The sequence below is a fragment of the Cohnella sp. OV330 genome (assembly GCF_900112065.1).
In the GTDB taxonomy this organism is placed as follows: domain Bacteria; phylum Bacillota; class Bacilli; order Paenibacillales; family Paenibacillaceae; genus Cohnella.
In genome coordinates, this window is the sequence record NZ_FOKE01000001.1 from 209,478 (window position 1) to 324,820 (window position 115,343).

Sequence of the window (115,343 nt, forward strand, 5' to 3'; positions counted from 1 at the left end):
GCCAATCCATGGCGCGAACCGGGCAATCCCCTTCACTACGAGAGGCGACGTGCCAATCCATGGCGCGAACCGGGCAATCCCCTTCACTACAACAAGCGATGGGCGGACGTCTCCCGTCATAAGCAAAAACGGGACGAAGCAAATATCGCTTCGTCCCGTTTGCAATAGCCGATCCTCTCGCGGATGCGCTTATGGCGTCGGCGTGCCGCCGTTGGCGTTCAGCGTCTCGCCGCTTACGTAGCTGGATTCCTGGCTCGCCAGGAATACGTACGCCGGCGCCATCTCCGCCGGCTGGCCCGGACGGCCGAGCGGCGTCGTCTCGCCGAACTTCGCCAGCTTCTCCGTCGGCTGGCCGCCGGCGACCTGGAGCGGCGTCCAGACCGGCCCCGGCGCGACGACGTTGACGCGGATGCCCTTGCTCGCGACCTGCTGGGCCAGCGCCTTGCTGAACACGTTGATCGCGCCCTTCGTCGTCGCGTAGTCGAGCAGGATCGGCGCGGGCTTGTACGCCTGAATGGACGACGTATTGATGATCGTGCTGCCCGGCTTCATATGCTTGATCGCCGCCTTGCACAGCCAGAACAAGCCGTATACGTTCGTCTTGAACGTCGCGTCGAACTGCTCCGTCGTCAGGTCGGCGATGTCCGGCACGAACTGCTGCATGCCCGCCACATTCGCCAGGATGTCGAGGCCGCCGAGCTTGTCGACAGCGGTCTGCACCAACTGTTCGCAGTAAGCCTCGTCCTTCTGGTCGCCAGGCAACGCAATGGCCGTACTCCCGGCCTCTTCCACCAGCCTGACGACCTGCTGCGCGTCCGCTTCCTCCTCCGGCAAATACGAGAGCACGACGTCGGCGCCCTCTCTCGCGAAGGCGATCGCCACAGCGCGGCCGATGCCACTGTCCGCCCCCGTGACGATCGCCTTGCGGCCGGCGAGCCTTCCCGTGCCGCGGTACGTCCGTTCGCCGCAGTCGGGAATCGGTGTCATCTCGACTTGGAGACCGGGCGGCTCCTGCGTCTGTTGATACTCCGGTCCCGCCTTCGGATACTGCTTCGTCGGATCTTGCATCGCGTATTGGTCGGCCATCGAAAAATCCCTCCATTAAGCGTTTCGCGAATTTTTAACTGATAGGCTCAAACTCCTTTCTATATAACCTTCCTCGCCTTCCTTTAAACGAAAATGCCGTCCCAGTCGATCTCGATCGTCCGGCCGGCAGCCATCGATACGTCCGCTCGGAAGCCCGCCACGTGCCCGACGATCGAATGCGCCAGCGAGGTCGAATAGCCGGCGTCCGGATCGCCCCGGACGACCCGCAGGAAATCCTCGACGAGCCGGTGATCGCCGCCCCCGTGCATCTCGCCGGACACCTCGATCGCGACCTTGCGTTCCGCGTATACGCCGCCTTCCGTCCACGGATCGGGATGCCGGACGACGAACGAGCCCTCCTCCAGCTCGCCGTAGATCTCTCCTTTAGTCCCCGTAATATGCACGGTCCTGCAGGCTTTGGAGGTCGCCCCGACAAGGCTGTGCGCCGCCGTGCTCCCGTCCTCGAATTCGAACTGGACGACCTGATGGTCCACGATGTCGTTGTCGCAGCGCCATACGCAGCGGCCGAAGCGATTGTCTCCCGCCAGGCTCGCCAGCTTCTCCTCGTCGCTCGGCCGCACGCCGTCCAAGTAACCCGGCCATACGTACACTGGCCATAATCCCCGATCCACGTAGAGCGTCTTGGCGGAGTAAGGGCAGCGCTCTTCGATCGGGCAATCAACAACGCATCGGGTGCCCGCTCCCTCTGGCGCGCGGTCCTCGCGGAACTGCGAGAGCCGGCCGAAGCTGCTGACGCGGACCGGCTTGATCCCCGTCTTAAACCAAGAGATCAGATCCAGATCGTGACAGCACTTGGCCATGAGAAACGAAGACCCGTCCCTCTCCAGGCTCGCGAACTTGCCCCGCACGAAGGCGGTCGCCATATGGTGATAATCGACGTTTTCCTCCGTCTGGATATGAATGACGTCGCCGATCTCTCCGGTCTGGATGATCCCGTTCAGTGCCTGATAAAAAGGCGCGTAGCGCAGCACGTGGCAGATCATGACCTTGCGGCCAAACGTCTCGGCGGCGCGATAGAGCTCGAGCACCTCGGCCTCCGAGATGCCGACCGGCTTTTCGAGCAGCACGTCGTAGCCCTTGCGGAGCAGCGGCAGCGTCGTCCGCATGTGGAGCGCGTCCAGCGTTCCGTTGATGACGGCGTCGGCCAGCTTCGGACGGGACACGAACGCGTCGATGTCCGCGAAGCACCGGTCCGCGGGTAAATCGTACAGACTGGCCGTATGCGCCCGCCGGACCGGATTGGGCTCTACGACGCCGACGACCCGCATCGCGTCCGGATGCTTCAACGAATAAGCGGCATAGTTCATCGCGCGGCTGCCCGCGCCGACGATGACAACTGTGACAGGCTCGCCCCGCGCGCCAGTCGTGTCGGAAGTTCCGTTCACTTGGATTCACTCCTTGGCAAAATGACGGCGCAGGACGAATCGTCCTGCGCCGCGTTCGTATTAACCGATATGCGCCTTGATCGCCGCGTTCACCGATTCTCTCAATCCCAGCAGCCACGCGGCGTCGCGAGGATACGCGCTGAACGTCAGCGGCTCTTCAAGCCCGTCTTCGATCATCGCCAGCAAGCGATCGCGGCCGACGAAGCCTTCGAGCAGCTGGAGCGCGCGCAGGTCCTGAAGGGCTTCGTAGAACACCTCCATGCGGATCGATTCGACCGGCGTGCCGTCCGCTCCCGGATAGACGAGGAACGCGTCGCCGGAAGGAAACGTGCAGCCGGCATCTGTCACGCGGTACGGATCGATCGCCTCGATCGAATATTGCGCATTCCAGAAGTTGTAGCCCCAGTGCAGGAACCCGGCGATCCGGAACTTGTACAGCTGGATGCCGATCACGCGGTTGCGGGCCGAAGGCATGTTGAAGAACCGGTTGGACACCTGCTTGTATTGCGCGCAGCAGTAGTAGGTCCACAGCTCCGGAACCCCACGCTCCAGGAAGGGTCCGATATGATCGTTGGACGGTATCGGCCGCCGCACGAGACCCTGCTCGTAATAAGCATAGTCCGTAAGCGCGTCGATGATCGGCAGCTCCCCGAGGTGCGCCTGCATCAGCTCGCTCGCGCTTCGGTACCAGGGCATATGCCCTTCCAGCGGTTCGTCGGAGATGTGGAAGTAGCTGCGATCCATGAGTCCGCGCCGGCGAAGGAAGACGACCAGACATGGCAGGAACGCGCCGAGGAACGCTCTGTACGCCTCGCCTGCCGAATCGGTGTCCCAACCGAAAATCCGCCGGTACGTCCCGTTGTCGTCGGCCAAGATCTTGGGCGCGTGCTTCGCGCCCCATTGCGTGAACAAATGCGAAAATTCAAAGTAGCGGATGCCGACCCGGTCGCACATGGCAATCCAGCGCTCCAGGCGTTCGAACCCGAAGACGTAGCACGCTCCGTCCTTCGTCACGTCCACCAGCTGGACCGTCGGCCGCTCGCCGCCGACCGCGGTGTCGAGCGGAGGCGTGAACAGCGGCGTCAGCACCATGTTCATGCCATGATGCACGGCCGTATCCAGGTAGCGCTCGATCAGCGTCCAGTGCGCATCGCTGAACACTTCCACGCCGTAGTAGGTAGCCAGACAATCGCCATGGAACCATTCGGTATGGATAAGCGTCTGCGGCGGCAGCTCCGCGTCCACGATTTCCAGCTCGAAGCGTTCCTCCCCAAGCGGTTCTCCGTCCTCGCCCGCGAACCGGACGACGACGGGATGAATGCCCGCAGGAGTATCGGCATCGGTCGTTACCGTGACCCACACCGACCGCCACTGATGGCGAAAACCGGTCACGCCTTTTTCGTCCTTGATCGGGTACAGCGGATCGGGATACAGACCCGGCGTCGCCCGAAGGATGTTGTCGTCGTGGTCGTACTGGCTGGGCAGCTCCGCCGGCGACAATCCCACGGATCTTAGGGAGACTCGGTCTCCGAACGGGGATTCCGCGCTGACGGCGATCTGCTTGGTCAGCCTCGGCGCGCGGTAAGCGACCTGAAAGGCGTAGGTCTCTCCTTTGAGCGCCGAGCCGCGCAAGTAAGGGACGGCGCGAAGCGGTTCGTCCGCGAAGACCTTCTCCAGTGAATGCAAACACCGAGTTTCGAATAGCGCGTCGGGGTGGGTCATGGGATTGCTCCTTCTTATATCGAAGCTATGGGATTCTTAAGCTATTGTACGTAGAGCGATATGCATTAGTCCTTGCCCGACTGGTCATGGGGAACAGAGAGCGTCGCCGTTCCCACTGTGCTGTTGCCCGCCTTGTCCGTCGCAGTGTAAGTGACCGTATACACCCGGCCTTTCTCCGCGCGCACTTGGAACGACCGGGCGTCCGTGCCGACCTCCGCGATAATGTCATTGCCGGCGCTCGCCGGCGCATTGCTCGCGATCGACGTCAGAACGACCGAATCCAGGCCCGATCCTTCGTCGGCCGCGGTCACAGCGGCGTTGACCGTGACCATCTTGTGGTTCGGCGGCCAGACGGACGACTTGTCAAGCTGGATGGCCAGCGTCGGATTCGTCGTGTCCGGCGGCGGCGCGTCGCCTTCGATCTGGACGTTCAAGCTCGAGATGACCGCCTTGACCGGGAGCTTGCCCGCGCCCGAGTACATGCCGATGCCCGCCAGGAAGTCGCCGCCCTGGAACTCGACGGTCGTGCTGCCGATCGACACCCAAGCGTTGTCTTTCAGGTAGAATCCTTCAACGTTGTTGCCCGTCTTCACCAGCTTCATCTGGAACGGCGCGGCGATGCTCTTGCCTTGGAAGTCGAGCAGCAGGCCGGTTTGCGAGCCCCAGTACTTCTGCTCGGCTACGGGCTTCTGCGCGTCCAGGATGCTCTCCTCGTTGCGGAATACGTAGCGCAGCACCTTGCCGGTGCCGTCCGTGCGGAAGTGCACGTGCTTGGAATCGGCGGTATCCTGCGCCCGGAACATCAAGCCGACCGAAGCCGGATCTCCGGCCCCGAGCGAATCGATCGTCGCCGTCAGCGTGACCGTCGCATTCGGATCGTTGACATGGACGGGCTTGCTGAAGTAAATGAAGTCGTCGCTCGCGTTCCAGACGTTGTCGCCTTGGCCGATCAAGTTATAGGTCGTGCCGGACACCGTGGCGAAGCCTCGGCTGTGGGCCCCATAGGTACGCACCGACCAGTCGCCGACCGGCGCCAGCGGGCCGTTCGGGAACACCGTGACGACCGCCGACGCTGCCTTCGTAATGCCGTCCTTAACCGCGATCGCTTCGACCGTGACCTGTCCCGGCGCCAGCGCCGTGAAGGACGCGTTGCCCCCGGTCACGCCGTCGATGCGTAGGACGCCGCTATCGCTGGACGTGAATTGCACGTCCGCCGTCGAGAGATCCGCAGCCTGGTCGTTCTGCTGCTTGCCGACGAGCGGGATCGTGCCCGTGTCGCCCGCCGTGAAGATCGGATTCGGCAGATTGACGCTGACTTCCTTCAGCAGCGTGTCGCTCACGCCGGAGTCGAACGGCGTGGTCTCGAACAGTCCGAGATCGTCGGCGTAGGAAATGCCGGTCGTGGCGTTGCTCTTGTAGATCCGCACGCGCGCGCTCGTAATATCCGGTCCTGTATGGAATGGCACTTCAATGCGCGTGTACTTTTCCGCTTTCGTCGAGATGTCCTTGTCGGCTCCGCCGTATTGGGTCACGCCGACGATGATCGTTTCTCCCGGTTCGTTGTAGACCCAAGCGACGAACTTATAGTCCGTGTTCGGCTTGAGGCCGTTGACCTTCTGCTCGACGCCGCCGCCCTTGCCGAGCTTCAGCCGCGATTGGTAGCCTCTGTTTTTCCAGACCTCGGTACCCGTTGCGTTCGGCACTTGTTCGAGCGACGTCGTCGTCGTCGACCATGGGAGCCAGTTGTCCAGCGTGCCGAAGCCCCCGTTCTTGATCAGGTTCATATAAGGGGTCGCGATTTGCGTGTACGACGGGTTCGGCGGATTGTCGAAGTTCGGCCCCACCGTCCAGTCGGTACCGCCGTATTCGTATGCGCCCGCGTCGGGCGCCGCGCCGACGTAGTCGTCCGTGATGCCCTCAATGACGGCGCCCGTGTTGATCGCCGTGGAGCCGGCGCCGAGACGGAAGTTGCCGTTCGCCGCATCGACGAAGTTCACGCCGCTGGCCGAAACCGTGTTGAACCCGTTGGCCGTATCCGCGGTGAGCCCTACTTTGTTGGTAAAGATGTTGTTGTAAACCCGCGAGCCGTACAGCTCCTGGTCGTAAGGCGCGGAGCCCCAATACCCGACGCTGCTCACGTCGTTGTTCACGACGGTATTGTTGTAGATGAGACGGTAGTTGCCCGGCGTGTTGAGCTGGATGCCGACGTTGTTGTTGTAAATGACGTTGTGGTGGGCGACGACATTGGCGGCGTAATTGTCGAAGTACAAGCCTACGCTCATGTCCGTGCCCTTGCTGTCGTGAATCAGGTTGTGGTGAATCTCGCTGTTGCCCATGTCCGCGCCCCAGCTGTAGATCAGCGCGCCGTCGCGGGACAGCCACATGCCGTCGTGGATGTCGTTGTATTGAATCTCCGCGCTGCCCCTGTTCCAGTAGAGGATGTAGCGTCCGGAATTATACATATCGTTGTGGCTGATCAGGTTCTGGGAGCCCGTCGACAGTTTGACGACCGGATCGTAGGCCGCGAAGTAGCTGCCGTCGTGAATGGAATTGTTCACGATGCGGTTGTTGCTGCCGTCGATGTTGATCAGCGTACCGGTCGAGTAAGCGATCGTGCTGTTCTTGATTTCGTTATTGCTGCCGCTTATATTGATGCCGCCCGTAAGCTGGTGGGCGACGGACGTGCCGTGCGATTCGGTCGAGAAATACAAATACTCGGCCGTGATGCCGTCGAGCACGTTATAGCTCGCGCCGCCGTCCATCGGGATGCTGCCGGCGAAGGTCTGCAGCCCTTCCAGATGGATATAGGAGCGCCCGCTCAGATCGAACGTCTTGAGGCGCTGCTTGATCTCGACGTTCTCCGGCTGTCCGCCGTCCGGCGCCCACAGATAGACCTTGCGCGCAGCCGAGTCGACGTACCATTCGCGCGGCGCGTCCAGCTCGCTGCGTACGCCCGACAGATAGAAGGTGGATCCGAGCTCCGGCCACATGTAGTCGAAGTTTTGGATGATCGTCGGGTAAGTAAGCGTATGCGTCGCCGCGTCAAAGCCGGTGATCTTGGTGGATACCGGGTTATACGCGTCGCCGCCCCGGATCCACATCGTCGCGCCGACCCAGTAATCGTTGGCCTGCGTCAGTTGATTACTCGACAGCGTCGTTGCCGAGCCGCCCGTCGCGATGCCTACGTGCGCCTTCAACTCGGGCAGCGTATAGTCGTCGATATTGGGCCATCTCGCTTCCCACAGCGGCGTGACGCTTCCTTCATCCCGTATGAAGAGCTGGTTCTGGTCGCCCAGGCTGTTCATGCCCGCGGGCAGGTCGGCGACATAGATATGCCCCGAATCCAGCGTCCAGCCGCCGATCGGCTCGGCGCCGCTGACGACGACGGTGGCGCCAGGCTCCGCCGCGTACGTAATCGGCAGTCCCGACGTGCCGCTCTCGGCCGGTCTGACCGTCTCGCGGTAGGTGCCGGAATCGATCAGGCACGTATCGCCCGCATGCATCACCGCCGCGCACTTGCCGATCGTCTGGAAGGGTGTCGCGGAAGAACCGTCCGCCGCGTCGCTGCCCGTCTTCGAGACGTGATACGTGATCGTAGCCGCCTGCGCGCCGGGAGCAGGCACGAGCCCGATAGCCAATAGTGCAATCATAAATGCCGCCATGCTGGAAACAAGCTTTGATTTCTGTTTCTTGTACAAGAACCATACCTCCTCTTGTCAGATGGCGGATCGGTAGAATCCGCACCTCATACAGTAGCAGGACAGGAAAGAAAAAAAAGTGCAAAATCTGCACTTTTCCCCCTTGTCGCGCTCAACGATATGGATTTTAGTGAAACTTGTTCTATAAGCCCATCGATTTTTTGATGCGGTAATCCTTCGGCGTCGTGCCGAAGCGTTTTTTGAACAACTTGAAGAAGTAGCTGTGCGAGCTGAACCCGACTTTCTCGGAAATCTCGTTGACTTGCCAGTTGTTTTTTTCGAGCAGGATCACCGCGTTTTGCAGGCGGACTTCGTTGATGTAGTCGGCCACCGATACGGTTTCGTACTTTTTGAAGATCCGGCCCACGTAAGCCGGCGACATCTTGAGCAGATCCGAGATCTCCTGGAGGCTGAGATTCGCGTTGGCGTAGTTCGCTTGAATGACGTCTTTGATCGTATCGACGATGACCTGGACCTTGTTCTCGACGACGGCCTTGTGATCGACGAAGATCGCGTCCAGAATCTGGACGAACGCCTCGAAAATCTCGTCGAGCGTTTCCTTTTCGAATACGAGACCGTCGATGGAGCGCAAGTCCAGCGTTAGCGGCGATACCTTGTTCTGGTTGATCTCGCGGATCGTCTGCTTGATGATGATGCCCACGTGTACGACCGACTGGATGACCGCGTCCGAGCTCATGCCGGAGATGACGCCCCGAATCCGGTCCAGCTCCTGATGGACTTGCTCTTGCCGGCCAGACTTAATCCCCTCGATCAGCTTGCGTTCGAGCTCGGGCGGGATCTGCGCGTCGTGGTTGTCCTGCTTTTCCCGAACGATCTCGGGCGTGATCACCGCGTTCGCGCCGACGTTCATCCGGTACTGCAAATAATCGAGCGTTCGTTCGTAGGAATAGGTCAGCTCGCCGTACGACGGGACGAGATCGCTAAGCGCCACCGTGAACGTGATGTGGTAGAGATCGTTTACGATCGTTTGCGCTTTGCGCATCGACGCCGAGATTCGCTCGTACGTATCCTCGTCCGGCTTCCCGATGTCGAACAGCAGCACGAAGTGCTCCTCCCGAAGATCCACCGCGTCCACGGGGAGAACCTCGGAGACGACCTCCTGCACGATGTTGGAGACGGCGAACTGCAGCAGCTTCAGATCCAATCCCCGGGTTTCTTTGAGCTTCTTGTAGTCGTCTACCTTAATGACGCCGAGCACGAACGGCCACTCCAGATCCGTCTTGAGGTACCCTCGTTCGCGGAACGACCGCAGCTCTTCCGCCGTAATCGCCGTGCTGTCGGTCACGAGCTTGCGCAAGTGATAAGAGCAGATAATATTTTCGTTGCCGGCTTGCCTGGACTGCTCCGAGGCGAGCTTGTCGACCAGCCGGTCGTAGATATCCGTGACATAGCTGAATTCGTCCTTGCCCTGCGGACGGTCCGCCGCCACGCCGGACACGCGTTCGGTCTGCTTCAGCAGCACGTTGACCGGATTGTAAAGCTTGTTGGAGACGAACAGGGAAGCGAGCAGCGCCAGGAAAAAGGAGATCGCGGCCACGGTGATGAACACCTTTTTAAGCTGCTCGATCTGCGCCAGCACGCCCGTATAGGGCTCGATGTCCACGATGACCCAGTCCGTCGACGCGTTCGCCATATAGTTCACGATCTGCTTCTGACCGTCCAGTTTGTAAGTGAATTGGGACACCGCCTGGTTCGAGGCGTCGATTCTTCTGTAGATCTCTTCCTTGAGCTCGGAGAGCCCTTCGTCCGCCGGCGCGACGGGACTGTAGATCTCTTTGTTCTGGTCCATGATAAAAATACGGTTGGAGGGATCGTCGGACCTCGCGTTCATCAGCTCGAGCTTCTGGAACAGCCATTCCGGCTTGATATTAATAATGAGAGCGCTGTCAGTCTTGTTGTAAGTTTCGACCGAGTCGTACATGTAGAGCGAGAAAATCTCCTGCGAATTCTGCGGACGTTCGGTGTTGGGCGCGTAAGCGATCGGCATGAGCTGCATCTTGTAAATGGGCTTGGTGCCGGCCAGGTAGCTCTTCGTAATGTCCATGAGATTGCTTTTGGGGCTTGATATCGAATCGTCGCCGCTCGTAAAGTAGGTATCCCGCTTGCTGTTGTAAAAAACGATAGAATGGACGAACGAGTTGTAGGCGATCGTCTTGTTGAGCTTGTTGATCCGCAGCGTATCTTCGAAGCGGTCCAGCTCCCGGCTGAACAGCAGCTGCGCCATATCGTTATCGTAGTAAAGGGAGATCGCGAAGTTTTTGACCGTCTCGTTCATATAGGAAATGTTGTAGTTGATCTGGGAGAGCACCTTCTCGTTGGCTTCCCGCTGTGAATCGAGGCTGATCTTTCTCGAGTACATGTACGCGGACAGCAAAGAAGCAAGCATGGATGCGACGATCAAGAGATTGATCGAGAGCATGATGCGCATCAGGTATTTGCGTTCTCTGTATTTTCGCAGGTAGTGTGTCATGGCTGATCCCCTCCATCTCTACCTTAACAGGAATACAAACGAAGAGAAAAGTGCAAAATCCGCACTTTTCTCCATTCCGGACAGTCCAAAAAGCTTCATTTTACAGCGATTGAAAAGATTGCTATTTCAGATTGCACTGCAAATCGTAATAGGCGCTCCGATCGAGCGCGCCGCCGCTGCGCGCGTAAAATTCCGCGTCGAGCCGGAACATGCCGGACGCCGCTTCGATCCATGCGCCCTCCGGCCTTGGATGGCGGCGCTTCATCGCGCCCCAGTCCCGATAGTTCTGTCCGCCGTTGGATTCGATCAGCCCCATGGACAGACCGGGCAGCGGCGCGAGGCGCGCGGCCAGATTTTTGTTCCAATCGACCATGACGGGGCTGGCCGTCAGATCCGCGCAGAAGCAAGGGATGCCGTAAGCGGCTGCCGTCCGGGCGATCCGCAGGCTCATGCTCATCGTCTTGGCGACGGGCTTGAGCGCGAATGCCCCGTAGCCCATTTGGATGCGCGCGATCGCATCCCCTTCGTCGTGCACGCTCTCGTCGCCCGCCACCCGGACCGGCACGTCGGCTACGCTCGCGTGGACATGCTCGAGGAAGGGCTCCTCGACCACCAAGATACAGTCCAGCGCGCCCATCCGCTCCGCCGCCTCGATCAGCCGCCGCAGCGGCTCCAGGCCGCCGTAGCGTCCGTTGATGTCCAGGTAATAAACGATCCTCCCGCTCTCGGTATGCGGACAGTCGCGGCGGTCCGCGATCCGGTGGATCTCCTCGAGCCGCCTGATATCCCATGCGAGCATCTTGTCCGGATCTCCGTCGCCGTCCGGGTCGGATCCGAGCTTGATCTTCAGGACGAAGTAGCCTTCGTCCAGCAGCGCCTCGACGTCCGCCGCCGTCATGCCGTAGGAGACGACCGGCGTGCAGGCCAGACGGTCGTGACGGGCCGTCAGGGCGGACCGATAGACCTCGGGGATCAGCTCGTAAAAGGAGGCGTCGGGATGCCGCTGGGCGAGCAAGGCCCAGGCCGCATGGTCCACGGGCACGAGCGCGTTCAGCGCGAAGGTCGCGCGGAGCGGGCTTGCGACCCAGGCTCTATCGCCGTATGCGCGCGCCTGACCGAGCAAACCGTCCAGCAGGTCGAGCGGCGTTTCGAAGGTAGCGCCCTCCGCCGCCTCCAGCGCGTGCGCGGTGATCGACTGCATGAAAGCATTGCCCCGTTCATGGCCCCATCTCGCATGCACGTCCGGGTCGGACCACAGCACGCTCTGGACGCCCAGTCCGGTCGCCCTGTTGCCGATCTCATCCGCCAGACAGACGACGGACTGCCACAGCTCGTCGACGTACCCGCCCTTGAAGCCGAACGGCGCCGCGAGCGGCTCGCGTATCGCGCTCAGACTCGTCTTCTTGATCGTGATCATCGCGCTTGCCCTCTCGCTTTCATGCGATATTGAACGGCGAACGCCGCCCCGTCGTATCCCGGCTCGGACGAGACCGCCGCTTCGTCGAGGGCGACCGTCCGCCCGCCCTCCAGCAAGGAGCGTCTGGCAGCCAACGCCGCGAGCTCCGCTTCGAGCAGCTCGCCCAATGGCGGAAAGGGTGGAACGTTCGTGCTTTCGCCCGCCAGATAGGGCAGCGCGGCCGCGAGGAAGGATCGGTATAGTCTGTCCGCATCGACTTGGAGATGCCGGACTTCGCGCTCCGAGACGATCGTCGCGTAGAAGGGCTGGTAACCGGCGGTCACGCCGACGCTGAGGAATGCCCTGCGGCCGTCATGCCAGACGAGCTCGATCTGATGCTGGATGTGCACGCCTGCCGACCTGACGCTCGCAATGCCCGGTCCCATGATCGCGAGCAGCAGGCCGTACGCGTGGATCCCGTAGTTAAAGTCGTCGACCGAACAGCCGGCCAGCGCGGTCACGACTCGGTCCTCGGGCGCATGCGACCGGCGCCAGGCCTCGGCTTCCTCGCAAAAGCGCAGCGCCGAGCCGCCCGCGATCCGAACGCCGCCGCGCGACCACTCGAGCAGCTGCCGGATGTCGCGCGCGCTGCCCGCCATCGGCTTGTCGATCAGGATCGCCTTGCCCGCTTCGGCGAACGGACGCGCCCGCTCGACATGCAGGTCCCAATTCACGTTGTGGATGATGGCTGCGTCCACCAGCGCCGGCATCTCCGACAGCCGGTCGCAGACGACCGGGATGCCGTGCTTCTCGGCGAACGCGCCGGCCGCGCCCTCATCCTGCACCGTGCCGCCGTCGTATACGGCCGTCACTTCATGTCCCATCTCCTGCAGGATCGGCACCCAGGCTTTCGGGTGGGACGTATCCAGATCGACGATTCCGATTTTCAAAGCGCATGCCTCCTCTGCTTGCCGCTGCCCAGCGTCTTCCTCATCGTCACGGCTCCATCCGTCCGGGCGCATGCCTGGACCGATCCGCCCGCCCGAAGTAGTCGTCGAGCAGTTCCAATTCGAACTCCGCCACGATATCGTCCGTCGTGAAACGCTCCGATTCGCTCGTCAGCAGCACGCACCCGAGGTAGCCGGGATCGTGGATGACGACCTCGGGACCGTACTTGCGCTTGATGTCCGGGAACTTGGCGCCGTTCTCGTCGATATGAAGCACGGCGTAATCGAGATTGACGCGGGTCGTAATAAAAGAATAGTAGTTCGTGCTGCTGGCAGCGATCTCCCCGAGCGGCGTCACGATCGTGCAGGGCGCCCCCGCGACCGCTCCCGCGAAGTAGGATCGGCAAGCGTAGGCCCAGTAGCCCTGCATAAGCCCGCCGTGATACATCGAAGGGAAGACGATCAGGTCGGGCTTCTGTGCAGCATAACGCCGCAGCAGCTCTTCGAAGTTCAGGTCGTAGCAGATCGCGGCCGCCACCCGGCCGAAGTCGCATTCGAAAACGGGCGCCTCCCGGCCGTATAAAATGTTCGTAACCTCATATTCGTCGGGTACCAGATGGTTTTTATGATAGGCGCCCATCACCCGGCCCGCGCGATCGATCAGCTGCATGGCGTTGCGCCACGAGCCGTCCGCGGCCTCGATATGCGCCGGATAGGCGATGTAGCAGCCTTGCCGCTTCGCGACGTCCGCGAAGAAGTCGCGGATCCGGTCCTTGCGCGCGCGATAATACGACAGACGCCGATCGAGCGGGAAGCTCAAAGGATCCGGGCGATCGCAGGCTTCCGGCAGGACGATCAGGTCCGGCCGGTCCGGAAGCACCCGGTCGAGCTGTGCCTGCCAATGGGCGATCATGCGCGCGATCGCCTCTTCGTTCGAGACGTCGGCCGGCATGGCGAGCGGCCGGGGACCCAGACAACTGATGGTAACGTAATTCGCCACTTTGCGTTCCGCCCCTTTCTCGTTAAGCCAGCAGGTGCAGCTGATCGGCCCGCACTTCGCCTTCGAGCGGTTCACCGTCCATGAACGCCTCCGCGTCCAGAACGACAGCCTGCGCAAGCCGCTGCAGCCCGTTGTTGACGGCGCCCGCGATATGCGGCGTGAGCACCACGTTCGGCAGTCCGCGGAAGGGATGGTCCGCGCGCGGCGGTTCGGGCTCGGTCACGTCCAAGCAGGCGAAAAACCGGCCCTTGCGCAGCTCCTCGGCCAGCGCCTCTTCGTCGATGACCGAACCGCGGGCCGTATTGATGATCACGCAGTCGTCCTTCATCAGCGCCAGCCGCTCCCGGTTGAACATATGAAAAGTCTCGGGCAGCGAGGGCAGATGGATCGAGATGACGTCGCTCTGCGCGAGCAGCTCGCCGAGCTCCGCCTTGCGCGCGCCCATCTCCTTCGCCCTTGCCTCGCTGACGAACGGATCGTACAGCGCGATGTCCACGTCGAACTGTCGCAGCAGCTTGATATAGTGCGAGCCCGCCTTTCCCGCGCCGACGACGCCTACCGTCACGTTGTACACCTCGCGAACGTTCGCCCCGTCGCCCCAGCCGCCATCCCGCGTCTCGCGGACGAGCCGCCACATATCCTTCAGCGACACGATCGTGAACCCGAGCGCCGTCTCCGCCACGCCCTTGCCCAGCGCCGCCGTTGCATTGGATACCCGGATGCCGCGCTCCCACAGCTCGGGCGTGACGATCGGCTTCACGGTGCCCGCGGCGTGCAGCACCAGCCGCAGATTCGGGGCGGCGTCCAGCACCCGCGCGGTCAGCGGGCCGCAGCCCCAGGACGTGATCGCGATATCGGCGTCTCTAATGATCGCCTCAAGCTGCGCCTCGGACGGGTCGCCCGCCGTCTCGTTGACGACCACGTCGCCCAGCTTCCGGAGCCGGTCGAGATGCTGCTTCTTGAACACTTTCTCCCGCTGTTCCTTGCCTTGCAGCAGCGCGATTTTCATCCTTGTCGCCTCCCTTACCGCGCAGAAAATAGACGGGGACGAGCCCCAGTCTATTTTCGCGTCGGCTTGCTATTCGAATGCTTCGTTTATCCGATCAAGACTTGCCGTTCGCCGCCAGCCATTCGTTCAGCTGCTTTTGCTTCTCGGCGCGTATCTTTTCGGCTCCCGCCTTCTTCAACTTCTCTTCGTAGATCGGCAGGTACTTCGCCGGATCGAGCGTACCGCTGCCCAGCGATGCGGCATATTCGCCGTTCACCGCGTTGACGTTGGCAATCTCCGTCTTGACCGCCTCGCCGTTGAAGACGAAGCCGTTATACTTGGATACGCGCGCCTCGTTGTTCATCTTGATCGTCTGCTCGATCTTGTCGGCCGGAGAGCCTTCGGGCAGATATTCGTTGGTGATGTTGCCGAAGATCCAGTCCGTGTTCGTGAAATAGCCCGCGTTTTGGTCGATCTTGATAAAGTTGCCCGTCGTCTTCGTGTAGTGCTTGCCTTCGATGCCGTAGACGAGCGTGTTGTACAGCTCCTTGTCGGTGTTGACGAGCTCGAGGAACATCATCGCGCGCTCCGGATTTGGGGACGTGCGGCTGATCGCGTTCATCGTACTGGCCGCGCCCGTGAAGACGGGCTCGCCGAGCGGCACGAGCACGACGTCGTTGCCGCCGTCCGCGGCCTTGTACTCGACCTCGGAGCCCGGCTTGCCCGTCCAGTCGAACCAGACTGCCGTCGTTCCTTTGTTGTAAACGTCAGCGGCGGACTTGAGCGTCGCGGCATCCTGGTTAATATAGCCCTTCGTATACCAGGAGTGCGCGAGGGAGTAATTGGCCCTCATCTCATCCGTCACGTCGGGAAGGACGGTGTTCGTCGAATCGGTATAGTAGACCGGCACTTTAGTGTCGATGCCGTACAGCAGCGCCGTGTAGAAGCCCTTCCACGTGCCGAACGGCGTAATGCCCGGCTCGCCTTCCTTGATCTGCTTCAGGAACGGCTCGAGGTCCTCCATCTTCTTGATCGTGCTGGTATCGAGGTTGTACTTGTCGATGAACCGCTTCTGAATGACGACGCTCGCGCGCTGCGCGGAGAATTGGAAGTTCGGGACCGCATAGATCTTGCCTTGAAGCGTGGCGTCGTCCCAGAACTTCTTATCCAGCGAATCGTACAGCTTCTGCCCGCTCGTCTTCAGCAGATCGTCGAGCGGCAGGAACGCGCCCTTCAACTGATTCTGATCGAACTTGAACGCCCAGCTGGACGTCCAGATGATATCCATCTTCTCGCCGGCGGCGGTCATCGTGTTCATCTTCTGCTCGTAGGTGCCGAAGTCGATCGGATTCAGCTTGACCGTCGCGTTGATCTTTTCCTTCGTGATCTTGTTGACCGCGTCGTTCACCAGCTGAAGATCGGCATTCGCCGCGTTTTGCGGATAATACCAGGTCAGTTCGACGGGAGGCAGCTCGCTGCTGGCCGAAGGAGACGCGCTGGAAGCCGATGGAGACGCGCTGGCGGAAGCCGACGCCGACGCGCTGGCGCTGCCCGACGGAGAAGCGCTTGCAGAAGCGTTTTCGTTATTGTTGTTGCCGTTGCCGCAGCCGGCCGCCGTGAGCGCCATGCCTAGCGAGATGGAAGCGAGGAGCGTGGTCCGGAAACTGAATTTGCCGATGTTTGTTTTATGCAAACTAAACCCTCCCAAGGATTGGATAAAATTCCCGCCAAATGCTATGCAGTATGCCTCGCCGTTCGCCCCGACTTGCCCATGCCTGTCGCGGGCTTTTGGCGAGCCGCTCCCATCGTTCGTCTCTCTATGCGCGGAGAAAATAGACGGGGACGAGCCCCGTTCTATTTTCCGCGCGTTCTTCGATCCGCTAGGCGGCGCTTACTTCTTGCCGTTTGCGGCGAGCCACTCGTTCAGCTGCTTTTGCTTCTCGGCGCGGATCGTTTCGACGCCGGCCTTCTTCAGCTTTTCCTCGTAAATCGGCAGATACTTCGCCGGATCGAGCGTGCCGGTGCCGAGAGAAGCGCCGTATTCTTCCTTGACCGCGTTCACGTTGGCGATCTCCGTCTTGACCGGCTCGGTGTTGAAGACGAAGCCCGTGTACGGCGATACGTATGCTTCATCGTTGACTTTGATCGTTTGCGCGATCTTATCGGCCGGAGCGCCTTCGGGCAGATACTCGTTGGTGATATTACCGAAGATCCAGTCCGTGTTCGTGAAGTAGCCAGCGTCCTGGTTGATCTTGATATAGTCGCCCGTCGTCTTCTCGTAATGCTTGCCTTCGATGCCGTACACGAGCGTGTTGTACAGCTCCTTGTCGGTGTTGACGAGCTCGAGGAACATCATCGCGCGCTCCGGATTTTTGGACGTGCGGCTGATGGCGTTCATCGTGCTGGCTGCGCCAGTGAACGTGGACTGCGCCAGCGGCGCGAGCACGACGTCGTAGCCGCCGTCGGAGACCTTGAACTCGACCTCGGAGCCCGGCTTGCCCGTCACGTCGAACCAGACGGCCGTCGTTCCTTTGTTGTAGGCGTCGGCTGCCGACTTCAGCGTCGCGGCATCCTCCATGATGTACCCCTTCGTGTACCAGGAGTGCGCGAGCTCGTAGCTATGCTTCAGTTCGTCCGTCACGTCCGGCAGTACGGTGTGCGTCGTATCGTCTCTGTAGACTTCGACTTTGTTGTCGATGTTGTACATCAGGCCCGAATAAAAGCCCTTGGTCGTGCCGAACGGCGTGATGCCGGGCTCGCCGTCCTTGATTTGCTTCAGGAACGGCTCGATATCGTCGATCTTCTTGATCGTGCTGAGGTCGAGTTTGTATTTGTCCACGAACCGCTTCTGAAGGACGAGCGACGGACGGCTGGCCGACACTTGGAAGTTCGGCACGGCGTAGATCTTGCCGTCCCGCTTGGCGTCGTCCCAGAACTTCGCCTGCATCGAATCGAACAGCTTTTGTCCGTGCGTCTTTAGAAGATCGTCGAGCGGAAGGAATACGCCCTTCTGCTGGTTCGTATCGAACTTGAACAGCCAGTTGGAGGTCCAGATGATATCGATCTTTTCGCTGGCCGCCGTCGTCGTGTTCATCTTCTGCTCGTAGGTCCCGAAGTCGATCGGCATGAGCTTGACCGTCGCATTGATCTTTTCCTTGGTGATCTTGTTGACCGCGTCGTTCACGAGCTGAAGATCGGGATTCGCCGCGTTTTGCGGATAATACCAGGTCAGCTCGACGGGCGGCAGTTCGCTGCTGGCCGACGGAGACGCGCTGCTTGAAGCCGCGGCCGATGCCGTGGAGCTGGCGCTGCCGGACGGGGCTGCGCTTGGCGAAGCATTCGTATTATTGTTGTTGGAATTGCCGCAGCCCGCAGCCGTGAGCGCAGCCGCCAGCGAGATTGAAGTGAGAAGCGTAGTGCGGAATTTGAATTTGACGTTGTTTGTTTTTTTCAACATGAACCCTCCCGAGAAAAGTTGGATGATGCCTATCGATAGATTAAAGGCCGCCGCGCAACCGTACCGCCTTCACCGCCTTTCCCAGCGCCTTCAATGGGATTTCCCGATATTCGGTCGCGCTTAACCCTTGATCGCGCCTACGGTCAAGCCTTTGACGAAGAAGCGCTGGAAGAACGGGAAGACGAGCAGCATCGGACCCGCGGACATGATGGCGATCGCGAACTTGGCCGCGGTCTTCGGGAAGTTCGCCAGATTGAAGTTGGACATGACGAGCGCGAATTCGGGCCGCGAGGTAATAAAGTCGAGCGAGTTCATCGTCCGCACCAGCAGCAGCTGCAGCGGCACCAGCCGCTCGTTGTCGATGAACAGCAGCGCGTTGAACCATTCGTTCCAATAGTTGAACATGATGAACAATCCGAGCGTCGCGAGCGACGGTTTGGACAGCGGCAGGATCAGCTGCACGAAAATTCGCCACTCCCTCGCGCCTTCCACCTTGGCGGATTCGATGATCTCGAACGGAATTTTGGACATGAAGCCTTTCATGATCAGCACGTAGAATGGGCTCAGCATCCCCGGCACGATCAGCGCCCAGATCGTATCCTTCAAGTGCAGATATTGCGTGACCAGAATGTAGAACGGGACGAGCCCGCCGCCGAACAGCATCGTGAAGAAAACGTAGAAGGAGGTCGGCCGCACGAGGCCGTAATCTCTTCTCGACAGCGTATAGCCCATGCTTGACGTCAGGATCAGGCTAAGCACTGTGCCGACGACGGCGACGAAGATCGTCACGCCGTAAGCGCGCAGGATCGCATCCGGCGACTTGAAGAAGTATTCGTAAGCGGCAAAGGAGAATTTGTCCGGAATCATCCGGTACCCATGATGCAGGATCGAGTTTTCGTCCGTCAGCGATACGATGATGACGAGCGCTAACGGCACGAGCATGCTAAGCGTGATCAGGATAAAGATGAGATGAATGATCAGCGTCGACCACTTGAAGGAAGATTTTTTGGCGGCGGTGGAATCGGCGATCGTTGTCTTCGCGGGCAAGGACTTGGTGGGCACAGAATTGGCAGGCATAGTACTGTCCTCCTTAAAACAAGGAATTTTCTTCGTTGATTTTGCGAACCGTGTAGTTGGCGAGCACGACGAGGACGAGTCCGACGACGGACTGATAGAGGCCGACGGCGGAAGCCATGCTAACGTCCCCAAGCTCGCTGAGCGCCCGATAAATATAGGTGTCGATAATGTCCGTCGTCGCGTACGTCATGCCGTTATTGTTCGGGATGAAGTAGTGTAGGCCGAAGTCGCCGCGGAACATGTTACCGACGCTCATGATGAGCAGAATGATGATGAGCGGCGTCAATTGAGGGAGCGTGACGTTGGTAATCATCTGCCAGCGCTTGGCGCCGTCGATCTTGGCCGCTTCATACAGCTCCGCGTCGATGCCGAGGATGCCGGCGAAGTACACGAGCGCCGAGAAGCCGATCGCTTTCCACAGATGGACCGCATTGAGAATGTAGGGCCAGACGCTGGCTTTGAAGTACCATTGGACCCGATCAAGCCCGAGCCCCTCCAGCCAGCCGTTCAGGAAGCCGTTCTGATGATCGAGAAACGCCATCGTGATATAGCTGACGACGACCCACGACAGGAAGAAAGGCAGAATCATCGCCGTCTGGTAAATCTTCAGCCACTTCTTGGCGACTTCGTGGAGCAATATGGCCACCGCGAGCGAGAATACGGTCGTCATGAACATGTAGCCCAAGTTGTACAGCACCGTGTTCCGCGTGATCCGATAGGCGTTTTCGCTCTCGAACAGAAACTTGAAGTTTTTGAAACCGACCCATTCGCTACCCAGAATGCCCTTGTCGTACACGTAATTTTTAAATGCGATAATTACGCCGAACATCGGGACATACGACATGATGAAAATGTAGATGATCGCGGGAAGCGAGAAAATAAACAATTCGCCGTTCCTGCTCACAAACTTTAAAAACTTGCCGCGTTTCATCGGCCGGCGTCCTCCTTGCTGCTTGGATTTGCGTCTTGCGACGAGCTCTGACCTGACGATATCGCTGTTTTGGGGCGTAGAAAAGTGAAGAAATCGTACTTTCCTCTCCGGTCGAGTGCGCGATTTGTTTTTTACTGCCCGATTGCGCGCGCGGCCCTGAAAAACGAAAAAAGCCGCGAATCGGACGGGAGAAATCCCATCGTTCGCGGCTGCGGCGTCGTGCATGCGGGGCTATAGTAACGATGTGGTACATTGATATTCGGCCGGAAACTGAGGCTTGGGCGGGCATAGCGGAAGTTTGTTCCGCTATCGCGCCAAAGCGCCGCGGTTTGGCAGTATTAGCAGAAGTTTGTTCCGCTATCGCACCACAAATGCGCGGGTTGGGAAGGGTTAGCGGAAGTTTATTCCGCTATTGGCCCAGCTACTCCTTGCCCCGCGCCTTCAGCCATGCGTCCAGCTGCTTCTGCTTCTCCTGAACGATCACGCCGGCTCCCGCCTTCGCAAGCTTGTCTTCATACTCCGCCAGGAAGCGGGCCGGGTCGATCGTGCCCGTGGCGAGGGCGGCATAATACTCGTCGTTGACGGCACGGACGTTCGCGATCTCCGTCTTGACCGGATCCGCATTGAACTCGAATCCTTCGAAGGCGGAGACGGCTGCCTCCTCGTTCGCCTTGACCGTCTGCTCGATCTTGTCCGGCGGGGAGCCCTCCGGCAAATATTCGCCGCGGATGTCGCCGAACACCCAATCCGTATTCGTAAAATAGCCGCCGTCCGGATTCACTTTAATGAAGTTGCCGGTCGTTTTCGTATAATGCTTGCCTTCGATGCCGTACACGAGCAGGTTGTACAGCGCCTTGTCCGCGTTCACGAGATTCAGCAGCATGACCGCCCGATCCGGATGCGAAGACGTCCGGCCGATCGCGTTCATCGAGCTGCCAGCGCCGACGAAGGCCGACCCGACCAGCGGCACCAGCTGCACGTCGTAGCCCCCGTCCGCCGCTTTGTACTCGACCTCGGAGCCCGGCTTGCCCGTGATATCGAACCATACCGCCGTGTTTCCTTTATTGTAGGCTTCCGCAGCATCCTTGAGCGTAGCGGCGTCTTCATTAATGTAGCCCTTCATATACCAGTCATGCATCATCGCAAAATTGGTCCGCATCTCCGGCGTCACGTCCGGGAGCACGGTCGGCGTCGGATCGTTCCGGTAGACGGGCACGATCCAATCGATGCCGTAAAGCAGGTTCGTATAAAAGCCTTTGGTCGTGCCGAAGGGGACGATATCCGGCTCTCCTTCCTTGATCTGCTCCAGGAAGGGCTCGATATCTTCGATCCGTTTGATCTTGAAGACGTCCAGCCTGTATTTATCGATGAATCGCTTCTGAATGACGAGGCTCGGACGCATGGCGGAGATCTGATAGTTCGGGATCGCGTATTGCTTTCCGCCCAGCTTGCCGCCGTTCCAGTATTTCTCGTCCATGGACGCGAGCAATTGCCCACCATATTGGCCAAGCAGCTCGTCGATCGGCTGGAATACGCCCTTTTTCGCATTGGTCGTCCATTGAAACAGCCAATTCGAGGTCCAAATGATGTCCATCTGCTCGCCGGAAGCGACGATCGTATTCAGCTTTTGCTCATAATTGGCGAAGTCGATCGGGCGCAGGTCGACGGTAGCGTTCAGCTTCGTCCGCGTAATTTCATTTACCGCATCGTTCACGAGCCGTTGGTCGAGATTGGACTGGTACTGCGGATAATACCAGATGAGGTTGACGGGATCGAGCCCGGTCGCCGAAGCGCCCGCCGCCTCTCCCCTTCCGCCGCCTCCGGCGCATCCGCCAAGGCATGCAGCGCACATCGCGCAAACGGCCAACACCCACGCCAGCCGGCGCCAAATATCCCGTTCAATCGCATTGTCCACGTTCAACCGCCCCTTCGCCGCCGATCTTCGGATTCTGTATGTCGCGATCGTTCACTTATGTATCAATATAGCAATTCGATCGTCCCCTTGAACATACAAAAGTGCAATATCGCGTGCTTCAAAGATTCGAGTCCTCTGCTAAGCTAGCTTCATACGACCCGGTCTCGTTTGCGGGATCAACGCGTCTTGACGAGGAGGATTCACATGATATTCGAATGGCCTTCCCTGCGTAAGGCAACCGTCACCGCCGTATGCGCCGATCGCAGCCTGCAAGGCGATTTCCAGTTATCGGAAGCGGACGACAATCCGACGTTCCGAATGGATCGGCTCGTCGTATCGCTGTCGCCCGGCGACGGCACCGACGCGCAGACGGTATCGGTTCGCAACGAAGGCTCGGAACCGGTATCGCTCCGTGAGATCCGGCTGGAGTGGTCCGCCTCCCGGCTCGGCAACCGGCTGGACGCGCGGGATTATGTACAACTCCATCATACCCGCGATTTCTCCGGCACATCCGGCGTCCGTCCGGTCCATCGGCCCGTGGCTTGGTCGCCCGCTGACGAGCCCTCTAGCATGGTGAGCGTATTCAGCCACCGCCGCACGGGCGCTTGCATCTTGCTAGGCGCGCTGCCGCCCTACGGCGATTGCTATGTCGATATCGCCATCCTGCATGCGCAGCCCCATCGCGACGGCGCATTCGGGCTTGGCTTTCACCTCCGCTCGCCGCGAACGATCGGCCCGGGGGAGCGCGTCGAGCTTGCGCATCTGCTCGTGCTGCAGGGAGACGACGGCAACGCGCTGCTGTCCGAATATGCGGATCTGATCCGGCAGCGCCTCGCCGCGATACAGTTCGTGCCGCCCGCCGCGCGGATCAACGGCTGGAACAGCTGGGACTACTATTCCGGCGCCGTACGGTCCGAGGACGTGCTGGCCAACGCGGCTGCGGCGAACGCGCTCTTCGGCGATACCTTGCGGTACGTCGTCATCGACGAAGGGTACGAGTGCCAGTGGGGCATCTGGGACGCCGGCTGGAAGTTTCCGCAGGGGCTCGAGACCCTCTGCGCGCAGATCCGCGCCGAAGGCTGCGAGCCCGGCATCTGGACGGCGCCGCTCATGGTCAGTGTCTACACGCCGCTGTACCGCGATCATCCCGACTGGTTCGTCGGCGACGAGAAAGGCAATCCCTTCGTAGAAAATGCGGGCTACGGAAGCATGGTCCAGCTGGATATCACGCACCCCGACGTCGAGGCGCACATCCGCGATACGTTCATTCGGCTTCGAGCCGCCGGGTTCTCGTATTTCAAATGCGACTTCGCGCAGCTGCTGCTCGGCGCCTCGACCTTCCATGACCCGCGGATGTCGCATGCCGGCATGATCCGCCGGTTATTCGAGGTCATCCGGGAGGCCATCGGGGCCGACGCTTATCTGCTCGCCTGCGGCGCGCCCTACGAATCGGTCATCGGCATCGCGGACGCGCACCGCACGACGGGCGACGTCCACAATTATTGGAGCCATATCCGCCACAACATCCGTTCGATGCTGGCTAGGTGGTGGATGCAGGGTGCGATCGGCAATACGGATCCGGACACCGTCAACGTGCGCTGCCCCGAGACGACGGACGACCGCCAGCTCAACCGCCGACTGGCGCTCAATCCTTGGGGGCTGAACGGCGGTTGGGCGGCGGGCAGAGAGATGAACCTGGAGGAAGCCAGGACGCTGCTCCTTTCCTGCTATGCGAGCGGGGGCGACCTGCTCGTCGGGGATTCGATCGTCAAGCTGAAAAGCGCCGGCACCGATATGCTCGCCCACTTGCTGCGGCAGCCTCCCGTTCGGCGCGGCGTTCCGCTCAACCTATTCGAGCCGGACGGCGACGAGCTGCCGATCGTCGCGGCCGAGACGGGCGATCCGGATATCCGGCTGCTCGTGCTGTTCAACCTCGGCGACGATTACCGGACGCAGCGGATCCCCGGGGACTTTCTGGCGTCTAACCTCTCGTGGGCCTCTTTCTGGAGCGGCGAAGCCGAGCCGGCTCCGCGCGACGGAGAGGTATCGCTCATGCCGAGAAGCGCGGTCGCCTGGTGGGTCGCCCGAAGCCGCACAACGTGAATGTCCCCCCCTGCTCGAAAATGCGCGAAGGCGCATACGCCGTCCGCTAAATCGCGGACAGCGTATGCGTCATCTTCGTCATTGCCGTTTTATTTGTTGTGCGGTACCGTGACGGTCTTCGTCACCGCCGTCCGGTTGCCGGCTTTGTCGGTGACCGTATATGTGACGCTGTATACGCGTCCGTCGCCGCTGCCGGCCCTCGATGCGCGAAGCCGAAAGGCGGTGTCGGCCGTACCCGTGCGGGCTTCGATGTCGCCCTGTCCGAGCTGCTCGTCGCTCGTGACCGAGGTGAGGACGACCGACGCGACGCCCGAACCGCTATCGGACGGCGTCAGCTTCGCGCGGACGTCGACCATCTTGTTGTTCGGCGGCCATACGGACGCCGGGTCCAGCTCGACGCCGAGCTCGGGAGCCTTCAGGTCGATATGCAGCAGGACGGTCTGGAAATCCTCGCTATTGCCCGCCGCGTCCACGCTCCGATAGTCGACCTTGTAGACGCCGTCGCCGAAGGCCGGAATGGCACCGCCATAGACGGTCCAGTCCCCGTCGTTAATACGGTACTCCGTCCGCTCGACGCCGGAGTCGTCGTCCGTGGCGTCGAGGTTCAGCGTGACCGGTTCGTTGAACCACTCCGTTTCTCCGCCGTACGTCGTCGCTGTCGCCGACAGCTTCGCTTTGCTGACCGGCGCCGTCGCGTCGGTCGCCACGTAAGAGAGCGCGTCGTTCGTGTTGTACAGGACGAACTTGTCGAACGTGTACTTGCCCGTGAACCGCTGCGCGGTAAACCGGAACAGGTCGAAGCCTTTGGCGACGTTGTTCGGATCCATGAACGGAATGTTCGTCACACGGTAAACGCCCGTCGAAGCGTCCAGCGAGCCGCCCGCGGCGATCGATCCGCCGTAGGTTTTGAGCGAATCGGCCTGCACGGTCAGCGCGTAGGTCTTGGCCGTGAAGTTGAAGTCGAAGCGGAGCGATACCCACTCGTCGGCCGGCTGCTTGTATACGTTGTAGTCCGTCAGGCGGACGAACGTCGGCGTTCCGTTTACCAGCTTCTGATAGCCGAGCCCGCCGTCGGAAAATCCGACGAACTCGCCGAAGATCTTGCCGTTGCCGGCCAGGTCGATCAGGTAGTGGCCCACGTCGCTGTCGATCTTGGAAAACTTCGTGCGCGTCTCCAGCGTGACCAATCCGCCGATGCTGCCCGTCGTGCGCTGCATGATCGGCGACGAAGCGTAGGCGTCCGTAGACGGATCGTAATTGTCGACCGCCTGCAGTCCTTTGCCGCCGAGATCGCTCAGCGCCACGGCTTGCACCGAAGTGCCGCCCGTCTTGGTGTAGGTCCAGCCGGCGCCGTCCGACGCTTCGCCGGTCGGCCAGGCGTCGAACGAGTCGTATACCATCTTGCCTGTTGCCGGCAGCGTCATGGTCAGCGTCGGTCCGTCGGCGGACTCGCCGCCTGCCGCGTTTTTCGCCTGTACGCGGAACGTATAGGTCGCGCCCGGCGTCAGATCCGCCACGTCAAGCGTCGTGCTCGTCGCGGTACCCGCCGGCGCGGCGGCCGACGAGCCTTCCGACTTGTAAACCGTATAGGATGCGACCTGCTGACCGGCACCGGCCGTCGCGGGATCCCACGTCAGACGAACCGCGTTCGTGAACGTCAGGTCCGCGCGAAGCGCAGCGGTCGCGTCCCAGGTCGGCGCGCCCGCCAGCGTCATGGACAGGCTGCGCGATTCAGGCGACGTCTTGTCGCTCTGATCGACGGCCCGGATCGCGAACGTATACGCGGCGCCGAGCGTCAGTCCCGTGAGCGTCGCGGTATTCGCGCTCGCCGGCACCGTCGTCTTGAGCGTGCCGTTCTGGTAGATCGCGTAGCTCTTCACCGCCGGATCGCTCGAAGCGTCCCAGGCAAGCGTCGCCGACGTGTTCGTCTGGGACGCCAGCCGCAGCTTCGGCGCCGGGAGACTCTGCGAGATCGCCGCCGTCGGATAGACGGCCAGGTAGTCGAACGTATACTTGCCCGTGTAGCGCTGCGCCGAGAAGCGGAACATCTCGAAGCCCTTGAGCGTCGCGCTCGTGTCGAGGAACGGAATGCCGACGACGCGGTACGTTCCGGTCGCGCGGTCGAGCTGGCCGCCCGCGACGAGCGTGCCTCCGTAATTTTTCAATCCGTCTTCCTGAACGGTCAGGTCGTAAGTCTTGGCGTCGAAGTCGATGTCGTAGCGGATCGTCATCCATTGATCCTTCGGCTGCTGGTAGCCCTCCGTCAGACGGATATTCGTGTTGACGCCGTTCACGAGCTTCTGGAAGCCGATGCCGCCGTCCGAGAACCCGACGAAGCCGGCGAAAACTTTGCCGTTGCCGCTCAGGTCGATCAGATAATTGCCGACGTCATGGTCCACCTTGGAGAACATCGTCCGCGTCTCGACGGTCAGCTTGCCGCCGGTATTGGCGATGACCCTCCGGATGACCGGCGACGAAGCGTATTGGTCCGAAGACGGGAAGTAGTTGTCGAGCGCGACCAAGCCGTTGCCGCCGTCCGGCAGGCTGGCGACCGATACGGACGTGCCGCCTGTCTTCGTGTAGGACCAGCCGCTGGCATCCGCGACTTCGCCCGTCGTCCAATTGTCGAACGTATCGTACACCGGAAGCGTGACGGACGACGGCAGCGTCGCGGTCACGTCGGGACCGTCGGTCGTGGCGTTGTTCTGATTGTCTTTCGCCTCGACCTTGAACGTAAACGTGCCGCCCGCTTGCAGTCTCATCACGTCGAAGGTCGTGCTCTTCGTCGTGCCGACCGGGAGTAGCGTCGTGCCGTTCACGCGATAGATTTGGTATTCGCTGACCTTCCCTGCGTTATCTACGGCCGGCTCCCAGGACAGCCTGACCATCTGGCTCGACAGGAATCGGGTATGCACGGCCGCGTCCGCGCCCCATACCGGCGGCGTCGTATCCACCGTCTGGATGACGACCGGCGCCGAGCCCGGCGCTCTGTAAGAACGGTTGCCGCTCGTATCGACGGCCGTCACGCGGAAAGCGTACGACACGCCGGAGGACAGACCCGTGATCGTGGCCGTGTTCGTGCCGAACGGCACGGTCAGCTTTTTGACGCCGTCCATCTCGATCTCGTATTCCTTAACGGCTACGTTATCCGTGGACGGATCCCAGCCGATCGTGATCTGGCCGTCCGCCTGAGTCACTTCGTGTAGATTGGCCGGCGCGGAAGGACGAATCTCGTCGCTGCCGACTTTGATGAGACCGATCCAGTCCAGGTTCATCCCGCCGAGCGAATGGTACATCGTCAGGTCGACGACGCCGGCGGACAGATGAACGCCCGTCTTGACCCGAAGTCCGCGCCACTGTTCAGGCGTCGAGCCGAAGCTCTCGGTCTTCGGAATCTTGAAATACTTGATGTCGTCGCCGAGCTTCACGTACCGGATCGAATTCGTATCCGCGGTCGTTACGTCCCAGCCCGCTACATACTTCACGACCAGGTCGTAATTGCCTTCCTCCGGCACGTTCAGCTTCCACTTGAGCGACACGCCGAACTGATCCCAGTTGCTCACGCCCTTGCCGTTCGAGAGGAACGAGCGCGTGTCGTAAATGGTCGGCTGCTTGGTGCCGTTCCATTGCGTGAACGATTCGGCTTCCTGCCATTCGATGCCGAGCGTCTGCCGCGCCTGCTCCGGATCCTGGTACTGTTCCGTCTGCAGCGGCGCGCCCGACCCGAGATTTTTCAGCTTCAGCACGCCCGTGGCGCCCTTCAGCAGGATCGAAGCGTTCGCGTCGATGAGGCCGCTCGCGATCTTGCCGTACTTCTGGAACGAAAAGCCTGCCGGCGCTTCGAGCACTTCATAGAAGCCCTGCGCGTTGGATAGCTGCCCCCAAGCGACGCTGTCGCCGTTCACGTCGCGGTACGCCTGCAGCGTGACCGAACCGGCGACGCCGTCGATCTCGGTTTGCAGCGTGACCGGCGCGAGCGCGCCCGGCATCGGAGCGGCGTTCAGCTTGAACGCGCGCTGTCCCTTTTCCACGTGCATCGTCAGCTTGTCGCCCGCGAACGTCCATTGGACCCCGCGGTTGTTCATGCCGTCGGCGACGGTGCCGCCGGAAGGAATGGCGTTGCCGGTGTCGGCGTCGCGCACCGCAGTCAGTCCCGTCGCGGCCAGCGTGACCTGAACGTCCGCTTGCGCGGACACGGACAATTGGTCGCCGCCGTAAGAGACCGTCGCCGGCGAATCGCTATCGATGATCGCGACGCCGTTCTTGACGAGCTTGGTGCCGACGACGAGCAGCGCCGTATCTCCCTTGACCGCGGCGGCCGCGCCGTCGAACTGCACGCCGTCCGCGCCGGTGTCGATCAGGCCGCTGTCGGTTTTGCGGACGTAGACCGTCGTGCCGTCTTCGAACGCGAGCTTTACATAGTTCGCGTACTCGGTCGGCGTGACGTTCGCGGGCGCTTCGCCGCGCTTGTACGGCGCCAGCGTCGCGATCATCTTGGCTTGGTTCTCGCGAGGGGTGACGAAGGCCGCGTGAATCTGCGACTTGCCCGCGAAGTTCCCCGTCGGCGGATAGGCGACGCCGTCAAGGCCGAGGTACTGCGTCTCATAGGTCATACGGTAGCTCTGGGCCTCCGCGCCGTAGAACTGGACCTTCAGGTTGGCGTCGCCCTTGGCGATCGTCGCGCCCTTGCCGGTCTGGTCGAGGACCAGATTGTCGTCGGCATGCAGGTTCCATTCGAACTCGGAGCCGCCGTCCTTGGTCGTCGCCAGGTCGTCGACCACGACGTAGACGGACGGACGCACGTAGATAATATGGCGTACCGCCTTGGACAATCCGCCTTGGTATGCCGCGGTCGCGTCGCCGCTCGTCGCGTCGAAGTCCGGGCTCGTCACGAAGCCTAGCACTTTGCCGTCCGCATTGATATTGTCGTTGGCCTGACCCTTGCGGCCGTCGAACGTAATCGCGTTGGCGGAGAAGGTCTGCCTCGTGAAATTGGAATGATGCTTGCTTCCGTAGAAATCGTAGTAACCGGCCTTGACGGCCAGAGACTCGCCGAATGCGTTAACCACAAAGGAATTCTGGTCCGACATCGTATGGTTGTACGTGCCGTACGGGCTCGACCGGAAGTACAGCGACGTGCGGTCGGTCTCGTACAGCTCCGAATGCATGGCGACGGCGCCCGTATCCGGGAACCAGATCCCCTTCGGCAGGTCGACAGGCGGCTGGCTGCCTACGTCGTCGGCCCGGTAGAAATAGTCCGTCAGGCCGGTCGACTTGGCGCCGATCGCCTCGGCTTCCCACTTCAGCCGGGAATCGTCGTAAATATCGGCCATCCGCGTCAGCAGGCTGACGCTAGGCGCGCCCGGCGTGTATTGCGAGTCGTCCCCGAACACGCCGATCGGGCTGCCGTGCGGGAACATGTACAGCGGGTACAAACCCTCGTTGCGCGAGAAGGCTTTGTCGTACACATTGATCGCGCCCGAGCTCAGCAGGACGTCCATAAGCTCTTTGTTCGAGCCGGACGACCATTGCCAGTACCCGGTACCTTGCGACCAGGAGCCGTCCTCGCCGCCCCACGGCGGCAGCACGTTAATGAACAGCGGCACGGACAGCCGGTACCATTCGGCGGCTTCCGGCATGTCGTTCAGCATCGCGGTCGCGATCAGCCCGATGTAGCCGACGATCGTCCATCCGTGAGAGTCATAGGGGAACTTATAGAACCCTTGATTGCTCAGGTAGTTCTGGACCAGCGTGTTCGTACGCGCCTTGACCATGTCGCGAACCGTACTCTTGTCGCTCTCCGACAGCAAATCGTAGAGCCAGTCGTACGCGATCGCCGAACGATAGGCGATGGAGCGGTGCACCTGGTCGTGGATCCGGTAGCTCGTCGCGCCGTTCGGATTCCAGGACGCGAGATTTAGCAGCAGCGTCTTGGCACGGTTGCCGTACGTGGCGTTGCCCGTCACCAGGTAGAGGAACGCTGCGTTCTGCATATCGTTCAGGGCGTCTTCCGCAGTCTTCTTGAGCGCCTGTTGAGCGGCGACGTAAGCGTCGCTGTTCGTCGGCACCTCGTTGTTCATGTAGGGGAAGGTCGGGTCGGCCGGCAGCGGTTTGTTCGCGCTGGCGTTGTAAGCGGCGACCGTCTGATCGAACACCGTCTTGGAATTGCCCGACAGCCGCAGGTTGCGGAAGGCGGTTAGCTCGGCCGGCGTCGTCCATACGCGCGGATGCGCCGTGGAAACTTTGCCCATGAGCGTGTCGACCGCAGGCACGGCGAACGGCACGTTGTCCGCGTCGATCCGGAACTTGCGCGCCGTGCTCCAGTCGGACCAGGCGCCGCTCGTCTGGTGGTAGCGGACGCGCCAGTACCAGGTGCCGGCATCGAAGGTCACGGGGAAGTTGTAGTAGTTGAACTGGATCGCGTCGTTCTCGTGCGCGACCGTCGCGAAGGACGAATCGCGGCTGACCTGGAGATCGTACTTGTCCGCGCCGGTCACGAACGGCCAGCTGAAATCGGGCGGGTTCTGCGTGGTGACGAGGGAATCCGTCGGCCTAAACGGCATGTTCGTGCCGCCCAGCACGTTCGCGGGCCAACCGGAGTCGGCAGCCGCGGCCTGCGGCGTCGAACTTGCGGGCCACAGATTCAACAAGCCAAGCAGCATCGTCAAAGCCAATACAATTGCGGTTTGCTTTTTCAACTTCCCGTACATCGTCACTACACTTCATCCCTTTCGATCTCGATTTTTTCGATCCCGCTTTCGATTCCAATTCCTGTAAGCGTTTACGTTATTGCACTGCCGAAAGGACGGCTCTTCGCAAAGAGCCGCCGCCGTTATTGAACGCTAACGGATGCTATCAAATCCCGAATCGGTATCGCCTTGCGCGAAAGCCTTGACTGCTCGGCCGCGAACGCCATCATATGGCTCTGCACCGAGACGTCGGCCGAAGATAGGCTGGCTCCGTCTCCCTCCCCTCGCACGAGCCGCGTGAAGTCGCGCATGATGCCTAGGTCCCCGCCGCCGTGATTCAGCCCGGTGGACGCCAGATCGATCGTCTCCACGCGTCCCGTTTTAAAGTCGGAAATCTCTATGGTGTTTTTAGCCATGTGTGCGCGCAGTTGTCCCCGGGTCCCCATAATCTTGAGCGTGCGGCCCCCGTCCGTGGTGAAGGCGGTCATCGTAAAAGTCGCCGTGATGCCGTTCGCGAACTCCATCGCGACCACTTGGTGGTCGACGACGTCGTTGTCGCAGCGGTAGACGCATCTGCCGTAGGGGCCGGTGCGCAGCGCCTCGAGCACCCCTTCCGTGCTCGTATCGTGGCTGATCGCGCCGCGAAGAATCCGCTCCGAGACTTTATCCTCATTGTTCAGGTAGATATCGGGCGCGTAGTACGGGCATACGTCGCTGACCGGGCAGCCGTCCAGACAGCGGTACGGCGCGCCCGGCGGCGCGTTTTCTTCGGTAAAATGCCGCAGGCCGCCGAAGGACGACAGCGTGTCGCAGTCCGCGCCGGCCAGCCAGACCAGAATGTCGAGATCGTGGCAGCTTTTGGCGAGGATCATCGGATTGGACTCGTCGGCTCTGCGCCAGTTGCCTCTGACGAAGCTGTGCGCCTGATGCCAGTAGCCGACGTTTTCGATCAGGTCGATCGTAACCGGATCGCCGATCCGCCCTTCGTCCAGCAACCGTTTGACGGTCGAAAAGAAAGGCGTGTAGCGGAGGACGTGGCAGATGGCGAACACCCGGTCCGTGCGCTCGGCGTACTGGCCTAGCCGAGCGCACTCGCCCGGATCGTTCGACATCGGCTTTTCGAGCAATACGTGGTAGCCGAGCTCGAGCGCCTTGACGGCGGGTTCGTAGTGCATCCGGTCTTGCGTGCAGATGAGGACCGCGTCCGCGACGGGAGGCCCGGCGAGCAGCGCCTCCCAGCTGTCGAACCGCATGGACGGATCGATGCCGTGCTGGTCGGCGAACGCCTCGCGCCGGATCGGGTCGGGCTCCGCCACCGCGGTAATCCGCAGCTCGCCGGGCTCATCAAGCGCGTACTGCGCGTACTCTCTGCCTCTTCCTCCGGCGCCGATGACGGCTGCCGTTACGGTTTTCATGATGTCGGGCTCCTTTAGACGCCAGGATCAGCCTTTGACGGAGCCGATGAGGGCGCCTTGCTCAAAGTGCTTCTGAATGAACGGATAAATGATCAGGACAGGCAAACAGCCGAGCAGGATAATGGCGTACTTCAGCGATTCGAGGATGACCTTGTGCCCGGACGCCGTCGTTGCCTCAAGCACGTCGCCCGCCTGGCCGACGACGACCAGATTGCGGATGACGAGCTGCAGCGGATACAGATTCGGATCGCGAATCAGCAGCAGCGCTCCCTGGAAGTTGTTCCAGATCTCGACGGTGTAGAACATGCCGATCGTCAGCAGCACCGGCTTGGACAGCGGCATCACGATGCGCGTGAGCACCGTGAAGTCCGACAAGCCGTCGATGCGTCCCGACTCCTCGACCTCGACGGGCATCCCTGAGAAAAACGTGCGCATGACGATGAGGTTGTACGTATTGATCGCATTGGGCAGCACGACCGCCCAGATCGTATCCATGAGTCCGTAGGCTCGCATCACAAGATAGAACGGGATCATGCCCCCGAAAAACATGATCGTGAATACGATGTACAGCATGATCGGCTTGTAGAAGACGAGGCCCCGGCGGGAAAGCGCATAGGCGGCCATGATCGTCAAGGCCATCGAAATGAAGACGCCCAGGATGACATAGCCGATCGAATTGCGGTAGCCGATCCACAGCCGATTGTCTTCGAATACGGCTCTTAGGGCGTCGAACTGTAGGCCCTTGGGGTAAAAGCTGATCTCGTTGCGTACGACATATTCCGGCGAGCTGATCGCGACGGAAGCCATGTGCAAGAACGGGAACAGCATGGCGATCGCGACGAACAGCAGCAACAAAAAGTTGACGACGTCGAATGCGCCGACTCTTCCTTTTCTCACCATAGACTGGTCTCCCCCACTTTGCGGCTTGCGACATTCGTTAAGTAGATGAGCGCCATGGTAACGAGACCCAAGGACAAATTAATCGCCGTCGCATAGCTCATGCCGCCGCCGAGAATGCCGATCCGGTAGACGTAGGTCGAGATGATGTCCGCGGTGTCCATATTGCCGGCATTTCCAAGCAGGAACGCCTTGTCGAAAGGAATATTGAGAATGCCTCCGATACTTAGGATGAACATGATGACAATCGCCGGGATAATGCCGGGGATCGTCACGTGGAGCGTCTGCTTCCAACGGTTGGCGCCGTCCATCCGGGCCGCTTCGTACAGCTGGGGATCGATGGCCGCCAGCGCGGCGAGGAAGATGATCGTGCCGTAGCCGGTCATCTGCCAGATGTCCGACGCGATATAGATCGTCCGGAACCATTCGGGCCGCTGCAGGAAGTTGATCGGCTCGAAGCCGAGGGACTGGATGGCTTTGTTGATCCACCCGGTGCTCGGGGACAGCAGCATGATCATGATGCTGGACAAGACGACGCTGGAGAGGAAAAACGGCAAATAACTGACGGACTGCACGAAACGCCTGAACTTTTTCAAGCGCATCTCGTAGAACAAAATCGCCAGCGCGATCGGCGCAGGGAAGGCGAAGATAAACTTATATAAACCCAATAAGAGCGTGTTGCGGACAATGAGCCAGGCGTCGGGGTTGCTGAAAAACATCCGGTAATGCTTGAGCCCGACCCATGGGCTGTGCCAGACGCCCTTGAACAGGTTGTAGTCCATGAAGGAGACCACGATCCCGAACATCGGGACGTAGTGGAACAAGAGATAATAAAGCAGCGCGGGGAACAGCAGCAGCAAATAAATCTTGTCGCGCTTGATGCGGTGAAAAACGGATTGCTTCATGGCGTTGCTCCTTTCCGGAAAAGCACGAAGCCGTGCACTGCTTGTCAACGCACGGCTCCGCTGCTTGCTTTCGTTACTTACTTCGTATTCGCGAGCTGACGATCGAGCGCCGTCTGGTACGTCGTGCGGACTTTCTCGAGGTCATGCTTGCCGAGCTCCTTGATAAAGGCGTCCCACTCGCTCATCGGCCGGTCGCCGTTGATGAACTTCGTGACTTCGCCCGTCCAGAACTTCCACAGCTGGTCGTTCGCCGTCGAGAGCGTCGCCGCTTCGTCGGATGTCAGGTTCGGACGGCTGTAGGCGACGGGGAACCGGTACTTCGGCGCCTCGACGTAAGCGTATTGCTCTTCCGGCTTGACCAGCGAGAGCCAGGCGTTGAAGTCGAACCAGCCGTAAGTTGCGGCGGTCTGGATACCGGAGATCACGCGCAGGTCGTTCGCTTCTTTGTAGTTGTCGTTGAACTTGCGCTTGCCGTCGACGGTCGTGTACGTCTCGCCTTCCTTGCCCCAGCTCTGGATGTCCTTGCCCTTCTCGGAGAAGATGTAGTCCAGGTAGCGGTAGGCCGCGTCCTTGTTCTTGGACGTAGAGGCGACTGCCAGGCCGTAGCCCTCTTGGCCGCCCTTCGGCAGGTAAGGCTTGTCGCCGGAACCGATCGGAGGCGCCATGAACTGCAGGTGGCCGTCGGTCAGCTGGCTGTTCATGATTTCGATCTGGCCGATGAATTGGACGGTGACGAACGCCTTGTTGGTCGACATAAACTGCGTCCAGGCCTTGTAGTCCATCGTCAGCCAGTCCGGCGGAATGAGCTTTTCCTTCACGAACTTGTTCAGCCACTCGACCATCGTCTTGGCGTTCGGGTCTTCGAGACCGAACTTCATCTTGGTCGGATCGGCCGGATCCTGATAGAACTCCGGATAGATATCGAAGGAAGGACCGAACGTATCGAGCGTGCTCAGGCCGTGGCGGAACAGGAACGGATAGCTGTCGGGATAGATCTCCTTGAGCTTCTTGGCCACCGTGTACAGTTCATCCCACGTCTTCGGAACCTCGAGATTGTTCTTCTTAAAGATGTCGTCGCGGTAAAACCAGACCATCTGGCTGCCTTCGCCCGCGCCGTCGTTAATGATGCTGAAGATCTCGCCGTTCGGCGACACCACGCGGGACATGACGTCCGGATGGCTGTCGAGGAACGCCTTGACGTTGGGCATCTGGTCCATATGCTTGGACAGGTCCTCGAAGGCGCCTTGGGAACCGAACTTCTGAACGTCGTTCGGGAATACGGACAGCACGTCGGGCATGTCGCCCGAAGAGACTGCCAGCGCCAGCGATTCCGGGCCGGTCGCGAGCACTTGCTCGACGTCGATGTTGGTCTCTTCCTTGACCCACTTCCATACGCCCCAGTCCGGCTTTGGCGGCCATGCCGTGTTGTTTTCCGTAAAGATACGAATCTTGGCCGGCTCCGGCAGCGCAGTCGACGCGCTCGCCGATGCGCTCTGCGTGGCGCTTGCGGTCTGGCCCGCGTCTGCCGAGCCCGAGGAGCTCGCGGCCGGCTCATTATTATTATTGTTGCTGCTGCAACCGCTCACGGTCAGCGCGACCGCCGCCGCGGCCGCCCATGTCCATTTCAACGATTTCATTCCGACACCCCGTCCTTTTCGAATGTAGTCTTATGGCTGCCTTGCGATTAGGTTGCCTTGCGCGTTATGCTCGCCATTCCGTTCGGCTTCGGCATCGCCCCGGCCGTCCTTCGGCTTGCTCTCATCGTAGGCGGTCCGGGCCCGCCCGGTAAATAATCGGTTGTCTTTAAAAATTGTACTTTTTTCGAGGCGCATTAAAAAAGTATTAACTTTCCGTAAAACAGGCAAAAAACAAGCGCTAAACAAGCAAAAACGGCGGCAGGACGGGCCTCTCCCCGTTCCCTGCCGCCGCCGGCTTCATTCCTCCGGAGCGCCTTGCATGCTCTTCCGGTAATCGCTGGGCCGAAGACCCGTGTACTTCTTGAACATCCGGTTGAACGAGGCGATGTTGCGATAGCCGACGGCCTCCGCCACTTCCTGGATCTTGGCGCGGCCGTTTACGAGCATGGCCGCCGCCTGCGCGATGCGCGTCTCGTTCACGTACTCGACGAAGTTTTTGCCGGTCTTCTCCTTGAAGTAGGTCGACAGGTAGCCGCTGCTGAGGTTCAGCTTTTCCGCGAGCGCGTCCAGATAAATTTCCTCCGACAGATGCTCGTTGACGTAATTCATGACGAACGTGGTCACCGTATCCTTGCGGTCCTTCTTGCCCTCGATCTCCTCCGCCGTCCGCCTGACCCATTCGAGCAGCAGTCGCTCGAGCGCCTCGATCGTGACGCAGCCCTCGATGCGCTGCTCCGCGTTTTCCAGGATGGCGTCCGCGGCGGGCGTGCCAAGCTGGTCGGCGGCGACGCTGCGGATTCGTTCCGTCACGGACTCGGCAAAGCCGAGCCAGGCGGCCGCCGTCAGCTCCCGGTCGCGCTGCTTCGCGAAGAAGCGCTCCATCAGCCGCTCCAGCACTTCGCCATGGCCTTCTCTCAGATTCGCCCTGAACTCGGCCTCCTCTTCCTGGGAGAAGGCGATTCCCGTCTCCCGGCTTGAAGAAGACGTCACGATCTGCGTCTCGTCTACGAGACCGCGATCGTCGATCCGCTCCCGCACTTCCTTGTAGGCGGCGCTGATCTGATCGGACCGATCGTAGATCGAAGTGACCGCGATCGTGATCGTGCCGCTGTCCCTGTCCTGGTCGAACACCGACTTCATCTCCCGCAGCAGCTCCTGCAGCGTCTCCAGCCGGTCGATGAACACCAGGCTCAGAATCTGGTTGTATTCCACCTGGTTCGTCAGCGCGTCCGGGAATACCCGGTTGAGCTTGTCCTCGATGAATACCTTCATATAATACAGCCAGCTGCTGAAGGTTCCGTCGTCCCAGCTCGCGCCCTTTTTCTCGACGACCTGGAACATGACGAATACGAAAGGCTTGCCCGTGAACTCCAGCTTCGCGGCGTCCCTGCCGCTCCCGCCCCGGATGTCCTTCAGCAGATGAATGAACGCCCATTGCCGCATCAGCTTGTTCTTGTCCTGAAGTTGGTTGCTGATCAGGTCGAACTCCTTGATGCTCGATCGGTACGGCGCCGCTTCGTTCGTCCCCCTGATCGAAGCGACCAGCTGCTTGAACGGATTGTTGATGCGAGCGGCCATCAGGAGCGAGATGACGATGCTGAACAACACGACCGCGACGACCAGCACGACGAGCGTCAGGTTCAGGCGAGTCTGCGAGGCCATCTGCGCGACGGGCAGCCGGTGCATGTAGGTCATGCCGCTCGCGCCCGTTCTGTAAAAATGATACCGGTTGTCCAGCACGAACGACTCTCCGCTCCGCGCTTTAAGCGCATCGAGCGCAGGGAAGCCGCTCGTCTGCGACCTTTCGAACAACGTCTCTCCCGCCGTGCCGTAAATGATGAAGTCGTCGTTGAGCGATTGGTGGAACGCCTCGTACATCTTGCTCGCGTCGAGGAACACCGCCATATAGAAGTCCTTGTTGTCCGAACGCTTGAAGATCATCGGGATGTAGTCGCCGACGACCTCCTTTCTGCCGGTGAAGAGATGCGAGTTAAAGCGGTCCGCCGGAAAAATATGATTCGTGTACGGTTCCTCGAACTGCTTGTCCCAGAACGACTTGGGATATTTCTCGCCCGCCATGAACACGTCGAACAGATTGTCGGGCGTCGTGCTCGCCGATTTGTCGATGACGAACTGATGCGACTTGGAATAAAACACGATGTCGGCGATATACAGGTTCGCGTTGGACACCTGGGACAGAATATCCGTGATAATGGTGCCGAAGTCCGAGTATTTCGGTTCCCGCTGCAGCTTTTGCACGCGATCGCTGAACAAAAAGAGGTACATCTGCTGGCGGATGATATTAAAATGCTTTTCGTAGTTCTCCATCGTGCTGTCAAGCATGAGCGTGTTGTACTTCACGATCTCCTGCCGGACATTGCTCTTGGAAACGGAAAGCGCATACGCGGTCAAAGACACGAGGAGAATGATAATGCACAAAAAACCCGCCATGAGGCGCAAAAAGAGCGTCGTCGAGAGATTGCGGAAATAACGCAGCGGCTGGAGCTTCATGGTGATCATCCTGTCTGTTTGGCCGGTGCGCCCGGGCGTCCCTCGAAGGTCTGCCGCCGGGAGCTGCCAATAATTATGTACCATCGTAACGGATTCAGCTGCCAAGCGATGACATTTATACCATACAGGTTCAAGGCTGATGCAAACGACCTATGTCCATCATAATAGCCGAAGGCATTTCGAGACAAATCTTTTTTGCGTCTTTATACGTTTTCGTGATGAAAGCGCAAAAAAACGATAGCGGCACCGTCCGCTCTCGCCGGCGTTCGATCGTTTATTCATCATAAAAAAGGGATTGGGATGGAAGGGTTGGACATCGCCTGCATGCAGGAGTTCCCGCTTGACGAAAGAAGCGCTGAAGGGGAACTCCTCGGGGCCTTAGCGGCCGGTTGCCGGGGCGTTACGCTTTTTTTCCTGTGTATTCGGCGTTCGCCGTATCGAGCATCGTCTTCCAGTCGGCGAAGTTCGTCTCTCTGGCGACGTGCCGTTCCCACAGCTCCTCATGAATGTTTTTGATATCCTCATGGGAGTATACTTGGAAGTTGCCCTTCTCGAGAAACGCGAGGAACGAGCCGAAGTTCGTGTGCTTGCTCATGAACGCTTCGTTGAACAGCTTATCCAGCGAGACATGGTTCGGATCCTCTTGGAACGTGCGCTGGCCCTGCAAGTCTTTTAACAATTCATCCATCGACATCGGTTTTTGCTTTTTCAAACGACCACTCCTAATTTTTAACGATACTCCATTATTGCCGCATTCCGCCAAAGTTACAAGTGAGAGCGCGCGATTCTCATGCGTATCCGGGCGGAAACACAAGAAAATGAGTCTTTAAAACCGGGATCGTGGGCGCTCTTATTGTGCCGAACGGGGTACTGTAAAGGCAATAACGGTCGTGAGCGCCGCTATTGTGCCGAAAAGACCAGCTGCTAGGGCAATAACGGTCGTAAGTACCGCTATTGCGCCCAAACAGGTTCACTGCCAAGCCAATAACGGTCATATGTACCGCTATTGTGCCGAAAAGACCAACTACCAGGGCAATAACGGTCATAAGTACCGCTATTGTGCCAAAGTCTAGCGTAGGAGGTCGAAGTAGCTGAAAAACCGGCTATCTAGGCGGCGGGCAAGGGTCCGTGCATCTAACCCGCACTACTTCGGCCAGGTATTAAAGAGCCGGAGCGGACAGCTCTTCAATACTTATCTGACGCAGGTCCGCGTCGAGAAAGCCTGCGAGCTGCTAAGAAATTCGGAACTTAAAGTCTACGAAATCGGGGAAAAGGTCGGCTATATCGATCCGAAGTACTTCGCCAAGGTGTTCCAAAAGCAAATGGGCATGACGCCGAACGAATACAGGCTGAAAAAGGAGTAGCGCGTACGCGTCGTCTATTCGGCGAGCAACTGCTCGCACCAGCGGCGCATCCTGGCCGCATACGGCGCCAACTCGTGCTCGGTCCCCAGCTCGTTCAGCAGCGCCGTGACGAGGAAGCGACGCGGTTCCTCCTTCTCCCCCTCTTCCCGGAGCAGCTCCAGAATCTGCTCCAGCTCCCGCTTGCGCGCATTCGGCACGCTCAACTCGCGTATCGTGGAAGCTGCTTGCTCGAGCACCGCGCCGGCGCATCGCTCGATCGACTCCCGCAGCGATTCCGGCTGCTCGGACTCGAACTCCGTCATCGATCCGGCCGGCAGCATCGGCTCCGTCTTCCGCGCGAGCAGGCCCGCGACCAGATCGTCCATCCGGTCGGCGAAGTACGCGGCCAGCGCCGTTACCGAGAGCGGCTTGGCGGACGTCTTCATCAGATGGAGGTATTCCTTCGCCATCGCGTTCAGGATCATGACCGCGTCCCAAATATGCGGCTCGAGCGCTTCCCCGTACCGGCGCTGCAGCACGCCGCGATTAAAGTTGATCAGCCGGGCGCGTTTGCGGAAGAGCAGCGGACCGAGCTTGTCGCCGGGAATCGCGGGCTTTTCCTTCAACGAATTCGCCACGAACAATCCGTGATTAAGAAAATAGTCGAGCTGATGACTGATCTCCTCTACGAACAGCTCGCGAGGGGACAGCTCGGTCCGCTCCCGGATCCGTTCGGAATCTTCCATGATCCGCGCGAAATGCACCTCCATGATCTCGATGTACAGGTCCTCCTTGGACGGGAAAAACTTGTACAACGAGCCCTTGGCGATGCTGCAGTCGTCCGCGATATCTTGAATGGACGTCGCCTCATAGCCCTTCTCCGCGAAAAGCCGCTCGGCCGAGTCCACGATTTTGTTTTTAAGAATGCTCATAGGCCCTCCCGAAAATAATGATTGACAAAGATTACCCAAACGCGATACAAATAGGCCTGTAGCCTTTTATGACTGTGCGGTTTTTATTAAAACTGTATAGTCAGAACGTTAACGGAAAATCAGGCTTCCGTCAAGGCTCAGGCCCTTATCTGGAAAGGATTGAGTTCACATGGCAAATTCGCGTACGGCCTCGCCTGCCCAAGGAGAGCCCTTCTCGCTACTCAAACTGCTGCCGCCGCTCCTCGCCGTTATCATCGGCATGTTCATGGTTATCCTTGACACGACGGTCGTGAACAATGCGATCCCGACGCTGGTCGACGACTTCGGCACCACCCTGCATCATCTCCAGTGGGCGGTCACCGGCTACACGCTCGCCCTGTCGGCCGTCATCCCCCTCGCCGGCTGGTTGACCGACAAATTCGGTTCCAAGCGCGTCTTCGTCGCGACTATCGTGATGTTCACGCTCGGCTCCGCGCTCTGCGCGCTGGCGACGAACACGGAGCAGCTCGTCGTCTTCCGCGTCATCCAGGGCATAGGCGGCGGCATGGTCGCGCCAATCGGCATGGCGCTCGTCTTCCGCATCTCGCCGCCGGAGAGGCGAGGCGCGGTCATGGGCATGCTCGGCATCCCGATACTGCTCGCGCCCGCGCTTGGGCCGGTGCTGTCAGGCTATTTCGTCGAGTACGTCTCGTGGCACTGGATCTTCCTGATTAACCTGCCGATCGGCGTCGCCGCCGTGATCGTCGCGTGGCGCTACCTGCCCGCGTTCGAACGCGGCAAGCCGCCGGCGCTCGACATCCTCGGCATGATCCTCGGTCCGATCGCATTCGCCATGCTGGCGTTCGGCGTCAGCGAGGGCGGCACGGACTGGGGCTCCGGGCGCACGTTAACGGGCCTTATCGTCGGCGGCGTATCGCTCCTGCTCTTCATCTTCGTCGAATTGAGGCATCGTCAGCCGCTGCTGGAGCTGCGCGTATTCAAGAGTTTCGCCTTCACGCAAGGCATTATCTTGTCTTGGATCCTCTATGCAGCGCTGTTCGGCTCCATCATCCTGTTCCCGCTCATGCTGCAGCAGGCCAAGGGCTATACGCCGCTGGAGACCGGACTCATCCTGCTCCCGCAGGCGCTTGGATCCATGCTCGGCATGCCGATCGGCGGCCGCCTGTTCGACCGGTTCGGCGCGCGTCCGATCGTCATCACGGGTACGGTGTTCATCTCCGCGGCACTGCTCATCATGTCGCAGATCACGCTTGATCGTCCGCTGTACGTCATCATGCTCAACCTGTTCCTGCTCGGCTGCGGCATGGGGCTGTCGATGATGACGATGAACACTTACATCCTCAATACCGCGCCGAAAGAGCTGGTCGGCCGCGTCACGCCGCTCACCAACTCGGCCCAGCAGGTCATCGTCTCCTTCGCGGTCGCCGGTCTGACGGGTTACCTGTCCACACACAGCGACAAAGTCCTCGCGGCCTACAAAGGTCCGAATCCGCTGGAGGCCCTCGTCGGAGCGTTCGGCGACACCTTCTTGCTCACCTCTGGCTTCGCGATCGCCGGCTTCGTACTCAGCCTGTTCATCCGTCGCGTCAAGCCGGCCGCGCAGAAGAGCGACTCCGGCGAGGTCCGGGCGGAGGAGAGCGTGTTGGCGGGGCACTAAAACGAGAAGAAGAGGATTGAATAATACGAGTTAAACCTGATGGTGCTATGCTGCGCCAGTGCCGCTTGTCGCGGTGCTGGTCGCGGGATAGCGCCTTTTTCAGTTATAGCGAAGGTTTACGCGCGGTTTTTCAGGTTTGCGGGGCTGCCAGGCGGCGATTTGAGGTGAAGTTGCACGGTTTTGCCGGGTAACGGCGAGTCTGAGCGGTGGTTTGAGGCGGAGTTGCACGGTTTTGCCGGGTTACGGCATGTGTGAGCAGGGGATGTGGCGGAGTTGCATGGTTTTGCCGGGTAACGGCACGTCTGAGAGCTGGTTTGAGGCGGATTTGCACGGTTTTGCCGGGTAACGGCTAGTCCGTGCCAAGTGGACGCGTCTTCGCGCACAGCCGATGCCGTTCGGGTCGGCCATCCACCCGGAATAGCACATTTTTCGTGCGGTTGCTGGTGTTTAGCGCAGTTTCGTGCACGGCTGGCGCCGTCCGCGACCGCGCACGGTGCGGAATCGCACATTTTTTGTGCGGTTCCGGGTGGTTAGCGCGCATCGTCCGCAGCCGATGCCGTTCGGGTCGGCCTCCAGTGCGGAATCGCACATTTTTTGTTCGATTCCAGATGGTTGGCGCGGCTTCGTGCACGGCTGGCGCCGTCCGCGACCGCGTCACGGTGCGGAATCGCACACTTTTTGTGCTATTCACATTAGACGCCTCCAGCGATCCACAGCAGCCCCCCCTCAGGAGCCGCTGTGGATCTCCGCCTTTTCGTAATACACGATACAGAATACGAGCGATATCGCGAATAGCGCCGTCAATATAATCCCTCCGGGCACCGCGTACGCCGCCGCATCGATTCGCTGAAGTCCCTGACCCAGCTCCCGGACCGGCCAGTAAGGCATGAGCCACGGGAACAAAAAGCCTCTTGCCCCGTGCCCCATTTCCCCGATCAGGGTGACGAGCGCGGCTAGCGCGCCGAGCACCGTCGAGGGAATGACGCTTTTGCCGACCATGCTCAGCGCCGCCGCCAGCGGCACGGTGCCGAAGGAGAGCACGCAGGCAAGCAGGTTCATGCGAATCCCCGCGCCTAAGGCCGCGGTGTCGACCGGCTGCGTGAACGACGAGACGAGCGCGGTTGCGAGCGTCGAGACGCTGGAGAGCGCCGAGGTGACGAAGATCAGCAATAGCGCGGTCGTCAGCTTGGCCAGCAGGATGTTCACCCGCGGGATCGGGTAGGCGAACAGCTGGTTGATCGTGCGCTCCTGGTATTCGCGCGAGACGATATAGCCGATCATGAGCGCGAACATGAACGGCGCCAGGATCGTCATTGTCATGCCCTGCCGGTAGAACATATCCTGCAGGTCGATACCCGCCCGCACGCCGTCCGGCGTCACTCGCGGCAGAAATCCCGACCAAGTGACCAGATTGGCCGGCAGCGCGCCCGCAAGCACGAGCAGGTACATTTTCGTATGCTTGAGCTTCATCAGTTCGGCAGCGATGAGTCGGTTAAACATGCTTCGCGCCCCCCGTCAGCTTCAGAAAGTAATCCTCGAGGCTGTCTCCCGACACCGACAATTCCCGTACGCCGACGCCGCCGGCCGCCAGCGCGGCGCTGACGCGCTCTGGCTCCTCGACGTATTCGTACAGGCGCAGACCGCCCGATCCCGACACGACATAATCGGTCGTTCCAAGCTTCTGCTCCAGAATAAAGGCGGCCTTCCGCTCGTCCGTCACCTTGATCTCGAGGCAATGCCGGGTCTTCCTGCGCAGCGCTTCGCTCTCGATCTCCTCGAGCAGACGCCCTCCGTGGATGATGCCGATCTTGCTGGCCAACTGTTCGACTTCGCCGAGCAAATGGCTGGATATCAGGAACGTAATGCCCCGCTTTCGGGCGAGCTCCAGAAAAAGCTGCCGCATCTCCTTGATGCCGCCGGGATCCAGTCCGTTCGTCGGCTCGTCCAGCAGGAGGAGCTCGGGCCGGTGCAGCAAGGCGCGGGCGATGCCGAGCCGCTGCTTCATGCCGAGCGAATAGCTTCTGACCTTCTGGTATTTGGCGCCCGTCAGGCCGACGATCGCCAGCGCCTCGTCGATGCTCTCTTTGTTGCCCATGCCCATCATGCGCCTGTGAATCTCCAGATTTTCCGCCGCGTTCAGGTTCAGATAAAATCCCGGGTACTCGATGATGGCGCCGATGCGCGACATCGCCATGCTTCGATTCCCTTGCAGCGCGGTCCCGAACAATTCGATATTCCCTTCCGAAGGATGGATCAGTCCCGTCAGCATCCGCAGCGTCGTCGTCTTTCCCGCTCCGTTTTGCCCCAGGAATCCGTAGATATCGCCGGCGCGGATCGTCATGTTGACGTTGTCGACGACGGTTTTGCCGCCGTAGCGTTTGGTCAGCCCTTCCGTGCGCAGGATGCAGGTCATAGGTTCGCCTCCCTGTGAAGCTTCGGATATCGGTGCAGGACGGATTCCATGGAAGCGTCCGGCTCATGTTTAAGTTGTTGGTCTAAAAAAGTCAGCGTCGCAGCCCGGACGATGGCGAGACATTGTTCGGAGGAAGTGCTCCCGTTAATCCCGATGAAGCGGCGAAACCCGGTACCGATGTACAACCCGATATCCGACATCTTCATATGAGCGCTGCCTTCGATCGAATACAGGTTGCCTGCAGCCTTCAAGGTATCGGCCAGACCCGCGATCGCCAATCGCTGCCGTTCGTAAATTTCTTCATAGGCTTGCTGGCTGCCATAGGCCGTCGCGACGGCCTGCCGTTCATCGTCGGGCATGTCCGCCCACTTCTTCATCAAAGGCTCCCGCGCGGCGATCGCCTGCACGTGAAACTCGTCGTTCGCCAGCATAAGCAGCGGCGCGGTCCGCTTGGAGGCGTCCGGCGCGATATTAACCGCGCCGTCCAGATTGACGGCGGCCTTGATTCTGGGGTCGCTCACGGCCAGATTGTACGCTGCCGCACCGCCGAGCGAATGGCCGACGACGCCGATCGCCTGCAGATTGAGCTTGCCGGCTAAAAGATCGCCCGACTTACCCGCGTTCATCCCGGCGAGCTCGCCGATGACGAAGCTGTCGTCGTCCGCCATGATTTGCGTGATCGCCGCGAGCGGGTCGCCTTCGTCGAACGAAGCCGTCGCGTCCCGGTCCGTCACGACGCGGGCCTGCAGCTCGGCGGCCGATGCCACGTAGGTGTGATCGACGGCCACGACGATATACCCATGACTGGCCAGATCCTCGCACTGCGCGACGTGCGCTTCCATCGTCGTGCCGCCGCCGTGCGAGAACAAGACGACGGGATAGCTCGCCTGCCGATCAGACACGGGCACGCCCTCCTGCGAATGCGTCTTAACGAGCGGCAGCTGCTTGAACAGGAATGCCGGCATGCGATACCCCGCGGCGAATGCTTCGACGAGTCCCGGCGAATCGTGAAAATAAGCGGCGTACGGCTTGTCGGCGTCCCGGGTCGCCGGATAATAGATTTTTATCGCCAATTGCCGCTTGGCCGAAGCGTCCTTCAAAAAGGGCTCGACGCGCCGTTCGTCGGTCAGGTAGGCGTATCGTACGCCGACGTCGTAATCGCCTGTCGGCGCCGGAAGCTTGAATACGGGGAGCGCGTGCGCGAAGAGCGCCGTAAAGGCAAGACATAGAAAAGACAAGCTGACGACCGCGCCTTTGACGATCCTCGCGAACAGGTTAACCGGCATACGGATCTTCGTACTCGCAGCCGCGTAGATCGCGAACAGCGCGACGAACGCGTAAGAAAGCGTCATTTGGCCGCGGAATCCTTCTACGGCGCCGTGAACGGCAAGCGCGGCGACGTTCGCGCCGGCAAGTCCGAGCCTAACCGCGTTGGACCGCTTAGGGCCGAGCACGGACAGCAAGGCGAGCAGATTGGCGACGAGCAGTACGATTTCAAATGGTCTCATTGGGCTTCCTCCTCTTTGAAGCCCAGTATACCGACGCGTTCTAACGCGCCTTTCTCGTATTCCTAACGGAGTTCTTACGTTTTTGGCCGCTTCGGTCTGAAGCGGCTAATGCTTGCGCAGGCTGAACGAAAAAACGGTTTTCTCGCCCGGTTTGCTTGACACTGCGATCCGCCCGCCTTGCCTTTCGACCAGGTTCCTCGCGATGGCTAGGCCGAGGCCAGTGCCTCGCAGGGACGCATTCCGGGAATCCTCTCCCGTATAGAACCGTTCGAACACGCGGGGCAAGTCTTCGGGCGGAATGCCCCGGCCCCGGTCCCATACGTCCACCCATGCGAAGTCCCCTTCCTCCCGTACGGCAACGCCGATCTCGCCGCCGTCGGAGCCGTATCGCAGCGCGTTGGAGATCAGGTTTTCGAGGATGCGCCGAAGCCCTCCTCCGTCTGCCATGACATACAAGGGCGACGCCGGAAGACGAACCGCAGGTTCAATCCCGGCCTTCTGAAAGTCGGGATAGAAGCCAAGCAGCACCTCTTGGACGATATCGATCAAGTTCGTCCGCCGCAAATCGGACGGCGCGTCGTCGGCCTCCAATCTGGCCAGCTCGAAAAACGATTGCAGCCGTTCCAAAAGCGCGCCGCCTTTGTCTGCGGCAATGCGGAAAAAATCGTCGCGCTCGCGGGCCGTCAGCGAAGAATCGCTTCGCAGCGCCTCGATGTACCCGAGCAGCGAGGTGAGCGGCGTGCGTAGATCGTGCGAGAGGCTCGCGATCATCCGTTTGCGTTCGTCCTCGAGAACCAGCATGCGCTCCGTCGTTTGCTGAAAATAGTCGATCAGACGGTTAAGCTCCCCGCTTAGTTCTTCGACGGGTTTGCGGGGAGCGGGCAGGCGGTACCGCAGATTCAGATTGCCTGTCCGAATCTCCTCCGTCGTCCGCCGTACCCGCCCGAGCTCGCGAACCAAACGCTTCTGCCGGATGAAAAGGTACGCGCATGCCAAAAGAAGGAGCGCCGCGAGAATGCTCGGCCACGTCATTCGCGTCCCTCGCCCAGCTTGTAGCCGAATCCCCACACGGTTTGAATGTAGACGGGGGTGGACGGATCCCGCTCGATTTTCGCCCGCAGCCGGTTGATATGGACCATGACGGTGTTGTCGTCGGACAGGCTCTCTTCCCGCCAGACTGCCTCGAAGATTTGGGATTTGGTAAAAACGCGCGTCGGGTTCGTCATGAATAGCTTGAGGATGGCGAATTCCTTGGCGGTCAGCGACTTTTTCTCGCCCGCGGCTTCCACCTCGAACGAGCTTGCATTGAGCGCCAGATCTCCGTGCACGATCATGCCCGCATCGCTGCCAGCCGTTTCGCGATTAAAATCGACGTAACGGCGCAGCTGCGCCTTCACTCTGGCGACGAGCTCCCCGATCGTAAACGGCTTCGTCATATAATCGTCGGCCCCGAGCTCCAAGCCGATTATCTTGTCGATCTCGCTGTCCTTGGCCGACAGAATCAGGACGGGGATCGTCCCCTTCGCCCGAATGCGGCGCAGCACCTCCTGACCGTCGACACGCGGCAACATCAGGTCCAAGACGACCAGCTGATAATCATGTTCCCGGATACGGGCGAGCGCTTCGTGGCCGTCATAGGCGGCATCGATCTCGAAGCCTTCCTTGGCCAAATATTTGGCGACGAGCCCGTTGATCTCGACGTCGTCTTCGACCAATAGGATTCTTTTCATCGGAAGCGACTCCTTCCTTTATTCTAGTTAACATCTCCGATTATAGGCATCGCCGGCGCGCGTTTCGATGGACCTGCGTCTAGAAAGAACGACGCTTTTTGGGGATGCACGGTGCCTGAATCGGATGATTGGAGTGAAGGAAGAGTTGGCCGAAGTATTAAATTTTCCCATAAATAGACAGTCGTCTAGCTATTCCCGCGCTATTCGTCCATGCCCGAAAAAACTGACTTGCGTACACTAAACCATTCATCTGGGGAGGTGTCGCGGTTGAGTTGTCCGGATACAAAAAAGCGTTGTAAAAAGAAAACCGTCATCGTGTGTCATCCCAAAGGAAAAAAAAAGAAACGCCGTGTTCGCGTCGACAAGAAGCGCGTTTGTGTAAAGTGTCCCCCGCCTGAAGGACGCGTATTGCTTCGAGGACTCGCGGGAGCCATTGCGGAAGCGGGACCTCAAGGACTTGCAGGCGAGCTTGGACCGCAAGGACTGGCGGGACTCGTCGGCGCGATCGGCGAACTCGGACCCCAAGGCATCGCGGGAGCGCTGGGGCCCCAAGGAGCGGCAGGACTTATCGGCGCGATCGGCGCGCTTGGCGCCCAAGGCATCGCAGGAGCGCTCGGACCGCAAGGGCTGGCCGGCCTGGTAGGCGCGATCGGCGAACTTGGCCCTCAAGGATTGGCGGGCGCGTTGGGGCCCCAAGGAGCGGCAGGACTCGTAGGCGCGATCGGCGCGCTTGGCCCTCAAGGCATCGCGGGCGCGTTGGGGCCGCAAGGCATAGCGGGTCTGGCGGGAGCGATCGGCGCCGCCGGACTGGCGGGACCTGCAGGTCCGGCGGGGCCTGCGGGCGCAGTAGGACCGGCGGGGCCTGCAGGAGCAGTGGGACCAGCGGGGCCTGCCGGCGCAGTGGGACCGGCAGGGCCTGCAGGCGGAGCATTGGGCTTTGCCGACTTTTTTGCCTTGATGCCTCCCGATAATGCGGCGACCGTCGCTCCCGATACGGATGTAAGCTTCCCGCAGGATGGCCCGATTAGCGGGACCGCCATTACCCGCATCAATGCGAGCGCATTTAACCTGGCTGCGATCGGCACTTATCAGGTACTGTTCCAGGTGAACGTAAACGAAGCGGGGCAACTGCTTTTGACGCTCAACGGCGCGGATCTGGCCTATACGGTAGTCGGGCGCGCGACAGGTACGTCTCAAATCGTAGGCATGGCACTCGTGCAAACGACGGTCATCAATTCCGTGCTCACCGTTCGAAATCCTGCGGGCAATTCCACGGCGCTCACGATCACGCCGCTGGCTGGAGGAACGAGGCCGGATTCCGCGCACCTTGTTATTTTGCAGATCGCATAAAAGGCAACGCGCACGCGCCGAATAACCAAACACCCCCTGCCGTTCAAGCGGCAGGGGGTGTAATCATGTTCGCATCGCTGGATTACTTGCGGATCGTCTTCAACCCCGTGGACCAGGAAATCACTTGATCCAGCATTTGACCGAGCGAGGTCGCCTGCACGTCCTTCGGCTTGAAAACGGAGCCGTTCTCGAAGTCGGTGAACAGCGAGAGCGCCGGGTGCACGCGCACGTCCGCGACCGACAGCTCGCCGAGGATGCCCCGGAGATGTTCCGCCGCGCGAGCGCCGCCGACCGAGCCGTACGAGACGATGCCGGCCGCCTTATCGTTCCACTCAGCGCGCACGTAGTCGAGCGCATTCTTGAGCGCGCCGGTGATCGAATGGTTGTATTCCTGTACGATGAATACGAACCCGTCGCAGCTGCCGACCTTCTGCGTCCACGCAGCCGCGCCGGACGCGTCCTGACCCGGCTCGCCGAGCAGCGGCAGCTTGAAATCGGCGATGTCGATAATCTCGTATTCGGCGTCGCCGCGCTTGTCCGCGAGCGCCTTCACCCATTCGCCTACCTGCGGGCTTAGGCGGCCTTCGCGCGTGCTGCCCAGGATAATGCCGATCTTCAACATTAGATTGCCTCCCTTGGCCTTAAGTGAGTTCAATTCATTGTAACACCTGCTCCAGCATTATCCAAAGTCCGTCCGGTTATGCCTCGACTCCCGGATATCGCCGAATCTTGCCACGGCCGCGAGAAACTAGGAATGCGATCCGGACGCCGCGTATGCCGCTTCCGGCAACTCGATCATCGCGGACGATGGCGCGATGCCGAGACAGCGGCACATGAGCGGGGCCAGCAGCAGCTGCGGCAGGGCGGCTTCGCCGCGTCCCCGCTCCAGCATAAACCGCGCGTCCCCAAGCAGGTAAAGCGGCACGCTTCGCTCCTCGGCCGCCGTGCCGCCATGCTGCCCGGACGCGCTCATCCCGTGGTCGGAGGTGACGAGGACGCGGCAGCCGAGCGCCAGCCACTGCGGTACGAGGGACGCCAGCATGCCGTCCGCCGCCCGAACGGCAGCCTCGTACTGCGGGCTCTCGCCGCCGAACTTGTGGCCCGCGTCGTCGATGTTCATCGTATGAACGTACAGGAAATGCGGGTCGTACGCTTGCCTCAGATGCTCGGCGTCCGCGAACAGATGACTGTCCGGGTAGTGGTCCTCGAAATAAAAGATGCCGTGCTGGATCGGCTTGTCCGCGTCATGCTGATGGCGGTCCGTCAGCGGCTGGAAAGGCGCTGCGTTGTACAGCTCGCTGACCCAATGATAAGCTGCGGCGGCCGTCCGCAGTCCCGCGTCGGCGGCGAGATGGAACACGCTCCGCTCGCGGCTCGGACGCGCGATATGATTGGCCGCGATACCGTTCTGCGCGGCCGGCGTGCCGGTCAGCAGTACCTCGTAGAGCGGGCGCGACAAGCTCGGCAGTTCGGACCGGACTTTATGGCAGACCGCTTCGCCTTGCTCGGCCAGATGCTCCATATAGCCGAGATAGCGGCGCGCGGCGTCGTATCTGAGTCCGTCGAGCACGACGACGACGAGCTTCGGGTACGTTGGATTCATGCACGCTCTCCTCCTTTAATTGGCTACCGTCCATTGCAAGCGATGGGCGCGCAGCGTCTGCGCCCACTCCCGCGGCGCGGCGACGTTGCTGACGATCGTATGGACGCTCCGCAGCGGGACGATCTCGACGAACGCTTCCTTGTTCAGCTTGGAGTCGTCCGCGAGCACGATCGTCTGTCCGGCCGCCTCGGCCATTCGCCTGGACATGCCCGTCTCGCCGAGATCGTAGTCGCTGATGCCCCGGTTCGGCGATACGCCGCCCACCGAGATGAAGGCCTTGTCGACCCGGAACTGCGAGATCATCCGCTCGGCCATCGTGCCGGACATCGACTGCTGCTCCGGGTTCAGCTCGCCGCCGATGACGATGATCTTGCCGGTAAAACGCCCGCCGTTCAACGACTCCATGAGATGGTAGGCAACGGCCAGCGAGTTGGTCAGCACGGTGAGGCGCTCGCAGCCCGAGATTGCCTTAGCCAGCTCCAGCGTCGTCGTGCCGACGTCGATGGCGATCGTGTCCCCCGACGAGATGAGCGCGGCGGCCGCCCGGCCGATACGTTCCTTCTCCTGCGCCTTTTCCTTCTGACGCTGCAGATAAGGCGGCTCATAGTTGGTCTGCTTGCTCGGCACCGCGCCTCCGTAGACGCGCTTCGCCAGCCCTTCCCGCTCCAACAGCAGCAGGTCGCGGCGCACCGTCTCCTCCGACACGGCGAACCGCAGAGACAGCTCGGGCACCTTGACCCGCCCGTCCAGCTTCAGCTGGTCCACGATGACGCGCTTGCGTTCTTCCGACGAGATGGACATATGCCTTAAGCTCCTTCTTTCTCCAGATGCAGCAGCTGCGATTCGTCTAGCGCCAGGCGGATGGGGCTCCGCTCGGCAAATGGCAGCGAACGGCCGTCGTTCAGAACGTCGATCGTGAGCCGCACGCCTGCGGCCTCGACGCCGTACCGAATGACGTTGCCAAGGATGGACACGGAGTGAATCGTGCCCTCCGCGATGCGCCGGTCCGGCTCGGGCGATTCGGCCGGTCCCTTCAGCAGCGCGACCGATTCGGGACGTATGGCGAAGCTTTGCGCCGCGCTGTCCACTTTACCGAACAGTTTGAACGCGTCCGTGCGGCTGAGCACGTTGTAGCTGCCCATGAACCGGGCGACGAATTCAGTCCGGGGCTTCGTATAGATCGCCTCCGGGGCGCCTTCCTGGACGATGCGGCCTTTGTTCATCAGGCACACCCGGTCGGACAAGGTCAGCGCCTCTTCCTGATCGTGCGTGACGAAAATCGTCGTCATGTTGAATTGCCGTTGGATCGCGCGGATCTCCGCACGGAGGTTTTTGCGAATCTGGGCGTCGAGCGCGCTAAGCGGCTCGTCCAGCAGGAGCACCTTGGGGCGGACGGCCAGGGAGCGCGCAAGCGCCACCCGCTGCTGCTGCCCGCCGGAAAGCTGCTGGGGATACGCGTCCCGCTTGTCCGTCAGCTCGACGATGGCGAGCAGTTCCTCGGACCTGCTCTTCCTGGCAGCTTTGTCGACGCCTCGCATCTTCAGGCCGTATTCGATATTTTGGCTGACGGTCAGGTTCGGGAACAGCGCATAAGCCTGAAAGACCATGCCGATCTCCCGGCTCCGCGGCGGCAGATTGGCGATATCTTTGCCGTCCAGCAGAATTCGGCCGCCGTCCATATCCGCGAGCCCCGCGATGCAGCGCAGCAAGGTGCTTTTGCCGCAGCCCGAAGGTCCGAGCAGCGTCACGAGCTCGCCTTCGCGGATCTGCAGGTTGACGTCGTCCAGCACGTTCGCGGACCCGAATCGCTTGCGGATGCCTTGCAGCTCCAGATAGTCGCTCATCGTTTCATGCCTCCGTTCACTTTTTGGCCCAGCTTCATGAGCAAGGCGGACAAGATCAATATAAACGCGAAATAAGTGATCGCGATGGCGCTGGCCAGATGCCCGCTCTCGCCCATCCGGCGGTAAAGATACACTTGGATCGTCTGGATCTGCCCGCCGACGAGCATATTGGTCATCACGAACTCGCCGAACAGCACGGAAAACGACAGCAGCGCGGAGACAAGCACGCCGGGCCATATATTCGGCAAAATGACCGACGCGAACGCGCGCATCCGGCTCGCGCCGAGCAGCTCAGCGGCGGCGAGCAGCGGACCGGCCGATACGGTCTGCAGACTGTTGCGGATGCCCTGGTACATATAAGGAAGCACGACGACGAAGTAGGCGCCGAGCAAAATATACGCCGTGCCCGAAATGTTGAGCGGACCGGAGGAATAGGCGCGGATGAGTCCGACCGCCGCCACGACGCCGGGCACCGCGTAGGGAAGCACCACGATCCCCTTCATGAACGACTCCAGCCTCGGCATATAGAGCGTGATGACGAACACCGCGGGGAGCATGACGAGCAGGCTGATCGCGACGCCGATCAAGCAGAGATAGAGCGAGGTCCAGAGCGCCTCCAGGAAACGAAGATCCCGGAACATGCCGCGGAACCACGCAAGCGTCCAGCTCTCGGGCAGAACCGTCGTCTGCCACTCCTTGGCGAACGCATAGATGCAGGTTGCCAGGAGGGGCAGCAGCAAATAGACCATCATCAGCAGCATCAACGAGCGATGCGCGGGACCCGCCCTCTTGGTCGAAGCTTCCATCACAGCTCCTCCTTCGCGGCGGCTGCCGTAGTCCAAGCGCGCGGCGACGATTGACGGCGCGTGCGGACCGGTCGGGCGGCAAACGCGGCGTCGAGACGCCGGGCGCGCTGGGTCATCTTATGATTGAGGAAGACGGCGAGCAGCGTCGACAGCGCCAGGATGACCGCGAGCGCGTTGCCGAGCTGCGGCTGATTGACGACGTCGCCCGCCACGAGCGAACCGATCCGTACGGCCAGAAGGTTGTAGTTGCCGCCGACCAGCGCGTAGGCCGTCGCATAGGCGCCCATGGCGTTCGCGAATAAAATGCCGACGGTGCCGAACACGGCTGGCGACAGCACCGGCAAGCCGATGCTTGTCCAGAACTGCCACCGGCTCGCGCCTAGCAGCGAAGCGGCTTCGCGCCACTGCTCCCGAATGCCGTAGAAGGACGGATACAACAGCAGCAGCGCCAGCGGTACCTGGAAGTACACGTAGACCAGCACGAGCCCCGACCAGCTGTACAAGTTAAAGTCGGCGAACACGCTCCATCCCCACTGCTTGAACAGAAGCGTGAACACCCCGTTGCTGCCCAGCAGCACGATATAGGCGAAGGCGAGCGGAATGCCTTGGAAATTCGACGTCATGTTGGAGAGCATCAGCAGGCGGTCTCGCGTCTTAGAAGGGAATCTCGTGATGGCATACGCGCAGGCGAGGCCGACGACGATGCCGATCGCGCTCGAGGCGGCGGAGATGAGCAGGCTGTTCTTGATCGCCTGCATATAGTAGGCGCTCTGCAGGATATGCGCATAGAAGCCGAAGGAAATGCCCGAGCCCGATGCAGGCTTCAGACTGCCGGCCACCATCGTCACGACCGGAATGAGCTGAAATAAAAGCACCATTGCCAAAAAAGGGACAAGTCCCAGCCACATCCACCGATTGCTTCGTTTCAAACGTGCCACGCTCCTATCGGATAAGAGAGGCGCCTTCGGCAGGAAGTCGAAGACGCCTCGTAAAGGATTAGCTCATGTGGACGAGAACGCGCTCCTGCCACATTTGGGGAATCTGCTTGGCGGTCTCTTCCCATGCCTTGTAGTCGTTAACCGGCTTCACCTTCGCGTAGGCTTCCTTCGGCAGCAGCTTGGCGGCTATGTCGTCCGGCAGCTTCACGCTGTCGCGGATCGGCCTTGCATAGCCCTTGGCCAGGTTGATCTGGCCTTCGTCGCTGAGGATATACTCGCGCGCCAGCTTGGCCGCGTTCGGATGCGGCGCGTACTTGTTGATGATCGTGGCGTACCCGCTCACGACGCTGCCCTCCGTCGGGATCGCGACGTCGTAATGCTCCTTGCCGAGCTGATCGCTGTAATTCAGCGCGTTGAAGTCCCAGAGCAGCGTCACTTGCACTTCGCCCTTCTCGATGTTCGCGAGGCTCGCGTCCGCGTTGGAGAGACGCCCTTCCTTCGCCAAGCCTTCGAAGTAAGCGATGCCCGGCTCGATGTTCGTCTCGCTGCCGCCGTAGGCGATCGCCGCCGCCAGCACGGCCATCTGGGCCTGCGCAGCCTTGGTGACGTCGCCGACGATGATTTTGTAGTCGCCTTTTTTCAGATCTTCCCAGCTCTTAGGCGGGTTTGCGACGAGCTTCTTGTTGGTCAGGAATCCGATCGTGCCTTGGTAGCCTACGATCCAGTGGCCGTCCTGATCCTTGGCCCAAGCGGGAATTTCGTCCCAGTACGAAGTCTTATAGGCTTGCGTGACGCCCTTGTCGATCGCGACCGAGCCGAAGGCGATGCCGACGTCGCCGATATCGGCGGTCGGCTTGTCCTTTTCCGCATCGAACTTGGCGATCTCTTCGGCGCTCGACATGTCCGTATCCGTATGCGAAAGGCCGTATTTAGTCTGCAAATCCGCCCACGTGTCCTTCCAGTTCGCCCAAGTGTCCGGCATGCCGACGCTGACGACGGAGCCCTCTTCCTTCGCGTTCTTTTCCAGGTCCGCTACCGAGATTTCCTGCGGAGCGGCGCTCGCTTCCGCGCCGTCCGCGTTTTTTTCTCCGCACGCCGCCAGCGGCAGCGCGAGCGTAGACAAGATAAGACCCGCAGCCAACTGCCTCTTCAATGCTTTTTTCATGGTTTCCCCTTCACTCCCGCGTGGATTATTGTGGACTATGTCTATATTCTTGTTGTTTTCTCTCCATTTAGAGTGTAGTCGGGGACTATTTACGCTGGATTATCCGAACCGGGCTTGTTTGTTAAATCGTTTGGGGGATTTATCGGGGAGACGAATCTAGTATAATGTTGAAAAAGGCCATATTTTGTCAGAAGGAGTACTAGGATTATGAAAAGAAAATTAGCGGGCCTCGTGCCCGCAGGGCTGGCGCTCGCCCTGGCGGCCGCTCCGCTCGGCGCGTACGCGGCCGGACCGAAGTTTCAAAGCGCGGTGCCTGCGTATACGCTGCCCGTCGGCAGCTCAATCAACGATATCGCCTTCGCCGATCTGGACGGGGACGGGCACTTGGATGCGATTGTGAGCGATAATTCTAGTTTGAATAACAGGATTGCGATTTTTAAAGGCAACGGCGACGGCACGCTTCAGTCGACGCCGGATTACCTGGCGGTAGGCGATAATCCGAGAGAGATTGCGGTCGCGGATCTCAACGGCGACGGCAAGCTCGATATCGCGGTTACCAGCTACGACGACGATAAAGTGACGGTCCTTCTTGGCAACGGCGACGGCACGTTCATGCCCGGGACGGCGTATGGGGCGGGAGAAGGCCCGAACGGAATCGCCGCGGCCGATCTGGACGAAGACGGCTTCACCGATCTGGCGATCGCCTCGCACGACAATCATCAGTTGGCCGTCCTGTACGGGAATAGATTCGGCACCTTTCCCGCACCAGTCTATTATTCGGTCGGCACGTATCCCCTCGACGTCATCGTTCGCGACTTCGATAAGGACGGGCATCCCGATCTGGCCGTCTCCAACGATGGGTCGGGAAGCATCAGCGTGCTGCTTAATAGAGGAAGCCAAAACTTTGACCGCAGCGATTTCGGCGGCATCCAGACCCCGACATTCTTAGTGTCAGGCGACTTCAACGGTGACGAGTTCGTCGATCTTGCGACCGCCGACAACGGCAGCTCCGGCGGCGCGGCTGTCTTGCTAGGCGTCGGCGACGGTTCCTTCCGCTCAGCCGTCCTGTACTCGACCGGCCTGGTCACCTATCCGAACGATATCGCGAAGGGAGACTTCGACGGAGACGGTCAGCTCGATCTGGCCGTCAAGACTCAATCCGGTATCGTCTCGATCTATAACGGCAATGCCGACGGGACCTTCCAGGCAAAGTTCGATCTGCCGTTTGTCGGCTACTTAGCCTCGGCCGACTTGAACGAGGACGGACTGGCGGATTTGGCCTATGCGTCCGGCACGAACCTCAGCTTGTTGAACAGCCGGGCCGAAGGCGTGCTCGCGTTTTCCGCGTCGACCTTTACGGTCTCGGAAGATGGCGGGAATGCGATAGTGACCGTCAACCGGACGAGCAGCGCCTACGGCCAGACGAAAGTTCGGATCCAGACGTCGGACGGCACGGCCGTCTCGGGCACGAATTATACGGCCGTCGATGCGACGATCGTCTTCGACGCTGGCGAGACGACAAAAACTTATCTTATTCCGATCTTGGACGATGGCGTTCACGGAATGGACCGAACGTTCGGCGTGACGATCTCCGCGCCGACGAATGAAGCGGCTTTAGGGTCGCAGACGAGCGCGACGGTCACGATTCTGGAGGACGCGACGGCGCCCGTCGTCGATCCGGCGAAGTTCGTCGCCGTCGACAACTATAGCGGCACGCCGGACCAGCTCGCAGGCGACGCGGCAGCGGTAAGCGAAGCCGGCGCTACCTTGCGCGCCTACCGCTGGACCGACGCCGACAGCGACGGCGTCGTGGATGCTGGCGAGCTCGGCGCAGCGATTGCGCTCGGCGCGAGCGGCGCCGACGGCTCGGTCGCGTCGGCGGATATCGGCGACCTCGCGCCCGGCGCCTATAAGTTTGTCGTCACGGCCGAGGATGCGGCGGGCAACGAATCACCGCGCACGGCAGCGGCGGTCGTGACCGTGACGCTGACGAAGGATCTGCCGCCGGACGTCGCGGCGCCGACCTGGCCGGCAGGTGCGGAGCTCTCCGTCACGGCCGTCACGTACGAGCGTCTCAAGCTCGCCTGGCCTGCAGCCGCGGACGACCGCGGCGTCGACCACTACGAGCTGACGCAGGACGGGGGAGCGCCCGTCGTCCTGCCCGCCGCCACGTTGTCGCGCGATATCGAGGGCTTAACCGCTTCGACCGCTTATGCATTTTCCGTCGTCACCGTCGACGCTGCCGGTAACCGGAGCACGGCATTGGCCGCGACGGCGACTACGCTGCCTTATCCCGAGCCTGCGCAGCCGACAGTCGCTTCCGGCGAAGCCCGGCTTCAGCTGCTGACGATCACGGCCGACGCTAGCCCCGTTAGCTTGTCGCCTGCCTTCGACATGAACGTACTCGCCTACGAAGCTACGACCACGGAATCGCGCATTATGCTGAATGCCGAGCCATTTTCTCCGGCCGCCACGTTGCTGATTAACGGCAAGAGCGCCGTCGGCAAGCTCCCGCTCGCTATCGATCTCGATCCGGGCAAAAACGCCCTACAGATTGAAGTACGAGCCGCGAACGGCAGCGTCCGCATGTACAGCTTGACGGTTATGCGCCAGGAAAAGCCCCCGGTCGTCTCTTGCTTCGGCGATATTCGCGGCCACTGGGCGGAAGAGGAAATTAACGAAGCCTGCGCCCTCGGCATCGTCCAAGGCGGGTCCGAAGGCCTCTTCAGACCGGACAGCCCCATCACGCGCGCCGAATGGGCCGTCATGATCGCAAGATGGCTGAATTCGGACACCCAAAGTACCCCCGCGGTCTCCGGGTTCGCCGATGCAGCCGGCATTCCGGCCTGGGCCCGGGAGGCGATCGCCGCCGCTGCGGGCAACGGCATCCTGAACGGCTATCCCGACGGCACGTTCCGCCCTGCCGTGACGATCAACCGCGCCGAGACCGCGGCCACCCTCGTCCGCGCCGCGAGGTGGACGACGGATTCCGCGGCCGTAACCGAATTCGCGGACGACGTGAGCATCCCGTCCTGGGCCAAACCTTATGCCGCAGCTGCCGCGATGCACGGCATTCTAAGCGGCAAAGACGGCAATCGTTTCGCTCCGGCTTCGCCGACGACCCGCGCTGAAGCGGCGGCGATGCTCGTCCGCTTAACCAAACTCTCCAATGCATGAAAATAAGCCAAACGGGATGAAGCAGAAACCTGCTTCATCCCGTTTGGCTTTTATGTCGACTAATGGCCGGGTAACTGCTCGCATGAGCAAGGGGCGACCCCTGTCTTCCGATACGAGGCATCTCCAAACTGCTGCCCTACGACAGTAGTTTGCGCTTTTTGAAGCTGGAAATCGCTCATTTACTGACCTACGACAGTAGGTCGTGCATTCTGGAGCCGGCCACCGACCATCTACTGCCCTACGACAGTCGATTGCGCATTTGCCGCAGAGCCCGCCCATCATTTGCGGTTCTCGAGCATCTTTTAACCGCCGTTTGTTCACCCTACTTCGCGCGAATCCCCTCGAACCCGCTCGTCACCAGCCGCCGCACATAGTCGTCGTCCAACGGTTCGCCGGTCACCAGCAGCCGGTATAAGATCGGCCCGTAGAGCAGGTCGACGCCGAGCCCGACGTCCAGCGCTTCCTGAAGTTGTCCGCGCCGGATCCCCTTTTCAAGGATGCCCTTCGCCTCTAGCCGTCGCGGCTGGAAGTAGCGCGTCCGGTACGCTTCGGCCAGACCGTGGTCGAACTGCCCTTCACCGACTAGCGCGGTGATGATCTTCCCTTCCTTGCTCGTCAAAAAACGGGTCAAGTTCACGGCGTGAATCTGAACGTCCTCGAACGCGTCGCCCGTGTCGGGCACCGGCAGCCGGGCCGAGGCGGCGGACAAAAAACCGTCCATGACCACTGCGGCTTTGTTCGGCCACCATTTGTAGATCGTCGCTTTGCTGACGCCCGCTCGCTCCGCGATCTTCTCGACCGTCACCGCGCCGAAGCCGACCTCCAGCAGCAAATCGTACGACGCGGACAGAATCGCCTGCTGCGTCTTCGGATCTCGCGGCCGCCCCCGTTTGCTCTGCTCTTTCATCGTCGTAGTCTCCCTTCCGCATGCTCGAACGTCTATTACTGAACATTAAAATACGATACGTTCAGTATACGAAAAAAAATAGCGAAAGAAAAACAAAACGCCTATTTACAAAACGCTGCGTTCAGTATATCATGAGGTCATCAATTAATAAACTGTACGTTCAGTATTTATTTATTGTGAGCGTACCGATCGGAGGAAGAATGATGCATACGGAACAAAAAATGAAGGACGGCGGCATTTCTCGCGGATTGTCGATCCTGCTGGCGGCTGCCTGCGGCTTGATCGCGGCGAACCTCTACTACGCCCAGACGCTAGTCGGACCAATCGGCGCCTCGACCGGATTGTCCGCCGGCGCGGCGGGCCTGATCGTCACGTTGACGCAAATCGGCTATGTCGCGGGGCTGCTGTTCATCGTCCCGCTGGCCGATATCGTCGAGAACCGCCGGCTGACGGTCGTGGCGCTCGCCGTGGCGACCGCCGCCCTGATCGCGGCCGCGCTAGCGCCGAACGCGCCGCTGTTCCTGGCCGCGTCGCTCCTCATCGGGACGGCGTCGGTCGTCGCCCAAGTGCTCGTGCCCTTCGCGGCTTCGCTCGCTTCGGAGGCCCAGCGGGGCCGCGCGGTCGGCAACGTGATGAGCGGACTCCTCCTCGGCATCATGCTTGCGCGGCCGGTCGCCAGCTTCATCGCCGGCATCTGGAGCTGGCCTGCCGTATTCGCCGCTTCGGCGGTCGCCATCGCGCTGCTGGCGATATTGCTGTCCCGCAAGCTGCCGGTGCGGCGTCCGACGCCAAGCGTATCCTACGGCAAGCTGATCCGCTCTCTCGCACCGCTGCTCGCCCGCACGCCGGCACTGCGCCGCCGCGCGCTGTACCAGGCTTTTCTGTTCGGCGCCTTCAGCCTCTTCTGGACGGTCGCACCACTCCACTTGGCCGACGCTTACGGCATGTCGCAGCAGGGTATCGCCTGGTTCGCGCTGGTCGGGGTCGGCGGCGCGGTTGCCGCGCCGATCGCCGGACGGCTCGCGGACAAAGGCTGGAGCCGGCCGCTTACCTGGATCGCCCTGAGCGTCGCGCTGCTGTCTTGGTTGCTCCCGCACGTTTTCCACGGCCACTCGACCGCATCGCTCGTCCTGCTCTTCATTTCCGCGATCGCGCTCGACATGGCCGTCTCCGGCAACCTGGTGCTCGGACAACGCGTCGTCTACGCGCTCGGCAGCGAAGCGCGCGGCCGCTTGAACGGCCTGTTCATGTCGATCTTCTTCATCGGCGGCGCCGTGGGCTCCGCTCTTGGCGGCTGGGCGTACGCGCACGGCGGCTGGCAGCTCGCTTCGCTGATCGGCGCCGCGCTCCCGTTGCTCGCGATCCTCTATGCTTTGACCGAGAAAGGGAACGTTAAGACGACGGCTGCGATCGTACCGTCGAACGAGCGGCCTAAACGCAAGCTTCTTGACAGGTCGCGCATATAATAACTATTATGGATACATGTAATCTTCAATTAAGGAGGCTGGCCTCATGTCAAGCAAGCTCGGCGAAGACGTCCTGTCCCTGCTCCAGCCCTCCCCCGGGGAGCGAATTCTCGACCTCGGCTGCGGAAACGGAGACTTGACAGCCCGAATCGCGGCTGCCGGGGCGGTCCCTACGGGCATCGATCTGTCTGCGGAATCGGTAGCGCGAGCGAGGGAAAGGCATCCGGGCCTTGATCTTCAAGAGGCGGACGCCAGCGGATATCGGACGGATGTCCGTTATGACGCGGTCTTCTCCCATGCCGCGCTGCATTGGATCGGGAATGCCGAGGCGACGGCACGAACCGTGTGGCTGGCTCTTCGGGACGGAGGACGATTCGTAGCCGAGTTCGCGGGCAGCGGCAACATTGTCTCGCTAACCGATGCCATCGGAGTGGCGCTCTCGGCACGCGGCTATAAACCGGAAGGGCGAATTCCCTGGTACCTGCCGACGATCGGCGAATATGCCGGCCTGCTTGAGCGGACCGGATTTCGCGTGACATTCGCCCTGCACTTCGATCAGCCTTCTCAGCTCAAGGCGCCGGCGGGAATCAGGACGATGCTGGACAGCTTCGCGAGCTATTTTTTCGCCGATGTCGCGCCGGCGGAGCTCCATACGATCTATGATGACATCGAGGATGCGCTTAGACCGCGCCTGTACCGGGACGGCCAATGGACGATCAATAAGAGTCGATTGCGCATCGCGGCCGTCAAGCGCACTTGACCGACAGTCTCTTGTCCTGCATTCACCGATCTTACGGCCTTGTCCGATAAAGGAAACGGGAGGGTGAACGTCCATGGACATAGCGGCAATCTCGACAGGACTGGCGATGAACGATCTGCGGCAGCAAGCCGGCATCGCCGTTCTAGGCAAAGCGCTGGACACCGCGCGGCAGGACAGCCAAGCGATCGTACAAATGGCGCAAAGCATCGCGCAGCCGCATCTGGGCGGCAACCTCGACGTACGCGTCTAGATGCCGGCATCCCCGAAGCGAACGGCAGCGCAAAAAGCCGAATCGACCTTAAAAAAGGGCCGGTTCGGCTTTTTGCGCTGCCGCATATCGCGGAAGGGACGCCGGGCAGACTACAGACGATCCAGCTCCCGCGCTTCGGCTTTGGACCGGCAGTTTTTGCATACCCCGATCGTACGGCCGCCCTCGTCGACATAAAAAGAAAGCCGCGCGGATCGCTCGCGGCACAAAGAGCAGGGGCGCGCCTGCTCCCCTGCCGCCGCTTCTCGCGGCTTGCCCGGCTCCTCTCGAGCCTTGCTTCCAGCCTCTCGCGACTTGTCCGTTCTGCGCTGGCGGGCAGCCCGAATCGGCACGACCTTCGCGCTGCGCGTTGCGGACGTTGTCCGTCGGCGCCGGACGAGCCAATATGCCGCTCCGACGCCTGCCAAGACCGCGCCCAGTACGATTCCGATCAGCATGCGGTTCTCCTTTCATGTCCAAGGTAGGCCGATCCCGACGAGCTTAAGCTCAACCGATCGCCGAGAGCAAATCGTTCAGCGACTCGGACATCGACGAATTTAGCTGTCTCTCGCTTCGGTCCCCAACGCCATCGGGTCGCGGACCGTCCGCTTAAAGCTCTCGCCCCAGTCCCGCATGGCGGAGATGATCGGGATCAGCGTCCGTCCGAACGAAGTCAACGAATATTCGACCTTGGGCGGCACCTGATTGTAAACCTCGCGGTGAACGACGCCGTCCTCCTCGAGCTCGCGCAGCTGAAGCGTGAGCATCCGCTGCGTGATCGTCGGGCAGATTCTGCGGAATTCGTTGAACCGCTTCGGGCCTTCCATCAGATGATAGAGCAGGACGCCCTTCCATTTCCCGCCGATCACGTCCAGCGTGAATTCGACCGGGCAGCCTTCCTCGTCCGGACAAAACCCGTATCCGCTCTTCCGATCCCGCACGCCGATCCGCTCCTTCGTCGTTGTCTTTCTTATCTAAAGATCATAGCACTCATGCGCCGCGATTAAAATCCTTCGAGTACGACCTTGCCTACCGTACGTCCCGTCTCCAGCATCGCATGCGCCTTGCGCAGGTTGTCGGCGTTGATCGGGGAGAGCGTCTCGCTCGTCGTCGTGCGGATCGCGCCCGCGTCCACCAGGCGCGCCACCTCGCCAAGCAGCTTGTGCTGTTCGATCATGTCCGGCGTCTGGTAGGTGGAACGGGTGAACATCAGCTCCCAGACGAACGTCGCGCTCTTGTTCTTCAGCAGCGTCAAGTTAAGCAACTCGTCGGTCTCGACGATCGAGCAGATCTTGCCTTGCGGCGCGATCGCCTCCGCCATGTTCGCCCAGTGCTTTTCGGTGCTGTTCAGGCAGAGGATGTAGTCGACCTGCTCGAGCCCGATCGCCTTCAGCTGCGGCACGAACGCCTCGAAGTGGTTGATCACATGGTCCGCGCCAAGCTCCCTTGCCCAGTCGGCGGACTCGCGGCGGGAGGCCGTGCCGACGACCTTTAGTCCCGCCAGCTTTGACAGCTGCGTCGCGATCGATCCGACGCCGCCGGCCGCGCCGATGATCAGGATCGTCTTGCCGGCGTTGGCGGCCGGATCCCGCGCTACGCCCAGCCGGTCGTACAAGCTCTCCCATGCCGTGATCGTCGTGAGCGGCAGCGCAGCCGCCTGCGCGAAGTCAAGCGAAGCCGGCTTCGCGCCGACGATCCGCTCGTCCACGAGGTGGAACTCGCTGTTGCCGCCCGGCCGCGTGATGCTGCCGGCATAATACACTTCATCGCCCGGTTGGAACAGGCTGACCTCGGGTCCGACCTGTTCGACCACGCCCGCCACGTCCCAGCCGAGAATTCGCGGCGCGGATTCCTCCCGGCTCTTGGGCGAGCGAACCTTGTAGTCGACGGGATTGACCGAGATCGCGCGCACCTTCACGAGCAGATCCCGCCCCGCCGGCGACGGCTTTTCGATCTCCACGTCGATCAGGCTCTCTTGGTGATCGATCGGCAAATACTTGTACAAGCCCACGGCCTTCATCGTTTCTTTCGCATTCGTCATGTCGGTTCGCTCCTTCGCGGTTGCCTTTGATTTGGCTTATATTCGCAATATAAGCCCTATACGACATCCGCGTAAGTACGCACATTTATGTAGGATAGGCACACGAATGGTACTATCGGGCGCTATGATCCGAACCCGATGCCACGCCGGTTCCCCGCTCCGCCTTAGCGTCGGCGGGCAGCGCTTGACGGTATGTCTTCGGGCTCACGCCGTAGGCATCCTTGAACACCCGGCTGAAATAGTGAGCCGCGCCGAATCCCGAGACCTCCGCGATGGCGCCGATCGAGGCGTCTGTCCGCCGGAGCAGGTCGAGCGCGCGAGAGAGACGAATCTCGGTCAGCCGGCCGACGATCGTCTTGCCGGTCAGCCGCTTGTACTTGCGGGCCAGATGGTTGTAGCTGACATGCAGGGCGTCGGCGAGCCTGCGGACATTCATTTTTTCCGCGCGCTCGTCGTTTAGGTAAACCTCGATCTTGCGGAGAAACGCGGTATCGGATTGATCGACTGCCGCCGGCGTGATCCGTCCTTCGGGATGGCGCACGGCGGCGATCGCCAGCAGAATCTGCACGAACGTAAGCTGAACGGACGCAAGCGAGTCCGCCTCCCGCGCCTCCTCGAACAGCCGCAGGATGCGCTCGCCCAGACCGTAGCGATCCGCGTAGCACCCGAGCTGCCACTGCCGCAACCCTTCGAGCGCGGCATAGACCGAGCCGGCTTCGCTTCCGCCGGACGTATCGGCCGGGGCGACCGTCCACCGCATGCAGACGCCCCGATGCGGAGACTGCGGCTCGTACTCGTGGCGGTGCTCGGCGCCTGCGGGGACGAGAAAGAACTCTCCCGGTCCGACGTTCATGAGCGGTCCCCCGAACCCCGTCTTCATGCTGCCTTCGTAGATGTAGTTGCACTCGAACCACGCATGCGTATGAGGGGGGCACGAGCGGGCTCCCCAAGGCTGCTCCTCCAGCACCTCGATGATCTCGATGACGGCGTCGTTCACCCTGACGGTTCCGTACAGCTGATCCGGAAGTGGGCCGCGCGCCATAGGCTCGTCCCCTCCTCGCAGTTTTTTCTATCATAGTAGCACAAGCGAACCGGTCATTTTAGTGTAAAAACGGGATACTTCAATGAATTTACTTGGACGCGCTTCAAAATGAAAATAGAAAGGAAGAGAGACGAATCGGAAAGGATGCATGGACTTGAAAAAGCTGCACCTCATCAGCAACGCGCACCTCGACCCGGTATGGCAGTGGGAGTGGGAGGAAGGCGCTGCGGCGGCGGTATCCACGTTCAGGGCGGCCGCGTCGTTTTGCAGGGAATACGACGGCTACGTATTTAATCACAATGAAGCGCTGCTGTACAAATGGATCGAGGAGTACGAACCGAGCTTGTTCGCGGAGATCCAAAGCCTCGTTCGTCTCGGCAAGTGGCACATCATGGGCGGATGGTACCTGCAGCCCGATTGCAACATGCCTTCGGGAGAATCGCTCGTCAGGCAGATTCTGCTCGGCAGGCAGTACTTCAAGGAAAAATTCGGACAAGCGCCGACGACCTCGATCAACTTCGACTCCTTCGGGCATTCCAGGGGACTGGTGCAAATCATGCGCAAATCCGGCTACGACGCTTATTTGTTCATGCGCCCCGAGCAGAAGACGGCCGGTCCCGCGGACGACTTCGTCTGGGTCGGCTTCGACGGCTCCGAGGTGCACGCGCATCAGATCGCGGACGGGTACAACACGCTGCTCGGGCAAGCGCACAAAAAAGTGGCGAAATGGCTCGAGAAGTACGCGGACGACGGCGAGGATCGCCCTCGCCTGCTGCTGTGGGGCGTCGGCAATCATGGCGGCGGTCCCTCCCGTCTCGACCTCGACCGGATCGGCGAGATGATGGCTTCGGGTCCGGTCGAGATCGTGCATTCCACGCCGGAAGCTTACTTCGCGGAACTGCGCGACGCAGCCGATCTTCCTCGTCATGCGGACGATCTCAATCCGCGCTTCGTCGGCTGCTACACGTCGATGATCCGGATCAAGCAGAAGCACAGGCAGCTGGAAAGCCAGCTTTTCATGACCGAAAAAATGCACGCGACGGCCGCGGCTCAAGGGCTGCTGGCGTACCCGGCCCGCGAGCTCGGCGAAGCGTTCCACGACCTGATGGTCGGCGAATTCCACGACATCTTGCCGGGAAGCTCGATCCAGCCTGCGGAGGAAGCGTCGCTCAGGCTTATGGACCACGGCCTCGAGATCGCTTCGCGCCTGCGCGCCCGCGCGTTTTTCGCCCTGGCTGCCGGCCAGCCCCAAGCGGCGGCGGGCGAGTATCCGATACTCGTATACAATCCGCATCCCTACCCCGTGCGCGGCATTTTCGCCTGCGAGTTCATGCTGGAGGACCAGAACTGGACGGAGGAGTTCTCCATGCCGCTGGTTTACCGCAACGGCGCGCAGGTGCCGAGTCAGCCCGAAAAAGAGCATAGCGCCCTGAATCTGGACTGGCGCAAACGCGTCGTATTCGAAGCCGAGCTCGCGCCCTCGTCCATGAACAGGTTCGACTGCCGCATCGTCAAACTGCCAAAGAAGCCTAGAGCGCGCCTGGCCGAGCGCGACGGCGCGATCCGGTTCGAATCGGCGTCCCTGCAGATCGAGATCAATACCCGGACCGGACTGATCGACGCGTATGTCGCGGAGGGCGTATCTTACCTGCGTCCCGGCGCCTTCCTGCCGATCGTGGTCGCCGATAACGAGGATCCGTGGCGCATGGATACGGACCGGTTCGAGCCGGTCGTCGGACGGTTCGAGCTCATGAGCCCCGCCCGCGGCACGACCTTTTCCGGCGTCAAAGAAGAGGTGCTGCCGGCCGTGCGCGTGATCGAGGACGGCGAAGTGCGGACCGTCGTCGAAGCGCTGCTGGCTTACGGCGACTCCGCGGCCGTGCTCACCTACCTGCTGCCCAAAACGGGCACCGAGATCGAAGTGCAGGTCCGCCTTTATTGGCAGGAGAAGGACAAGCTGCTCAAGCTGTCGATCCCTACGGCGTTCGGGGACGGTTATGAATACCTGGGGCAAACGGCGTACGGCGTGCAGAGGCTGCCGCAAAACGGCGACGAGGCGGTCGCGCAAAAATGGACGGCGATTGCGGAGCGGGCTGCCGACGGCCGGGCTGCCGACGGCCGGGCTGTCACGCTGATCAATGACGGCGTCTACGGCTCGGACGGCGGCGACGGCACGCTTCGGCCGACGCTGGTTCGCGGCGCCGCTTACTGCGCGCACCCGATCGGCGATCGTCCGATCTTGCCGCAGGACCGATTCCTCCCCCGGATCGACCAGGGCGAGCGCACGTATACGTTCTGGCTGAACGCGGGCCAGCGCGAGGAGCGCCTGCTAGCGATCGAACGCGAAGCGCTCGCCTGGCACGAACGGCCTTATGCGCTGTCGTTCTTCCCGAGCGGAGCCGGCACGCTGCCTCACGGCGGCGTCGAGCTTGAAGGCGACCGCGCGGTGCTGACCGCCTTCAAGCAGGCGGAGGACGGGGACGGCTATATCGTCCGGCTGTACGAACCGGCCGGCGCGCCGGGCTCGGCTCTGGTTCGCATCCCTTCGCTCGGCATCGAGGAACGCGTCGAGCTCGGAGCGTTCGAGATCAAGTCGTACAGGACGAATCCGACCGGCGGCGGATGGCGGGAATGCTCGCTGGCGGAGTCGGAGTAGCGGCCGGACGCACGTTCGCCGCCAAGCGCATCATCGTCCCGCCTCGCGGTACTGCCCGGGCGTGACGCCGACGGCGCTCTTGAACGCCTTCGTGAAGTAATGCACGTCGGAGAAGCCGCAATACTCGCTGACGACCTTGATCGGATAGCCGCTGCCGAGCAGCTCCTTGGCATGGTCGATGCGCATTCGAAGCAAGTATTGATACGGGGTCGTGCCGAACGTCTCCGCGAACACGACATTGAAACGGGAGGGCGACAAGCCCGCCCGTTTCGCCATGTCCTTGACGGTGATCGGATCGGAAATATGGAGGGCGAAGTACGAGGTCATCCAATTCAGCAGCGGCTTCGCATCGGTCGACGCCGATGGAGACGTCTTCATATACGCTCCGGCGAGGGACAAGTACCACTCGTAAGCGAGTTTATGCGCGGTTAGCGTACCGACGTAAGTCCCAAGCCGCCAGGCTTCGATCATCTTCATGACGAGATCGCGCATCCGCTGCGGATGGCTGAAGCTCAACTTCAGCGGCAGCTCGAACGCTTCGCTGTCGTTCAGCCTCGGCTGCATCAGCTCCGCGTAGGGCGCCATATCGATCTGCCCTGGCAGCGTGATGAAGCTCCGGTCTCGCTTCGGCCGATAGAAAAAATCGAGATGGACGTATGGATTGATCGTATCGTCGAGGCCGCGAATCGTGTGCACGTCGCCCGGCTGCAGCAGGCAGTGGTCTCCGGTTCGCAGCGTATGCGTGCGACCTCCCAGCTCGATCTCGAACGTGCCTTCTTGTACGTAAAAGATAATATAGTCCAGCAGACTTCGCTTGCCTAAAAGGAAAGGGCGCCGGATCGCATAATCGGCGTTGCGGATATAAGGCACCACATCGTACGCTTCGATCCTCATCCCTCGTCCCCCTCTTCAATTCAGTCGTTTTTTACCCTAATATCATTTGCATTTTACAATGATCGCGACGCATTTCCCCTTTATTATTGTGGTTAGCAGCGCTGCATGGCAAGCATCTTCCATTTAAAGCGAGGGTCTGCGATGAGCCGAATTTACAAAGGCATGAAAACCCGCGAGATTTCCTTCCCGCTGGGCGGCATCGGCACCGGCTCGATTGGCCTGGCCGGCAACGGACGGCTGATCGATTGGGAGATTTTTAATCGCCCGAACAAGCGAAGCATGAACGGCTACAGCCATTTCTGCATCAAGGCGGAGCAGGAAGGCCGCGTGCTGGATGCCCGCGCGCTGAACGGCGATCTTCAGGCGCCTTACGTGGGACAGCCCCGGCGGGGAGCCCCCTTGCACAGCGGTTACGGCTTCGGTCCCGATACGGAGACGATGGCCGGGCTGCCCCATTTTCGCGATACCGAATTCGAAGGGCAGTTTCCGTTCGCCTCCCTCTCCTTCCGCGAGCCTTCCTTTCCCGGTAGCGTGAAGCTGCTCGCCTTCAACCCGTTGATCCCGCTGAACGACCTGGATTCTAGCATTCCTGCCGCCTTTTTCGAGGTGGAGATCGACAATACGACTCCGCGACCGGTCACGTATACGGTCTGTCTGAGCGCCGCCAACCCGCAGGCGGCCGGGCAAGCCGACAACGCCTACGCCGAGCGCACGCTGGACGACGGGCGGCCGCTCAGGCTGCTCAAGCTGTCCTCGCGGCGGCGCGCGTCGGACGATCCCGCCTTCGGCGACATCGCGATCGCGACGGACGCGGCGGATACGTGCTATCAACAATACTGGTACCGGGGAGAATGGCTGGATCACCTCGAGACGTTCTGGCGGGACTTCACGTCGCCCGGCGGGCTCGTCAATCGCGTTTATCCCGAGGATCCGCCGCCCGGAACGACGCGTCCGGACATGGCCTCCCTGGCCGCGCGCGTCACCGTGCAGCCGGGCGGCAAGGCTCGCGTCCGGTTCGTCATCGGCTGGCATTTCCCGAACGTGCACAACTTCTGGAACAAGGAGCCGGAGGGCACGACGGTCTGGAAGAACTACTGCGACTCGTTGTTCGCGGACTCCGCTACCTGCGCCTCGTACGCGCTGAATCACTGGGACCGGCTGCTGGCGGACACGGTGGCGTTCAAGGACGCCCTGTTCGGCTCGACGGTGCCCGAGATCGTCAAGGAAGCGGTATCCGCCAATCTCTCGGTGCTCAAGTCGGCGGCGACGCTGCGCCTGACGAATGGGGAATTCTACGGCTTCGAAGGCTGCATCGAGGACGAAGGCAGCTGCGAAGGCTCCTGCACGCACGTATGGAACTACGCTTACGCCCTCCCCTTTCTGTTCCCGCAGCTCGAGCGGAGCATGCGCGATCTCGACTTCAGGTACAACCATTGGGAGAGCGGCAAGATGTCGTTCCGTCTCATGCTGCCGCTCGGCCGGGAAGCGTCCTCCTTCCATGCCTGCGTGGACGGCCAGTTCGGCGGCGTGATCAAGGCGTACAGGGATTGGAAAATCTCAGGCGATACCGCTTGGCTGCGATCCAACTGGGAAGCGATCAAAAAATCGATCGCGTACGCCTGGGACGAGGCGAACGAAGACCGCTGGGACCCGCAGCGAACCGGCGTCCTGACGGGACGGCAGCATCATACGCTCGATATGGAGCTGTACGGGCCGAGCGCTTGGCTGAACGGCTTCTATCTGGCCGCGCTCAAGGCTGGCGCGGAGATGGCCCGTTATCTCGGCGAACCGGAGACGGCCGAGCAGTATGAAGCGCTGTTCCGGGCGGGCAAAGCCTGGACGGACACCCATCTGTTCAACGGCGAGTACTACGTGCAGCGGGTCGATCTGGACGATCGGGGGACGCTCGAGCCTTATGGCGACGGGGCAGTCGACCGGTACTGGAATGCGGAGCGCGGCGAGATCAAGTACCAGATCGGCGACGGCTGCGCGATCGATCAGGTGCTCGCGCAGTGGCATGCCAACCTGTGCGGGCTCGGCGAGATCTTCGACCCTGCGCAGACGGCGAGCGCCCTTCGCGCGCTCTATCGCCACAACTTCAAGCCCTCGCTCAGGGACGAAGCGAATACGTGGCGGCTGTTCGCCCTGAACGACGAAGCGGGGCTTCTGATCTGCACGTGGCCGGATGGAGCGCGCAAGCCTTACATTCCCGTGCCTTACGCCTCGGAAACGATGACGGGCATGGAGTACCAGGTCGCGGCTCATATGATTCAGACGGGTATGGCGGACGAAGGCCTGGCGATCGTGCAGGCCATTCGAGACCGGTACGACGGCGAGAAGCGCAATCCGTGGAGCGAGATCGAATGCGGCAGCAACTACGCTCGTTCGATGGCCAGCTACTCGCTGCTGAACGCCTTCGGCGGCTTCGAATTCGACCTCGTGCAAGGGCTGATCGGCTTCCATCCCGTCCGAAGCGAGGATGGCCGGTTTCGCACGTTCTGGTCGCTTGGCAGTGGTTGGGGGACGTTCGAGCTGACCGAGAACCATGCCGAGCTTAAGCTCCTGGGCGGACAGCTGGCGCTTCGTACGCTAAGGCTGCCGCAGCATGCGCTGCGCAAGATCGGCGCCGTCCGGCTCGGCGAACGAGCGACGGACTGCGCCGTCGGCGAAGACGCGATCCGATTCGCGGCGCCTTGCACGGTCAAGCCCGGTCTGCCGCTGCGGATCGAACTGAACGCTGCGCGATAAATAAAAAGCGCAAATAAGCCTCTGTTCTCCTCCGAGAATAGAGGCTATAAACGCCGATCCTCTCGTTCAGCTTAGCTGTTGACTGACGAGGTAATAATAAAGCCCTTTCGCCCCGATCAATTCGGCATGCGTCCCGGACTCCACGATCGCGCCTTGGTCAAGGACGAGGATCAGATCCGCCTTCTGCACGGTGCTCAGCCTGTGCGCGATGATCAGTGCCGTGCGCCCTTTCATCATCGCGTCCATATTTTGCTGAATGATCCGCTCCGACTCCGAGTCCAGCGCGCTCGTGGCCTCGTCGAAGATGAGAATGCCCGGTTCGCCGAGCAGGGCCCTCGCGATCGCGATCCGCTGCAGCTGTCCCCCGGACAAGCTGAGTCCGCCCTCGCCGATCAGCGTCTTGAATCCGAGCGGCAGCGCATTGACAAAGTCGTAAGCGCCAGCCAGCTTGGCCGCGGCTTCGACCTCCTCCAGCGTCGCGGACGGGAAGCGGATCGCGATATTGTCCTGGATCGTGGCGCGGAAAACGCGATTCTCCTGCTGCACGATGCCGATCTTCCGGCGCAAGGAAGCGGCGTGAATCTGCCGGATGTCGTGCCCGTCCAGGCGGATCGTCCCGCTGGTCGGCGCGAACAGCTTCGTCAGCAGATTCGCGAACGTCGACTTGCCCGACCCGCTCCGTCCCACGAGCGCGACGGTCTGTCCAGGCTCGATGCGGATGCTGATCTGCCGCAAAATGCTCGGACCGTCCTTTTCGTAACGGAACGAAACGTTGTCGAATTGAATATGCCCTTTGAGCGCAGCCAGCCTTCGCTTGTCCTGCGCGTCGGTCTCTTCCGGATGCGCCTGGAACACGTCGTCGATCCGCTCCATCGATACGCGCACCTCCATGAGCTCGTTCAGCATATCCAGCATGCGGGAGATCGATTGCGTGACCGTCAGGTATACCGACAAGAAGGCGACGAACTGTCCGACCGTGAGCTGGCCCTTCATGACGAACACGGCGCCGCTATACAGCACCAGCGCGTTGCCGATCGTCTGAATGCCGTCCGCGGCGGTCTCCGAGGCGACGAGCAGCCGGATGGCCTTGATGCGCTGCTTTAAAGCGAGCTGAAGTTTATCCATCAGCTTCCAACGGATGACCGGCTCGGCGGCGAGCGCCTTGACGGTCGAGATCAGCTTGATCGCTTCCACCATCGTCGTCTGGGACTCCGCCTCCGCCTCGAACTGCCTGCGGCTGTTTTTGCGCATAAGCGGCGAAAAGAGCAGCACCAGCGCGACATAACAAGGAATAACGGCAAACGCGATCAGCGATAGCTTCGCGTGATAAACAAACATTAACGCGCCGTAGATGACGACCGTCAGAACGTCGAGCAGCAGTTGCACCGCGCCGGTGGTCAGCATTCGGCGTATTTTCTGATTCTCGCCCACGCGGCTGGTCAGGTCGCCGATCGTGCGCGCCAGGAAAAACGACAAGGGCAGGCTGAGCAGGTGCTTGTAGAAGTCGCCAAGCATCGCGATATCGATGCGCAGCGCGATTCGAGCCGCGATAAAATGCCGTAGCGAGTTGACTGCGATATAACAGACCGACAGTCCGAGCATCCCGGCGAGCAGCAGTTGGAGCAGGTTTTCCTGCTTGTCGACGAGCACGCGGTCGATGACGATCTGCGTGACGATCGGGAGCGCCAGCGCGGCCAATTGCACGAGCAGGGAAGCGCCCAAGAGGGAGAACAGCGATTTTTTGTTCGGCAGCATGTAGGCGATGAATCTCGCTATCGGACTGCGAACCCGTTCATGGGAAGCTAGCCGCTCCGTCGGCGTCAGCGTCAGGATCGCCCCGCTCCAGCCCGCCTGAAAATCCGCGCGGCTCATTTTTTCCAAGCCATAGGCCGGATCGCCGACGATCACATGGCTCTTGGTCACGTCGTACACGACGATAAAGTGCTCGCCCCTCCAATGCGCGATCGCGGGCAGCTTCATATCGCCCAGCGCTTCAAGCGTCGTCGTGAAGCCTTGAGCGGCCAAACCGAGCGATTCCGCCGTCTCGGTCAAACCGAAGAGCGAGCTGCCGGAGCGAGACATCTCCGTCTGCTCCCGGATCCGGTTCAGCTGAATGCGCGAGCCGTAGTAGGCCATCGCCATGGCCAAGCATGTCGGACCGCAGTCCATCTCGTCGCGCTGCAGGAGGATCGGATATTTGCGCAGCTTGAACCGCCGCCGTTTGGTTGACGCCTTTTCGGCCGTCTGCCAGACTACGCTGCCGGGTGGCGCTTCCCCGTCCGACGTATCGTCCTGCTCGTACTTGGCCCCGCTGGACGAATAATTCGCCGAGATGCGCTCGATCGCCGTGCGTAATGCGGGATGCGCCACGATCATGACGTCGAAGTCTTCCTTGCCGAGTCTGAACAGCTGCGCCGCTTCGCTGGCGACGACCGTCGCCTGGCGCCGCGCCCCTGTCAGCAATGCCAGCTCCCCGAAAAAATCGCCTGGAATCAGACGGTTGATCACGGTCCCGTCCGCTTCCTTGATCACCTCGCATCGCCCGGCGTGCAAGATGTAAAAAGCGTCGCCCTCTTCTCCCTCGCGAACGATCGCCTGTCCTCGATCCGCATGGATCACGGTCATTCGATCGAGAAAGGTACGTACCGCATCATGATCATGGGCGGCAAGCAGCGTCGTCCGCTTCAGAAACATCGCGATGGCGCGAGACGACATATACGTCGTCAGCAGCCGTTCGAGGCCGGGATTGCGTGCCAGAATCTCTCGGAGCCGGCCGGCCGGAACCGCCAGCAGAAGCACGCTCTCCGCGGCGCCGTACGCGATCGGACTGTCCGCCTGCGCCTCGCCCCCATCCCATCCGAAGCTATCCCCTTCCCTCAACAAGCCGAGGCTGGTTTCTTTCCCGTCCGCCTGCTCCTCGATCATCCGCACTTCTCCCGATATCACGCAGAAAAGAGAGGCCGAAACGCCTCCCTTTTCGATAATCGATTGTCCGATCGAGAAATGCACGATCTCGGCATGACGGGACAGCTCGCGCTTCTCGTCCGGACGAAGGATGCTGAACAAAGGCGTTTTTTCCATATAGGCGAGCTGCTTATTCTCGTTCGTCATGTCCCGTATCTCCATTGACTCGATCTTGTCCCCACAACGCGATATGTACGCCGGCTTGCCGGCGCCTGTCGGCCAGCCATTCGTCGAACAGCAGCCCTTCGATTCGCGCTCTCGTGTCGGCATTCAGCTCCGCCGGATAAGCTTCTTCAATTTTGATCACGTAAAATCGTTTGTCGATCGCGATCGGCCCGACCACCGCGCCGGCATGCGGACCGAACGCCAGCTCGGCAATCGCGCGGGGCAACTGCGCGCGCTCCCGGCGGCCGACGTATCCGCCGGCAAGGCGGGTGGCCGCGTCCGTCGAATACGCGCGCGCCAGCTCGTAGAAGGGCGTCCCCTCCTGCGCTTTGAACGCCAGCTCGCGCGCGATCCCCCGATCCTCCACGACGATCTGCGAGATCGCGGCCGCGTCGAACGCCGAACGCCGCTCCGCGAAGTACCGCTCCACCTGACCGGCGGCCACGTGCGCGCTGACGAGATTTTTAGCGATCTTCATTCGGGCATATTCAGACAAGTCGGACGCGGACAGCGAGCGATCCGCCAGCCACTCCCGAACTTCCGAGGCTTGATACAGCCCGTGCTCGGATCTCCATTCGTTGACGGCCTCCTGAAGTTCCTCGTGTCCCGCCGCGAGTCCGTGCTCGCGCGCATAGGCGTCGATCAGCACGTTCGATGCGTAATCCTCGAGCGCCCCGAAGCCGCCATTCATATGAGCGAAGCGAAGCACCCCGGCGAGCGAGAAGCTGGATCCTTCTATTTGAAGGGCAACGACCTGATCGAGCTTCGTCATGGCAATTCCCCCTGGATCTGTTCAAATGGTTCAAATAAAAGCGCGGGATCATCTCCCGCGCCGTCCTGCTTAGTAACTATAACGTTTGCCGCCGTTTACGTTTTTGGCTTCTTCCTCTGTCAGCTTCTTAGGCAGATTGTCGAGCTTTACTTCGGTCTCCTTGTTCGACTCTACCGTATCCTTGTTCGCTTCCGCTTTCTTTTGCTCCTCCGACATGAGTTCACCTCCTTCAGCTTTGCTCATTTCAAGCGTACGGCAACCGGATAAAAGAATAATGAAAGAGAGCGCCGGAAAATGAAAAAAACCGCGATGCATCAAGGCTTTGCGGTTCGAACATTATTTTCTGCTTTTGTCTATGACAGCAATCCATGAGAAATGCCAACCTGTCGTTCCGTGGTAAAATGGAAGCAAAAAGGAGGAATAATCATGAATGACGTTACCGCCGGCGCATCCGCTCCCCGCATCGTCCCGCATCTGTGGTTCGACCGAGAAGCCAAGGAAGCCGCTGCGTTCTACAGCACCGTATTCCCCGACTCCTCCGTTACAAGCACGGCGACGCTGCGAGACACGCCTTCGGGCGACTCGGACATCGTGTCGTTTACCCTCTGGGGCATGCCTTTCATGGCGATCTCCGCGGGTCCGCTCTTCAAGTTCAATCCGTCCGTCTCGTTTATCGTGAACTTCGATCCGTCCCGGGAGAGCCGAGCGCGCGAGCTGCTCGACGAGACATGGGACAAGCTCGCCGAGCACGGCACGGCGCTCATGCCGCTTGGCGAGTATCCGTTCAGCGCGCGATTCGGCTGGATCCGGGACAAGTACGGCGTGACTTGGCAACTGATGCTGACCAATCCGGAAGGAGAGCCTCGTCCGACGATTATCCCGTCCCTGATGTTCACCGGGGACAACGCAGGCAGAGCGGAGGAAGCGCGCGAGCTGTACCTGTCCGTATTCGAGCATTCGCGTCCGGGCCAGCTGCGCCGCTACGGCCCCGGCATGGCGCCGGATCGGGAAGGCACGGTCATGTTCAGCGACTTCATGATCGAAAACACCTGGCTGACCGCGATGGACAGCGCGCACAATCACGGCTTCACCTTCAACGAGGCGATCTCCCTGCTCGTCCGCTGCGATACGCAAGCGCAGATCGACGCCTACTGGAGCGCGCTGTCCGCCGATCCCCAGGCCGAGCAGTGCGGCTGGCTGAAGGACAAGTTCGGCCTGTCGTGGCAGATCGCGCCCGCCGCGATGGAAGACATGATGGCGAACGGTACGCCGGAGCAGATCGAGCGCGTGACGAAGGCCTTCATGCCGATGAAGAAGCTCGACATCGCGCAGCTGGAGCAGGCTTACCGCGGCTGAGGCAATACGGTTGCGAGACGATGCCTGTATACGTGCACAATAGCAAGAACCGCCAAGCGACGAGGCTTCGCGGTTCTTTTTATTCGGGTAGGCGACATTACGACGCTCTTATTCGTACCAGTATTTCGGAAGGACATCCTTCTCCTGCTCCAGCAATTCCTTGATGATCATGTCGGCGTCATGGATGGAATTCACGAGCGGATCGGTCATCATCGCCCTGCGCAGCTTGACGAAGCTCCGCTCGGCGACCGCCTCCGCGGTGAGCTCGTGCGTGTCCAGCACGAGCTCCTGCATGCCTCGAATGCCTCTCGGCATCTCGCCCACGTGCAGCGGCTTGATCCCTTCCATGCTCACTTCGCTCAGCAGCTCCAGGAACGCGTCGTCGTTCATGTTGGACACCGCCCCGTCGTTAAGCGTGTTGATGAAGAAGCGCTTGCCCAGGTTACCCACCATATTTTCGATGATATCCGTCGCATGGTCGGGGCCGAACGACTGCATATAACCCGAGATCGGCAGCTCGCCGGACAGGAAGCCGTCCACTTGCTTCCACATCTCCTCGTGGCGCTTGTACCGTTCGTCCGTCTCCCAGATCGACAGCGGCGGGATGGCGTCCTTCGTCTTCCCGAGCCCCTGCCAATACCGGACGTATTCTTTGGTGTGTGCCGTGCAGGTCGGGATATAGCCGAATATATCGTACAGCTGATAGGTAATCGAATCGTTGAAGAGCGCCTTGGCGCCCGTATCTCCGCCATTTGTTTCCGTTCCCGCCGCTTTTCGCATCGCCTCGGCGATCATGGACGCGACGTCCTTCCCCTCGTACTCCGCCTTGATCAGCCAGGTAAAGTGATTGACGCCGGCCACCCGGAAGTCGAACCGGCGATCGATCTCTGCATTGAAGTCGCTTGGATCCGCGATGATGCCGGCCCTGACTGCATAATTCGCTTTGACGTGCGGCATATGATGGCCGTCGCACAGCGCGAACGACTTCAGCTGCGGCGCATAGCGGCTCAGCGCGATGCCATGGACGGTAGACGGATTGATATAGTTGATGACCCAGGCGTCGGGGCACAGCTCCTCGATGTCCTTGGCGCAGGCCAGGATAACCGGCAGCTCTCTCATGGCCCTGAAGATGCCTCCCGGTCCGATCGTATCGCCCGAGCACATGCGAATCCCGTAGTTCAACGAAACCTGACAGTCGATGCCCCGATATTTGACCGTATCCTCCGCAAAGCTGAGCACGACAAAATCGGCGCCCTTCAGCACATCTCTCCGGTTCGTCGAGCCCTCTACCTTCAGCGGCACCCCGTTCTCTTTGGCCACCGCCTTGGCCAGGTTCACCATTCTAGCCAGCCTGTCTTCGTCCGTGTCGACCAGGGCAAGCGTCCCGTTGTTGAGATAAGGGGAATGAACCATCTGCCAGATGGACTGGCGGCCGAAAAACAGACTGCCCGCGCCGAGTACGACGACCTTCGGTTGAAACGCGTTCGAGTCGCTCACGATCGAACCTCCTAGTGGGTGATAGCCTCATTATAGGAGAATGGCCGAAAACCGGAATATGCGATGGTTTTGCAATCATGTCAAAAAGTACGAATTTCAGCAGCCCGCAAATTCAATGATATAATCATCCAAGACGCATAATGTCTATGGGTGGAGGAATCGATCGTGCCGGACATGGAGATTTTTAACGAGCTGTCGGAGTTTATCGCGCTTCGGTTGAAGTCTTGCTGGGCGATCGCTCCCGGCGGAGATTGGATCGAGCATAAGGCGCATGCCGATTACGATCTATGGCTCATTCAATCCGGAACCGTGAAGCTTCGCATCGCCGGCACCGAGCACACGGCCCATCCGGGAGACGTGGTTTTCTTTTACCCCCGGATCCCTTATATCGCTTCTTGCGGCGAGGAAGGGTGCCGGTTTATTTACGTTCATTTCGATTACGGCATCGGCGAGCAGCAGCAGATTTTGAGCGATTTTCGGCTCTCGGGCATCATCGGAGCGGATTTGATTCGGGAGGTTGCCGATCTTTTCGTCAAGGCCTTCGAGCAATCGGAGCAGCGAAGCGGCAAGCCGGGGAGCCGGCTGTATTTGAAGGCTTGCCTGATGGCGGTCATCGCCAAGATCATCGAGCTTCATGGACAAGGCCAGTACAGCGGCGCCTTTCTGAACGGGACTTCGCCGAAGAGATCCGACCGGGATCTGGACGTCTTGCAGCCGGTTTTCCGGTACATCGACGATCATCTCCACGAATCGATTAAAATGAGCGTGCTGGCGCCGATTGCCGGCATATCCGAGAAGTACTTCATTTCCTACTTTAAAAAAGCCGTCGGCATCACGCCGGGCCAATATACGTATCAGATTAAAATGAACCGGGCGCGCGATTATTTGTATCAAAAGAAGTACACGGTCCAACAAATCGCCGGCTTCCTCGGGTACCCCGATCCTTTTACCTTTTCGAAGGCGTTCAAGAAGTACTATAACGTGCCTCCTTCGAAATTCGATTAACGGCGGGAAATCGTTCCGTCCGATTAAGCTGCTCGCGCATAAAAAATAGGGTTACCCTGAACCAGCGCGGTCGCTGAGGGTAACCCTTAATTTATATATGCTCATGCGCACTCGGGAATCATTTCTACGCCCCGCCCTAGATCCGTATTAAGTCGTGTAATCGACCACGCGAATGGTGAAGTTCACGATTTGGTACAGACGCTTAGCGATTCTATAATAGTCGGGGAAATTCGGGATCGCCGTTTCCGCCAGTTTTTTGAACATGATCTTCGTGATCTCGAAGGTCAAAATCGCCCTGTACACGTCGATCATCGTCTCCGCGACGTCCAGCACGTTGTACCCGGACAGCACCATGACCTTGGTCGCCGTCCCGAGATCGTACTCCCGCTCGGTATTCAGCAGCTGCCCGGCCGCCTCCGAGACGTCGATGCCCGCATAGCGGAGCGTCGTGATCGTGACGATCATCGAGATCTCGCCGTTGTTCACCAGCGAACGGGCGGCAGGGTCCAGCGCATTGTAGAAGGCTTGCCGCTCGCTGCCCGAGATCTCCTTGATGATGGCGTACGTAATATTCAATCGATCGCCTGTCGCGTACTGGATTGCCGCGACCAGATCGACCAGCGAAATTACATCCGCATCGTGTAACTCCTGCGCGATCTGCTTGACCGTCCAGTCTCCGATCTCCTGCATGTAATAGATGATCCACGCCGGGCGGCAATTCGCGGCCAGCAGCGCCTCCGCAACGTCCTCGATCTTCGTGACCCCGCCGTCGTAGAGCGCTTTGGCGATCGAATAGAAGCCCATGTTTCGGTACGAGACCATCATCTTTGCAAGCGTGCTTGCGGAGACGCCGGACGCTATCAGGAGCTGGACGGTGACCGGGCCGTTGCTGCCGGTAATGTCCAGGTTCCGGAAGTAATCGGTCAGGGCATACCCGTTGTCGATAAGCATCTGAAGCCGGACGGCATAAGCCAGATCCGAGGCGTTCGACATCGCTTGCTGCGCCGTCAGTCCCAGCGCCTTGAAGCTCGCGGAGAGAGACGACGGCTTGTCGCCGACGGCGCTCACCGCCCCCATGATATCGGTCGCCGCGATGTTCTGCCCTCTCATGGCAAAGGCGATGTCCGTCAGCGATGCGCTCGGGTTCGCAGCCCGGACGATATAGATCACCTTGTACGGGAGCATCGTCCAGTTTCGCAGCGTCTGCACGATAGCGGCCGGGGACGTGACGCCGAGCTGCGCGAACTGGGCGCCTTGTTCGGCTTCGGTTCCCTCGTTGCCGCGCGTCACGTTGAAGTAATTGTAGCGCATCTTCAAAATGCTGGCATTGTCGTAACCGAGCTTCATCAGCGTATCGACCAGATAACTCGCGGGAGCCGTGTCCAGCAGTCCGCGGAGCGCAAGCTCGGCGGATACGTCGTTGGCGTTCGCTCCGCGATCCTTCATGCGCTTCAGATAGGCGAACAGCGGATCGTCCCCGTATACCTCGGCGACCGCGGCACGGACCCGTTCGGCCGATAGGACGGCGGGCGAGATCGCGTCGATGACGCCGAGCGCGTCGAGATGGAAGAGCACTTTCAACGCGAGCACGATCTGCGCGTCCGAGAACGAGCCTTTCATGAAGCTCACGACCGAGCTTGGCGTCGTCGCATTGTCCGGCAGAATCTTGGCCAGATAGCCGATGCTCTCGCTGCTGTAGTAAACCTTGGATATCGCCAGCCCGAGATCCGTGCCCGGATAATACGTCACGAGCAGCGCCGTCGCTTCATCCGCGCCCAGATCGTAGGCGTCCTTCAGGTATTGAACGATATCCGCGACCGGCGTCTCTTGCCGGCGCAGGAATGCGACCGCGCCCTCCTGCGTTCGAATCCCGTACAGATCGAGCACTTGCTGGAGCGTCCCGGAGGACGCGCCGACCGTGGCATAGACCTGATCGACCGTCGTTTGAATCGCCGTCGCCGCATACGCGCCAAGCGACGACAGGGTCGCCTGCGTCTGCGCGAAGGTCAGGCCGTAGCTCGACCTCATCGTCTCGGCGATCGCAGTCATTCTGTACCCCGCCGCGCTCAGCAGGCGGGCGGCCTTGTCGGACGAGTCGAACGCCCCAAGACGCTTGAACGCGTCGATCGTCGCCGCGTCGTACGTCGAGCCGTATACCCCGTTCAAAGCGGACAGGATCGCAGCGACATCCAGCGTACCGCCGCCGAGCAGCAGCTCGGCCGATTCGGCGGACGATTTGCCGTGGAACGTCTTCAGGAACTTGACGATGTCGAAAAGGGAATATCCCGCGCTCCACAGATAGGCGACCGATTCGCCGGCGCCGGTGATGCCGGCTTCCTGCAGCGCCTCCTGCGGACCGGACGACGCGGAAGAATCCGAAGTTCCCTCGTATACGTACTGAACCGTCCAGTCGACGACGGCTTCGTCCTCGAAGCCGAGCGCAGCCAGCGCTTCGGTCGTCGCCGCCGCCGTATTGCCGTAGTAACGCTTGGAGATCTCGACGACGTCCTGCAGCGAGTACCCCATCGAACGGAGGAGCAGCGCGGCTTCGGCGATCCCGGCGATGCCGCTCTCGTCGAGCAGCTCGTCCGCGCTCTGGGCGATCGGCTTGCCGTAGTACTCGGCGACGGTCGCGAGCACGTTCGCGCTTGCGAACAGCTTCGACTGCAGCAGCGCGTAGGACGCCTCGCCGGCGGACAGATGGTAATACGCCTTGGCGGCGAGCACGATGTCGGACAGCGCGAACTGGCTTTGCAGCAGATCCGGGATCGCGTCCGCGAACTCCGGCTTGCCCGTGGCGGCCAGCGTATCGAGCATCGTCTCGGTCAGCGTCTGGCCGTAGACGTAGGATACGGCCTGTTGAATCTCGTCCGTCGTATAGTAACCGTCCAGCTCGGCCGCGGTCTCCCCGGCCGTCAATTCGTAATGCTCCATGCCGACGCGCACGATATTCTCCAGCCCGAAGCCCATCCGGCCGAGGAACGTCACCGCGCTGCCGAGCGTGTCCATATGGTTGGCCGCCAGCGAATCGACGATATTGGCCGTCTGGGAGGTGCCGTACACCTGCGCGACGACCGCGACGACATCCGATTGCTGATAGTAGGACGTGCCGAGCAGCGCCTTCATCGCTTCGCCCGCCGATACGCCGTAGCCGTCCTTCGCCACCTTAACGTTGGTCGCCAGGCTGAACTGCGCCTGGTAGACGAACGGGACGGCGCCCGCATAGGTAGCGGTCCCCTGCTCGGCGAGCAGGGCGTGGATGACCTTCTCGACCGACAGCCCGTAGGCGGCCGAGATCGCCGTGACGAGCGCGTTGTTCGCGCCCATATTGCGCTGAACGAAGGCAGCCGCCGTCTTGCCGGCCGACCAAGAATAACGATCCTTCATCAGCCCGGCAAGCTCTTGAATGCCGAAGCCTTCATAGCGCAAGTAATCGATGGCGCCTTCGGCGCTCGTAATGCCCGCCGCCTCCAGCGTCTCCGTCATCGTAGCGGCCAGCGTCTGGCCGTAGAGGCCGGCCAGACCGGTCAGAATCTTTTTCTTGTCGTTCGGATATTGCTTCGCGAGCAGGGCAGCCGCCTCCGCGGCCGTGAGTCCGTAATCGTTCTTCAGGCTGCCCGCGATGTCCGCCATCGAGTACCCCGCGTAGGCCAAGAACGCGAGCCCGCTCTCCGGCGTATCGAGCGACGCGGCCTTGAGCAGCTGCGAGATCGTCACTTGCTGCTGCGAATAAAGCGACTGGAGCACGCGGATCGTGTCCTTCAGTTGAACGACGCCGCTGTAGCGATAAGCGACCGTCACCATCCCTTGCAGGACGTCCGCTTGGTCGAAGCCCGCTCTCATGAGCGCGGGTCCGATCAGGCTGGCATCCCTGTAGCTCGGATACCGGGCGAATATCGTGTTCATGACCGAGGTCGCCGTACCGCCTTGCGCGCGCAGCGTCTGAATCCAGAGCGCGACCGGGTCGCCGCCGTAGGCCCACGCGATCGCGCGGCCGATAGCCTCGTCGTCATCGTTCGTATGCGCGGTCAGCACCGCTGCCGCGGCCGGCGCGTCTATGCCGTACGCATCGCGCAGGACGAGCGCTTTATCCTTCAACGGATAGGGCGCGAGCCTATCGATCACTTGTTCCATGGATTCGGATTGGCTTTTCAAGTATGCGGCCACGTCGCTTGCCGCAATCCCGTTCTTGCTGAAGGCGGCGATCCAATTCGCGATGTTCAAACGATCGAATTCGGCCGCGACTTCTTCGAAGGCGTAGCCCGTGTTTTTTAGCGCAGACATGACGTAAGGTGCCGCAGCGCTCTTATCGCGGCTATACCAGATGTTGTTCAGATAGAAATTTCCGTCGATCACGTCGGCCAAGTCATATAGGCCGGATGTGCTCATGGCGCCGTTCATGTCCTGAATCGTCAAATTCGAGAACATATATTGGGCGTCGTTGACCGCCGTCGGCACGGCGCACGGGCAGCCGAACCTTGCGAAGGCGCTCGTCCGCTCCAGATCCAGGAAGTCCCTCAGGGTCAATCCCATTTGACCGACCAGGGCTTTGGAGATGTCAAGCTTGTCCCAGTAAGGACTCGCCGCCGTCGCGATGGATACGGCATCGGTCTGCACGTCCGCCGCTTGGGCGAATACCGTCCGCAGCGCCGCGACGGCCTCGGCAGCCGTATACCGGCGATTATAGTCGTTCGCGATATACTGGATGGCTTCGTTCAGCCCGAACGGACCGCCGCTTTGGAGAACGGCATCGCGCATGGCGCCAAGCGCCTTGTCCGCGGACAGGCCGGCCAGCGTGAGCTTCCGGAACGTCTCGTAAGGATGCATCCCGTTGTTCATGAAGTACGAAGCCGTCTGCGCCGGATCGTACCCGCCGGCCAAAATATACTTGATCATGCTATTGCGCTGCGCGTAGTCCAGCGCCGGACTCAAAGCCGACACCGCCGCCGCGATATCCGCCCCGAAATATTCGCGAGCCAGGGCCGAACGCCGTTCGATCGTATATCCGTTGGCGGCGAACTCGATCAGAATCGCGCTAAGCGCCGTGCCTGTCGATACCCACACGTCGTTCACGGCGGCCGCGATCGCGGCGTCATCGTCGCCTATGCGCTTCATGGCGTCGATGAGCACGCCGGCCCCGGCCCCGGCCGAGCGAATGCCCGCCCCGACTTCCGTTGCGGTATTCCCCTTGCCGAGCAGTTCCGCCGCCACGAGTTCCCGTCCGTATTCCTTGCTCAGAATCCCGTAAGCGTCCGATGCGGAGAACCCGGCGCCCAGGAATACGTCCGCTGCTTCGCTCAGGCTGTCGTAGTCGTACAGCTGCGCGATCGCGTCGCCGATCGCGCTCGGCTCGAAGCCGGCCCGGGACAGCAGCTCGGCATTGTCGACCGCCTCCGTGCCGTATACCGATAGAACGGCAGCGGCAATCTCGCTTGCGGACAGACCGCCATCGGCCAGCGCTTGAACCGTGTCTGCGGCCGCGGTCGCGTATACGCGCCGGATCGCCGCGCCAATGTCGTTTTTAGCGTAATTGGCGGTGCGCAGGAGCGAAGCGGCGCCTGCGCTCGTCTCCTTGTAGTCGCTACGCAGCACCTGTGCGGCAGCTTCTCCGGATACGCCGGCCTTCTTCAGATAGACAGCCGCGACCTTGCTCGAGAAGCCGAGCGCCTGCAGCGCCGGTCCGATCTCTGCGGCCGTGAAGCCCGCCGAGATCAACTGGCCGATCATATCCATGCCGTTAAAGGAAGCGGCGACGTTGTACTTCGCATAGGCGTCGCAGATCGCCTTCGCGTCCGCATTCATCGCGTACAGCAGCGGCGCCAGATCGGTTCTGTCCAGCAGATACTCCCGCACGACCGCCGCATACAGGACCGCATTTTTAAACCCGCCCTCGCGGAGCGCGATCGCCGTTTCGAGCGGCGTCTTGCCGTACTGCGCATGAAGCACTTGCGCGGGGGAGGCCGCATCGCCCGCATTCGCGTAGCTCTGGATCATGCCGAGCAGCGACGAGACGTTCGATACCGCGACCTCTTCGAACGGCGCCATATACGTCTTGTTGACGGCGTACACGCGATTCACGCCGCTCGACGCGACGCTCACCTTCGACGATTCGCCGATGACCTTGCCGGTCCATGTCAGGACGATCTGCGTCTTGTCTGCGCCGAGCGTAGACAGGACGCCGCTCTGCCACTGCGAATCGATCTTGACTGAGAATACCGACCGCTCGTCCGTTAGAGCCAGCTGCTTGTCGAAATAAAGCGTGATGAGCTTCCCGTCGGCGCTGGTCGCGGCGGACACCAGCTGCGGCGGCGCGCTGACGTTGTTCACCGGCAGATCCGCGCCGAAGTCGTAGCCGGTCTTGGACAGCTTGAGCGTAAACGCCTGATTGTAAGAGACATTCGCTGCGATCGTGTAGGTAAGCCCATCGTCCGTCGTCGTCAAGGTGCCTACCGCGTCTCTGCCGGAAGCGTCGATCAGCTTCGCGGCGAGGCCCTGCACCGGCATCGACAAGGCGATCGTCAGTCCGCCTTCATGGAGCTTGGCGATCCGAACGCTCACGCGGTAAGGCACGTAGACGCTCGACGCCGCGCCGAAGTCGTATTTAAACTTGACGATGCGCAGCGAATAGGTGCTTCCTTCCGCCAGCGCCGCTTGAACGACATACGTTCCGGCTGTCGTCCCGGGGACGACGCCGGTCACGCGAACCGCATCCCCGTCTGCCGTCAGCAGATCGACGTCCGCGGCCAGCAGCTCGATGCCGGGATCGCTCAGCGCGAGCGCGATCCCGCCGGCGGTGGCGCCCGTCACTTCGCTGCTCGTCCGCTTCGGCAGCGCGAATTCGACGGGACCCGCGAACGCGCGGTTCGTGCCGGCGATCGACAGCGTGTATACGGCGCCGGCGTACATCGTGACGTTCACGGCGTAGCGGGTGCCGTCGGCCGATGCCTTGTAGAACCGGTTGTTATCCAGCGGGATGACGATCCCGTCGTCGCCCATGAGCGTGACGAGGCTCGGGGCCAGGCTCGCCACCGGTTCGCCGAATTGAACGTAGAAGCCCGTTGACGACACGTCGGAAACGGTCACTCCGATCAAACGCTGCGCCTCGAACGTCAGCGCGGAGCCGAAGTCCGCCTTCGGCGACGAGACAACCAGCGTATAACTTGATCCCGCGATCAGCGTCGCCTTCGCTTGATACGTCAGCCCGCCGTCAGCGGTCGTCAGGGATCCGATCGCGACCGTCTTGCCTTCGCTGTCCTTTAGCGAGAGATGACCCGCCGTCAGATTCCGGACCGCGTGGTCCAGGCGCAAGGCGAAGCCCGTCTGCATCGGATTTTCAACGGACGCGGCCGCTGGCTCCTTCACGTAAAAAGGAAGTCCCGCGCCGAAGTCGTACCCCGCTCCGGCAATGCTTAAGCTGTACGCGCTGCCGGACGGCAGCGACGCCTTCAGCGCGTAAGTCCCGCCGCCGTCCGAAGATGCGGCGGCGGAGATCGGGACGGCCTGCCCTACCGCGTCCGTCAGCTTGAAGCTGACGGCGGACAGTCCCGGCGCAGGCACGCTCATGCGGACCGTCACGCCCTGCGGCGTAATGCCGTCGTACGAGACGCCCACGGGAATCGGCACGGCGGCCGATACCGGAGCCCCGAAGTCGAAGCCGGCCGCCGACACCGTCGCCTTGTAGGTCTCGCCCGGCGTCAGCGTCGCGGAGATCTTGTACGTGCCGCCGCTTAACGCTTCGACGCTTTGAATGGCGACGGCATGGCCCGCGCCGTCGCGCAGCGCGAAGTTAGCCTCGCCCAGCCCGCCGATCCCGGGACTCAGCACAAGGGTCATGCCCGAGGCGTCGACCGCCGCCGCACGGACCGTCGCCGCTTCCGGCAGCTTTGCCGTCAACGCTCGACCGAAGTCGTAACCCGTCTTGCTGGGCAGGATCGTATAGGTCTCGCCGCCGACGAACGGCCCGGTGAGCCGGTACGTTTTCCACCCGTCTTCCGACACGGCTGAAGTCAGCGCCAGCGGATTGCCGGAGGCGTCCCGCACGAGGAAGTCGCCCTTGCCCAGCGACATGACCGCCGGGTTCAAGCCGATATCGACGTAGTTCGCGCCCGTCCCGAGCACGGCGGGGCTGACGATGGCAGGCACGAGCACCTGGATCGCGTCGCCGAAGTCGTAGCCGCTCTTCGCCGGCAGCGCCGTTACCGTTTCCGAGCCCCAGAAGCTGGACTCGATGCGGTAGGTGTATCCGCCGTCGTCCGTCGTCGCGTCATGCACCGGCAGCGGCGCGCGCTGGCCGGTACGCCGGATCGTGAAGTCGCTCGGCCGAAGGTCGGGCACGGCCTGATCGAAGCGCAGCGTGAATGCGTTGTTATTGCCGCTCTCCATCCCTTCGAACGTCGTCGCGACGCTCCGCACGGTCAGCGCGATATCGCCGCCGAGGTCATACCCGGGCTTGTCGAAGCTCAGCGTATAGGTCTTGCCTGCCGCGAGCGTCGTCTCCAGGTCGTAGGACAGCCCCCCGTCCGAAGAAATCTCGGATCGGATCTGGACCGCCTGTCCGTCCTCGTCCTTCAGGATGACGTCGGTATTGTACAAATAAACGGGCGAGCTGAACACGAGGCGGAAGCCCTTCAGCGTCAGCCGGTCTACCGCGACCTGATTCGAATGGAGCGAGATCGACTGGTTGGACGCGAACCGGAACACATAAGGCGGCTTGTCCGCGATCGCGACTTGATACTGCTTGCCGCTTGCGAGCGGCACCTTCGCATAGTACGTCCAACCTGCATCCGCAGTCTGCACGGACTGGACCGCCACCGCGTTCCCTTCGCGGTCCGTGACCGCGAAGTCCGCGGGCGTCAGCCCGTCGACGCCAGGCCATAGCAGCAGCTTGAACCCGGCCTGCGAGCCGAACGCGAAGGCGCTGACTTCGATCTTAAAGCCCACGGCCAGCGGAGCGAACGTATACCCGGTCCGTTCGGCCTTGAGCGTATATTTCTGCGTCACGTCGAAGGCGCCCTTCAGCACGTAGTAGCCGGGAGCGTCCTCCTTCTCAGAGACCGCGACGGACACCTTTTGCCCTTTGGCGTTGTACAGCGCGAAGTTGTCGGCCGTCATGCCGGACACGCCCGTGCCGACGACGATCTCCGTCGCGTTCGCGCTGACGAAGCGCAGCACGGCGTCAGCCGGTACCGTAAAGGCAACGGCCGAAGCCAGCTTGAATTCCTCCCGCTTCAGCTCCAGCGTATAGTCGTCGCCCGGCATGAGGCCGTTGAAGGCGACTTGATAGCTCAGTCCGCCGTCCGTCGTCTTAAGCGTATAGCTGCCCGGGGGAAGCGCGACGCCGCCTTGGCTCAGCACGAGCTGAAGGAACTGCAGATCCGGGATCTTGGCGCTGAACGTCACCTTCATGCCCGCCGTCGTAATGCTGCCGAGCGTGACCGCGACCGTCTTCGTCACGGCGAACGACACCGGACCGACGCTTTGCTTCAAGTCGTTCGGCTTGTATTGCAGGGTGTACGTCTTGCCCTCCGCAAGCGTGCCGACCAGCGAATAGTTGGCGCCGCCGTCGTTCGTAGAGACCGACGTCAGGGCGAACGTCTCGCCCGTCGCGCTCTTGACGACGAAGTTCTGCTTGCCCAGCCCGCCGACCGGCGTATCGAACCGGACCTTCAGGCCTTGCGCCGTCGCTTCGGTGACGCTATACGGCCCCGGCAGCGCGAAGCTCACCGGCGCCATCGCATATGACTCGTGATCGAGCCGGATCGTGTAGCCGATCCCCGGCTTGAGCGCTTGGTTCGGGACGCGAACCGCGTAGCTCGCCCCGTGATCCGCGGACTCGAATACGTTCGGCATGTAGACCTGCCCGTCCGGGTCCGCGATCGACAAGCCCAGATAGTTCTCGATCTCCGGAAAGGCCGGATCGAAGTTCAGGGTGAAGCGCCCGTCGCTCGACACGTCCGTGACGCTCGCCTTGAGGATCGGCTTGACGCGCATCGTTAGCGGCGTGTCGAACGCGACATTGTCCTTTTCCAAAGCGACCGTATAAGTCTCTCCGCTCGTCAGGCCCACGCTGACGCGATAATGGAGACCGCCGTCGTTCGTCGTCAGCTTCGCGCCGCTCAGCTTGACGTCCTGCGCATCGCGAATGTCCAAGTTGGCCGGGAGCAATCCGGGCACGGCATTGTCGAAAGCCAGATCGAAGCCCGACGTCGTTACGTTCGAGATCGTCGAAGCGCCCGCGTCGTTCGGATCGCCGGCCTCGAAGCCGACGCCGTCCTCCGGCAGATGGCCGGACAGCTTCAGGTTGTAGCGGCCTGCCGGCAGATTCGCCGTCAGCCGGTAGGAGCTTCCCTGATCGACCGTCACCGCCGACGCGATGCTCACCGCATCGCCCGTATCGGCGTCGGTCAGGCTGAAGCTGCCCGCGGAGAGGCCGTCGACCGGATCGCTCAGCTTCGCCGTCAGTCCGCTGCCGGTCACCCGATCGACGGAGAGCGTCGCGACGAGCGGCACGCTGACGTAGAAGTCGTTGGCGTCGAGGTCGGCGTCGACTTGCAGGAAGTAGGCGCCCGGCGCCAAGCTCGCCTGGATCTGATAGGTGCCGCCCTGATCGACAGTGGTCACCGACTGGATCGGCACCGGAGCGTCGTCCGCCGCCTTTCTCAGATGGAAGCCGTATGCCGTATTGATAAGAACGGAAGGCACGAGCGCGAGCGTGAAGCCGTTCCTCGTCACGTTCGAGACGTCGCTCTGGCTGTAGACGTGAATCTTCTTCGGTGCGCCGAAGTCATAGCCGTCGGCATGCACGGATACTTGATAATCCTGCCCGCCCGTGCCGTTGAAGGAGACGACATAGATGCGCTGCCCGCTGTCGAAGGTCACGCCGACGATCCCGACCGGCTGGCCCGATGCGTCCTTGACCGAGAAGTTGTCCTTCGTCAGATTCGGAACCTGCGGGTTCAAGCCGGCCATGAACTGCGTCGGGATGTGTCCAGCGCCCCACAGATTCAGCGTCGCGCTCACGAGCGTCGCCGGCGCGCCGAAGTCGTAGCCGTCCGCCGCGATCGCCAGCTTGAACGGTCCGCCGGCACTCATGCCGCTCGTCGACAAGGCGTAGGTGCTGCCCCCGTCGGCGGAGACGACCGCATCGATCGCGACGCCGGCGCCGCTCGCGTCCGTGATCGCGAATGCATTCGCGGCGAGGCCGGGTACCGGCAGCTCGAAGTGGACCGATACGCCGGTATAATTGCCGAAATAGCCGTCGAAGGTCGTATATTTGCCTATCGGGATCGCATCCGCGATATCGACGGCGCCTTCAAAAAATTGAGCTTCGTCGGTCTCGAATCGGAAGGCGTACTGGCCCGACGCCGAGAGATTCGCCGTCACGGCGGCCGAACGGGCATCGGCGGCCAGTCTGAAGCTCTGCAGCGCGACCGGAGCGCCCGACGGATCCTTCAACGCGAGCTGCGCGGATGCCAGTCCATATACCGGACGCGAGAAATGCAGCTTGAAGCCGCCATGCGTCACGTCGGATACCGTCGTCGGCACTTGCTCCGGCTGCACCTTGACGGCGGCCGGCGCGTCGAAGACGTAACCCGCCTTGTTCAGCGTCAAGGAATAAGAAGCGTCCTTCGCCAGCCTCGCCCATACCTCGTATTTCTTGCCGACGGCGATCGCGCTCAGCATGTCGATGCTGACGGGCACGCCGTTCGCGTCGGCCAGCTCGAAGTTCAGCGCGTCCAAGCCGGACACGGTCTTGTCCAAGGACAGCAGGAAGCCGTTCACCGACACGCTGCTGGCCGTCGGCGTTACGACGACGTCGGCTTCGCTCTGAAGCGCGAACTGCAGATTCGCCCCGAAGCTGTAGCCCTGCTTCGCGATCGCGAGCGTGTAGACGACGCCCGTCTCCAGCGCGGCGGACAGGACGTAGGACAAGCCGCCGTCGACCGCCGTCGCGCTTGCGATCGCCGCGCTTGCGCCGCCTTCCTTAGTCAGCGTGAAGCCGCTCGCGCTTAAGCCTGTCACCGGCTCGCTGAACGTCACTTTGAACCCGCTCGCGCCGATCTCATAGACGGACGCGCCGACCGATACCGTCCCCGGGTCGGTGACCGGCACGAACACGGCGATCGGACTGCCGAAGCGGTAGCCTGCGCGCGCGATCGTCAACGTATAGGTCGCCCCTTCCGCGAGCGCGGCGGAGAGCGCGTACGTCGCGCCGCCGTCGGCCGTCGCGGCATCCGCGACCGCGACGGCTTCGTCCGTACCGTTGCGCCTCAGCGAGAAGCTCGCGGCGTTCAGCCCGGCGACCGCAGGACTAAGCGTGACGCGCAAGCCCGCGGTGCCGATATCCGCCGCGGCGGCCGAGACCGCGATCTCTTCAGGCGGCACGACCGGCACGGCGAACGTGACGGCCGCGCCGAATTCGTAGCCGGACAAGGACAGGCGTACAGTATACGTCTCGCCCTCGTGCAGCGCCGCGACGACCCGGTACGCGCTGCCGTTCGTCAGCGTCGCCGCCGAGACGACGGCTACGGCATGCCCCGCGGCGTCGGTCAGCGAGACCGCCGACGCGGTTAGCCCGGGCACGGCGGGACTCAGAGTCAAGCGAAAACCGCCCGCGCCCGCATCGGACGCGGCGACGGCGACGCGCGTCGAAGCCGGCGGCGGGGTCGGCGTAGGCGTCGGGGTCCCTCCCCCGCCGGTACCGCCGCCGCTTGTCCCGCCGCTCCCGGCCGAAGCCCCGGCCCGATCCGTCCTCTCTATCGAGACCGGCTTCGTCTCGAATACGATGCCCGGCGCGTCGAGAAGCGCCTTGTCGATGATACCCGCCCCGGAGACGCTCGCCGCGCCGTGCAGCTCCATGTCCGCGACCCGGACGCCGGACGCCAGCGTGATCGACGCAGTCCCGACCTTCTCGCTCACGATCAAACGCTCGACCGTACCGGCGCTCACGGTCACCTTCGCGTCGCCGACGATCTCCACTTGGCTGTACGCGCCGGACAACGAGACTTCGCCCGCTGCGGAGATCGTGATGCCTTCGATCGCGGCGCCGGAGGAGCCGTTCGATTCGATATTCGCGTCCGTCCGCACGTCCATCTGCTCGATGACTGTCGTGCCGCCGACGACGATCCGGATCCGGCCGTCCTTCTTCTCGACGACGACCGTCCCGAGCCGCGAATCGTCGATATGCACGCTGTGCGCCCCGCCGCCCTGCAGATTCGTGCTCCCGCTTACGTCGACGCCCTTTAGGTAGGCGTCCCCTTCGCCGACGGCTGCGCCGATCGTCAGGTTACCGCGCACCGTCACGTTGCGAAGCGTGATGCCGGGCGCATCGATCACGACGTCCCCGGCGACCGCGACCGTGCCGGATGCCGGTCCATAGGTGCCTGCCGCCGTCAATCGCAGCGCGGCCGGCACGATGCCCCCGTCCGCGCCCTTTGCGGACTGCGTACGGATCCGGTCCAGCAGCACGACGGCCTCCGCGCGCGTCAGCTTCCCGCCGGGACGCACCGTTCCGTCCGCGAAGCCCTGAACGATGCCGCCTTCGACCAGCGCGCCAAGCGCGGCCCGGGCATAGCCCGGCACGTCTGCCCGGTCTCCGAACGCGCCGAGCGCGTTCGCCCCGTCGCGCTCGACGGCCGGCACGAGCTTCGCGAGCATGACGGCCGCCTCCGCGCGGGACAGCTGCCGATTCGGCTTGAACGTCCCGTCCGGGAAGCCGTTAATGTAGCCTGCCGACACTGCCGCCTGCACCTGTGGCGCGTACCAGGCGTTGTCCGGCACGTCGGCGAACTGCAGGCTCGCGCTCCCCTTGTAGGCGAACAGCCGGTTCACGAGCGCCACGAACTCGATCCGGCTGATGACCTGGTCCGGACGCAAGGTACCGTCCTGGAAGCCGGTGATCAGCCCCAGGCGCTGCCACTCCGCCATCGTATCGCCGGCCCAGTGCCCCGCCGTGTCGGCGGAAGCGGACGCGGCGGCCAAAGCCCCGAGGTCGGAAGCTCCGAATTCCGCAGCCTGCGCGGTCGCCGCCGCAGCCCTTCCTCCTCCGATGTTCGGCAGAACCAAGCCGCTCAGCATACTCGCGACGAGCAGCCACGCAAGCGCGATGCCGCGCCATTTTCTTCCTCTTTTCCCCACAGTGCGCAAACCCCTTCCCTCGCTTGCCGCGCGCCGGATCAGGATCGACCCGATGCGGACGGATGGCGAGCATTCTAGGGCTAAGTCTACGGGACCCGAATAAAAGAATAATGAAAGAGTTCGTCAAAAAAAGACAAAAAACCGCATCGCATCAGGGCTTAGCGGCGTTTTGTCACCTCTCTGAAAATATTAGTTGGCGCTCGTAGGCAGCCCGCTGACGAGCGAATCATAGAGCAGCAGCAGTTCCTTGGACGGTTTGATGCCGAGCTCGCGGCCAAGCAGCTTCACGTAGTCGGTATACTGCGCGGTCAACCCCTTCTTGTCCCGCTCCATCGCGTGCTTGCGCATGAGCAGGGCGACGGCGGCCTCGTCCCAGGGGTTGCGGGCAAGCAGCTTATGAAGCAGCTTCGCGGCGGCGGCCGTGTCCTGCGTCTCAAGCAGCGCGGCGGCCGCCGCCCGCACGAAGGCCGCGTAGCGATCCGCCAGCCGCTCCGTATGCTGGACCGCCCAGACGTAGGCCTTGGCGCCGAACAGGTCGCCCGTGTACAGTCGCTCGACGTCCAGCGCTTCCGCTGCGTTGCCGGCGTGGAGCTTGCCCAGCCTGGCCGTCTCGCGCTCGAACGTCTCGTAGTCGACGACCGCGTCGTCCAGCTCCAGAACGTACCCGTCGTTCTCCGAGCGGACCGCCTCGCGCAGGCCGATCGGCTCCAGCGACTTGCGCAGTTGATAGATCGCCGTGTTCAGATACTTCTCCGCGTTCGAGACGGTCATGCCCGCGAAAATCTCCGCGATCAGGCGGTGACGGGAGATTCGCTTCCCGCGGCTCAGCAGCAGGTAAGCAAACAGCTCGGCGCTCTTGCCCGACATCCACTTCACCCTGCCCCGTTCGCTCTGCACGGCGAAGTCCCCCAGCGCCGACACGGTCACCCTGCCCTGCGTCTGCGCGGGCGCGTCCGCGGCCTTCGCGGTCTCCAGCGCCTTGCGGCTCTCCAGCGCGCGGTGGACCGTCCGCTCGAGCCGCTCCTGCGTCACCGGCTTCACCAGGTAATCGAGCGCGGACAGCTCGAACGCGTCTACGGCATAGTCCTTGTGCGACGTGACGAACACGATCTGCGGCACGCCGCCTTCGCGATCCACCTGGGCGGCGAAAGACAGGCCGCTGCCGCCCGGCATGGAGATGTCGACGAAGGCCAGATCGACGTCTTCCCGCTCCTTCAGGAAGGCGGTCGCCGACGGCGCGTCCGAGAACGTGCCGACGACCTCCAGCCCGGCATACTTCTCCAACATTTTCCTCATGATGAGATGCATGACCGGCTCATCGTCAACCAGCATCACTTTCATACGCGCTCACCGCCAATCCGTCTTCTTTTTCCGCCGCGGCTTCCCCGCCGGCATGGCCCGGCAGCGTGAACCAGAACGTCGTGCCCCGTCCCGCCTCGCTCTCGAACCGAAGGCTGCCTCCGTGCATGCGGAGGAACTCGCGCGTAAGCACCAGTCCGAACCGCATCTCTCCGACGCCGTCCGAGCTGGCGAAGCCGGGCTCCTTGAAGTACATCTCGTCGCGCCGGAGCAGCTTGGCCGTCTCCTCGTCGATGCCTCTCCCGTCGTCGCTCACGGACACGCTCACCTCGCCGCCCCGGACCGACGCGCTCACCGCGATTTGCCCGCCGACGTCCGTATACTTGATCCCGTTCGCCAGCAGGTTGCGGAAAATGAGATCGAGCATCTCCTTGTCCGCGTTCACGGTCAGCCGGTCGTCGATCCGCTCCGCGATCCGGATATGCTTGGCGGCGGCTCTCGCGCCGGCCAGCGAAAGCGCTTGGCGGACGACCTGCTGCAGGTTCCACGCTTGCGGGCGAAACGCGATCGTGCCGTTCTGGCTGCGGTACCAATCGAGCAGATTGTCCACGAGCTGATAGGTGCCGCGCACCTGCCGCTTGATCTCGGGCAGCACCTCGGCCTTCGCGCGGCCTTGCTCCGCAGGCTCCGCCTCCAGAATCTCGGTGAGGCTGACGAGCAGCGCGATCGGATCGCGAATATCGTGGGCCATCACCGTGAACAGCTTATCCTTGAAGGCGTTCAGTTGCGTCAGTCGCTCCGACTTCTCCCGCAGCCGTTCCTCGTTCTCGCGCAGCGCCGTGACGTCGCTCAGCATGATCATTTTCCCGATCGGGGCCGTGCCGGTGTCGTAGATATGGGTGACGCTGCAGATATAATGCCGGGTCCGGTCCCCGAGCGCGCGCGCCAGGGAGAAGCGTTCGTCCAGATATGCCGACGACGTCAATCGGTCCATCAGCTCGGGGCTCTCCGCGAGCAGCGCGCGGGCCGGCATCGGCCCTTCTTTCGCCGCTTGCAGCAGCCCCGGATAAGCTTCCGTCGCCGCGTCGTTGTGGCTCACGATCTGGTTGTCGTAGTCCAGCAGGATAACGCCGTCCCGGATCGTATCGAACATCTTGGCGTAGGCGAGCGGCGTCAGCCGCAGCAGCCGGAATCGGAAGATGCCCCATGCGTACACGAGCCCGGACAAAGCGAAGCCGAGCGGCGTAAAATCGATCTCTTTATTGAACATATAGGCGATGTTGAACAGGATCGGACCGGCCGCGCCCACGATCAGCGCGACGATCTGCTTGCGGACGATCGGGACGGCCCTGAGATACATCGGGAGGAACAGCAGGATGCCGAACAGGAGAATCGTATAGTTGTAGATCGCGTGAATCGCGTACCAGGGGCCCTTGATCGTATTGTAAACGGGGACAAGCCCCTCGGCGTTCGGGATGAAGTCGCGATAAAGGAGATGGTGCCAGTCGTTGGTGAGATGCAGCAGGAAGGTGACGGTCGGAATGAGGAAAATCCCGATCGCGACCGGCCTTCGGCGCTTGGCGGCAAAGCCGGTGAATTGAAACACGAGGAGCAGCCAGAAGGCCGACACGAAAGGAATGCCGACGTATTCCAGCTGGTAGGACCACTTCACTTCGCGCAGGCTCTCGCTCACGATCTCGAACGTGTAGCCCATCGCATAGCAGGATGCCGTCAGCATCATCCAGATCATCGTGCGCGCCATCGGCTGCTGGCGTTTCAGGTACGAGAGACAGGCGACGAACAGCATGAGCGCCGTTGCGAGACACAGCAGCACCGACATCCATTGCCTCGTATCCACCGCGCTCGCCTCCCTTCAGGTTCCCTCATCTACACTTGGATTCGACAAAAGCCGGCGAATCCCTTGTAATTGCGCCTGCAGCCAGACAGCTCCGCTAGCCACCTCGCACCAACTAGGACTTATGTAACAATTTACATAGGTAAATCAGATTATTGTGTCGAAAAATTAAAGAAATCTTTAGCAAACCTATTACTTTCGGCTTCCTAAAATTCGATAAATGAAGGGTGGAAAATTTGGATGAGGAGGGAGTTTTATTCACAAGAACCAATTTTTGAAGGGCTTTCATGACCAAAGGCGCAGGTCTGAAAGGTTGTAAAGGAGAAGCCAAAATCGGTCTAGACTGCAAATTATACAACAGGAGCGGAGTTTAGTGAAGAAGTTGCTTAGAATGTCCTTTTTCTCCAAAAATTTAATTTTATCCTTTATTAACATCATCCTTATCGGGGCGGCACTGATCACCTCCGCGTACATCGTAGAAAAAAACATTCTGATCGACCAGCTGCGCGGCCAGATCAAGGTCGTCACCGAAAATTGGGCCAAGGGCATTGAACCGGAAAAGATCCGTCAGGCGATGGCCGAGAAAAGCTACAAGGACCCCACTCAGACGGAGCTCACGGCCTATCTGGACCAAGTCAACAAAAACAATCCCAACATCGCCCAAGCGTACGTCTTCGGCACGGAGCTGACGAACGGCAACCAAACGTCGATCGCGGCGATGCCGACCAGCCTCGTGACCGCGTTCGAGGAAGCGAAGCTGAACGTAGGCGATATGTACGAGCAGCCGAAAATCGTAGCCGATGCGCTCGCCAATATGCTGCATACCGGGAAGCCTACCTTCACCAGCATCTACTCCGACGATTTCGGGACCTGGACGACGATCGCCTACCCGATCAAAGACGCCGACGGGAGCACGTTCGCTTATTTCGCGGTCGACGTGGATGCCAGCGCGGTATCCAAGGGCTTGAACAAGCTGCTGACTTACGGCATTACCATCTTGGTCATCCTGCTGGCCGTCATTCTGCTGATCCAGTTTATCGTCGCCCGCCGAATGATGAAGCCGATCAAGGAATTGATCCGGGGCATCGAGCAGGTGAGCCAGGGCAACCTGGACGTGAAGCTGCGGACAGGCATCAGCGATCTCGGCATGCTGAACGACCAGTTCAACGGGATGGTCGCCCGGATCAACGACACGATCGCGAAGGTTCAGCAGACCTCGCACGCGTTGACGTCCTCCGCGAGATCGCTCCATGAAGTGTCCGAAAAGAACGACGCCAGCATGGAAACGATGACGGCCAGCATGCGTGAAATTACCGTGGGCGTCGTGACCCAGGAGCAGGCTGCCGGCGACGGGGCGAAGGCGATGGCCGAGATGGCCAACGTCATCCAGAACATCGCCGCCAACGCTTCCAAAGTCGCGGACGAGGCGACGGAGATGGAAAAGCTGTCGCTCGAGGGCAATCAGGTCGTCAGGCAAGTGTCGGACCAGATGGGGCAAATCGAGGACTTCGTGTCACGCACCGCGAATGCGGTCCAGCTCTTGGAGGGCCGCTCCCAGGAGATCGAAAATATCGTGGCGATCATCACCGGCATCTCGACGCAGACCAACTTGCTCGCCCTCAACGCGGCCATAGAGGCGGCCAGGGTCGGCGAGCATGGCGCAGGCTTCGCCGTCGTGGCGCAAGAAGTCCGCAAGCTCGCGGAGATGTCGGCGCAATCGGCCAACCAGATCACCGAGCTGATCAAGGAAATCCAGAGCGAGATCGGCATCGCGGCCCTGGCCATGGAGCAAGGGACGAACGAGGTCAAGATCGGGAAAGAGATCGCCTCGGACGCGGAGCGGATGTTCGGCAGCATCCTGAACGCCACGAACAATGTCGCGCTTCAAATCCAGGAGGTGTCCAGTTCGACCGAGCAGATGTCGGCCGGCACCGAAGAGTTGACCGCCACCTCGGCGGAGCTGTCGGCATCGGCGGGCAAAACCGCGGCGAACAGCGCCAAGATCAACGATTCGATCGCGGACCAGAAGGAATCGATGCGCGCCATCGTCGAATCGTCGACGGGCCTGGCGGCCATGTCCGCGGAACTGCAGCAGTTGGTCGAACGCTTCAAGGTACAACGGTAGTTCATGAATAAGTTACTTGTAACACCATAATACGCACTCTCCCGGATCCAACCGAGACGCACTCTATTCTCTGGGATAGGGTGCGTCTCCATTCTAGCCATGGAGGCAATAAAAACATGTCTTTCAATCGTACCGCTGCCGAGCCGAACCCCGTGCGCGGATCGCAACAGCCGGTTCTTTTGCTGCCGACGGACTATCCCCGTCATCGCCGGACTTACGCCTACGATACGATCGAATATGCGTTAAGCCAGTCACTAACCCGGACGCTCCGGGAATCGAAACGGGAGGGAAATCACGATATCGCCATGCTGGCGGCCGTCTACTTCGCATGGATCTGCCGCCTGTCGGGCGAGCGCGAGATGGCGGCCGGCATCGCGGCGGCGGCGGGCGACGCGCCCGTGTTCGTCGACGCGGCCGCGGCCAGGACGTTCGGCGACCTGCGCGATGCCGTCCATCGCGGCCTGATCGCGCCGGAGCCGCCGTTCGACGGCGTCTGCGAGACCCGCTTCTCCGTCGGCTTCCCCCTTCGCGCGGAGCATGAGCAGCTGAATTGGCAGCTGCGCGAGCGCGACGGCGGCTGGGTCGTCATCGTCGAGTACGACGCCTCTCTCTTCCGCGAAGCGACGATCGGCCGCTATGTCCGGTACTATGCCGCATTGTTGGAGGCCGCGCTCGCCGATCCGTCCGCAAGCTTCGCGGGAGTCGACTTGCTGACGGAAGAGGATGCCGCGGTCTACGCGGCGCTGAACGCGACCGCAGCGGCGTACGATAAGCACGCGACTATTCACGCCATGATCGAGCGGGCGGCGGCTCGTTATCCGGACAAGACCGCGGTCTCCTCCGCCGAAGGAAAATGGACGTACCGGCAATTGAACGAAGAGGCGAACCGGACGGCCCGGATGCTGCTGGACCGCGGCCTCTGCAAAGGCGAATTCGTCACGATCCTGATGGAGCGCAGCGCGGAGCTGATCGTGAGCCTGCTCGGCATTCTGAAGGCGGGCGGCGTCTATGTCCCGATCGATCCGGAGCACCCCGACGAGCGCAACCGTTATATCGTGGAGGATACGGGATCGGCGTTCGTCTTGACGAAGGGCAAGTATGTGCAGGCCGCGGAGCGGCTCTGCGCAGGCATCGGGTCGGTCAAGGCGATCGTCGACGTCGAAGCGGGATTTCCGGCTTACGAGGGCGCGGACAATCCCGACGGCGGAGCCGGTCCGGACGATCTCGCTTATGTCATCTATACGTCCGGCTCTACGGGCCGGCCGAAGGGCGCGCTCATCGCCCACGAGGGCGTCGTCAATCTGGGGGAATCCGTCCGCAAGGATTGCGGCATCGGGCCGGATGACGTGCTGACTCAATTCGCCACGTACAGCTTCGACGCCTCCGTATGGGATACGATCGGCGCGTTGTTCTACGGCGCCGAGCTGTACCTGCTGTCGCCGGCCGAGCGGATGTCGGTCGAAGAGTTCGCCTCGGCGGTCGAGCGGACGGGAACGACGATCGTCGCGATTTTGCCGACCGTATTCTTCAACCAGCTGTCGGCCTATCTGTCCGATGAAGGGTATCGCAAGCTCTCTCGCGTCCACCTGATCACGGTAGCCGGCGAAGCGCTGTACGGCGAGCAAGTGCGCGCCTTCCAGCGCAAATTCAAGGACGCCATCGCGATCGTGAACGTGTACGGGCCGACCGAGTGCACGGTGTGCACGACGACCCATACGATTCGCGACTACGTTCCCGACGACCTGGCGAACGTGCCGATCGGACGGCCGATCGGCAACTACAAGGTCTACATCGTCAACGAGGAAAACCGGCTGTGCCCGGTCAACGTCCATGGCGAGGTGCTCATCTCTACGGTGGGTCTGGCCAAAGGCTACTTGAACCAGCCCGAGAAAACCAAGGACGCGTTCGTCCCGAACCCGTTCGAGCCGGGCAGCCTGATCTACAAGTCCGGGGACTTCGCGAAGCTGCTGCCGGACGGCACCATCGAGTACGTCGGCCGCAGGGACTCGCAGATCAAGATTCGCGGACACCGGATCGAGATCGGCGAGATCGAGGACGCATTTGCCAAGATACCGAACGTGCAAAACATCGCCGTCGTGCCGAAGAAGGAAAAGGACGGCCAGAACATGCTCGTCGGCTTCTTCACGTCCAAAGACGGAGCGCGGGTGGCCGTCGCAGAGGTCAAGCGGCTGCTGAGCGAGAAGCTCCCCTCCTACTTCGTGCCGAAGCTGATCGTTCAATTGGCGGACATGCCGATCTCCCCTACGGGCAAGATCGACCGCAAGAAGCTCGCCGGCTACGAGCTGCAGGATGAACAGGATCGCGACGACGAAAGCTACGCGCCGCCGGCCAATGAGACCCAAGCGGCCATCGCGGCCGCCTGGCAGGAATCGCTCGACCTCGGCAGGATCGGCATTCATGACGATTTCTTCGAGATCGGCGGCGATTCCCTGGCGATCATTCACGTGCTCGTCCTGCTCAAGCCGCGATTCCCGGATATCGGCATCAACGACTTCTTCGAATGCAGGACGATCGAGAAGCTGGCCGAACGCGCCGAACGGTTGAGTGCCGGAGCCGACGCTTCCCGCAAGGCCTATGTCGGAGGCGAGGTCATCCCGCTGGACGAGCATCCCGCCGTGCTGGGGCAAGCGTCCGCGGAGCGGCTGCATGACCGGCCGTCCGCCGTGCTATTGACCGGCGCGACCGGCTACCTCGGCGCCTATCTGCTCTACGAGCTGCTCGTCCAGAGCGAGGCCAAGATCATCTGCCTCGCGCGCCCGAGCGGATCGGACTCGGCGCAGTTCAGAATTCAGAAGACGCTGGTGCATTACTTCGGCGCTTCGTCGCTCGATCTGTTGGACGGCCGCGTCTATGTCGTGGAAGGGGATCTGTCGCAGCCCGGACTGGGCTTGTCGCCGGCGGACGCGCATTTCGTCGGCGCGAACGCGGACGCGATCCTGCACAGCGCCGCGGACGTGCGGCATTTCGGGGACGCGGATCAGTTCGACAAATCGAACGTCCTCGCGACCCGCCATCTGATCGAGCTCGCCGAAGGATCGGAGCGGAGCGTAAGGTTCCACCACATCTCGACGCTCGGCATTCCTGAAGATCTGGCGCTTAGCGGGCAGTGGGAAGAACAGCTCTCGCGCGCCGCGTTCGATCCGGACCTGAAGGTCGACAATCTGTACACGCAAAGCAAGCTCGAAGCGGAAAAACTGCTCATGGCCGCCGCGAACCGCGGTCTGGCCGTCAACATCTACCGGGCGGGCAACTTGTCCTGTCATGCGGAGAGCGGGAAGTTCCAGCAGAACATCGACAACAACGCGTTCTACCGGATGATCAAAGCGATGCTGCTGCTCGGCAAAGCGCCGAAAGCGAACTGGGACGTGGACTTCACCCCGATCGATTATGCGGGCAAGTCGATCGTGCATCTGGCGCTGCGGCCGGACACCGCCGGACGGCTGTTCCACATCTGCAATCCGGAGCCGGTCCGCTACGAGCGGATGATCGAGATGCTAGGCGCGCTCGGCTACCCGGTCGAGACGCTCGACTTTGCGGATTATTCGAATTGGCTATTCGATTCGGCGGTGCCCAAGGACCCCGAAGCGGTAAAGCTGGCGATCGCCCAGCTCGAGGGCGACGGGGCGAAGGATTCCGACTACCGCTACGGCTGCCCGGCCGCGTCCTCGTTCCTTGAGGCGACGGACATCCGCTGCGCGCCCGCGGACGAAAGCTATCTTCGCCAAATGATCGAGCACGCCGTATCGATCGGCTATTTTCCGGCGCCGAAGGCGCTTGTACAGGCAGTGGGCCGCGGCGGGCGATAAAGCTATATAGAAGAGAAAAGCGCGAAGCAGCAGGTGCTTCGCGCTTTTTCGCGCCGTGCACGCTCTATTCGGTAGAATACGAATGCGCCACGACAACGATATAGGGGCGCTTGTTCGCGTAATCGCGCGAATAGACGTACATCTTGCGGCCGACGAGCACGTCCTGGGAGATCGCCAGGTCGACGGCGGCGCCGCTCGCGAGCCGTTCGCGGACGTATTCGGTGATGTCGAAGCTTTGCGTCGAATCGACGTTCGTGAACCGTGCGCCGGCGATCGTCGGGCCAAGCCCGGGCCGGGTCGCGTAGCCGGTCTTCGCCTCGTCCCAACTGCCGAGGATCGGCTTGACTACCGTATCGACGTAGGTGCCGCCCGTGTCGTCCACGCGGCCGGTCGCATACAGCGTGACCGACTCGATCGCGTCCGCCGAGCCCGCGAATCCGCTCAGGTCGAAGCGAAAGTACGCTTCGCGGCCGTCGTCGCCGCCCGCGTTTTTCACGTACAGCTTCGTATCTGAGCCGTACGTATCGCCCGCGTAGATGCCGGAGCGAACGAACGTATCCGCCGCGGTCGTATAGGTTGTCGTCTCGGGCGCGGCCGACGGCACCAACACGCGCAGCTCGGCGGTCTTCGTAACGCCGCCAATCGTCACGGTTGCCCGGATGATTGACGTGCCCGGCTGCTTGGCTTGGAGCCTTCGCCAGCCGCTATTCACCGTGGCTACCTTCCCGTTGCTGCTCGTCAGCATCACCTTCGCGTCGCGCAGATCGGCCGGACCGTTGTCGTCCATCAAGCCGCTCAGGTTCAGATTGACGGTCGTGCCGGTCTCGACCACGCGGAACGAATCGCCGAAAGAGACGGACGCGAGCTTAGGCGTCGCGAATGCCGGGACGATCGCGTTCGGGTCATAGGCGAACCGGACATGATGCGTCTTGCCGGGATCCGCCGTCGGGTCGACCTCGAACTTGATCGTCGGGGACAACTGCAGTACATGAACGGTGCTGTCCTGCGAGACGACGCCAGTCCCCTTGTAACTCAGTTCAAAGCTGATCTTGCTCTGCTTGTGCGTCGGATCGGACACCGCCAACGTCAGCTCGCCGCCGGCTTCCTTCAGCATTGCCGACGAAGGATTGTTCGCCTTCACGCGCCCTAGCGTCCCGCGCTGCCAGAAGTTCATGGCCGTCACGCCAAGCGTGGCATCCGCGGCGGCCTGAATCTCCTTCGTGTTCGCGAGGATCGCGACATCCGGATCGTCGCTGTAGGCCGCTACTTCTGCCGCGCTCTTCAGCGGCAGCTGGATGTAGCTGTAGCCGGCATCCTGCGGCGCGGTCCCGTGATCGAGCCACAGGGTCATATAATTGCGCGTGTGCCAAAAGTGAAAGAAGTCGAAATCGGCGGCGATCTCCGGCGCTTCCTCTTCCCCGTTCTGCGCGTACAATCCCATGCGTAGTCCGGCGTTGATGCGGTCCTCGCCTGCCATCGCGTTGTCGAAGACGGCCAGCGGAGCGCCCCAGGTCGTCTCGTCGCCGCCTGCATACACCGCGTACCGGCTGCCGCTCTTGTCGATTTTCAGATAGACGTCTCCCTCGGTCGCGAAGGGGATCTCGCGAACGTCCGCCGCGCCGCCGATCTCGTTCACGGCCGTGATGCCGTAGACCGAACGCGCGATGGACACGTAGTTGTCGTCGTCCTTGCGAAGCAGCAGCCCCGCTTCCTGTCCCGCCAGGTCGGGCGCGAACATCAGCTTCGTCGTCACGAAGAAATCTTCTTTGGGCGCCGCCGTCAGCAGCACATTGTTCGTCGAACTCGAACCTTCGCCGCTGCCTTGGTTCGCGTCCCCGCGCAGCGTTCCCCGCTGCGTCGTCACCGTCAGCTTCCCGCCCGCCAGCGCGCGATGGGACGCGTCGCCCCGCAGCCAGCTCCAGATCGTGGACAGGGTCGCAGCGTTAAAGTCGTCGTCGCCGGGCGTGAAGAACTTCTCGTTGATGTCCTTCGACTTCCCGGCGCGCTCCTCGCGGAGCGCGTTCACGTCCGCGCCGCCGGGGAACACGTAGCCGCCCGTGCCGTCCAGATGAATCCAGCCGGTATCCGCAAGCAGCTCTTGCTGCCCCGGCGCCGTCTCGTCCGGCGAGCCGTCGACGGTCAGCGCATTGTCGCCGGCCGCGTTCAAAGTGCGGTTGTCCACGACCGTCTCGATCGGACGGTCGGAAGAGCTGTCGATTCCCGCCCCCAGCGCCACGATCTCGTCATCGAACATGAACCATGATTTCTTGGCGGACACGTCCATATCGGCATAGTCGTGTTGCTTGAAGTCCATGCCTGCCGTACCGTACAAGCCGTCCAGCGAGACGCCGCCGGTCCAGCCGTTCTCCATCAGCTCTCCGTCGCCCGCATACTTGCTGACGTCGACCGTCGGCCGGTTCGCCGACGTGGCGGGCAGGCGGCTCTCGTCGCGGTCTACGGTAATGCCCGGCAGCCGATGCGGATCGACCGTAGCCCAATATGTCGACAGGTAATCGAACGGATCGAGGTACAGCTGCGTCATGCCGTCGGACTCGTACCAGCCCTTCAGGTTCTCGTTGCTGACCGTCTCGTAGTTGGCGATGCGGTCCGAATGCATCGAGATGCCGTACAGCCAGCCTTCTCCCCGCTGCACGACGTTGTCCTGATTGTAGAAGTTAAAGTTGCCGAGCGGCGGCACGTACGCGGCAACCGTCGGATCGTTCAAGATCCGCCGCGCCCGCTGCATGTTCCAGATGGAGGCGGTACGCATGAACGAATCCACGCTGCCGCGCTCGATATGGTGCTTGACCGCGCTTTTCTCTTGCTCCACGTACGGATTGCCCGACATCTCGATCTGCAGGAGCAGCGCGTTCAGCACGCCGTAGCCGCCATACGAATAGTCCCGCGAGATCTCGCGGCCGGTCACTCCGTTGACGATCTGACCGTTGAAAAGCGCCGGCTCGAACGTATCGAAGTACCAGCGATAGATGTTGCCGCGCTGCGGATCGTCGTTGTCCCATGGGCTGCCGCTGACGAGCCACAGCGTCTCCGAGATATCCGTGAGCAGCGCCCTGCCGTAGCTGCCGGCGTACGGGAAGTAGTCGTGCTGAATAAACGAGCCGTCCTTATAGAAGCCATCGCCCGATTTCACGTACGGGAACACCTCGGTCAGGCCGTCCGAGCCCGCTTGGATGGCGGCGGCATTTTTGCCGTTGATCCCGCGCAGGATGAGCACCTTGCTGACGAACACGCGGTTCGCGCCGGTCCGGGACACCGTCGGGTTAAACTTGTCGATCGCCCGGTTCAGCTGCGCGAGCAGCTCCGGATGCTCGCTGTGCGGAATCGTCTCGTACAACAATGCCATGGCGTCGTTGATGCGGTTCGGCACGTTCACCAGCCAGTCGAACCAGTTGTCGTACATGATTTTGTTTTCGTTGTACCTCATCTCGTAAAAACGCGCCCAGCCGGCCAACACATCGTGCAGCAGCGCCTCGTCCTGGTAGTAGCGGGAGCCGTACGTCGCCCACTGCTTCGCCATCTGCGCGAGCCTGTCGGACGCGGTGCCGAGCTCAGCCGACTTGGTCGCCGACTGCAGATCCGCCCAGTCGTACGACGTCGGGTTCATCGCTTCCCAATAGCCCTGAACTTTGGCGTCCTGGGCGTCGATGCTCGCGCGGATGAGCGGATCGTCCGGATCGTACGGGTCGTCGGGATCATAGCCGGTCAGCTTGACCGCGTACTTCAGCCGCAGCGCATCGTATTCGTCCTGTACGGCGGGATAAACGCGAACGAGCACAGGCGCGCTCTCGCGGGTGACGCCGTCCAGCGTGACGACGGCGCGAACCCTCGCCGATCCTGCGTAGACGGCAATGGCAACCGAACCGCCCCCGTCTCCGGCAAAGACCAGGCTGCCGCCGCTGCTCGTCCACGCGACCTCGGCCGAGCCGAGATCGGCGGCTGTGCCGTCGCTTAAGCTGCCGGCGACCGAAAACGAGACCGTCTCGCCCGGCCGGACGACGTCGGCGGACGCCTCCGCGCGAACCTCCGCCAGCGCGACCGGCTCCTCGTACACGATCGTCGCGCTCGTCCCGGCGGATCGATTGCCCGCCGAATCCGTCGTCTTCGCCGTCAGCGTATACGCCTGACCCGGCTTCAAGCCGGTCAGCCGCAGCGCCTCCTCGCCCTTGGCGGCCGTGCCGAGCAGCGTCTGGCCCTCATAGACCGCCACGGACGCCAGGTCCGCATCGGCGGGATCTTGCCAGGTTAGCCGGAACTCGCCGTTCGCGAGTCCGCCCGCGAGACCCGTCACCTCGCCCGGCGCCGTGCCGTCCGCATGTAGCGTCAGCGCGGCCGTCCGGGTCACGCCGGCCAGCGTCGCCGTTGCCGTCACGTTCGCGGTCCCGTCGCAGACGGCGCGGGCGACGCCCACCGCAGCATCGTCGACGGCGATGCACGACCCGTCGCTGGCATAGACGATCGTCGCGTCCGACAGATCCGCCGCCGCGTTCGTATCCAGCAGCCCCGCCGCCGAGAGGCTTGCGGTCTGGCCGATGCCCAGCGACGCTCGATCCGAGGTCAGCGTGACCGACTTCAGCGATGGCGTGCCGTCGATCAGCAGGTACGGCTTCGCCTTGTGGCCCGGTACGTCCTCGACATAGGTCGTGCCGGACTCGATGCGGATCAGGGCGCTGCTGCCCGCGACCGCGAAGCTGACCGTCTTGTCGCCGGCAAGCTGTCGCCGGACGAACGCCGTCACGTCCAGGCTCGTCCATGCGGAGCTGCCCTTCTTGGGAAACGCGACAGCGCCGAGCCCGTTCGCGCCCGGTCCGGGCTTCGTATTCCAGGTCAGCGTGCTCTGTTCCCAGGCGTCCGCGCCGGGCTGATCGAGTCCGTACACGTTCGCGGTGACGGACGCGGTCGCGCTCTCGCTGTTTTCCCCGTATAGATACAAGACGGCCGACGTGATCTGCTCGGGCATATTCGCCAGGTCGAACTGCAGATAGGCCTCCCGCGGCGAGGTCGTGTTCGTCCCCTTCACATTCAGATAAGCGGTCTTGGCGGATTCCCCGCCGTTGGTCATATTGCTGTAGTCCGGCGTCGGGCTGGACGGATTCGTGCGGCGCACGAAGTTGTCCTTCTCCACCGTCATCGTATACGTCTTCGCCTCCGGCGCCGCGGCGACTGCCTGTCCGCCGCCGAGCCCCCCGAGCGGGCTCATGGCCAACATGACCGCAAGTGCAGCGGCCATCCATCTCTTCGCGCTTTTTCCCATGACTAGCCTCCTTGGATTACTCCTTAACGGCGCCGACCATGACACCCTTCACGAAGTACTTCTGCAGGAACGGATAGACGACCAGAATCGGCAGGGTGGCGACGATGATCGTCGCGTACTTGATGCTCTCGCCGATCGACTCACGGTCTCCGCTGCCGGCGCCGGTCATCATCGAGTCCGTGCTGTTCTGAATGAGAATCTCGCGCAGGATGACCTGCAGCGGGAACAACTCCCGGTCGCGCAGATAGATGACGGCCGAGAACCATGCGTTCCAGTGGCTGACGCCGTAGAACAGGATCATGACCGAGATGACGGGCAGCGACAGCGGCATCACGACCTTGAACAGAATGCGCCATTCGCCGGCCCCGTCGATCCGCGCGGACTCCATGAGCGCTTCGGGGAGCGCTTCGAAGGAGGTGCGCATCACGATGAGATTCCACGTCGAGATGAGCCCCGGCAAGATGAGCGCGAACAGCGAATCGCCCAAGTGCAGCGTGTTGTTGACCAGCAGGTACGTCGGGATGAGACCGCCCGAGAAGAACATCGTCAGCACGATCATCACGGACAGGGGCTTCATCCAGTACAAGCCTTTTCGGGAGAGCACGTAGGCGCCGAGCGACGTCATGAAAATGTTGAGCGTCGTGCCGAGCGTCACGACCGCGATCGTGTTTCGGTAGCCCGTCAGGATGTTCGGATTTTTCATGACCAGGTCGTAGGCCGCCATGCTTAAGTTTTTCGGCCACAGCAGCAGGCCCTCATGGCCGACCAACAGATTGGCGTCGCTGACCGACGCCATCAGCACGTAGTAGAACGGATACAGCGTCAGCACGACCAGGATCAGCATGATGATGACATTCGCGGCGTCGAAGAGATGTTCCGATAAACTTCTTTTGATAGTCATGGGGTCGGTCTCCTCCTTCCGCCTACCATAGCCCGGATCCGTTCATTCGCTTGGATATCCTGTGCGCCGAGTAGAGCAGCGCGAGATTGACGACCGACTGGAACAGCCCGATGGCGGCCGAGTAGCTGTAATTGAAGCCCCCCAGGCCTTCACGGTAAATATAGGACGCGATCACGTCCGCCGTCTCGTAGGTCGTCGGCCGGTACAGCAGGATGATTTTCTCGAACCCGACCTCCATCACATGGCCGATCCGCAGAATGAGCAGTATCGCCATAATCGGCACCAGGCTCGGAATGGTTATATAGCGGATTTGCTTGAACCGTCCGGCACCGTCGATCTTGGCCGCTTCGTACAGCTCGGGATTGATCGCGCTCAGCGCAGCCAGATAGATGATGCTCCCCCAGCCGACCTCCTGCCAGATGCTGCTGGACACGAAGATCGTCCGGAAATACTGCGGAAACGCCAGAAACGCGACCCGATCGGCGCCGAAGAAGGCGAACAGATCGTTCAGCAGGCCGTCCCGGCTGATGAAGTCGATCAGGATGCCGCTGATGACGATCACCGAGATGAAGTGGGGCAGGTACGTCACCGTCTGGACGACTCGCTTGAACCAGCGCATCCGCAGCTCGTTCAGGAGCAGCGCGAGCAGGATCGGGGCGGGAAAGCCGAACAGGATGGAATAGAGGCTGATGAGCAGCGTGTTCTTCAGCAGCCGCCAGAAGTAATAGCCGTGGAAGAAGCGATCGAATTGGTCGAAGCCGACCCACTTGCTTCCCCAGATGCCTTGTGCGGGCTGAAAGTTTTTGAATGCGATGATGGCGCCGTAAATCGGGGTGTAGTGGAAAATCAAATAATACAGGATGACCGGCGCCGCCATCAGATAGATCGACTTGTGCCGCGCGAAATCTTTACGTATGGCCGTCGCCGCTTTCATGGCGGTTCCTCCTTGCGGCGCGGACGGAAGAGGACCGCAGCTCGTGCCCGATCCTCCTTCGCCCTTCGCCCGTCTCTTTATCTCTTCGCGTAGCGGTCATAAGCAGCCTGCTTCAACTCGACGGCGCGGTCGATCTTCATCTTCTGCAGCTGCGAGACGAACTTGTCGTAATTGTCGATCGGCTCCACGCCCATGATGAATTTGGCCGTCATCTCGTCCAGGTACGTGTTGACCTCTCCTTCGATCTGCGCCAGCTCTTCGGACTCCTCCGGCGTCAGCGTCACCGGCGGCAGGACGTGCTCAAGGGACAGATCCGCGTACTCGGCGAACGTCTTGGCCGCTTCCTGCTGCTCGGGCAGCGTATAGTACTGCTCGATATATCGGTCGTCCGCGAGACCCGGGGACGGATAGTTGGCGCGGAAGTACTTCGCCATCGCCTGCGCAGGGGACAATTTGTCCGGATTTTTCATGATCAGGTCCGTATACGTCGGCTTGCCGTTCCCCATCGTGTAAGTCAGTCCTTCGACGCCGAAGTTTTTCAGCAGCGCCCCGTCCTCGCCGTAGAGCGTGTCGAGCCACTTGACGGTCTCGGCCGGATGCGCGTTCGCCTTCGTGATGCCGACCTGCCCGCTCGCGTTCACCTCGGGGTCGCGCTTCACGAACTGGGGCTTGTCGCCGTCGTTTAGCACCGGATATTGCGCGCCGACCAGCTCGAACTTCGGATCCGTCTGGCGGACGCTTGTCGTGAGCGTCCCCATCGTGCCGCCGATATACCCGAAGATCAGGCCCGACTTGCCCGAGGTCAGATTGGATTCCATCTTCTTCGTGTCGTTCGCGAATGTATCGGGATCGAGCAGGCCCTCTTTAAACCACTTGTTCATCAGCGCGATATATTGCTTGTAGCCGTCCTGCGCCGGGCCGTATTTGACCTTGCCGCCGTCCAGGTAGTAGCCGTGCGATACGCCGAAGGCGCCGGGCAGCATCGTGAACTCCTTCAGCTTCTTGGCCGTCGCCGTGAAAGGCGCCGTCGCTCCCTTCTTCTCCTTGAAAGCGCGGAGCGTATTCTCCCAATCTCCGATCGTCTTCGGCGTCTTGAGGCCCAGCTCGTCGAGCCAGTCCTTGCGGAAAAACGGACCGTCGAACGAACGGTACTTGCCGAGATTGATCATCGGCATCATATAGATGTCGCCGGTATCCGTCCGAACCATCTTGTCCACGGCTTCGTTTTCCTTCATCAGCTTGCTGAGGTTCGGCGCGTTCTGCGCGATCAGATCGTTCAGCTTGACGATCGTGCCGTCGGCGAGCGCCTTGCTCGGTCCGCCCGGGTAATCGTTCCAGGCCGTCTCGATCACGTCGGTCAGATTGCCCGATGCGATCAATAGATTGAACTGCTCCTTCTCCTGCCCGACCGCCGGATGCTTGAAGTTCACGGCGACGCCGGTACGCTTCTGCAACTCCTTGTACATCTCGACATCGCTCAGGCTCGTCACCACCGCCGAGGCGTTCGCGTTCAGCGCCGTATAATAGCTGATGGCGATCGACTGCGCGGACGTGCCCGCCGTCGACGCCGTCTGGCTCGCGCCGGACGCGCTTGCCGCGGACGGCCGATTCTCCTCGTTGTTGTTGCCGCCGCAGGCGGCCAGCAGACCGCCGGCGAGCATAATCGTAGCCGCGACGGTCAAACCTTTTCTCGTATGGCGCTTCATGGTTCGTTCCCCTTCCCTTGTATGGTCAATCTATCGGGGCAACCGCCCCGCTACATTTCCGACTATAGGGTCCTGCGCCGTATTCGTATATCGCCGGATCCGTAGATTCGTACTCAAAAGCGTACAATTCGCGACTTCCCTTTCGCTCGACGTCTTCAATTTCGTATACCAGCCCGATCCCCTAAACGACAGAACCCTCCATGGACGCGCCATGAAGGGTCAGCCGTTCAGATCTCCTTGTACTGCCCGGGAGTAACGCCCTCGTACTTCTTGAAGGTCCGGATAAAGGCATTGCTGTTGTAAAAGCCGACCATCGTCGCGATCTCGCTGACGGTATGGCCGCCATCCCGCAGCAGCCGCTTGGCGTGATCGAGCCGGATCCGGCTCAGCGTATCCAGCAGGCTCTCGCCGTGCTGCTCCTTGAAGAAGCGGGACAAATAAGCGGAGTTGACGCCGATGTCCTCCGCGATGCCGGCGAGACTCAGATTGCTGTTGCGGTAATGCTCCTGTATATATTGATACACCCGGTCGCGCAGCCCCGTATTGCGGCTCTTTTTGTTCTCGTCGACCCACTCGCATGCCTGACGGAGCAGCGACTCCATCTCCCGCTTCATATCCTGCAGCGTCTCTCGCTTCAGCAGCCGGGTGATCGGATCCCAGCTGCGCATGAACTGCCGCTTGTCGGCCAGCTGAATCTCGTCCAGCGTCTTCATGATCGTCCCGACCAGGTCGAACATGAAGCAGCGGGATACGTCGATCGGCACGGCCTTCATCGCCATGTTCACCTCGAACAGCTCGCCAAGCGTGTCCATCGCTTTCTCGAAGTTGCCGGTCTTGACCGCGTTGATCAGATGCTGCTCCTTGTCCATCGGATAATAGTACGTCTGAATCGGATCGGGCTCCTGCAGCTGCTCGTAGGCAATGACGCGGTTCGTGCCGAATACCATCTTGTACTCCAGCGTATCCAGCGCTTCCGTATACGCGGCGCGGATGCCCGGGATGCCCGCATGGACGGCGCTCACCGATACCGTGTGATCGATGTAGAAGCGGCTGGCGATAAAGGATTGGGCCTCCGTCGCCATCTCCAAAATGCGGCTGCCGACCTGCTCCGCGGAGTCGCCGTCGCCCGGCACGTTGACGAGCAGCGTCATCATGTTGTCTTCGAGATCGGTCATGTAGCCGACATAGGTCTTGTTGGTCAGCTCTTCGACGATATTGCGGACGATATGCTGCACGAACTTGAGCCGCTTCTCCTCGTCCTCGCCGCCGGTCGACCGGAACAAATCGCTGAAGTCTTCTATATAGAAGATAACCGCGGCGAAGCTGTCGCGGGGAAACGAGAGATCGTACGCGGCCAGCGCCTCGTCGATCGGATAGGCGGACTCCAGCCTCCCCTTGAGCAGCCTGAACAGCAGATTGGAGCGCATGACGCTGCTCTGCTGCTGCAGCTGCCGCTGCATATGCGCCGATTCGTCGAAGGAGTCGCGAAGCGCCTCGCGGATAAAATGATATTCGTCGCGATGCCGCTCCATCGCCTGGCGGGCCTTGCCCGACAGCAGGCGTAGAATCTCGCCGACCGGATGGTACTGGCGCCGCGCCAGCACGTAAGCGAACAAGCCGCCGAGCAGCAGGCAAAAGGCGAGCCCCGCGAGCGACCACGCGCGGATGCGCTCCGCCTTGACCCAGAACGTGCTGGAGGGGATGACCGAGACATACTGCCATTCGGTAGTCGCCGAGACGATCCGGTTCATCACCGTGCCTCCCCGGTCGAGCTGCGTGCTGCCTGCCGCATCGCCGAACGGCGCGAAGGCTTCCAAGATCTTCGACAGCTCGTCCGGCTCGATCCGGCCGGTAGAGGCGATCGGGCGGCGTTCCGCATCGAGGATGAGCACCGTTCCCTTGTTCACGGCCTGCACGGCCCGAATCGTGTCCAGCAGCTTCGACTCCTTGACGGAGACGACGACCGTAGCCATCGTACTGGTCGGATTGGACAGCGGCAGCGAGCGCATGAAAGACACCATCGGCTCCGTCTGGCTGGCGACCGTGCCGCCGGCTTGATTTAAATGCATAAACTGGCCCGTATACCGGTCGTTCATCAGGTCCTGCCAAGCCTTGAATGTCAGCCCCGTCGAGCCGTACAGCTCTTGGTGAAGCTGCTTCGGATCGCCGTACGCGGCGCGGTTGGTCAAGACGTATTGCGAGCGCGGCAGATATAGCATGAACGAGTCGATAAAGCTGCCGGAAGCCGCGTACGTCCGGAACGTCGCCTGCGCGCTCGCCAGCATGTACCGCTGGTTAGCCGTCAGCGGCTGTTCCCAGTACATGAGCCCCTGCTCTTCCGCGTGAAAAGCCAACTGCGTGCTGAGCTGGCGAATCTCCTGGAGATGGCCGTCCACGTCCTGCTGCGCCTGCCTCAGCAAGCCCAGGTTGGCGCGCATGATCTCGCTTTTGATGACGCCGTACGCGTTGTTGTAGAAGGCAAAGCTGACGGCGATCGGAATGCATAGCATCAGCAAATAGGACAGAACCCAGGACAGCAGCAGGTTCCGTGGCCAGAACCGAAGGAAGCGCTTTCTCATGCGTGGATGTCCTCCCGTTGCCTGATGAATAGACTCGCGAAAAAGGGCTGTTCCCTCCTATATTGGGCTATCGCCGGGCCGGAGGCAATCTTCATTTTCTATATTCGATCATCGGATTCGGACATTAGGGTCGTACGGATCCGGGCGCGCGGCCAGGCGCTAAAGGCTAGGCAGGAGCACGAACAAGCTGTCCTTTCCTTTCATACGGTAAGAAGAAGGAGGGGTTATGCCGTTATGGGCTACAGGAGCATCTCGGTCAAGAGCAAGTGGGTGAAGACGAAATGGTTGCTTCAAAGCGCGGCCGCGCGCAAATATGTCCCCCACACGAAGCTTTTCAGCCGCGACAGCCTTCGGCACATGCTCTCCCGGCACGCTACGGTGTTCTTCAAACCTACCGGCGGAACCGGCGGCTTTCAGGTCTATCGCATCCGGAAGCTTAAGCGGGGCTATCGGCTTCAGCACAATGCTTCCCGGTCCTATTATCCGACGCTCGACGCGCTCTATGCCTATCTGAACAGACGGGCCAAAGGCCGCTCCTACCTGCTGCAGAAGGGCATCAATCTGGCCAAGACGAGAGGCAGGCCCTTCGACATTCGCGTCATGGTTCAGAAGACGAATGCGCAAGCCTGGAGGAGTTCGGCCCTCTTCACGAAAATCGGCATATCCGGCAAGGTGGCGACGAACTATCACCAGGGCGGCAGACTGGGAAAGTTTCGGCAGACGCTGTCCGGGGCGGGCTTCGGCTCGGATGCGATTCGGCGCAAGGAGCGCGAGCTCAAGCGACTCGGCGTATCCGTCGGCAAGCTGTTCGATAGGCGCAAGCGGGGGTTCAGGGAGCTCGGTCTGGACGTTGCCCTCGATCGATCGGGGAGAACATGGATCCTCGAAGTGAATACAAGGCCTCAGTTTTACCCGCTTAGACGGGGAGACCAAGCGTTGTATCGCAGGATCATGAGCTACGCCAGAAAATACGGCCGAACGAAGTAGCCGGAAGGGCGCTGTAAGCGGGGATTGCGCTGTTGCAGCGGATCGGCTTTTCCAGTAGGTACGGGACACGATAAAAGGCCCTTCGGAACGGCTGGTTCCGAAGGGCCTTGCTATGGGGCGAGTACGCTCGCGACGAGATTAGAGGACGCGGCGCGCGGTCACGTAATGAGCCGACCAGAAGCCTGACGTGATCGAGCTGATCTGGAGTCCGTCGACGGAAGGCGTATCGTGAATGACCTTTCCGCCTCCCATATAGATGCCGACGTGATTAATGACGCCGTTGTTGCTGCCGATCGTATCGAAGAATACGAGATCGCCCTTGGCGAGATTGCCCTTGCTCACAAAGGAGCCGGCGGATTTTTGGGACTTCGTGCCCCACTTCAGGCCGACGCCGACCTTGGCGAAGACGAATTGGGTAAACGCCGAGCAGTCGAAGATGAGCTTGGACGGGTTCCGGGTGCCGTA

General features: G+C 61.3%; 68 protein-coding genes (1 of these 68 only partly in view). 15 read left to right on the plus strand and 53 right to left on the minus strand.

What is annotated here, in order from left to right; translation table 11 throughout:
* Positions 1–189: 189 nt before the first annotated feature.
* The 14 genes from BM235_RS00855 to BM235_RS00920 form a co-directional block, all read right to left on the minus strand.
* Positions 190–1,086, minus strand: coding sequence for an SDR family oxidoreductase (locus BM235_RS00855; RefSeq protein WP_090108646.1), 897 nt, complete (start codon positions 1,084–1,086; stop codon positions 190–192).
* Positions 1,087–1,169: 83 nt separating this feature from the next.
* The gene (locus BM235_RS00860; protein ID WP_255374003.1) at positions 1,170–2,492 is read right to left on the minus strand and encodes a Gfo/Idh/MocA family protein; all 1,323 of its coding nucleotides are present in this window, start codon (positions 2,490–2,492) and stop codon (positions 1,170–1,172) included.
* Positions 2,493–2,552: 60 nt separating this feature from the next.
* Positions 2,553–4,214, minus strand: coding sequence for a DUF4091 domain-containing protein (locus BM235_RS00865; protein WP_090108647.1), 1,662 nt, complete (start codon positions 4,212–4,214; stop codon positions 2,553–2,555).
* A gap of 65 nt (positions 4,215–4,279) precedes the next feature.
* Entirely contained in the window at positions 4,280–7,912 is a 3,633-nt protein-coding gene (locus tag BM235_RS00870; protein WP_090108648.1) for a right-handed parallel beta-helix repeat-containing protein, read from the minus strand.
* 142 nt (positions 7,913–8,054) lie between these two features.
* On the minus strand, positions 8,055–10,403 hold the full coding sequence (locus BM235_RS00875) for an AraC family transcriptional regulator (RefSeq protein WP_090108649.1): 2,349 nt from the start codon (positions 10,401–10,403) through the stop codon (positions 8,055–8,057).
* A 121-nt stretch (positions 10,404–10,524) separates the two neighbouring features.
* On the minus strand, positions 10,525–11,820 hold the full coding sequence (locus BM235_RS00880; protein WP_090108650.1) for an enolase C-terminal domain-like protein: 1,296 nt from the start codon (positions 11,818–11,820) through the stop codon (positions 10,525–10,527).
* Positions 11,817–12,749, minus strand: a complete 933-nt coding sequence (locus BM235_RS00885; RefSeq protein ID WP_199408917.1) for a Gfo/Idh/MocA family oxidoreductase — start codon at positions 12,747–12,749, stop codon at positions 11,817–11,819. The genes BM235_RS00880 and BM235_RS00885 overlap by 4 nt, the downstream gene beginning before the upstream one ends.
* A gap of 46 nt (positions 12,750–12,795) precedes the next feature.
* Positions 12,796–13,821: a carbon-nitrogen hydrolase family protein gene (locus tag BM235_RS00890; RefSeq protein WP_090108652.1), complete on the minus strand. Its 1,026-nt coding sequence runs from the start codon at positions 13,819–13,821 to the stop codon at positions 12,796–12,798.
* Positions 13,769–14,755 carry a hydroxyacid dehydrogenase gene (locus BM235_RS00895; RefSeq protein WP_090108653.1) on the minus strand — a complete coding sequence of 329 codons (987 nt, stop codon included), beginning with the start codon at positions 14,753–14,755 and terminating at the stop codon, positions 13,769–13,771. Before BM235_RS00895 ends, BM235_RS00890 begins: the two co-directional genes overlap by 53 nt.
* A 94-nt stretch (positions 14,756–14,849) precedes the next feature.
* Entirely contained in the window at positions 14,850–16,427 is a 1,578-nt protein-coding gene (locus BM235_RS00900) for an ABC transporter substrate-binding protein (RefSeq protein ID WP_090108654.1), read from the minus strand.
* Positions 16,428–16,625: 198 nt separating this feature from the next.
* On the minus strand, positions 16,626–18,188 hold the full coding sequence (locus BM235_RS00905; protein ID WP_158543642.1) for an ABC transporter substrate-binding protein: 1,563 nt from the start codon (positions 18,186–18,188) through the stop codon (positions 16,626–16,628).
* Between the two features lie 123 nt (positions 18,189–18,311).
* The gene (locus BM235_RS00910; protein ID WP_090108656.1) at positions 18,312–19,268 is read right to left on the minus strand and encodes a carbohydrate ABC transporter permease; all 957 of its coding nucleotides are present in this window, start codon (positions 19,266–19,268) and stop codon (positions 18,312–18,314) included.
* Between the two features lie 13 nt (positions 19,269–19,281).
* Positions 19,282–20,199 carry an ABC transporter permease gene (locus BM235_RS00915; protein ID WP_090108657.1) on the minus strand — a complete coding sequence of 306 codons (918 nt, stop codon included), beginning with the start codon at positions 20,197–20,199 and terminating at the stop codon, positions 19,282–19,284.
* Between the two features lie 421 nt (positions 20,200–20,620).
* Positions 20,621–22,114 carry an ABC transporter substrate-binding protein gene (locus tag BM235_RS00920; RefSeq protein WP_143106608.1) on the minus strand — a complete coding sequence of 498 codons (1,494 nt, stop codon included), beginning with the start codon at positions 22,112–22,114 and terminating at the stop codon, positions 20,621–20,623.
* Between the two features lie 204 nt (positions 22,115–22,318).
* On the opposite strand from BM235_RS00920, the gene BM235_RS00925 reads away from it, so the two are divergent.
* On the plus strand, positions 22,319–24,217 hold the full coding sequence (locus BM235_RS00925) for an alpha-galactosidase (protein ID WP_090108659.1): 1,899 nt from the start codon (positions 22,319–22,321) through the stop codon (positions 24,215–24,217).
* Positions 24,218–24,306: 89 nt separating this feature from the next.
* Here the strand turns inward: BM235_RS00925 and BM235_RS00930 are convergent, their stop codons facing one another.
* The 7 genes from BM235_RS00930 to BM235_RS00960 all read right to left on the minus strand — a co-directional run bounded on the left by BM235_RS00930 (position 24,307) and on the right by BM235_RS00960 (position 38,965).
* Positions 24,307–30,927, minus strand: coding sequence for a DUF4962 domain-containing protein (locus tag BM235_RS00930; protein ID WP_090108660.1), 6,621 nt, complete (start codon positions 30,925–30,927; stop codon positions 24,307–24,309).
* A 122-nt stretch (positions 30,928–31,049) separates the two neighbouring features.
* Positions 31,050–32,321: a Gfo/Idh/MocA family protein gene (locus BM235_RS00935; RefSeq protein ID WP_090108661.1), complete on the minus strand. Its 1,272-nt coding sequence runs from the start codon at positions 32,319–32,321 to the stop codon at positions 31,050–31,052.
* Between the two features lie 27 nt (positions 32,322–32,348).
* Entirely contained in the window at positions 32,349–33,221 is an 873-nt protein-coding gene (locus BM235_RS00940; protein ID WP_090108662.1) for a carbohydrate ABC transporter permease, read from the minus strand.
* Complete coding sequence (locus tag BM235_RS00945) at positions 33,215–34,123, minus strand: ABC transporter permease (protein WP_090108663.1); 909 nt, start codon at positions 34,121–34,123, stop codon at positions 33,215–33,217. Before BM235_RS00945 ends, BM235_RS00940 begins: the two co-directional genes overlap by 7 nt.
* A gap of 77 nt (positions 34,124–34,200) precedes the next feature.
* On the minus strand, positions 34,201–35,760 hold the full coding sequence (locus BM235_RS00950) for an extracellular solute-binding protein (RefSeq protein WP_090108664.1): 1,560 nt from the start codon (positions 35,758–35,760) through the stop codon (positions 34,201–34,203).
* Positions 35,761–36,057: 297 nt separating this feature from the next.
* A complete protein-coding gene (locus BM235_RS00955; protein WP_158543644.1) occupies positions 36,058–38,271 on the minus strand; it encodes a helix-turn-helix domain-containing protein in 2,214 nt (737 codons plus the stop codon).
* Between the two features lie 400 nt (positions 38,272–38,671).
* Positions 38,672–38,965 carry a hypothetical protein gene (locus tag BM235_RS00960; protein WP_177244184.1) on the minus strand — a complete coding sequence of 98 codons (294 nt, stop codon included), beginning with the start codon at positions 38,963–38,965 and terminating at the stop codon, positions 38,672–38,674.
* Between the two features lie 397 nt (positions 38,966–39,362).
* Here BM235_RS00960 and BM235_RS32885 point away from each other — a divergent pair, with 397 nt between their 5' ends.
* Entirely contained in the window at positions 39,363–39,635 is a 273-nt protein-coding gene (locus BM235_RS32885) for a helix-turn-helix domain-containing protein (protein ID WP_090109529.1), read from the plus strand.
* Between the two features lie 14 nt (positions 39,636–39,649).
* Here the strand turns inward: BM235_RS32885 and BM235_RS00970 are convergent, their stop codons facing one another.
* A complete protein-coding gene (locus BM235_RS00970) occupies positions 39,650–40,546 on the minus strand; it encodes a TetR/AcrR family transcriptional regulator (RefSeq protein WP_090108667.1) in 897 nt (298 codons plus the stop codon).
* 169 nt (positions 40,547–40,715) lie between these two features.
* Here BM235_RS00970 and BM235_RS00975 point away from each other — a divergent pair, with 169 nt between their 5' ends.
* Positions 40,716–42,203 carry an MDR family MFS transporter gene (locus BM235_RS00975; protein WP_090108668.1) on the plus strand — a complete coding sequence of 496 codons (1,488 nt, stop codon included), beginning with the start codon at positions 40,716–40,718 and terminating at the stop codon, positions 42,201–42,203.
* A 726-nt stretch (positions 42,204–42,929) separates the two neighbouring features.
* On the opposite strand, the gene BM235_RS00980 is transcribed toward BM235_RS00975, so the two are convergent.
* The 5 genes from BM235_RS00980 to BM235_RS01000 form a co-directional block, all read right to left on the minus strand.
* Complete coding sequence (locus BM235_RS00980; protein WP_090108669.1) at positions 42,930–43,703, minus strand: ABC transporter permease; 774 nt, start codon at positions 43,701–43,703, stop codon at positions 42,930–42,932.
* A complete protein-coding gene (locus tag BM235_RS00985; RefSeq protein WP_090108670.1) occupies positions 43,696–44,616 on the minus strand; it encodes an ABC transporter ATP-binding protein in 921 nt (306 codons plus the stop codon). Before BM235_RS00985 ends, BM235_RS00980 begins: the two co-directional genes overlap by 8 nt.
* Positions 44,613–46,124: an alpha/beta hydrolase family protein gene (locus BM235_RS00990; protein ID WP_090108671.1), complete on the minus strand. Its 1,512-nt coding sequence runs from the start codon at positions 46,122–46,124 to the stop codon at positions 44,613–44,615. The genes BM235_RS00985 and BM235_RS00990 overlap by 4 nt, the downstream gene beginning before the upstream one ends.
* 105 nt (positions 46,125–46,229) lie before the next feature.
* Entirely contained in the window at positions 46,230–47,156 is a 927-nt protein-coding gene (locus BM235_RS00995) for a sensor histidine kinase (protein WP_090108672.1), read from the minus strand.
* On the minus strand, positions 47,153–47,854 hold the full coding sequence (locus BM235_RS01000) for a response regulator transcription factor (protein WP_090108673.1): 702 nt from the start codon (positions 47,852–47,854) through the stop codon (positions 47,153–47,155). The genes BM235_RS00995 and BM235_RS01000 overlap by 4 nt, the downstream gene beginning before the upstream one ends.
* Positions 47,855–48,064: 210 nt before the next feature.
* On the opposite strand from BM235_RS01000, the gene BM235_RS31890 reads away from it, so the two are divergent.
* Complete coding sequence (locus BM235_RS31890; protein ID WP_090108674.1) at positions 48,065–49,204, plus strand: collagen-like protein; 1,140 nt, start codon at positions 48,065–48,067, stop codon at positions 49,202–49,204.
* A gap of 82 nt (positions 49,205–49,286) precedes the next feature.
* Here BM235_RS31890 and BM235_RS01010 read toward each other — a convergent pair whose 3' ends face one another.
* The 7 genes from BM235_RS01010 to BM235_RS01040 all read right to left on the minus strand — a co-directional run bounded on the left by BM235_RS01010 (position 49,287) and on the right by BM235_RS01040 (position 55,560).
* Positions 49,287–49,826: an NADPH-dependent FMN reductase gene (locus BM235_RS01010; RefSeq protein WP_090108675.1), complete on the minus strand. Its 540-nt coding sequence runs from the start codon at positions 49,824–49,826 to the stop codon at positions 49,287–49,289.
* Positions 49,827–49,952: 126 nt separating this feature from the next.
* A complete protein-coding gene (locus BM235_RS01015) occupies positions 49,953–50,807 on the minus strand; it encodes an alkaline phosphatase family protein (RefSeq protein ID WP_090108676.1) in 855 nt (284 codons plus the stop codon).
* Between the two features lie 15 nt (positions 50,808–50,822).
* Positions 50,823–51,608: a DeoR/GlpR family DNA-binding transcription regulator gene (locus tag BM235_RS01020; RefSeq protein WP_090108677.1), complete on the minus strand. Its 786-nt coding sequence runs from the start codon at positions 51,606–51,608 to the stop codon at positions 50,823–50,825.
* 5 nt (positions 51,609–51,613) lie between these two features.
* Entirely contained in the window at positions 51,614–52,651 is a 1,038-nt protein-coding gene (locus tag BM235_RS01025; RefSeq protein ID WP_090108678.1) for an ABC transporter ATP-binding protein, read from the minus strand.
* On the minus strand, positions 52,648–53,457 hold the full coding sequence (locus tag BM235_RS01030; protein ID WP_090108679.1) for an ABC transporter permease: 810 nt from the start codon (positions 53,455–53,457) through the stop codon (positions 52,648–52,650). Before BM235_RS01030 ends, BM235_RS01025 begins: the two co-directional genes overlap by 4 nt.
* Entirely contained in the window at positions 53,457–54,386 is a 930-nt protein-coding gene (locus tag BM235_RS01035; RefSeq protein ID WP_090108680.1) for an ABC transporter permease, read from the minus strand. Before BM235_RS01035 ends, BM235_RS01030 begins: the two co-directional genes overlap by 1 nt.
* 67 nt (positions 54,387–54,453) lie before the next feature.
* The gene (locus BM235_RS01040) at positions 54,454–55,560 is read right to left on the minus strand and encodes an ABC transporter substrate-binding protein (RefSeq protein WP_090108681.1); all 1,107 of its coding nucleotides are present in this window, start codon (positions 55,558–55,560) and stop codon (positions 54,454–54,456) included.
* Positions 55,561–55,767: 207 nt separating this feature from the next.
* Here BM235_RS01040 and BM235_RS01045 point away from each other — a divergent pair, with 207 nt between their 5' ends.
* A complete protein-coding gene (locus BM235_RS01045; RefSeq protein WP_090108682.1) occupies positions 55,768–58,737 on the plus strand; it encodes an FG-GAP-like repeat-containing protein in 2,970 nt (989 codons plus the stop codon).
* A gap of 322 nt (positions 58,738–59,059) precedes the next feature.
* Here BM235_RS01045 and BM235_RS01050 read toward each other — a convergent pair whose 3' ends face one another.
* Positions 59,060–59,644 (minus strand): TetR/AcrR family transcriptional regulator, encoded by a 585-nt coding sequence (locus BM235_RS01050; RefSeq protein WP_090108683.1) that lies wholly within the window; start codon positions 59,642–59,644, stop codon positions 59,060–59,062.
* A 203-nt stretch (positions 59,645–59,847) separates the two neighbouring features.
* Here BM235_RS01050 and BM235_RS01055 point away from each other — a divergent pair, with 203 nt between their 5' ends.
* The 3 genes from BM235_RS01055 to BM235_RS01065 all read left to right on the plus strand — a co-directional run bounded on the left by BM235_RS01055 (position 59,848) and on the right by BM235_RS01065 (position 62,120).
* Positions 59,848–61,110 carry an MFS transporter gene (locus BM235_RS01055; RefSeq protein WP_369803446.1) on the plus strand — a complete coding sequence of 421 codons (1,263 nt, stop codon included), beginning with the start codon at positions 59,848–59,850 and terminating at the stop codon, positions 61,108–61,110.
* Positions 61,111–61,156: 46 nt separating this feature from the next.
* A complete protein-coding gene (locus BM235_RS01060; RefSeq protein ID WP_090108685.1) occupies positions 61,157–61,870 on the plus strand; it encodes a class I SAM-dependent methyltransferase in 714 nt (237 codons plus the stop codon).
* Between the two features lie 73 nt (positions 61,871–61,943).
* Positions 61,944–62,120 (plus strand): YjfB family protein, encoded by a 177-nt coding sequence (locus BM235_RS01065; RefSeq protein ID WP_090108686.1) that lies wholly within the window; start codon positions 61,944–61,946, stop codon positions 62,118–62,120.
* 110 nt (positions 62,121–62,230) lie between these two features.
* On the opposite strand, the gene BM235_RS01070 is transcribed toward BM235_RS01065, so the two are convergent.
* The 4 genes from BM235_RS01070 to BM235_RS01085 form a co-directional block, all read right to left on the minus strand.
* Entirely contained in the window at positions 62,231–62,575 is a 345-nt protein-coding gene (locus BM235_RS01070) for a hypothetical protein (protein ID WP_090108687.1), read from the minus strand.
* A gap of 99 nt (positions 62,576–62,674) precedes the next feature.
* Positions 62,675–63,058, minus strand: coding sequence for a winged helix-turn-helix transcriptional regulator (locus BM235_RS01075; RefSeq protein WP_090108688.1), 384 nt, complete (start codon positions 63,056–63,058; stop codon positions 62,675–62,677).
* Positions 63,059–63,120: 62 nt separating this feature from the next.
* Positions 63,121–64,158 (minus strand): zinc-binding alcohol dehydrogenase family protein, encoded by a 1,038-nt coding sequence (locus BM235_RS01080; protein ID WP_090108689.1) that lies wholly within the window; start codon positions 64,156–64,158, stop codon positions 63,121–63,123.
* Positions 64,159–64,270: 112 nt separating this feature from the next.
* Positions 64,271–65,200: an AraC family transcriptional regulator gene (locus BM235_RS01085; RefSeq protein WP_090108690.1), complete on the minus strand. Its 930-nt coding sequence runs from the start codon at positions 65,198–65,200 to the stop codon at positions 64,271–64,273.
* A gap of 154 nt (positions 65,201–65,354) precedes the next feature.
* Here BM235_RS01085 and BM235_RS01090 point away from each other — a divergent pair, with 154 nt between their 5' ends.
* Positions 65,355–67,856: a glycoside hydrolase family 38 N-terminal domain-containing protein gene (locus BM235_RS01090; protein ID WP_090109531.1), complete on the plus strand. Its 2,502-nt coding sequence runs from the start codon at positions 65,355–65,357 to the stop codon at positions 67,854–67,856.
* A gap of 30 nt (positions 67,857–67,886) precedes the next feature.
* Here BM235_RS01090 and BM235_RS01095 read toward each other — a convergent pair whose 3' ends face one another.
* A complete protein-coding gene (locus tag BM235_RS01095; RefSeq protein WP_090108691.1) occupies positions 67,887–68,750 on the minus strand; it encodes an AraC family transcriptional regulator in 864 nt (287 codons plus the stop codon).
* Between the two features lie 141 nt (positions 68,751–68,891).
* Between BM235_RS01095 and BM235_RS01100 the strand changes: the two genes are divergently transcribed.
* Positions 68,892–71,498 carry a GH116 family glycosyl-hydrolase gene (locus tag BM235_RS01100; protein ID WP_158543645.1) on the plus strand — a complete coding sequence of 869 codons (2,607 nt, stop codon included), beginning with the start codon at positions 68,892–68,894 and terminating at the stop codon, positions 71,496–71,498.
* Positions 71,499–71,564: 66 nt separating this feature from the next.
* Here the strand turns inward: BM235_RS01100 and BM235_RS01105 are convergent, their stop codons facing one another.
* The 3 genes from BM235_RS01105 to BM235_RS31895 all read right to left on the minus strand — a co-directional run bounded on the left by BM235_RS01105 (position 71,565) and on the right by BM235_RS31895 (position 75,615).
* Complete coding sequence (locus BM235_RS01105) at positions 71,565–74,609, minus strand: peptidase domain-containing ABC transporter (protein WP_158543646.1); 3,045 nt, start codon at positions 74,607–74,609, stop codon at positions 71,565–71,567.
* The gene (locus tag BM235_RS01110) at positions 74,593–75,399 is read right to left on the minus strand and encodes a peptidylprolyl isomerase (RefSeq protein ID WP_090108694.1); all 807 of its coding nucleotides are present in this window, start codon (positions 75,397–75,399) and stop codon (positions 74,593–74,595) included. The genes BM235_RS01105 and BM235_RS01110 overlap by 17 nt, the downstream gene beginning before the upstream one ends.
* 69 nt (positions 75,400–75,468) lie before the next feature.
* Positions 75,469–75,615: a hypothetical protein gene (locus BM235_RS31895; RefSeq protein WP_158543647.1), complete on the minus strand. Its 147-nt coding sequence runs from the start codon at positions 75,613–75,615 to the stop codon at positions 75,469–75,471.
* A 210-nt stretch (positions 75,616–75,825) separates the two neighbouring features.
* Between BM235_RS31895 and BM235_RS01115 the strand changes: the two genes are divergently transcribed.
* A complete protein-coding gene (locus BM235_RS01115; RefSeq protein ID WP_090108695.1) occupies positions 75,826–76,755 on the plus strand; it encodes a VOC family protein in 930 nt (309 codons plus the stop codon).
* A gap of 108 nt (positions 76,756–76,863) precedes the next feature.
* On the opposite strand, the gene BM235_RS01120 is transcribed toward BM235_RS01115, so the two are convergent.
* Entirely contained in the window at positions 76,864–78,252 is a 1,389-nt protein-coding gene (locus BM235_RS01120; RefSeq protein ID WP_090108696.1) for a family 4 glycosyl hydrolase, read from the minus strand.
* 174 nt (positions 78,253–78,426) lie between these two features.
* On the opposite strand from BM235_RS01120, the gene BM235_RS01125 reads away from it, so the two are divergent.
* A complete protein-coding gene (locus tag BM235_RS01125; RefSeq protein ID WP_090109533.1) occupies positions 78,427–79,257 on the plus strand; it encodes an AraC family transcriptional regulator in 831 nt (276 codons plus the stop codon).
* 147 nt (positions 79,258–79,404) lie between these two features.
* Here BM235_RS01125 and BM235_RS01130 read toward each other — a convergent pair whose 3' ends face one another.
* From BM235_RS01130 to BM235_RS01140, 3 genes are all read right to left on the minus strand, one after another.
* The gene (locus tag BM235_RS01130) at positions 79,405–93,393 is read right to left on the minus strand and encodes an S-layer homology domain-containing protein (RefSeq protein ID WP_090108697.1); all 13,989 of its coding nucleotides are present in this window, start codon (positions 93,391–93,393) and stop codon (positions 79,405–79,407) included.
* 189 nt (positions 93,394–93,582) lie between these two features.
* The gene (locus BM235_RS01135) at positions 93,583–94,734 is read right to left on the minus strand and encodes a response regulator (RefSeq protein WP_090108698.1); all 1,152 of its coding nucleotides are present in this window, start codon (positions 94,732–94,734) and stop codon (positions 93,583–93,585) included.
* On the minus strand, positions 94,715–96,550 hold the full coding sequence (locus tag BM235_RS01140; RefSeq protein ID WP_090108699.1) for a sensor histidine kinase: 1,836 nt from the start codon (positions 96,548–96,550) through the stop codon (positions 94,715–94,717). Before BM235_RS01140 ends, BM235_RS01135 begins: the two co-directional genes overlap by 20 nt.
* Before the next feature lie 370 nt (positions 96,551–96,920).
* Between BM235_RS01140 and BM235_RS01145 the strand changes: the two genes are divergently transcribed.
* Both BM235_RS01145 and BM235_RS01150 read left to right on the plus strand, forming a co-directional pair.
* Positions 96,921–98,672 carry a methyl-accepting chemotaxis protein gene (locus tag BM235_RS01145; protein ID WP_090108700.1) on the plus strand — a complete coding sequence of 584 codons (1,752 nt, stop codon included), beginning with the start codon at positions 96,921–96,923 and terminating at the stop codon, positions 98,670–98,672.
* A gap of 116 nt (positions 98,673–98,788) precedes the next feature.
* The gene (locus BM235_RS01150; RefSeq protein ID WP_090108701.1) at positions 98,789–102,499 is read left to right on the plus strand and encodes a non-ribosomal peptide synthetase family protein; all 3,711 of its coding nucleotides are present in this window, start codon (positions 98,789–98,791) and stop codon (positions 102,497–102,499) included.
* Between the two features lie 64 nt (positions 102,500–102,563).
* On the opposite strand, the gene BM235_RS01155 is transcribed toward BM235_RS01150, so the two are convergent.
* The 5 genes from BM235_RS01155 to BM235_RS01175 all read right to left on the minus strand — a co-directional run bounded on the left by BM235_RS01155 (position 102,564) and on the right by BM235_RS01175 (position 113,891).
* Positions 102,564–107,771: a polysaccharide lyase family 8 super-sandwich domain-containing protein gene (locus BM235_RS01155; RefSeq protein ID WP_090108702.1), complete on the minus strand. Its 5,208-nt coding sequence runs from the start codon at positions 107,769–107,771 to the stop codon at positions 102,564–102,566.
* 16 nt (positions 107,772–107,787) lie between these two features.
* Positions 107,788–108,672 carry a carbohydrate ABC transporter permease gene (locus BM235_RS01160; protein ID WP_090108703.1) on the minus strand — a complete coding sequence of 295 codons (885 nt, stop codon included), beginning with the start codon at positions 108,670–108,672 and terminating at the stop codon, positions 107,788–107,790.
* 22 nt (positions 108,673–108,694) lie between these two features.
* Positions 108,695–109,606 carry an ABC transporter permease gene (locus BM235_RS01165; RefSeq protein ID WP_090108704.1) on the minus strand — a complete coding sequence of 304 codons (912 nt, stop codon included), beginning with the start codon at positions 109,604–109,606 and terminating at the stop codon, positions 108,695–108,697.
* Between the two features lie 77 nt (positions 109,607–109,683).
* The gene (locus tag BM235_RS01170) at positions 109,684–111,312 is read right to left on the minus strand and encodes a type 2 periplasmic-binding domain-containing protein (RefSeq protein ID WP_090108705.1); all 1,629 of its coding nucleotides are present in this window, start codon (positions 111,310–111,312) and stop codon (positions 109,684–109,686) included.
* A 227-nt stretch (positions 111,313–111,539) separates the two neighbouring features.
* Positions 111,540–113,891: a helix-turn-helix domain-containing protein gene (locus BM235_RS01175; protein WP_090108706.1), complete on the minus strand. Its 2,352-nt coding sequence runs from the start codon at positions 113,889–113,891 to the stop codon at positions 111,540–111,542.
* 234 nt (positions 113,892–114,125) lie between these two features.
* Between BM235_RS01175 and BM235_RS01180 the strand changes: the two genes are divergently transcribed.
* On the plus strand, positions 114,126–114,878 hold the full coding sequence (locus BM235_RS01180) for a YheC/YheD family protein (RefSeq protein WP_090108707.1): 753 nt from the start codon (positions 114,126–114,128) through the stop codon (positions 114,876–114,878).
* Between the two features lie 138 nt (positions 114,879–115,016).
* Here the strand turns inward: BM235_RS01180 and BM235_RS01185 are convergent, their stop codons facing one another.
* Positions 115,017–115,343, minus strand: the 3' portion of a protein-coding gene (locus tag BM235_RS01185) for a C40 family peptidase (RefSeq protein ID WP_158543648.1). It continues 417 nt past the right edge of the window; only the last 327 of its 744 coding nucleotides appear in the window; its start codon lies off the right edge, out of view; the stop codon is at positions 115,017–115,019.

Bases quoted from the DNA above. Each gene is read 5' to 3' on its own strand.
- BM235_RS00855 (WP_090108646.1), bottom strand. From the start codon at position 1,086: ATGGCCGACCAATACGCGATGCAAGATCCGACGAAGCAGTATCCGAAG.
- BM235_RS00865 (WP_090108647.1), bottom strand. From the start codon at position 4,214: ATGACCCACCCCGACGCGCTATTCGAAACTCGGTGTTTGCATTCACTG.
- BM235_RS00875 (WP_090108649.1), bottom strand. From the start codon at position 10,403: ATGACACACTACCTGCGAAAATACAGAGAACGCAAATACCTGATGCGC.
- BM235_RS00880 (WP_090108650.1), bottom strand. From the start codon at position 11,820: ATGATCACGATCAAGAAGACGAGTCTGAGCGCGATACGCGAGCCGCTC.
- BM235_RS00895 (WP_090108653.1), bottom strand. From the start codon at position 14,755: ATGAAAATCGCGCTGCTGCAAGGCAAGGAACAGCGGGAGAAAGTGTTC.
- BM235_RS00910 (WP_090108656.1), bottom strand. From the start codon at position 19,268: ATGCCTGCCAATTCTGTGCCCACCAAGTCCTTGCCCGCGAAGACAACG.
- BM235_RS00915 (WP_090108657.1), bottom strand. From the start codon at position 20,199: ATGAAACGCGGCAAGTTTTTAAAGTTTGTGAGCAGGAACGGCGAATTG.
- BM235_RS00925 (WP_090108659.1), top strand. From the start codon at position 22,319: ATGATATTCGAATGGCCTTCCCTGCGTAAGGCAACCGTCACCGCCGTA.
- BM235_RS00930 (WP_090108660.1), bottom strand. From the start codon at position 30,927: ATGTACGGGAAGTTGAAAAAGCAAACCGCAATTGTATTGGCTTTGACG.
- BM235_RS00935 (WP_090108661.1), bottom strand. From the start codon at position 32,321: ATGAAAACCGTAACGGCAGCCGTCATCGGCGCCGGAGGAAGAGGCAGA.
- BM235_RS00940 (WP_090108662.1), bottom strand. From the start codon at position 33,221: ATGGTGAGAAAAGGAAGAGTCGGCGCATTCGACGTCGTCAACTTTTTG.
- BM235_RS00945 (WP_090108663.1), bottom strand. From the start codon at position 34,123: ATGAAGCAATCCGTTTTTCACCGCATCAAGCGCGACAAGATTTATTTG.
- BM235_RS00950 (WP_090108664.1), bottom strand. From the start codon at position 35,760: ATGAAATCGTTGAAATGGACATGGGCGGCCGCGGCGGCGGTCGCGCTG.
- BM235_RS00955 (WP_158543644.1), bottom strand. From the start codon at position 38,271: ATGAAGCTCCAGCCGCTGCGTTATTTCCGCAATCTCTCGACGACGCTC.
- BM235_RS00960 (WP_177244184.1), bottom strand. From the start codon at position 38,965: ATGTCGATGGATGAATTGTTAAAAGACTTGCAGGGCCAGCGCACGTTC.
- BM235_RS00970 (WP_090108667.1), bottom strand. From the start codon at position 40,546: ATGAGCATTCTTAAAAACAAAATCGTGGACTCGGCCGAGCGGCTTTTC.
- BM235_RS00975 (WP_090108668.1), top strand. From the start codon at position 40,716: ATGGCAAATTCGCGTACGGCCTCGCCTGCCCAAGGAGAGCCCTTCTCG.
- BM235_RS00980 (WP_090108669.1), bottom strand. From the start codon at position 43,703: ATGTTTAACCGACTCATCGCTGCCGAACTGATGAAGCTCAAGCATACG.
- BM235_RS00985 (WP_090108670.1), bottom strand. From the start codon at position 44,616: ATGACCTGCATCCTGCGCACGGAAGGGCTGACCAAACGCTACGGCGGC.
- BM235_RS00990 (WP_090108671.1), bottom strand. From the start codon at position 46,124: ATGAGACCATTTGAAATCGTACTGCTCGTCGCCAATCTGCTCGCCTTG.
- BM235_RS00995 (WP_090108672.1), bottom strand. From the start codon at position 47,156: ATGACGTGGCCGAGCATTCTCGCGGCGCTCCTTCTTTTGGCATGCGCG.
- BM235_RS01000 (WP_090108673.1), bottom strand. From the start codon at position 47,854: ATGAAAAGAATCCTATTGGTCGAAGACGACGTCGAGATCAACGGGCTC.
- BM235_RS31890 (WP_090108674.1), top strand. From the start codon at position 48,065: ATGCCCGAAAAAACTGACTTGCGTACACTAAACCATTCATCTGGGGAG.
- BM235_RS01010 (WP_090108675.1), bottom strand. From the start codon at position 49,826: ATGTTGAAGATCGGCATTATCCTGGGCAGCACGCGCGAAGGCCGCCTA.
- BM235_RS01015 (WP_090108676.1), bottom strand. From the start codon at position 50,807: ATGAATCCAACGTACCCGAAGCTCGTCGTCGTCGTGCTCGACGGACTC.
- BM235_RS01020 (WP_090108677.1), bottom strand. From the start codon at position 51,608: ATGTCCATCTCGTCGGAAGAACGCAAGCGCGTCATCGTGGACCAGCTG.
- BM235_RS01025 (WP_090108678.1), bottom strand. From the start codon at position 52,651: ATGAGCGACTATCTGGAGCTGCAAGGCATCCGCAAGCGATTCGGGTCC.
- BM235_RS01030 (WP_090108679.1), bottom strand. From the start codon at position 53,457: ATGGAAGCTTCGACCAAGAGGGCGGGTCCCGCGCATCGCTCGTTGATG.
- BM235_RS01040 (WP_090108681.1), bottom strand. From the start codon at position 55,560: ATGAAAAAAGCATTGAAGAGGCAGTTGGCTGCGGGTCTTATCTTGTCT.
- BM235_RS01045 (WP_090108682.1), top strand. From the start codon at position 55,768: ATGAAAAGAAAATTAGCGGGCCTCGTGCCCGCAGGGCTGGCGCTCGCC.
- BM235_RS01050 (WP_090108683.1), bottom strand. From the start codon at position 59,644: ATGAAAGAGCAGAGCAAACGGGGGCGGCCGCGAGATCCGAAGACGCAG.
- BM235_RS01055 (WP_369803446.1), top strand. From the start codon at position 59,848: ATGCATACGGAACAAAAAATGAAGGACGGCGGCATTTCTCGCGGATTG.
- BM235_RS01060 (WP_090108685.1), top strand. From the start codon at position 61,157: ATGTCAAGCAAGCTCGGCGAAGACGTCCTGTCCCTGCTCCAGCCCTCC.
- BM235_RS01065 (WP_090108686.1), top strand. From the start codon at position 61,944: ATGGACATAGCGGCAATCTCGACAGGACTGGCGATGAACGATCTGCGG.
- BM235_RS01070 (WP_090108687.1), bottom strand. From the start codon at position 62,575: ATGCTGATCGGAATCGTACTGGGCGCGGTCTTGGCAGGCGTCGGAGCG.
- BM235_RS01080 (WP_090108689.1), bottom strand. From the start codon at position 64,158: ATGACGAATGCGAAAGAAACGATGAAGGCCGTGGGCTTGTACAAGTAT.
- BM235_RS01085 (WP_090108690.1), bottom strand. From the start codon at position 65,200: ATGGCGCGCGGCCCACTTCCGGATCAGCTGTACGGAACCGTCAGGGTG.
- BM235_RS01095 (WP_090108691.1), bottom strand. From the start codon at position 68,750: ATGAGGATCGAAGCGTACGATGTGGTGCCTTATATCCGCAACGCCGAT.
- BM235_RS01100 (WP_158543645.1), top strand. From the start codon at position 68,892: ATGAGCCGAATTTACAAAGGCATGAAAACCCGCGAGATTTCCTTCCCG.
- BM235_RS01105 (WP_158543646.1), bottom strand. From the start codon at position 74,609: ATGACGAACGAGAATAAGCAGCTCGCCTATATGGAAAAAACGCCTTTG.
- BM235_RS01110 (WP_090108694.1), bottom strand. From the start codon at position 75,399: ATGACGAAGCTCGATCAGGTCGTTGCCCTTCAAATAGAAGGATCCAGC.
- BM235_RS31895 (WP_158543647.1), bottom strand. From the start codon at position 75,615: ATGTCGGAGGAGCAAAAGAAAGCGGAAGCGAACAAGGATACGGTAGAG.
- BM235_RS01115 (WP_090108695.1), top strand. From the start codon at position 75,826: ATGAATGACGTTACCGCCGGCGCATCCGCTCCCCGCATCGTCCCGCAT.
- BM235_RS01125 (WP_090109533.1), top strand. From the start codon at position 78,427: ATGGAGATTTTTAACGAGCTGTCGGAGTTTATCGCGCTTCGGTTGAAG.
- BM235_RS01135 (WP_090108698.1), bottom strand. From the start codon at position 94,734: ATGAAAGTGATGCTGGTTGACGATGAGCCGGTCATGCATCTCATCATG.
- BM235_RS01150 (WP_090108701.1), top strand. From the start codon at position 98,789: ATGTCTTTCAATCGTACCGCTGCCGAGCCGAACCCCGTGCGCGGATCG.
- BM235_RS01155 (WP_090108702.1), bottom strand. From the start codon at position 107,771: ATGGGAAAAAGCGCGAAGAGATGGATGGCCGCTGCACTTGCGGTCATG.
- BM235_RS01160 (WP_090108703.1), bottom strand. From the start codon at position 108,672: ATGACTATCAAAAGAAGTTTATCGGAACATCTCTTCGACGCCGCGAAT.
- BM235_RS01165 (WP_090108704.1), bottom strand. From the start codon at position 109,606: ATGAAAGCGGCGACGGCCATACGTAAAGATTTCGCGCGGCACAAGTCG.
- BM235_RS01170 (WP_090108705.1), bottom strand. From the start codon at position 111,312: ATGAAGCGCCATACGAGAAAAGGTTTGACCGTCGCGGCTACGATTATG.
- BM235_RS01175 (WP_090108706.1), bottom strand. From the start codon at position 113,891: ATGAGAAAGCGCTTCCTTCGGTTCTGGCCACGGAACCTGCTGCTGTCC.
- BM235_RS01180 (WP_090108707.1), top strand. From the start codon at position 114,126: ATGGGCTACAGGAGCATCTCGGTCAAGAGCAAGTGGGTGAAGACGAAA.